This window comes from Sphingobacterium sp. SGR-19, from assembly GCF_011043555.1.
In the GTDB taxonomy this organism is placed as follows: Bacteria; Bacteroidota; Bacteroidia; order Sphingobacteriales; family Sphingobacteriaceae; genus Sphingobacterium.
The window spans coordinates 1-115,343 of record NZ_JAAKGS010000005.1 but is presented as its reverse complement, the minus strand read 5'-3'; the positions used below and the strand labels follow the sequence as shown (position 1 = coordinate 115,343).

Sequence of the window (115,343 nt, the reverse complement as noted above, 5' to 3'; positions counted from 1 at the left end):
CTCCAAATTTGAATGGAGTTCGAACGTCAACTTTTCGCTAAACCGAGATAAAATCGTCGAGCTGCGCGGAGACCAAATGGACGACATCAACAATCAATGGTTTATCGGAAAACCACTACGCGTATTTTACGACTACAATGTCATTGGTATTTGGCAACAAGGGGATACGTTCAAGTACACAGATGCCAATGGTAATTTAGAAGACATACAAAGAGGTGCCGTTCCTGGCGACGCCAAGATAGAAGACGTAGACGGAAATGGGTACATTGACGCGGAGGATCGTAAAATCATCGGTTCCAAAATGCCTAGTTTTCTAGCTTCCGTAGGCAATAGAATGTCCTTCGGCAACCTTTATTTCTCCTTCTTGGTTAACGGTGTATTTGGTGTCTGGCGCGAAGATAATTTGGCCAACATGGGTTCATGGACGTATGGCATTACCAACTATGTACGTGGAGCAAACTATTGGACACCTGAAAATCCAGATGCGGACATCGTCTCTCCTGGCTATCTCAATAGTCTAGGGCATGGATATTATAGAAAGCAGCACTACGTTCAGCTTAAAAATGTAACACTCGGCTACCGAGTCGGATCAGCCATCGCCAATAAAGTCAGGCTAAGCGCCATAGATGTAAACGTGAGCGTCAATAACCTACATACGTTTTCTAACGCCAGGCAGGTGCTAAACTACGACAACGGTTGGATGGCTTCTTTCCCAACAGCGCGTTCATATATGTTCGGTTTAAACTTAACTTTTTAATACCTAAAGACGAAACAGATGAAAATAAATAAAATCATGATGAGTTGCGTTGCGGTACTTGTAGTAAACGCCGTAACCGGATGCAAAGACTTTCTCACAGAAGATCTGAAATCGGAGTTGGCTCCCACAAACACATTCACCAGTACGTACGGTTTCGAAGTAGGTAGTGCTGGACTATACGCCCTCTCTCGCTCTGAGTATAATACATGGGGAGAAGGAGGTGCTTTTATGCATGGAAATGCTACACCATATGAAGCTTTACAGGCCGCAACGGATATCGTAGATGTAATCAACAGCGATGCATCGCTGACCGCATTTGCCAACCTGACATTAACCGCAGAAGAACGGTTTGTACGATCTTATTGGGACTGGTCTTACAGCTTGATAGCCTCCGCTAATGAAATTTTGCTGTTCTCGGAGATTAATGAAAATTGGGATAGACCGACAGATAAAGTACACTTTCAAGCGGAAGCTAAATTTTTTCGGGCATATGCATATCGCACCTTAATCTATCTATATGGCGACGTTCCTTATGTAGAAAGCATACAATACGATTTCCAGCTCAATTTCACCCGCACACCGAAGGCCGAAGTATTACAGCACATCATCGACGACCTGACATTTGCCGCCGAGAACTTGCCGGAAAATCCAGATCAGGTACTGGATGGTAAGCTGACCAAATGGGCTGCCTATCATTTATTAAGTGAGATGTACTTACTGCAAGAGGAGTATGTGCTCGCACAAGAAGCAGCCTTAGCCGTCATTAACAGCGGCTATTTTAATCTCATGGAAAATCGGTTCGGCGTCAGTGCGAATCAGCCAGGAGATGTCTTTAGTGACCTGTTCAAAGAAAACAACCAAAATAGAAAGGCAGGCAACCGGGAAAGCATTTGGGTACTGCAGTTTGAATTCAATGCCATCGGAGGAGGAACGAATTCAGATGATTGGACACGTCGAGCATGGAATCCAAAATACTTTGATATCACCGGCTTCACGCTGGCAGACACACTCGGGGGACGCGGTTTGGCACAGATTGTACCAATGAAGTGGTGGGTGGGCACCATCGGTACCAATGCAAGCGGAAATGAACTCGGAATATTTAACGCAACCGATATGCGGAATTCCAATTACAACATCAAACGCAATTGGTATTATAATAATCCTAACAGCCCGTTGCATGGCAGTAAAGCTAATATCACGGAGCAGACTTGGTTTACGACCAAAACTTTATTCCCTGCGTTGACCAAATTTTTTTACGGACGTGCCGAGAATCTAGGACTCACCGGCAGTTACAGAGACCGTATGAAATTTCGCCTTGCCGAGACCTATCTTTTGCTGGCAGAAGCTTATCTGGGGCAAGGCGATGCATTTCGCGATCGAGCCGCAAATGCGATCAATGAAGTACGTCGAAGAGCGAATGCCTCCCCGGTCAGCGCCAGCAATATAGATATAGACTTCCTTCTTGATGAACGGATCAGGGAATTGGTAGGTGAAGAAAGCCGCCGCTTTACGCTGGTACGCACGAATAAGTATGTCGAAAGAGTTAGCATGTACAACAGCGCCATACGCGATAGAGTAAAGGCCGATCACGCACTATGGCCGATACCACAGAGCATACGGGATGCCAATCGTGATGCGGAGTTCCCACAAAATCCAGGCTATAGATAGGACAAAGCATTAAATAATGAGTGTGTGTTTAAAAATTATATTTTATGAAAAAGATCATTTATCTATATAGAATTTTAACCTTTTCGGCCATTGTTTGCGGATTGAATGCCTGTAACTATGAAATTGTCGATATCGATAAAGTGCCAGAAACAATGACGTTGCAGGCTTCATCGACCGAAATCGCGCTGGACGTGGATCGTCTCACAGAAGACATCATCACGTTCACATGGGAAGCCGCAAGATCGACATCTGAAGACCACGTGGTGACGTACACAACCAAGCTCGATGTGATGGGTAACAATTTCGGGTCGTCAACGGCGATCATGCATTATGAAGACGATGGTGTATTCAGTCGTAGCTTCACTTCAGAGCAGCTACAAAATTGGGCGAACGAAAAGTGGAAACTACCCGTAAACACCCCTTTCACGCTGGAATTCAGAGTGACCGCACAGTGGGAAGGAGGCCCGACATTTGAAGCCCCCGAAGTCAAAACAGCCACCGTGCGGGTACAACCGATCCGAACCATCGTATTTGACGCCGATAAAGTATTTCTAGACGGCTCCGCTGTGCAGGAATCAAAAGTGGAACTAGGTACAACCGTAGAAAATGATAACGTTTATGCACAGGTTCTCCATCTAGAACCAGGCGAATTAATCATACCGATCGAATACAACGGGGAAACAAACTATATTAGCCCTACCGATAACGACGGAACACTAAAAGATGGAGAAACGATAAACGTCGTTGTACGTGAAAATCCCGTTGCTTGGAAAATAGAAGATACTGGTGAATATCGCGTTGTCATCGATATGCAAAAAGCAACGGCAACCATTTATTCTCCGGCCAAAGCACTGCAGCCAGCTGTTGTGCAATGGACGCTAGACGGCGCGATGCAGACTACGATCGTTAATGACCTGTGGGAATATGGAGAACCGACGGGTTGGAGCTGGAGAGGCGGTAATTGGACACAAAGTATAGCTGATCCACAGATATTTGTCTATTCCGGCCCCGCTATCAACGGCCGAACAAAGTTTGGCGTCCATCCGATAAACCAGTCTTATGTGTATACCGGCAATAACAGTAGCGCGAATACACCGGTAACCCATGGTACAACATACAATGTCTTCAGTGGTTATAGCGCCAATGAGCGGAATGCCTATTTCAGCCTTCCTTCCGGCACCAATCATATCATATTAGACATCAGAAATAAGACGATGGTTGCTACAAACCGCTGATAAACCATAACGTATGTATAATTCCTAATATAAAAAGAAAGAGTATGAAAAGTATAAACAATAAGGTAATTGCTAAACTATGCTTAATCGCGGTTACCTGTCTACAATCTTTTGCATGTACATCAACAGATGCAAACGGAAGCGATCTCCCTAACGGGACGTTGGTCAAAACAAAATACAATAGGAGTACCATGTTCCGTAACCCCTTAAATGGTTGGGTCATGTATGCGGCGCGTACCGCCGAACCTACTTACTGGGATCAAGAATACTATGTTTCTGACTTGGGAAAACGGGTAAAGGTTATCGATTATGCATCGGCCTGCTATCTACGCACAAGTTGGTCATCGCTAAATCCCGCCGAGGGTGTTTACGCATGGCGTGATCCCAGCACGCAGATTGCCCGATTAATCAACGGTGCCAAAGAAAGAGGGGTACCCATAGCTTTCCGTATCGTGGTAGACGGTCGCGATCAAGGAATGAACACCCCTCAGTTTGTTTTTGATGCCGGCGCAGCATCCTACTTAGAGAATCCGTCTTTTCCGACGCGTGTCACGCCGCTTCCTCAAGACCCGATATTTAGGCAATACTACACCAAATTTATCGAAGCCCTTGCCGAAGATTTCAATGATCCAGATCTCGTGTCATTTATTGATGCGTATGGTTTTGGAAAATGGGGAGAAGCGCACAATGTCATCTACGAAGACCCTAACACCCCTAGCGGATCCGATACCGAAACACTAAAGGAAGAATTGATTGACTGGGTTTCCGACCTCTATACGAGAACGTTCACCAACATACCGTTGGTAATCAACTATCATCGTTTAGTCGGCCACCCGCAAAGCTGGGGCTCTCCCAATCCGAACAGCGATCGATTACTAGTCAAGATGATCAACAAAGGATACAGTCTTCGGCAAGACGCATTTGGGATGACTGAATACTATCAAAGTTGGGAGAAACAGTTCGCCAAATCGTGGAATTTCAAACGTCCGATACTGATGGAGGGCGGCTGGATTACCTCTGGTACACATCGTTATTGGACGGATCCAAGCGGCCGTTACCGCGAAGGTCATCCTGAAGATGTGCGGCAGGGTGAGTTTGACGACTCTGCTGAAGCACGCGTCAATATGATGGATTTTCGCTCAGGTGATACAGACTCTTGGTTCGAAAAATCCTTTAACCTCGTACAGCGCTTCATTTCCGAAGGCGGGTATCGGCTTTATCCAGATCGCCTGTATCTACCAGAAACTGTGGCAAGCGGTAAAGAAGTCAATATCAACCATCGATGGCGCAACATGGGTTGGGGCTACTTCCCCAACAATATCCCGCAATGGAACTATAAATATAAAGTAGCATTTGCGCTGCTGGACGAGCAGGGATCGGTCAAAAAAACATATATTGATCATGAGGCAGAACCTTCGACTTGGTTAAAAGACAATCCCACTTCGTACGACTTTAAAACAATCATCGATCTGCCGAAAGGAACGTATACCTGGGCCGTAGCCATTGTCGATACCACAAAAGACAACCAGCCAGGCATAAAGCTGGCAGTAAATGATGAGATAACCGATGACGGCTGGGTAAAGCTTCTTCAGGTTCAAGTACAATAAGCTAAGCGTCAACGGATAAACATTTTAAGAATACAATAGTATGTTTAACAAACTTCTTAGTTTATTTATCATCCTTTTCGGACTTCTCGCTTGTAGCGAAGGTCCGAAAGAGAATGATGACCAGGCCTTAAAAGCCATAATCGACAGCGCCCTTGTTTTTGCTGAAAAACAAGCATTGCTAATGGCTGAAAAATACAAAGATCAAGAGGGAAGACTCCCCAGAACATATGAACATGGCAAAGACGTCTCCTCCGATTCACGCTGGTGGTGTAGTGGTTTCTTCCCAGGGTCGCTATGGTATATCTATGAAAACAATCAAAATCAAGCTGTATTAACATATGCCGAACTGTATACAGATCGCGTGGAACAGGAGAAATATACCACGGACAATCATGATGTTGGTTTTATGATCTACTGTAGTTTCGGCAACGGTTACCGGCTGACCAAAAATAAAAATTATGAAGAGGTCATGCTTACGGCTGCGCGATCGCTAAGTACCCGTTACGATCCTCACGTCAGATTGATCCGGTCATGGGATCATAATACCGAACAATGGCAATACCCTGTTATCATCGACAACATTATGAATCTAGAGCTATTGCTGTGGGCAGAAAATTATACAGGCGACGCTCGTTTCAAAGAGATTGCCATTTCCCATGCCGACAAAACAATGGCGCACCATTTTAGATCCGATTACAGCTCCTATCATGTGGTCTCCTATGATACCCTCAGCGGCACACCGCATTTGAAGCAAACACATCAAGGGTATTCGGACGAGTCTTCATGGAGCAGAGGACAAGCCTGGGGACTTTATGGCTACACGTATCTTTACAGGGACACAAAAGACGAGCGATATTTAAAACAAGCACAGCATATTGCAGACTATCTGATTGACCATCACCATATGCCCGATGACTATATCCCCTATTGGGATTACAACAGCCCAGATATCCCAGACACTTATCGCGACGTGTCCGCAGCGGCTATCATGGCATCGGCGTTGGTCGAGCTAAGTGAGTACGCGGATAACAATCGCGCGTCCCGATATATACAAGTGGCCAAAACGCAGATCAAGACCATGGCATCTCCCGAGTATACCGCTAATCTCGGCGAAAATGGTTGTTTTATTTTAAAACATAGTGTGGGTGCGTATCCACTTCAGTCAGAAGTCGATGTTCCTCTTACATATGCAGATTATTATTACTTGGAAGCGTTAACCAGACTAAAGAAAAAAATTTAAGATCAGAAAGTGGCGGCTAACAATTTTTATAGTACATTGGCATGTAAACCGTAGGCGTATTCATCATAAATGAAAAAATTCAATCTATTATTTTGTTTTTTTATTTCCATTTTTCAGTGCGTATTTGCAATTGATACGTCTCGGTATCGATTTCATGTGATGCCCGAAACTTCCTATTATGGCGGTATACAGAGTATTACAAAAGATAGCTTGGGTCGGATCTGGTATACGGGTACCGACGCTATCTTTATGTATGACGGAAATAGCTTTCATCAATTAAATGAACTCGTTTCCGCCCTCAACCCTACGGTCAGATGGGGATATGGCTCGTTAATCGCCAGCCGGCAAGGAGAACTATTCCTTTTTACGAATCGTGCCTTATTGCGGTTCGATTATGAGCAATTCAAATTTGATATTGCCGTACCACGTAGTATACGATCAGCATGTCAACATGATGATGGCAAACTTTATATGTTATCCAAAGATAGCCTCTTGTGGTACGATACGAGAAACGAAACATCAAACGGTTTCCAGTTGCCAAAAAATAAATCTTTCAGTAAGATTTTAAGTTTGAATGGCCACCTGTATATTTCGCATGAAAGAACGCTGTATAAACTGCACCGGGAAAAGCAGCAATTGGAACCGTTTATCCAGTTGGAAAAACCTTCCCACACCATTGTTGATGTACTGGAATATCAGGGCTTCTATTATCACCTCACCCAACGGGGTGGTATTTTTGTTTCCGATACAGACGGGACGATACGACATCATATCCCCGTTTCCTTTGCCGACAACCAGTCTGCATTAGCGAAAGGTATGTATCTTGATCAAACCGGCATGATATGGGTCGCCACCCAAGACGGATTATTCTTATATGACCCAATTAAAGAAGAGCGCGGCTTTCTACGGCTGAATCTGAATGATCCTTTTTCATTACCGAATAATTCCATTTGGACCATCTATGCCGATCCCGATCAAGGCGCGTGGATAGGGACTTACGGCGGGAAGATCGCCTACTGCTCGTTATACGACACGCACGTAAGATACTTTAACCCCAGTCCAGGCGGACTCAATCACCCCATTGTCAGTAGTTTCCAAGAAGATCAATGGGGTAATATGTGGATCGGAACGGAAGGCGGTGGGCTCAACTACTGGGACCGGATGAGCGACAGCTTCCATCATTTTATAAAATCATCCGCCGAGTCGCCGAATTCCAATATGATAAAACGTTTGCACCTTGACCCTGAAAACCAGCATCTTTTGATTTCCTCATTCAACGGTGGACTTACCTCTTACGACCCCGCTCGCCGTACTTTCAACGATCTTCATTTCTTTTTCCCCGGCACCCAGCAACCACTGACGATATACGATTTTGTCCAGGACCGGGAAGGAACCTGGTGGATGACCGATCCCAATCAACCTTTTTTATATAAGAGAAAAAAAAACGCGGATACAGAAATTGTCAAAATCATCGGTGCAAATGATCAAAAGCTGAATCTCGATATTGCCACATTGTATCTAGATAACCAACATAACCTCCGTCTGGTTACACAACAAGGATTGTATGTTGTTGACCGAAATACGCTTAAAGTCCTGAAACACTATCTTATTCAGGGCGCTCCTTACTCCACCAACAATTTATCCTGTCACCTCAACACTTCCAGCGGCGACCTGTGGTTAGGCACGTTAGGCAGCGGTGTAAATGTGTTAAAGAAAGATGGCACTTATCTCAATTTCAACAGTACCAATGGGTTTCCGCCCAAGATGGTGTTTGGTCTATTGGAAGACGACAGTTCGAAGAGAATTTGGCTGAGCACAAGCGATGGCATTTACAATTACGACCCTAAATCCGCGAAGTTTGAGAAGGCACGTTTTTATAAAGAAAACAAGTGTGGGTCTTTTTATATACGCGCGGCCTACAAAACAGCAAAAGGAGAGCTGTTCTTTGGCGGAACCAACGGCTTTCTGCTGTTCGACCCCGCATATGCGGAAAAAAACCCACAGAAACCTCGCGTGTTCTTTACCGGCTTTCTGGTGAACAATACCGAAGTAACCGCTCGTTCTGCTTCTTCCCCACTGTCAAAAGACATCTCCAGCCTATCAAACAGACGGGAAGAACGAATACGGCTATCCAGCAACGAGTCCAACATAGAAATCCGATTTTCGGCCAACAGTTATTTAGCTGCAGACAAGAATCAGTTTGCGTATCGCATGCAGGGAATCAGCGATAATTGGACGGTGATCAATACAGCAAATAAGTCCGTACAGTTCTTCAACCTTTCCAGCGGTGACTATACGTTTGAAATAAAAGCATCCAACAATGACGGGCTGTGGGGCGACGATATCGCGAGACTCTATATTCACATCGATCCCCCCTTCTTTCTTTCTTGGTGGGCCTATTGTTTCTATAGCGTTATTGTCATTGCCCTACTGTTTTTCATTATCCGGTACTACACCGATAAAAAGATGTTTCAGGAGCGTTTGGCGCTCGAAGCGTTAAAAGAGCAGAATATGCTGGATCTGAATCAGGCCCGCACTGATTTTTTTACAAGTATTTCGCATGATCTAAAAACTCCGCTCACCTTGGTGCTGCAACCTCTTAAACAACTCAAGGAAACGCTAGACGCCAACAATCACGCTGCCATTTACATGCAGCTCATCGAGAAAAACGTGTCACGTATCCAGCGCATGATTAGCCAACTACTCCGGTTCAGAGAAATAGAAAGTCAGAAAATTACATTGCACCCACAGGTAGGGGATATCGTCAACTTCGTACGTGACGTCTTTAGTTTATTTGAATTATACGCCAATAAGAAAGAGATAGAAACGAATATTTCGGCACATAAAGATCAAATTTACGTTGCTTTCGACTACGATATAGTGGAGAAAATTCTAACCAATTTATTTTCTAACGCTTTAAAATACACGCCGAATAAGGGGTACGTTGGCGTACGTATATATAGTGCAACGGAAGAAGAGAAAGCACGGCTATCTCAAAAGCCGGACGACGCAGCATGGGAATACATATCTATCGAAGTACTCAACAGTGGAGACGGCTTCTCCGAACAGCAAATTGCCAGTCTTTTCACTTCTTTTAATCGCCTGTCTTCCCACCGTCCTACCTTCGAGGAGAGTTCCGGGCTGGGGCTTGCTATTGTCAAGGAGTTGGTTAATGTACTCCACGGAAATATCTGGATGGTCAATAAAACCGACAAGATTTCTTTTACCATTATTCTCCCCTTGAAAAAGGAGGCGAGCGTCGGCAGCATACGCGGGAATGTGTATGACTATACTCTTTCGGAAATTGACGACGTCATGTTAGACGATACCGAGCAAGACAGCCCTATAAAGCATGCGCGAAAAGCCAATAGTCTATTGCTGATTGAAGATGACCCCGCCATGCGCACGTATCTTGAACAGCGCCTTTCACAGAAATACAATACTTACACCGCTAGCGACGGCATGGAAGGAATTATCAAAGCCGAAAAAATATATCCGCAGCTAATCATTACCGATCTTGTCATGCCTAATGGCAACGGATTTGAAGTATGCCGCCGGCTAAGACAAAACTTTAAAACCAGCCATATCCCCATCGTCATGATCTCCGGCGTAGGAGAAGAAAATCAAAATAAAATCAAGGCCCTTGAATACGGAGCAACCGTTTTTATCGACAAGCCCTTTGATATCGAATACCTGTTGCAACAGACCGAAGTTATCTTGAAGAACCAACAAGAATTACGGGAAATGTATAGCAAACGTCTAGTCGTCGATCCAGCCAACGTAACGATCACGTCTATGGATGAAGAGCTATTGGTCAGGGCGATGAAGTTTATCGAGCTGAATATCGCGAATCCGCTTTATTCGGTAGATGATTTTGTGTCCGATATGAATGTGGGTAGAACAATCCTATACCAAAAGATACACGACATTGTAGGCATGTCTATCAAAGAATTTATTTTGAATATCAGATTGAAAAGAAGCGCTTATTTATTAGAGCAGTCCGATCTGACGATAGCAGAGATTGCCTATCAAACAGGTTTCAACAACGCAAAATATTTTAGTGTATGCTTCAAAAAACAGTTTGAGATGAGCCCTTCAGAATATAAAAAGAAATCGCTAGCATAAGATTGTACATCCAGCACTTCATACTATTCTACCTTTACATGTATCTTCCCGCTTTTCAACCCCTTGCTTTTCGCTTCCAGCTGGACATCTCCCGGTTGTTCCCCGGCCTGTACAATCGCCGTCAGCTGCCCGTTGAAAAGGTGCATCTTCGGTTCATGAAACATATCCAGACAAGTTGGGTCTCCGTTCGCAGCTGCCCGGTATTGACCCGCTCCGGTTACGGAGAAATGTACCAGCGCATCCTCGTTCGGACATAAGTTACCCTTCTTGTCCAACACCTTTACGCGTACATAGGCCAATGATTTTCCATCTGCCGCAATGATCTTATGCGGTGTCTCCAACACAATTTGATGGGCCTTACCCGCTGTCCGGACGATCTTTTCCTCCGCTGGCTTTCCTTGTTGATCATATGCCACCACTTTCAGCTCCCCTGGTTCATATACCACATCTGTCCACATCAACCGGTAACGATGTTGTACCGTCTCCTCCGTTTTCCGACCCACACCTTGGCTTTTTCCGTTGATAAATAGCTCCGCACTTGGATAGTTCGTATGCACAAATACGGGTGTCACCTCCCCCACACGCTCCGGCCACGTCCAATGGGGCAGCACATGTAAAGTTTTCGCTTGTTTATTCCATACACTTCTATAAAGATAATAGCGATCCTTGGGAATACTCGCCAAATCGATAATACCAAACATCGAACTATGGTTCGGCCAAGCATCCGTATCATACGGAGAGGGCTCCCCCAGGTAATCAAAACCAGTCCACACAAATTGCCCGAGCGACCAAGCGTGGTCGTCAGCCATCGCTAGATCTTCATCCGGTAAATTCGACCAAGAACAGTGTTCCAGATCGTAAGAGGACGACTGATGATCAGCATACACCGCTTCCGCTTTTTTCTCGACCGGGAATTTATAAACCCCTCGAGAGCTTACCGTCGATGTGGTTTCTGCTCCCAACAGCAAATTTTGGGGTAGTTTTGCATAAGCCTCCTGATAGCGGTGTACCCGGTAGTTAAATCCGGGAATATCGAGCATACTTGCAAAACCATTTTCCAGCACACAGCTTACTTGATCCATCCCGCAAGTCACCGGACGGGTAGGATCTTCCCGATGACAGATATCTTGCAAGAAACGAGCGACCTTATATCCCTCTGGACTACATTGCGTAGGTACCTCATTGCCAATACTCCACATCACGACCGACGGATTATTACGGAAATGGCGAATCATATTCACCATATCCCGTTCGGCCCACTCCTCGAAGAACCGGTGGTAACCGTTCTTACACTTCGCTATCTCCCACTCATCAAAAGGTTCGATCATCATCATCAAGCCCAGTTCATCACACAACTCGACCAATTCAGGAGCGGGCATATTATGCGCCGTGCGGATGGCATCACAGCCCATATCCTGTAACAGTTCCAATTGATACCGCAGCGCAGAAACATTAATTGCCGCGCCTAACGGCCCGAGGTCGTGGTGATTACACACCCCTTGGAATTTACGGTGCTTGCCATTCAGAAAAAAACCTCTTTCGGCGACAAACTGAATATCCCGGATACCAAATCGCGTCTCATAGCTATCCAGCAGTTGACCATCCACGAAGATACGCGATATCGCCTTGTAAAGTGCCGGGTGCTCCGGGCTCCACAGGTTGGGATCCAACACTTCCAAGTGCTGTACAAAAGGCTCTCCGTAGTTTATCTTCTGTGCATTATCTTTAGACGAGACCACCGTTCCCGCGCCATCAATAATGTCGGTGGTAACGCGAACCATTTTACCATCTGCATTCTCTATATTTGTCTCTAGCCGCACCGATGCCAATGTATCCGAAACAAAAGGCGTGGTTACAAAAGTTCCCCATACGGGGACATGCACCTTATCCGTGACGATCACATGCACATTCCGGTAAAGGCCGGCTCCCGGGTACCAGCGAGACGATTGCGGCCTGTTTTCCAACCGCACAGCCACCAGATTATCCTTGCCGGAGGGATTTATGAATTCCGTCACATCACAATGAAACGCGTTATAGCCATACGGCCAAAAACACACTTCGTGTCCATTCACATACACACGTGCTTCACTCATCGCACCATCAAACTTCAGCACCACGCGTTTATTCGATCGCTCAAAAGATGTCACATCAAACGTATTTCTGTACCAGCCCACACCGACATAAGGTAATCCTCCCGTGCGCCCCGTTTTCACGGTAGCCACCTTTTCTCCATTCTGTGTAACGGCCACCTCTTGCAAATCATGTGCCCGGTCAAACGGACCGTAGATAGCCCAGTCGTGCGGCACCGTTACCTTATCCCATTCACGATCATCGAAAGCGATTGACGCCGCTTGATCAACATCCCCCCTGTTAAACCGCCAATCTTTTTCCAACAAAAATGTCTCCCGCAACTCCTGCGCAGTTAGCACAAAAGGGCAAAAGAGTAAACAACATAAAAAAATACGTATCATCATAAAACGTCTCATTATCAAATCATCATAAATCTCAATACCGTCTCTACAAGATAACTGCTATCATCTAAACGCTTCCAGCGCTTTCGTTGGCCGACCACTATCATCCATCGCGCCCAACGTATAGCCGTTCCACCCGCCATACGCCAAGGGTTCCCAATAGAAAACACCCAGCACCTGGCCCTCCCGAAACTGTCGGCTCCCATCGATCAGCCCGGTCAGAAATGCCGCAGCAGCATCCTCCTCATCCCAGCTCATTCCCACTTCACAGATCATCACCTCCGACTCATAGCGCGCGATCATATCCTTCATATTCTCCATACATTGTTCCGTCAGTTCCTCCCAGTTATCCTTATCCGGGTAGAGCGACATGCCAATCACATCCCATTTACCCCCGTTGGACTTCAAACCATCAAACAACCAACGGAACAAGCTGTTATCATAGCCATTATGCACATGCACAATAACCTTAGCCTCTGGAAAAACAGCCTTCACCGCGTCGTACCCCGCATTATTCAACGCCGCATAATTCGCCATACTCTCAGAGGCCTTTCCATCCTCCCACAACATGCCGTTTCCGGTCTCGTTACCCACCTGTACCCATTCCGCTGTTATGTTGTTGTCTTTTAACAACTGCAAAACTTCTTTCGTATGTTCTGCCACGGCAGCCTTCAACTCATCCAAAGATAAAGATTCCCAAGCCGCTGGTTTATTTTGCTGTCCAGGATCTGCCCAACGGTCGCTATAATGGAAATCGACCATAATACGCATGCCCAGATGATGCGCCCGATAGGCTTTTACCAACACATCCTCTTTGTTGCACCAGCCGTTCGTCGGATCTACCCATACACGTAGTCGCACCGCATTCATACCCAACGACCGCAGCAGTTTTAGACCATCTGTTGCGATACCGGCCCGGTTATAGAACGATACACCGGCCGCCTCCATTTCGGTTATCCAGCTAATATCCGCACCTTTTGCAAAGCTATCTTGATCCGGCACCGTCGGTGTCGCCCTATCATCCTTGCAGCTCTCCATTCCAAAAATACCTATACACATCCATAACCAGGATAATTTCTTTATATATACTTTCATATCTTATAAGATTATAAAGGTTCAACACGATAACGGAACGCCTTCGGATCCCGCAAATCGAGGATCAACCGATAGGTACCCACCTCTTCATAAGCAAAACCATCTGCATCTGCCGTATAGAGGTTACATACTCCTTCTGTTTCCGATCCTCCAAAAAACCAACTCCAACTCTCGTTGATCAGTATTTTCATCCCCCATTGTTCCGGTGCGGTCGTCGTAATGGTTACGGTCCAAACTTGTTGTTCCTGATCGTACACCATGGGATTCGCAGACGGACTCCAGGCGTTGAAATCGCCCGTAACCGATAAGCTTCGAATCACCGTTTCGCTCCAGGCCATTTCATTGACATCCGCCCGGAGATAAAGATATCCGCCATTATTCGTCCAACAATTCCAACGATCATCGCCGGCATACAATACATATTGATTTCCGTCCACCGGATAAGATCCGTAAATCGTACTCGCATCTGCACTTGCTTCGTTCGCTAAGTAAAAATTATACCATTGGTCTACCTGCACAAAACCATCATATATGCCATCTTCCAACCGCGCGCAAAGTTTCCACGGAAATGCAGAGAAATCACTATTGGCCATAAAGAGGTAGTCACCATCCTCCACCGGTTCAAACGCAGTCACCGCCAACTCCAGCACATTACTGTACAGCGGTTCCACATTTGGTGCCAACCGACAGACTACACGCGCATATACCGGCTGCTGCTCCAACGGCACAAAACCCAAGGCCAATACCATACTATTAAGCTGCTGGTTGGTATAGCTCAGCGAAGCACTTACGACATCGACCGATCGGCCAACGGATGCAAACGATGCGCTGGTTGAAAATTGCACCGTTGTCTTCATTTGCGATAGCGCTATTTTTTCGGTGCTTTGCAGCTCGTTTATGTTCCACATCAGTTGTAACGCCACCGCTTTCGGTGTTGTCGCCTCCAACAGCACTTCCGTTTTGGAAGCAGTCAATGTCGCCGGTTCCACATTGGTTATGGTAGGCGTTCCTCCTTCTTTTTCACAGGCAGCCAGCAACAGCAGTACGAAGCCAACCACCACATAGTAATATAATCGTTTCATGGTTTTCTAATTGATCATTATGCTAATATCCCGTATTTTGAATTAAATTTGGATTCGCGGCCATATCCGTAACCGGAATAGGATACAAATTAAACTTGGCATCCGTTGCCCGGCCATCGACTACGCCCCCTTTCCACTGCCACAAATAATTATCCCCCGTGAACCGGCCGAAGCGGATCAAGTCTGTACGGCGGGTTGCCTCCCAGAATAATTCCCGTCCTCTTTCGTCCAAAATAAAATCCAAGGTCAACTGTGCCGTGGAAATTTCACCCTCGTCACTCCCAAATGCCCGGTGTCGGATCTGATTCACCAGATTCAATGCCTGCTGCAGATCTCCCCCACCACCGCGGACAACTGATTCGGCATACATCAAATACACATCCGCCAAACGGATCATCGGAAAATCCGTACTAACCATTCCTTCATCTGTTACAAATGTCCCGTCGTCTTTCAAATTGGTAAATTTCACGATGCTGTATCCTTGGCTAGACGATGAAGGGTCATCAATATTCAAGGTCTGACCATCCGTCCAGAAGTCGCCACGCGTATCTGCTGCATTAAAAATCCCGACAAACTCCCGCAATGTCCGGAAGCTGTTCCACCCGGACAGCACACCATAATCTTCCGCTTTCATGCTCCCTACAATAGGGCCATTCACCAAATACGTCGTCGCTCCCCAAGTACTCGTATGGGCAACGTCGGCCTGAATAGCAAAAATAATCTCCTCCGTCCGCTGGTCATTATCGGCATTGAACAGCTTCTTATAATCTTCCTGCAGCACATACCCTGCGTCTATTATTTTTTGGCAATAATCGAGGCAATCCCCATAACGTGCTTCACCCGTATATATCTGCGCATTTAAATAGTTCTTTGCGAGTAATGCCCAAGCCGCCTCGCGGCTCACCCGCCCATACGCGTGCTGAGGCCCTGTCGGTAAGAGTTCCGCTATTTCGCTTAGTTCACCTTCGAGGTAGCGGAATAATTCCGGACGTGTTATACGTGGCGGAAAAAAAGCGCCGACCACGTCCTGCTCCGTTACAAAAGGCACATTCCCATACAAATCCATCGCGTGGCTATAAGCCAGCGCCCGTAAAAAACGTGCCTCTGCAGCAAACTCCCGAATAGCCACTTGGTCCGCTTCGGCAAAAGCAGCCAGCTTTTCATCCGTCACATTACGCAAGAACTCGTTACATATCGCAATGGTATAGTAAATACGGTAATACATGGCATTTACCCACGTATCCGAAGCCCCCCAGTTCATAAACTGTATCTCCACGAGGTTATCGCCTCCTGCCCACGTATATATCACCTCATCCGTCGGGATTTCCTGTAAGTTGAAGTACACCCGCAAATAGCCCCAAGAAGCCGTCGTACCCGCCATATCCGGGTCATCATCACCACGACCGTTTCCCGCCACCGCGAAAGAAGCGTACAACTTTGCCAAAACTGATTGGTAGCCTTCCACCGAGGTATACACCTGTTCAGAAGTCGTTTCCACCGATGGAAACTGATCCAGATCTTTCGTACAGGATATTAGCAAAACGATGAAACACATCATTCCGGCCAACCATAATATTAAGTTTGTCTTCATCATTAAAAGTCTAAGTTTATACTTAAAGAATACGTCCGGGAGCGCGGATAGAACGAGCTATCAAAGCCGCTGGGTACTTCGGGGTCTATTCCCGTGTATTTGCTGATGACAAACACATTTTGTACGATCGCGCCGAGTCGTAGATTCGAAATACGACCTATACGTCCCATATTATAACCCAAAGAAATATTTTCCATACGCAGAAACGAACCATTCTCTACGTAGTAATCCGAAAAATACTGTCTGGCCTGAAAACCGGTATGGAGATAGTCCCGATGTAAATTGTTGAGTGCCGGATCCACATACTGTAGCGTTTCCCATGCACTCAGGTTCATTTTGGTATTGTTGTATACATAATTGCCTACATGTGCTCTTAATGTCGTAGACGCCGACCATTTTTTGTAAGACACCTGTGTATTGAATCCAAATAACCAATCTGCTGCCGGAGACTGATAGCGATAGAGATCACTTTCGTTGATGCCACCGTCTCCATTCAGATCTGCATAAACCCCTTCCAGTGGTTTTCCCATCTCATCATACATCTGCTTATATACATAAAACATATACGGTTCATATCCAGGTGTCAAGATCTGTATACCACGCTCGTTTACCTCGGGTCCGGCATACGTTCCTACCGATGAAGCATCGGGCACCATCGTGATATTCGTCACCTTCATGTGTTGACTGGTGGCATTAAGATTTACCTCCCAACGCAGGTCTTCTCGATCGATAGGCACCGTATTCAATTGGAATTCAAACCCACGGCTTTCAATATTCCCCACATTCGTTGTGGCCATCTGATCGAAATTGGTTCCAGCCGGCACCGCCACATTGGCCAATAAATCATGCGTTTTGCGCGTATAATAATCGACGGTTCCCGATATACGGTTCTGGAATAGCGCGAAATCCAGACCATAATTAAATGCCTTCGTCGTTTCCCAGCGTAAATCCCGTACATACACCGAAGGCCGGTAAACCAAGTGATATTGGTTCCCAAACCGATATTGGGCATACGGCGTTCCTTGATTATAAATCGGCAGATAGCCATAATTCCCGATACCTTCCTGTTGGCCCGTCACCCCGTAGCTCGCCCGCAGTTTTAGATCGTCCAGAAACGACACCTCCTTCAAGAATTGTTCTTCCGAAAGCCGCCAAGCCAATGCCAGCGAAGGAAATGTTCCCCAGCGGTTTTCCGGACTGAAGCGAGACGTTCCATCACGTCTTACCGTCGCTGTCAATAAATAACGACTATCATAACTGTAATTCAGCCTCCCATAAATCGACATCAACGTATGCCTTTGATCTCTCGCTATAGCCGTCGAACGTACCTCCTCCCGATCATTGTAATACGTAATCGGAGGGCGTGTCGCACTCCAATACTGATAGTCATGCCCTACCGTTAGTTCCAAATTACTTTTTAAATCCGGCAACTCCTTATTATAATTTAGATAGCCGGTAAACAGCCGGTTTTTTAATGTTTCTTCATAGGTATCATAAGCGCCACCAATTAAAAAACTATTCGCTGCTGTTGCTGGTATATGATTATAGCCCTCCCCTTTCGCATAATCGTAGCCGAGTGTCACATGCGCTTTCAATTCCGGTAAAAAGTGAAACTTATAATCCATATCAAGGTTACCAATTAAACGGTTCACGTGGCTCCGGTGTTTCTCCTGATGCAACAGGCCGAGCGGGTTGAGGTTTGCTCCGGTCGCCGGAAGGCCTGCATTATCCAGACTTTCATAATATCCGCCATATGCATCTTCACCCGAATAAATAGGTTGCGTGGGATTAAAAGCCATCGCCGTCCAGATCGCGTCCGTATTCGCAAATCGGTTATTATTACGGGATCCTTTCAGATTCGCGGTCACTTGAAGGTGATCCTCCAAAAACGAAGGGTTTAATACAAGCGATCCCGTCACCCGCTCCGCTCTATCCGTCAGCAAGGTTCCCTGTTGATTATAGTAGCCTGCCGATGCTCTAAAGGGTACACGTCCGGCAATTTTACCTGTGGCACTCAAGTTATCATCCGTTCCCCACGCCGTCTGGAAGACTTCCTGAAGCCAATCCGTATCCGCGTCACCGATAAGTCCTTTTTGTTTATCGTTACCTCTCGAATCAATCAATGCCCGAAACTCGTCCGTACCCAGCATATCCGCTACTCCCCAAGGCTGTTGAGCGGACAACACCGAGGATACCGAAAAGCGTAGCTGGTCCCCTCTTCCTTTTTTTGTCGTAATTAACAACACGCCGTTGGACGCCCGCGATCCATAGATAGCGGTTGCAGAAGCATCTTTCAAAATCGTCATGCTCTCAATATCGTTGGGGTTAATGAGGCTTAGAAAATTACCACTGTTGCCACTGATACCGCCAGCCTCTAAGGGGACACCATCCAATACGATAAGCGGATCGTTACTTGCACTCAACGAGGCCCCTCCACGGATACGGATTGTACTCCCGGCACTCGGCGAACCGCTGTTTGACATCACCTGTACCCCAGCCGATTTTCCGTTAATCAGCTGTTCGGGAGAACCGACAAGCCCGGTGTTGAAATCTTTGCTGTTCACGGTATTCACCGCACCCGTCAGATCTTTCTTAGTCATCGTACCATATCCCACCACCACGAGTTCTTCGAGCACATTTCCCGCTTCCATTAGGAAAACGTCCAGCACGCTCCCCGTCGCCGTTAGCGTTTGCTCCTCATGTCCAAGGAAAGTAAACGCAAGTTGTTTAGATCCCGTCGGCAACGATATGCTGTACGTTCCGTCTTCTGCGGTCAATGTACCTACATTCGTGCCGACCACCCGCACTGAAACGCCCTGTAAAGGTATCCCGTTCTGATTCCGAACCACGCCGTGAACAAGCTGTTGGAACCGGGAGACCGTCTTCTCCTGTGTGCCGGCATATGCTGATCCGAGAAGTATCATGCTTCCCGTACCGCAAACCAACGACAAACAGGCAACACCAATTTTTATAGTAAAAGGCTTCATGTTACTGTGTATTATATATTTAGATTTATACTATTCCATCCAGACCGCTCCGATGCTGATGACGGCGTGTTGATCTACGGCGCCATCCGTCGAAATGATCAATTTCTCGCTATCCCGGATAGCAAACGGTATCGGTGTCACTGGCACAAAATAACGTTCTAAAAAGGTGGGGTAGGGCGCTGGTAACAAGGCTGTCGGCACCAACGTTAATTCCTCCAACGGAACACGAAGCGTCTGCTGCGCACCTTTCTCCAGCTCTACCGTTGCCACATACGTATAGCCCATGCTAGATACGAATCCTATTTGTATCTTCCCGTCAAACGACTGATTCCCCACCGCTATCATCAAGTTTTTCACCTCATCGATCCTATACTCCCGCTCGGCAATCACCTGTTTGATATCTTTCAACCAGAAAAATTTCGTCTCGCTATCGTGTCTGGCAAATGTATAAGACCACATGGGTACCGTCACCAGATCTTTTTGTGTTTTCCGTACCTCACTAAAGGCTGTTTCGGGAATAGCATAGGTCTCCCACGCCGGCTGCGCCGACCATGATTCGGCAAGCGCAATAGGTGCGGTGCGATCAACAAGCTCCGTTGTCCAATAGGTGCTAACTGCAGTATCCCAATCCAGCGGTGCTCCCGACGTTCCCTGTGGAAAAGTGTATTTTTCACCACCCACATAAACCGTGGCCGTATAGCGAATTCTATCTCCTTGGATTGTAGATCCAGAAATATGACCGACATATCGATACCCTGCTTGATTTTCCAGCTTGATATACGTATTGTCATCCCGCCAGAATGATACTTCGTCCGTCTGGACAATCACCGAGTCCGGCTTTACTGCCGACACGACGTGGAATGAAATCGCCAAATCACTACCCCTTTCCTGATAGCGTGCAGATTCATGCACGACAGTGGGCATCGGCTTTTCAGACGCTGCCGGCGCCACAAAATGCCCTAGGGGATAGCGGTTCCATACCGTCGAGCTGTTCCATTCTGCCCACGCCGGTTGGTCTTTCCGACCGAGTATATAGACACCCGGTGTTACGGTCATCGCTGTTCCGTCCGCCTGCCCGCTTGTCGAGCTTTCGGGCGTTAACTGCTTCCAAGAGAAATCCTCTCCAAGATCTGGCAAGCGAATTTCCAGGTCGTTTTCCGACCAAAGAATCTGTACCACCTCCCGGGATAAAGACGGCTTAGCAAACGGATCGTTCACGGTCTCCGCATCAGGCATAACCTCCAACCGCCACACCCCATCCTGCAATTTATCCAAAAAATAGGCACCCGAGCCACTGTAGGCCACTACCGGCGAGCTCCCGTGTCCGGCTATCTTCCGCAATGCTTGCATGCTTTTCGGGTGCACACGGGTATTATTGGTATAATAAAAGGCGGTATCCACATTCATCACCGCGAGGTCCTGCCCGTAACTTAGCATAAAATCCCCATATAGCGTATCCTGAGGATAAGCCGGGAAAGACTGGTTTCGCGGGGTTCTATACGCCGTTTCAGCCGCGATCATCATGCTGATCGCTTTCGCCGGCGTATAGGCTAAGTTCAGATAATGGGTTTGGTATTCGGTATTGTAAGCGGCTATATCCAGTGGATCGTACGCAAACTGCGTTATCCACTGGAAACCGTTCGCGCGAAATGTACGGCTCATTGCAGGATGTATATAACTGTATGTAATATCCGCGGGATCATACTCATACACCGCTTTTGCTTTATTGGTAAAGCCTTTTTCATTTGCAAACGGAATATCATAATGCGCTACATAAGGAAGGAAGTTACCTTTTCGCTCCTTCCCCGCTACCAATCCGATAGGATACCATTGGTACGTTGTTCCTTGCACATCCGCTTTAAAGTAGGCCGATACATGTTCCATGTTGTGGCTCACATTGTAAAAAACCGGTTTCTTATTCCCCGCTTTCTTCATTGCAGCCAGCATTTCACGGATATAGCGTTCCGTAGTACCCACCTCGCCGGTATGGCAAGGTTCGTTATTAATTTCAAAGCCTACCACATAAGGATTATCCTGATAGGCAAGGCCCGTATAAGAGTTTACATGGCGCAGGAGTCCGGTGATATACCGCTTTTGAGCAGCTATAGCTTGCGGGTTAGCGTGTATTTGACACTTATCATATAAATACGAAAACCCGCCGGTCTGCACATTACGTTCGGGATAGCCGTTCCCAAAGTTCGTCATAGCGGTTATCAATATGCGAACACCGTTTTCCTGCAATCTGAACAAGAGATAGTCCAATAATTCCAGGTGTTCGTTTTCCAGCAAATTGCCTTCCCCATCTGCAATTTCTACATCCCAAATATGGATACGGTAGGCATTGAAGCCTAGTCGTACAAGATGATAAACGTCGCGATCAATCGCCGCTTTGTGGTCTATTCCCTTATATTGTAAAGCTCGGTAAGCATGCGCAAAAGGCGTTGTATAATTTACACCAAAAAAAGAAGCTTCCTGTTTCGTATCTGACCATCGCATCACCCCTTCTTTATCCACATAGATAGTAGGTACATTTTTATCAGCTTGTGCAAAAACAGACAAGCAGAAAAAACAGGCAAAGAACCCTAGAATACAATTACGCATGATAATACTTGTTTTATAATTTTTTTGTTAGCGAAATAATAACACAAACGTAACAAGCATTACCCATTAACGCGACCACGTTTCGGACAAAGCCTAACACAAATCGGACATTCCACCTGTCCGAAAGCCTAAATAAAGAAATAATAAGCTGTGAATAAGCCAATTAAGAAGTATTCCTATCTTGCTGTTCCATATAATTTTTGGGTGTTGTCCCAAATTCTTCCTGAAAGCATTTGGAGAAATACGACGCATTCGAATACCCGACCATATACATCACCTCGGCGACGGTAAACTTCCGTTGGCGCAACAGTAATGCTGCCTTTTTCATCCGTACTGTCCGGATATAGGTTACCGGCGTATGTCCTGTCAGTTGTTTTATTTTTCGGTACAGCTGCTTCGCACTCACACCTGCCTCATCAGCCAGCCGTTGCACCGAAAAATCGGAATCGTCTATCGCATCTTCGATAACCTGTGTTATTTTATTCAACAATTGCTCATCGGGCGATACAGCAATCTGGTGTTCGCGCGGTTCACATAGTTCATCTATACGCAGCTTGGTTTGCAATGTCGTCTTCTTCAAGAGCAGTTGCTGCATTTGTAACTTCAACAGCTCCAGATCAAATGGTTTCTGAACGAAGGCATCTACGCCCGCCGCAATCCCCGCACGTTGAAGCTGTTCATCACGAACAGCCGTCAATAGAATGACCGGAATAATAGCGGTGTCGGTACGCCTACGCAATTGCCGTACCATTTCCAGCCCGTCCATTTTGGGCATAATGGCATCGGACACAATCATATCAGGTTTAAAAGAATGATCTATTAAATCAATTGCTGCCCGCCCATCCACGACGGTTCGGCAATCATATATATTTTCAAAGGCCAACAGTAAAAAAGAAGACAGCTCTTCATTATCCTCTACGATCAGCAGTTTTTTTCGCTCCCTTTCGACTTCCTCGTCACTTGGTATCACGTAGGCGCTACTTACCGGTATTTCTATGGTCACGGTGGTTCCTTCCATCCACTGCGAATCGAGCTCCACCGTCCAGCCCAGTTGTCCCGCATAATTACGAACCAGATAAAGGCCTACCCCCGTTCCATCCATGGCCTGTACCTCGTCTGCCGCTGACCGATAGAATTTACTAAATACATAAGGTAAATCCTTTTTCTTTATACCGATTCCATTGTCCCGGATGATAAAGATAATACCCTTTTCACTACGTCCCAGGTGCAGTTCCACTATTGTCCCATCCGCCTTACTATATTTACAGGCATTAGAAAGCAAGTTATTCAGCATAGATTCCAGTTTAGCCGCATCCGTTTGGATCAGAAACCCCGGGATATCCGACACCAATCGCCATTCAATATGCTTATACAAGTCCAACTGCTTCCACTCGTTTACACAACGTTCTACAAAAGCCGTTATATCCAGCTGCGAGGTAATCAATTCGCCAACGTCCGAACGATCATCTATCTTTTCAAACGTCATCACTTCCTGAATCAGATTATTAATTTTCATGGCGTTCCGATGCACGCCGTCCAATAATTTTTTATTATCCGGGTTTTTGGTTTTCAGCATCAGTTGGCTCACAGGTGCCAAGATCAGGCTTAACGGATTTTTGAGATCGTGGGATACCGCCGTTAGGAAATCCATTTTCATCCGGGAAAGTTCCATGACTTTCTTTCGTTCCCTTCGTTCCCATTTCAGCTTGTTTCGCACCCGAAAAAAGTTCAATATCCACAGGAGGAGTCCCAACATCGCTAACGCATAAATCACCTTTGCCCAAACTGTTGCATACCAAGGATAGTTAACCTTAATCTCGTAAAGCGAAATTGCAGAAATAACCTGTCCTAACATGTCGATCTTCGCAACCTGCAGGGTATAATCACCCGATTGCAGGTTGCTAAGCTGTATCCTGTTGTCATCTTGTTCTAGTGGTATCCACGTTTCATTCGGTGCCTTAAATGCATAGGCCAGGCGATGCCCTAGCTGGTTTCCATAGTCCAGGTCGGAAAATTCCAGCCGGAGATTGTTCTGCTGATGTTCCAGCACAATCTCATGGCGGTAGCGCAAGCCATAGCCGCTAGCTCCAAAACGCTTATTGTTGATATACATCGCGGTCAGCACGATAGTCGACGCAGTCCTTGGCTGCTCGATAGGCCCCGTAGCCGGAAGCACTACTACTTCGTTGATCCCGCCTAGCAAAACATCCTTCGTATCTGCTCGGTAAAATAAGGTTGTGACACCACCTCCATAGCGTACCAACACGCTGCGGAAGGTTTTTTTATCTATCTTCCAGACGCCTACATTATTGGCTACCCAAAGATGATCCCCTACATTCTCCATGGCAGTCACCTCTCCCTTTCCGTGCGGATCAAATGTAATCGATTCTTTTTTCCCGTCCTTCGCTATACACAACAACGTGCCATGCTGTCCTACCCAAACCGTTCCTTCCGCATCAATCAACATAAATACCGCATCGGATATCGCTTTGCCATCTGCACCCTTGATCTCCTTCGTGTGCCCCGTATGTACATCGATGGTATTTATACCCCTGTTGTAGAAAAGTACCCACATCCGATCTTGATGATCCAGCAAAATCTGATTCGCAAAATTCGCTAACAGTCCACGTGACTGATCGTAACTTTCACCGATAACATACCCATTGGTTGCCTTTTTTAACCTTTCTTTCGGAACGACGAAAATTCCTCCCATATACGTTGCTACCCAAAGGTTTCCTTTTCTATCCTCCTCGAGGTCATAAGCCCATTTCGCATTTTTTCGCCCGCTACTATCCACAATCATAAAACTTTTAAATGCGTTTGTCTGCGGATCGAACAAACTCACTCCGCCATCTGATGCTACCCATAGCAATCCCTCCCGGTCCTCGTAGATATCCCGTACGCGGTTGTGGGGCAATGCATATTTTGCGGCGTCCATTCGATACCAATAGGCCTCTGTTTCCGTTTCGTCAAATGTCGGCGTCCTTATCAATCCATTATCACCGCCAAGCCAATACCACCCTGACCGGTCCCTCCAGATCTGATAAAATTTATTACCATTGCTGCTACGCGTGAACTGGTAGATCGGAAATTTCCTTTCCCGTCGTCCTTCGGTCCATCCTGAAAAGCCTAAATCTGTCCCCACCCATACAGCGCCTGTCCGGCTGGTAAAGACACTCCATATAATATTGTTTGCCAAGGAAAATGGGTTGCGTGCATCATGCTTTATGCGTTGCAATCTTTGTTGTCTCGGCCCGTAAACGAAGAGACCGTCATCGGTGCCAATCAGTAGCGTTTCCGCATCACGCTTCGCCATGGACTTCACGGGGAGGTTTTGTAAATGCGGTGTTTTGAGCAGTTTTACGTTATCATCCGCATAAATGTACAACCCATATTCGGTGCCAATATAGGTATGTTCTCGATCGAAAACCAAGATCGTGTTAATAAACTGATTCGCCCCTTTCCGGTATTCCGACAGCACGAGCTGCCGAACAGAGGCTGTCTCCGGAGTGACTTCAAAAAGTCCGTTATAGGTTCCAACAAGAATTTTGCTCCCTTGTTGGGCTAGGGCATAAATTTGACTTGTCAATTCCGATTTCAACTTCTCCGTAAAGCTCGAAAAGGTTTTTCGTTTGATATCATACGTGTACAGGCCTTTCAAGGATCCTATCCATAAGGTATCGCCAACCAGCAGTAAGGCCCTGACGTCCGAAACATCGACCATGGGCAGATCTTCATAGCAATCTTTTTTATAGTTGTATAGGCCAACGCCGCGTTCGGTACCTAACGCCAATCGGCTCCCATCCAATACTTCAATGCTATAAATATAGGTTTGGTATTCGGGTTTTCCGCCTGGTGCCGCATGCAACGTATAGCCATCGTAATGATACAACCCGTTGTTACTGCCCAGCCATAGCAAGCCTAGACTATCCTGCGCAAAAGCATGTACCGTACTCGCCTTAGCATCGAGCGGGATATTTTGGAAATAATGAAAACTGTCCGATTGTGCAGTTGCCCTCACCTGGATCAGCAACAAAAACATGGCAAAAAATATATATCTTTTCATCACACTTCGCCATTTCTTAGCCAATATACACCACTTGGCTGCATCGTTCGGCCAATACCGGATCGTGGGTTACAAAAACCAATATTTTGTCTTTTCCAACTTCGAATAAGCGGTCGGTCAATTCCACGGCCGTTGACGGGTCGAGGGCAGAAGTCACTTCATCGAACAGCCAAACGGCACAATCCTGCAAGAGTGCCCTCGCCACGGCTATCCGTTGCGCTTGCCCTTCAGAAAGTCCGTAGCCGGATTCGCCTACTACGGTATCCAAGCCCTCCGGCAAATCATATACAAATGCAGCGCAAGCTGTTACCAACACTTCCTGGATACGTTCTTCCGAAACGGGTTGGTTGCTTACCTGTAGATTTTCGCGTATCGTTCCGCTAAAAAGCTTATCGCCCTGGGGCACGTAGGCAAAATTTGTGCGATGTGCCCTGCTCAACGGTATTTCATTTCCCTCTGTATGGAGTTGCAAGGTGCCCCTATTGGGTTTAAGCAGGCAGAGCAACAAACGAATAAGGGTTGTCTTTCCCTTTCCACTTGCGCCGACTACGGCTGTTGGTTTGCCTCGAACAAAATCGGCGTCAAACTCATGGAATACCCCTTTATCTTCGTAACGGAAGCCTACGTCCCGTAAGCGTACCTGCTGTATGTCGGTCAGATATTCTGCTTCCACTTCTTCCTCTTTCTCGGACTGCAGCATTTCATCCACGCGTTCCAATGCTGTGCGGAACCGGATAAATGTCGGGACAAATCCCATCAATGTCAAAACAGGTCCTTGGATTCGCCCCACCAGTTGTAAGAAGGCCGACATCGTACCAAACGTAATTTCTCCGGCATGCAACCGAAAAATACCCCAGATAAAGGTGAGCAAAAAACCGGCATTGACGGTAAAGCGTAGAATACCTTTCGAAACCGTAGAGAAATTCAAGACGCGCATTTTCATGGCATAAATCGCTTCCTGGCTTCCCGTTACTTTATCCCAGCGGATCCGTTGCAATCCCAAAGCTCGAATGACCAAGCGAAACCGCATGTTTTCCTGCACTACATTTCCCAAGTTGCTTTCTGCACGTTTCAGTTCCTGGTTCATCTTTTTCAGCCGTTTGAAATACAACTTGGAAAACACGACCAATGGGGAAATACAAAGTATCACCACGGCAAGCATTGGATCCATGATCCACAAGAAGCCAAAAGCCGAGAGCAATCTGAAAATGGTGACAATAGCATCCACGGCTGTTGTACCGATCATCTGTACCACTTCTTGACAGTCTGTATTGACCCGCACCATGACATCCCCTGTATGCCAATTTTTCACCAACGTCCATGTGGCCCGCATTTGTGCATCTACCACATCTTGCTGCAAACGCACCAACATCCGGGAACGCATGCGGTCGTTTACCCATGAAGCATATAAACTCGCTCCTTGTCCTCCCACTACACTCCATATCGCCAACCACAACGATTGCTTCATGCTGGCTGTATCGCCGGCGATTGCGTAGTCAATAGCATGTTTTGAGTAGTAAATAAATAGCAAGGATAGCCCCAAGGCAATCAGCTCCGCCAGAAAGTAAAGCAGTAAAGCTCCCCGATAGGGCTTTGAGAAAGCCCACGCCCATTTTATTTGATATGCTAGTTTGTGTTCCAATATTTATTTATAATCCGTCGGGGCTTTTAACAACCTTCGTTTAACCGCAACCACCACACGCCGGGGAAAACGCAGGTGATACCACAACATGCCTAAGTTTTTATTAAAGGTACTGGAAACGGGCAACAACTTTCCTCCACGACGTGCCTCGAATAACACCGCAACCAAATCTGTTGCGGCGATTTTTTCGATCTGCGCAAGGTTGTTATCACCTACAAGCCACAACCCGTCCGCTTTTTTTCGTACCACACGGTGTAGCACATAACGCTGCTTCCATCTCGCCAACACGATATCTCCCACAGTGATATCCGCTATTTTTGCCGTCTGTAAAAGTACTTCATCTCTTTCTCTCAAAAAGGGCTCCATACTCCTGCCTATCACAGGGATACGGACCTCGTTTCCTGCTTCAAGCTCCTGCACAACCAGCTTAAAGTATGTTTCGTTGTCTATACGGACTGTTTGATTATCCATGCAAACATCTATTCATTACGATTTCGGGGAAACCAGATTCACCAGATACCGTAAGGTGACATCGAGCGGTGCATCTTTCAACAACACCTCGTTCGCTTCATCCAGTAGGAAGATGGTTGGGTAAGCCCGTATATTGTACAGACCATCCTCGATAACCCTACCTTTTTCATCCCAGCCGTTGACCCAGTTATCGGGTATCCGCTTTTGATATCCGATCCAACTATTCTTATCAGGATGCAAACTTACAGATACAATCTCTAAAAAACCGTTCGTTATACAATTATTTACAGCCGGCGTTTTCGCCAAGTCTTGCATAATAGCTACACAGTGCGTACACGTCGGATCGTAAAAAACAAGCATTTTATAGGGTCTTGTCCCCTCGTGCATGCTGCGGTAGTTACCATCTTTGGCTAGATATTCGAAATCGGTCGCGACCGTTCCGACCTGATTCTTCCGTACAAGCTCTAATAAGGTGGTATATTTATTCCTTTCGTCCGGCGACAAGGTCGTATCTGCTGCAAGGTAGGTTAACGTATGTTTATAATAATCTTCATTTCGCATTGGCGAATTGGGGTCGTATAGATAGTGTTTAAATTTATCCAAAAAATAAGCGAAATTTTGCGGTTCAACGGATGCTTTTTTCAGCATATCATGCACACAAACCTGTACGACTGTATCGGGTACAGTCGGAAACAGCGCGATAAAGTCTACCAGCTTCTGCTCCGCCTCATCCGGATTAACGGCCTGCACCTTCGCTTTAAAATTGAAACCGTCCCAATAGCTAAGCAGGTGCTTGGCGGGAATCGATGCCATTATATCGCTCTCTGCATGTACATTACCATTTTGCACAGATTGTGTTTCCCGTGGGTTGCCACAAGAAAAACAGATTAATAAGATGGCTATTGCCCAATATAGCTTCCCCTTATGTAGCGTAACAAAATTCATAATTTGGTGATTTTTCGGTTAAGTTAGCTTTTTCTGCTTAATTACGCAAACAAAAAAAGCCATCCGCAATGGATGGCCTTTTCGTTATTGTCAAAAACGCATATTATTATGGTGCCGGTTGAGGTGCCCGTACACAACGAACGTTTTTAAGGGATATGTCCGCTACATCTAAGCCTAATAGATCCACATTCCCTAAAAGCTCAGCTGTAGTTGTTGCTTTAACAAACCGACTACCGAGAGGCAATAGTGCCGAAGCTTCATGCGCTACGAAACCCTGAGAACCTACACTCGTCCCTAACGCGGTTAACAAGGAACCACTTAGTAAACGCGAACCGGTCCATAGACCAGCAATAGTACCCACGCTGGTGCCTAAGATTGGAATATTCGTATCTAATACCTCTACATCAGCAAGTTCCAACGATAGATCTGAAAGTCCCACACCTGCCAATCCATCGTCTCCTAAGGCAGTAAGCACAGCAGCATTGGTAATCTGCCCGTTGTAGAAAAAGCGTAGATTATTCTGGTTAGAGGTAGCACTTCCAAACGCATTCTCTCCTGATGGTGCAGTTTGTAAAGAGTACTGGGCGTAGCCGTTACCGAGAGAAGATCCGGGAGCCGGGTTTGCAAGTACAACATCTAAAATCGCACCTAATACGTTGCTTAGCACACCTGAAGACGTTGTGATTGAATTGATTTCAGCTACCGTCGGTGTTCTCCAAAGGCCTGCAGGATACACAAGTGCACAAGGATCGCCTTTTTCGGCCTCAGAGGCGAATTTCATCGGCTCTACCCCTTCAAACGCAAAGTAGCCGTCTGCCCTCGTTGTTTGTTGGTTCTGAGAATAGAAAGCATAATTACGGTTAACGCCATCGCCTCTGTAGTACAAGTTCGATCGAGCCCATCTCACTGGTGTACTTTCGTGATTAGTCGTCAACGCCGATTCTACCACGTTCAATAACACATGGTGGCTTTGCCCCCTTACAGGTGTTACTGTAGTATTAAACGTAGCCTGGTTAGCAAAGTAAGTCCGGGGCAAATTACCGTCTGCATGGCTGATATCCAAACCTTGTACAGCTACCGATATATTTTGTGCGGTCGTACCTGCTGTATACACATAGGCAATCTTTGCATCGTCGTAAGCCGGATCTACATTCTCAAAATCGGCATACGTCAGGGTAAGCGGAGAAGACCCCGAACTTTCAGTCACTTCGCCCGTTAACAAATCAATATCGCCAGTTGTCAGCTCTATCCCGGTCACGTTTACAGCAGGCGTACCCGTTATCTCACCGAAAGCCCCCATCGTATTCAACTCAATACCGATACGCGAGAACACATGGTCAAACATAATACCAATTGTTGGGTCCGTCGCTAGATTAACGGTGCCCGAAGCATGCAAAACGTCTGTATTTCCTGGTAAAGTAATTGAAGGCGAGCTAGGCTCCAATGTAGGCACCGCACTGTCGCTGTTATACGAAAGTGCTACCCATGTATATTCACCTTCCGGATCCAATCCATCGATAGTTCCCGCAGTTCCAGACGCTAACTCTGCGGACGCTACTAACGTACTACCTTCATAGATGTAGACCACATACTTGATGCCTGCAGGCACTTCTTCTGCCATTTTCAAGCCGGCATTGGCCGAGGGACCATTCTTCATTTTTCTAACAGCCACATTTGCTTCCTTTACAGGCACCTTATTTCCTAACGAAACAGCCATGTCTACGTCCGCAAACTCATATACGTCAAATGCATTGTCAGAACCCATCGTGTTTGATTTTGCCACAGAAGCCGACCCCGTCTTTGCTTTTAGCGCAGGGCCCGCGCTGCCGTCATTAATCCCCAACACCGAAATGACCAGCTTATCGCCTTTCGGTTCTACCTGCTCAGTAGGATTTGTCTCTTTAGAGCAGCTGGTTAGTAGCGCCCCAGGAAGTGCAAGCATTGCCATTGCGACAACCCAATTTGCACGTTTAAATCGTATTAATTTCATGTTTTATTGATTTCTAATTAATAATGATATTCTATAAATACAATAGACTAATTTCCTTCCCAATTGCCACCACCGCCGTCGCCCTCTGTCCAAGGATTTGATGATGGATTGCTACCTGCATCTACCCCCGAAGTCTGTGCAATACCTTCCTCCAATTCAACTAAGATGACATCCAGTCTGGGTGCCACGTACTCTTTTTTTTGATTTGTTTTCATATTTATACTATTTAATTAAACTATATGGTGATTATTAATTGTATTTGTTTATGATTGATGAACGCACGTAAAGAGTGAACCATAGTTGAAAAGATTGCATAATTTATGCAGGGCATGCAAATGTTCAGCAAAAAACATATTCCCCTCAGCGGATAGTTTAGCGTAATTTTTCATACATCTGGCAGTTAATTAATAACAATACTATAGCATTTCAGCTACAAAAACTTCATAAAACTACATAATAACAATAAGACAAACAAAGAATTAAATTTAATTTTTTGCCGTACAAACTGTAACTATATAGCTATAATCGCACAAAAAGTGTCTTAAGACTACAGAAACACAACAAACAAAGCTTTTGTCTTGTTTGCAAAAACTTAACTTTTTTGTAGCTGTGATACTACATTTAGTATGTAACACACAAGAAGTAAAGGAGAATCTATAGGTTTTTTGGAAGAAAAGGAGCGTCTGTCTTCAGTAGATAACTACCTAGGTAGCGGCTGAATGCGTAAATTAAAAGATGATAGTGAATAACTTACCCAGGCAGAGGAGGGACTTATTTATATTGCTACGAGTCTCGAGTAGAAATAACTGCTAGCGATTTGAGAAAAAAGCGTTCAACCGGGCAGTTGCACGTCGTATGGGAAAAAAGATTACCTCTTGGGGAGCGTATTTAAAATATAAGCGCATGCTTCGTATGATGCGGCGGGCGCCATCAGGGTGAACAGAAACGAAAGAGACTTCGCCATCTAGATAACGCTCGTCGTAAAAGCCGAAATTGCCGGAATACCATACCTCATCCATCATCCAATCTACCTTCAACTTGTCCGGATAAGGGAAAGGCAAATCTTCTTTTGGCAACCCCAGGTACTTGACAAGCATAGCGTGCAGCACGTGCACCCATTTCAATATACCGACTTTTTTATATATAAGTTTAAGCTGCTCCGTATCGATTTTATCGCGATAGGCATGATATAAGATGGCGGCATCACAAATCTGGCGCAAACCGATGCCAAAAGAAAGCATATGTTTTAAGATATGTACGTTCACTTGTAGTATCTGCAATTCCGGCGCAAGTATCGTAACCGCCTGCCCATTTATTGTTACAGACTGCTCGTCATCGCGGTAAAGCAACTCCAGCTCTTTAAGATAATTCTGTTTAAAAAGGCTACGTATATCAAACAAGCGGCGATGGTGTTCAATATGTATCCGTTGCCAATCGTAACCTAAACTGAAACCCAACGCCGAATCGACAAGAAGACCTTTTTCCTGCAAACGTTTACCCACTATATCGTATCCGTCGCCTTCAAAATACCAATCAATATCTCCCGATATGCGATGCAAAGGATTTGGATAACAACTGGCTACGCCTTGCCCTTTTAGCAAAATTGGCTTTGCCCCCAGTCGGACGAAATCCCTAAACTGCTCCGCCGTAACCTTGCCCATCTGAATATTATGACGCTCCATCTGATCGACCCGTACCGTCCATTTCATGCGCAGCGCCCGAGGCGGTAACTGCTCCTCCGTTAATAACGAAAAACCGTCGAAGAGAATACCTTCCACGGTATGGTTCATTGCATACTGATAAAGGACAGCCCAATCTTCATCAGATAATGGTTTGCTCGCAGAAAGTCTTCCTTTTCCCCAAAGGCCCATGCGAAGCAGCTGAAAAAATATATCACGGAGATTGTCCTTCATACTTTTTCAAAGCTAGTGTTTTTTTTCAAATTATTGTTCGGTACTGACCACGAGCGGAATATTTTCCAGCGGCCATTGACCATCCTTTATAGGAAATGTTTCTAACTTCTTAGGGTTAATAACCACATGTTTGATACGTTCACGATGCCATGTATAAACAATATGTACCAAACCGTCTGCCGTCTGGATGATTGATGGATAAGAATACTGCTTTTCAGGTTCATCCAAGTAATCCAAGACTAAGGCCGCTTCCCACGCCTTACCATCCTTGCTCACAGCCAGATTCAGGACACCGCGTCCTTTGTGCCCCATACCTTCCTGGCTCCGCGTTGAATGATTATAGATCAAGAGGTGTCTGCCATCCTTGAGCGTCACCGCGTCTAGCCCTGAATTATTGTTGGGTAATGTGCCGTAGGTCATCTCAGACCACGTCAGGCCGCCGTCGCGGGACCATGTTTCCGCTATCCGTTCGCCTTTGGTATTGGAGCGGCTAAGCATCTGTATGCTTCCGTCAGCATGTGTAAGCAAAGCTGGTTGTATTGCACTGATGCGCTCTCCGTCATTCAACGGACCAATAAACGTCCAGCTTTTACCGCCATCTGTACTGCGCTCTATGTGCGCCTTCCACCCGTCATTTTCATCGCTGGACCCCGACAGGATCGTCCCGTCAGCTAACTGTATAGGCTTATTTTTGATCGGCCCGAGCAACTTGCCCTCAAGCTTCCGCGGCTCGCTCCACGTATGGCCATTGTCTTTTGACGTAATAAATTCACCCCACCATTCCCGCGGATTAGGCCCTACTTTATAATACAACATAAGATCTTCCCCTTCTGGCTGAAACAGCACCGGGTTCCAAGTCGGTAGACGTTCCCCATCGGGCTGGATACCGTCGGCAACCGATACAGGACGCGTCCAGGTACCGTCCAGCTTCTTACGCTGCAGCCGAATTTCCACATCCGGATGCCGCTCGTGCGTACCCCCGAAATACGTACAAAGCAACTCTTTGTTAAGTAATTCAACAATAGTCGCAGAATGGCAAGACGGGAAGTCCGCTTTCGTAAACAGAAACTCTTCCAAAACAATACCTGCGCGATGTTTTGCCGGCTCGCCTGGTTGAGCCTGGGCGGTAAACCCATTACAAATTAGCAACGCTACTCCTAAAGCACGAAAGCCTCTTTTTATTTTTGTAAACTTAACTTGGTATCTCATAGAACAACTAACTTTCTGATCATGGTTTATAGGAAACAAATCTAAAAATTTTATCCCCCATTTTTTTATAGAAAGTTTGCGCAAGAGCATATCATATTTACATAAAGAGACGCTATTGGGCGTCTCTTTTCTATCGACAAGTGTTATAGTTAAAGTGTTCCTGGTTCTCGGTGAACCATCGGATCGTCGTGTTTGCGCGGAGTTTCCTTACCTTCGGGCAGGGGTGGTATGTAACCACTGCCTTCATTCGTATCCTCTTTCTCGCTTTCTCGTTTCTCCTTCTCTAACTCCTCTTTTGTCTTCGGATTATTTTCATTTTCTGGCGTATTCATAATATATACGTTTTAAAAAGTTCAACATTCCATTCTATATAAAGAACGGTTCAGATCCAATTTTGTTTATATACCACCTCATTTATCAAAAAAACAGATATATTTGTTGCTAAAGAAAATTATAAAAAACGTTACATGGAATTGGTGAAGGAAGAATTATCCGTATTTATAGCACGATTTAATCAAGCACTTAGACGGGTGTTTCATGAGCAACAAGATATCAATGAAATGAGCCATGACCGGGGTCTACCTCCGCACGTATGGCGGGATATCATGGATACCCATCCTCTTGCTGTTGCAATTCCGGCGGAATACGGCGGGCGCGGCTGCATCGTCAAAGAGTGCTTGAGCATCTTGTCTGCCGCTTCATACGAATCACTACCTTTATCGTTGACGTTCGGTATCAATATCGCTTTGTTTTTGGAGCCTCTGGCCAAATATGGCGACGCCAAAATAAAAGAAAAAATCTTTCCGGAATTTTTAAGCGGTCAGCGCATGGGCGGGCTCATGATCACCGAACCGGACTATGGAAGCGATGCCTTAAACATGCGGACATCCTACCAAACCATGGATGAAAGCTATGCCATCACTGGCCGTAAACATTGGCAGGGCTTGACGGGTCAGGCTGATTACTGGCTGGTGGCCGCTCGAAAAGACTTAGGTAACGGCGAACTTGCCCGAGACGTTGATTTCTTTGTGACGAACAATGCGGACGAAAAACAACGCATCGAGGTCGAAGCACTCTATAGCAACCTGGGCTTATACATGATACCCTATGGTATGAATGTTATTAACGTGGAGGTTCCCACCTACCAACGCCTACAACCAGAAAGTACCGGTATCAAAATGATGTTGGACATCCTCCACCGGAGCCGATTGCAATTCCCTGGTATGGGTATGGGCTTTATCAAGCGCATGCTGGACGAAGCGCTCCAACATTGTACAACCAGAATGGTCGGTGCCGGCAATCTCCTCGCTTTGGATTCCGTACAATTTCAACTTTCCAGAATACAGACCGCCTTTACATTATGCTCTGGCATGTGTGCCAGAAGCAGCGATATCAGCGGCATCGAACATAACCTCGCTACAGAAGGCCTGGAAGCCAACAGTATGAAGGCGTTGGTTACCGATCTGATGCAAGAATCGGCACAGTTATGCTTACAGGTATCCGGTGCGAACGGTTACAAAATTAGCCACATCGCGGGAAGAGGGATTGTGGACAGCCGACCTTTCCAGATCTTCGAAGGATCGAACGAGATGCTGTATACCCAGATTGCCGAAATCGTCTTGAAACGGATGAAGAGACAAAAAGAGACCTCTCTTTATCAGTCGCTATCTAAATTTGCGCCAACCGAGAAAGTAGCACCTCGCTTCCGGGAATATCTACAATTTTTGATACCGGAAAATCTTGTCCAACGAAAATTAGTCGATCTGGGGAAAATCGTTGCACGCATCGTCAATACACAATACGTCATCAACATGCAGGAAAAAGGCTTCCGGGCCGACTTGGTGGAAAACTGTATTTATAATATGCAGCTCGATGTGGCACAATTAGCATCCAATTTATCGCTCCACCATCATGCTGAACTTGTTGTAGAATATCAGGGAGAAAGCGATTGGTTGGATTTTTTGTAACTGGAATGGTGTAAAGGCACTAAATGCACTATGATTTCTCCCGTTTGATAAGGTTCGACTTTTATTTCGAATCCCACTATTTGCGTATCATTCCCCATATAATCCCTATCCGTCACCCACGTTTTCAGAAGGATATCGTAGGGCACATTCACCTGCAATTTCAACTGCTTTCCGTCTTTAGTAAGCACCGCAGTTTTTGCATCGCTCAAACTCACTGTGGCATCCGTGAGCATCGACCACCGTATGGTGCTTTCGTCCGATCGACTACCATATAGATCCTTAATCGTTACTTTTTCCCCATTAGCAATTGTAACGTTACGTTTTAACGTTGTCAATTGAGGATATAGCGAAGAAAGATCCATTGTCGCGGTCGTACTATCATCCGTTTCGAAAAAATCTATCAGCGGCGCATATCCTTTCACATTTTGAAGCTCTCCGTTTACCGTTAGTGTGTTATGTGCTAAATTTGAATATTTAAACACGCCCCAACGCTCAGAGTTTTGATCGAAGTTCCATATATTGATATTTTGTGATTCGAGCAATCGATAATCTTCTCGACCGAAGTCTATCGCCCAACGTATACCATCAGATTCCATTACAAAAGAACCAACATCCATATGTCCATGATTCGTCGATGGAGAACCACCTTTGAATCCTACATATATTGCAGAGGAATCCGTCCATGACGATCGCATCAGTGCCACGGGTGTCTTGCCTTTGCCTGCCCACATCCTATTTTTAGGAGGATCGATAGACTGAAGATCACTATCTTGACTCCATATCAAAGTAAGAGGAAGGATACGATTGTCCTCTCTCACATTAGCACTTAATTTGACCATATGTTCTCTTTCCACCCACAGCAAAGAAGGATTATTTGTCTTTTGGGCAAACCAGAACATGGATGGCTGCAAAACGCCGCCGAGATCCGAATCAGAAAAATTAAAAGAATCTCCCGTCACGCCGGTCATGTTTTGCATAAAAGAAGCCGTTTCTAAAAAACTTGGAGTTGACGATAAATCATACGCTTGGCCAAAAGCCCGTTCCATAGCATTTATAAACAGTACATTGAAGGTTGTTCCGTAGCCCCAGTACATGTAACCCTCTGGATATGCGCCATCTGGCTCATAATCTTTCATCGGCAACTGGATACTCTCCTTACCTCTTTCTATTATCTTTTCCGCTAGTGCAACGTCATCCTCATAAATAGCCAACGCTCCCAAGAGCATTCCTGCATTACAAACTTGATTCCAATTGTGGGTAGCCTTTAACCACCAGTTATACCTGCTATCAAACGATGGCTCCAAGCCCTTTTTCAGAATCGCATCTTTAATTCGCGTCCTTTCTTCTGGCGATAATTCTTTGTATAGCCAGTCATAACCAATAGCAGCGGCAATGGTCATCTCCGCAACATCCAGAAAATGGGATGGATTCCAGTCGGTGAACGATGAAATTGCATGCAGCTCGTCTTTCGCCCGCTCAACGTAACGGCTGTCGCCAGTCATTCTCCAAGAGTAAGAGAGATAAAAAATTCGTAGCATCGCTTCGCGAGAAGTCGGAAGCATACGCATTCCGACTTTAATTCGCTCAACGGGGACAGTGTGGAGGATTTCTTCACATTCCGCAAGAATTTCATGGTGTACCCGCTGCTTGTATCGATCCACCTTGACCGCACTTGCAAGCGCTTTTTCCTCTCCTTCTAAAAAGAGTAAGCGGGGGTGATTAGCTATGGCAGGTATACCTTTGTTAGACTGTGCATAAATCGTGGAGTAAGTCATCGCTAACGCAAAAAGCGTAAGAAGAGAGAAATATTTCATAAATTGAAAAATCTGTGGATATTGTGATGATTATAACCTGTAACGCTTAATTCCGATTACAGCACTCCCATTAGCATTAATAGAATTTACATAGATATACGCTTTGTACTTCTCGTCTGCTGTTTGCACCCATATACCCGATTGCGCGAGCATATTGATAGCGTAATTGGGCGCCGCACTGAGATCCAATGTCCGAAAGTCCTCATCGTCCAAATAGACATAGGAGTTATTCCCCGTACCTGCGTTAGCACCGAGATGAATATCTCTCACGTTCCAAGCCTTTTGGATTTTTGTATTTCGGTTAACCCCATTGGGTAGTGTTACACCCGGCTGATACATACCATCTGCTGCTGGAGCTACGAACGAATGGCCAAACGTTATTCCACTGATCGTTCTGAACAAATAGAGCACATCGATTTTATCCGGCCTCGCTGCAGCTTCCGTCTCATCGTACACAGCCATGTCTTCCACAGATATGTAAAATTTGTCGCCGTTGGAAACGGCCAAATTAGTTACCACCTCCATCCTCCTGATCTTGTATGGCCCCATCGTGTACGTAACGGTCTGGCCGTTACTGCTTGTGGCAGAAAAAGTGAACGAAACTTCCTTATCTACCGCAGCTGGTGTCGGTCTGTAATAGTACCTTAACGTGGCCGCGTTGGTGTCCACATCAAAAGTAACCTTAGTAACCGAACCGTCCGTTACCGATGGAGTCGCTACCGGTATACCTATATCATCCCCAATGGCATCCGTATGAAAGGAACGGTGTTCCAGATAGGTTTCTGGAGCACCTGGTATCGAGGCCTCCACCTGTGCAGAAACCAGCTTTCCTTCACTTTCTTGGATAGCCATAGCATACATAAACTCCATGTCTATACCTGCCACTCCGGGTCCCACCGACTTCTTAATACAATCGTTCTGTAAACCACTTTTCGGTGTTGGAACCGAATACTCCTCCTCTTTGCAGCTCACGATAAGTGCCGCTGCACAAAGTAGGAGCGTCGCATTATATAATAATTTACGAATCATAATTTTGTTGTAATATGTTAATACATTATCCTACGGTTGTTGGACCGTTACATTCACTGTGTACACCTTCCGCACCTGTCTGTTTCCCGATATGACCGTCCACTGCCTGGGGTTTGTCAGATCCGAAAAGTCGACGAACCCGGTGATTTTAGGCTCTAACTTTGCATCCGTAATCAAAGAGAATCGCGGCCACAGCCTCGTTAAGTCCGTACCAAAACGCACCTGCAAATCTATTGTTTGTGCAACGGTGTCTACGACAGGCGTGCCCACCACTACCGTTTGATGCGTAGGATCCCATAAATCAAAACTCCCCACATAGGCACTTGTCCTATCCGTGATCAACAACCCATCCTCGTCGACAGGAAAATTATCTTTCGAACACCGTGTGACGGCAAACGCTGCAAACATCATCACCGCTAAAAAGAAGTTTTTATATTTTAATATTTTCATCATCTATGTTTTTATTATAATTTACGTCTACAAATACGGGGCATTTTGCCGTAGGTTAGGGTTACGATCCATTTCACTTTGTGGTATCTTAAAAATGTAACATTGCTGATAGGCTCGCTCATTTTTATTCTGAAAATAAGCTGTGACATTGTTACCCCAAGTGTTGGTCGTAAACTTGCCCGGACCGTTAGGTGGCCCCCAGATTTCTTCGATTTTTCTCCAACGTCTTATATCAAACGCCCGATGCCCCTCTAATACCAGCTCTACTATACGTTCCTGTTCAATGGCATCAAAGAACACCTCTCTATTTGCATATTTTTCAGGCTTAAGTCCCGGCAAATTTCCTCGAGCCCTCACTTTGTCTACCAGGCTCACGGCTTCAGGCGTCGGGCCAAAAGCCTCGTTCGATGCTTCGGCAAACATTAAATACACATCAGCAAGACGAATCACCGGCCAAGTCATGTTACCTTCTTCTCTTCCCTGTCCGGCATAATTTCTCACAAACTTACGGAACAGGTAACCGGAGTTCGTTCCCGAATTATAATCTATATATCGAACACCGTTGTTAACGCCTTGGATTCCGTGATGATAAGGTATAAGCCCCTCAGCCTGCAACCCTGCCAAACGTTGGATTACTTCACCATTCCAAAGAATCGTACTTTTCATCCGGTAGTCCCTTCCGAGGTACGTTTGCGGGTTGAGAGCAGAATTTGGTCTCGTAGCTGCATCTGGTGCATATTTGGCATCCTGTGTCCTATCACTCAATTGCTCCATCGGTGGAAGAAAATCGCCTGTTGTCGTAGACTGGTAACGATCAGCCAACCAGTAGTTAGGCGACACATTCACTTCAGAACTTTCGGTCTCCCTTGGTCCAATATCGCGCATTAGTTTATCGCTGACGCCCGATCCCGGCCCTCCGTGGGTAAAACCAATTATAGTTTCATTGTTTGCATTTGAAGTAGGCAGAAACAGATGAAAATAATTAGGCAGTGTTTCTGCTTTTCCTAAATCATCAATTTCGCCCGGAGCGCCACCTCTAAATAAAGTTAATCCGTAATCGTTGATGACTTTTCCGAAGTCTTCAGTCGCATCCCTGAAGGCTTGATCGGCCTTCGCTGCATCCGGCGTAAACGTGTCCAGTTCTGGCCATCCATTCTTATTCCAGCTGCCCCAATACAGATTAACCTTCCCACGCAGAGCCAAGGCCGCCGCTTTGGTTACCCTTTCTTTCTGATCGGCCGGCCGGGTCGCAGGTAGTTTTTCAAACGCATAATCCAAATCCGCCAGAATATGATTCTTGACCTCTTCTATCGGTGTTCGCGGTATAGATATCACGTCATCATTGCTTACTACTATTTTATCGATGTACGGCACATCTCCCCACATCGTAATTAAACGAAAATATACCAAAGCCCGCATCAGCCTAGCCTCACCAATAATCCCTTCGAGATTTTCTTTAGAAGCAGGTAAACGAGGCAACATGTTTGTCACGTTGTCGATCACGTAATTTGCCCTGTTGACACCGCCATACAGGAAACGAAACATGTTATCAAAAGAAGAACCATACCCTTCTGGGTAATAATGGCCGCTGGTGCTTCCCGTCCAATACGCCCCGCCGTTACTCGGCGTCCCTAATGAAGAGATACTACTCACAGCACGCACCCGCACATAGTCACCATGACCGTCGAAGAAATAGTCTTTATGAAATACATTCTTGATGTTATTATACATAGCCATGGCGCCGCCCATGGCATCTGCTTCCGTTTGCCAGTAGGCATTGTTATCAAGCTCGGTCGTTGCCTGTTGATCGAGCAGATCCTTTACACAGGCAGATGTAGAAAGCAGTAAAGAGCCGGCAAAAATAAAGACTAGAAACTTATTTATCTTTTTCATATTATTTACATCTTATAGGTTAATATTCAGTCCCAAAGAAAAGGATTTCAAGAGTGGATATACATCGTTCATGCTGGCTGTAGACTCGGGATCGATTCCTCTATATGAGGTAAACGTATGTAAGTTCTCTCCCGAAACGAATATTCTAAGATTATTAATATTTGCTTTCCTTAAGATACTTTCTGGAATATTATAACCTAGCTGCACGTTACGTAAGCGCAGGTAGGACAGGTTATCTAGCCAAAAAGTTGTTTGCGTCCTATTTCCACCCGCCGTACTATTTAGCCTTGGCCAAATTCCATCCCTGTTATCCACACTCCAAGGGTTATTCCAGTGATCCCATGATGCTGCGTACCGTTCGCCGATACTCAGCTCATTATAGTTGCTTAACCAGTAATCCTTTCTCCCCGCAGCGCCCTGCAACTGGATATTCAAATCGAAACCTTTGTAGCTGAAACTCGAATTCAGAGCAAAATTGGTATGCGGCATACTGGTCTGGGTATTGGGATCAGCTTTCCGGTCTTCATCCGAGATCCTGCCATCTCCATTCAGGTCCAACCGAATAAGATCTCCCGGAACAATACCCTGAGGGGTAGCGTCATAGACTTGCTGCCAATTTTGTGCTATACCGATATCCTCGTAACCGTAAACGAAATTAACCGGCATATCGATGAACCTGGTTCCTCTTAACAACAGCTGTCCCCATTTTTCTAATCTATTCCTATTGTAAGAGGCATTTAGGTTAATGCGGTATTGAAAACCATTTTTACTGTCGCTCCAAGTGAGGTTACCCTCCACACCGCGGTTGCTCATTTCTCCTATATTGTGTCTCGGTGCCGTATACATTCCAGATATAAGCGTGGAAATGTCTAAAGCATCCGCCATCCCCGCAGTTTTTCGCTCATAGTAATCGAATTCTGCAGACAAGCGGTTATTCAGCATAACAAGATCCAATCCGAAATTCAATACATTGACTTTCTCCCAACTAAACGCTTGGTTTATCATCCTGTTATTCGAGAATCCGCTATAGGCCGATCCTCCTAAAATATAATTAAATGATGTCAGTACCTCTCTTTGTTCGTATAAAGAATTAGTGATTCTGTTATTACCTAGTCCGCCGTAGCTCGCCCTCAACTTACCGCTGCTAATGCCCCACTCCTTAATTTTAGAAAGAAAGTTTTCGTCTGTAAAACGCCATCCCACAGATGCCGACGGAAAGAAGCCCCATTGATGCCCCGGATAAAATCTGGACGAACCATCGTAACGGGCGTTCAGTTCCAACAAATATTTATTGAAGGCCGCATAGTTCAATCTACCGATAAAAGACCGCAACCCTTCCTTCGTGGACGACCCTCTATTCGTTTGTCCGTCCACGCTTGCGGCGTCCAGCTCGGTTAACGAGGGATGAATTCGGTTTAATCTTGCCCCAGCCAATACACGGCTGTTCCAAAACTCTTCGCTATACACAGCCAATGCCCCGAATTGGTGATGTTCAGCGAACACTTTGTCGTAACTTATCCGGCCGCTCGCCATCGTTTTGTAACTGTTCAGATCGTCATTTGATATACCCACATTCGGCCCTAAAATCCATCGGCCTGTAAAAGCCTCATTCTGGAAATCATAGGCTTCGACCGCTTTGTTGGCATTCACGGTAAACTGGTCACTGTAATTTAACGAGTAATCCACACGCGTTTTCAATCCTGCCAGAGGTTCCCATTCTAGATGAAAAATGCTATTTAGTTGCTTTTGATTTCTCTTCGAGCTTAAATGATCATACAAAGCCAAAGGATTGGCTACAAGCGTATGTTCGCCATAGGCCGATCTTCCCCCGTAAAAGCCTGTAAACGGATCGTACGGCGTTACTCCCGCGACAGCAAACCGTAAGTCGTAGGCATTTCCTGAACTACCGCCTGTAAATCCCTCATTAAACCCAAATGTATAGTTAGACCAGTTACCCGTCACCCTAGCGCCAATGCTAATATTCTTACGAATTTTATAATCGTAATTGATACGTGCATTGTATCTGGCAAAATCGTTTCCAATTTGCAACCCTCTTTCGTCCATTATTCCGGCAGATATAAAAAAGTTAGATACATCGTTACCACCACTCGCCGAGAGATTGTAGTTCTGTTGGACGGCGTTCCGCATCGTTACGTCAAACCAATCTGTATTCGCGTATCGAATGGGGTCTATCATCCCTAAGGCCATCCATTGCTCAATGGTGCCATACCGATAAGTTGCGGCGTTAGCTGAGGCACTCATAGCCTGTGCATTCCGATGAACCATTAGCGATCGAGGATAATCCGCCATGAAACCAATTCCATTGGTCGGGCTTTGTGTTGCCACGTGGGAACTGAACGTGATACTTGGCTTCTTTCCTGACCCCGACCGGGTAGTTACCAAAATAACCCCATTGGCCGCTCTGGAACCATAAACCGAAGCAGCTGTCGCATCCTTCAAAACCGACACGCTTTCGATATCTTGCATATTTAATCTGTTGATATCCACATCCGGCATACCGTCCACCACGATCAATGGACCGGCCGCACCGGAGGCAAGCGTTCCCAGCCCGCGGATCATCAATGTCGAATTATTATTGCCAGCCATTCCGCTAGATTGGTTGACCGCGAGCCCTGGCAATAGCCCGTTCAGTGCCGTGGAAACATTGGAGATCGACCTACTTGTCACTTTCTCATCAAAGTTCACATTCGCCACGGAACCGGTCAGGTTGGCTTTCTTTTGGGTACCATAACCCACCACGACCACTTCATCAATCGTTGCCATATCTGTCTGGAGTGTCACGTTTAGAACGGTCTGGCGATCGGTGAAGGGATACTCTCTGCTCAAAAAACCTATCGATGTGAAGACTATCATGCCATCCCTTTGCGGTACATCGATCACAAAGTTCCCATCTACGTTGGTCACCGTCGATGTGCTGGTTCCTTTTAGATGAACGCCTACGCCTCCTAACGGCTCGCCGGCGCTGTCTTGCACACGGCCCGTGATCCGTGTATTCTGTTGTCCCTCATCCGATACACGGGCAAGGTAATCTTCTTTGGTATTTTTGGTTATCTTGGCAACAGCCAGCTCAAGTTTCATTTCCATCTTCTCCTGAGCTAATAGTCCAAAACTATGGAATACAAACCCAATCCCCACACCAAGCTTACCCAACCAGAGTTTAGTTGTTTTGTGCATCATATGTTTTTATTTTGGTTTATAATAGATTGTTAACAGTATTCTTTAATTACTCCCTTGCAGAAGCCTTATAGAGGCCTAACTCCGCAAGTTGCACAGGCGACTTTGACCTTTTGACGGTAATCCTGATTTTATCTGAGGTTGTCAATGGCACCCGCAACAAACGTTTATAACCGATAGTCGTCAGCTCACTTAATATTGTCCAGGCGTTTCCGTTCCAGTACTCCACCAATGCCTCTTCGCATTTTTGCCCTTCCGCAATATTTTCTTGAAGCGCGATACGGTCAAAAGATACCTTTTCCTTCAGCCTCACCTCGAAAGGCCTATCGGCATGGAGGGTGATGTAACTTTCGAGCGCCCCGTCAGTCAATGATTGATCCGCGTCGGCTTTCGCCATGTTTTTTCGAAACGTTTCATCAAGGATTGATCGGTATTCATATAGATTTGCTACGTCCTGATCGGCGAATACGCCTTGCTTATTCGGCGGTATATTGAGCAACAACACGCTATTCCTACCTACAGACGTGTAATAAAGGTCCACTAAGTTTTGAGCAGATCGCACCCTATCATCTTCTTCCTGATGATAAAACCAACCTGGTCTGATCGACACATCCGTTTCCGCCGGTATCCACAATTTTCCGTTCGGATCCCCGACATTTAGGTATTCGGGCGACATTTTTCCGGGTGCGTTTTCTGGTTTCACATCAATCGTAGACCACATCGTCTCACCAGCGATCCCTTTCTCGTTGCCTACCCATCGAACGTCGGGACCTACGTCTGAAAACATCACCGCATGAGGTTGTAATTCTCGGACCAAATCCCAGTAACCAGCGAAATCATACTCCATATCAATGGCTTTTTTATCCTTGGCACCATCAAACCAAACTTCTGCTATTTCCCCATAGTTGGTTAATAACTCCCGAAGCTGATTTTTATAAAACGCGTTGTATGCCGGTGTCCCGTAACTCGGATGGTTCTGATCCCATGGTGAGAGATAGAAACCGAACTGTATGCCGTACTCGCGACATGCCTGCTCGATCTCTTTTACCATATCCCCTTTGCCGTTCCTCCAAGGGCTGCTTTTCACAGAATGGTCCGTGTACGCCGTCGGCCAGAGACAAAATCCATCGTGGTGTTTCGCCGTTATGATCGCCATCTTGAAGCCGGTTTCCTTCAAAACTTTGATCATTTCACGCGCATCAAAATTTACCGGATTAAAAATCTCAGGGCTTTCGGTTCCATCTCCCCATTCCTTGCCAGTAAAGGTATTTACCGTAAAATGGATAAAAGCCGTTGTCTCCAACTTCTGCCATTTCAATTGAATTTCACTGGGCACGGGTGCATCCTGCGCTCGAGCTGATATACCTATTACAAAAAGTAATAAGATCATGTATAACTGTCTGTTCATCAATATCTAATTATTTGTTTACTTCGATTTTCCATGTACTGGAAATGTTATGTCTGTCAATTTAAATACCCAAGCATGCTCGCATGGCGCATTCGCCGGGTTAATTTGAGGCGTTTGAACACGCAACCTATTTTTTGTTGCTTCGAATTTAATAGGCAAGTCTATCCCAAGCAACGTCACATCGCGCGCATCACGAACGCCATCTACGATCAATTCGTTCTCCGGCCACTGGGTACATATGACATATAAATCGTCGCCCTTACGCGTATAATAGATTCCACTATTTTCTGTCAGCGGCCGCTCTTCCCATGCAGTCGAACCATAAATCGCCTCTCCGTTTACACGTAACCAATCGCCAATCGCGAGCAAACGTTCTTGCATAACGACAGGAATCATCCCGCTTGCATCGGGACCGACATTTAGCAAGAGATTACCCCCATTGCCAACTTTTTCGACCAACAAATCAATTAGCTGTTTGGCGGAATAATAATGTGCCGTTGTTTCAAATCGATTATACCCATAGGAAGTCCCGATCCCGCGACTCTCTTCCCATGGATGGAGAATCTTGCCCGTTGATAACGTGTCCCCTATCAGATTGTATTCGGTTGTGTAGTATCCACCATGTTTACTTCTTGTTTCCTTTCCCCACCTATCGTTGACCACCACGGTATTTTTCACCGGAGATTCGTTGTAAAGCCAGGACAAGAATGTTGTACTTTTTAATTCATCGCTTGTATAATCCCATTCCCCATCTGCAAAAATAATTTCCGGACGATACCTCTTTACCAAGTCTTTCATTTGCGGTATCATATGCTCCGTCGTCCACCTCTCCATATTACCAGAGGTATAAAGTGGGTTATTCCATTCCAGTAGTGAATAATACAATCCAAATCGTAAGCCGGCACCTCGTACCGCCTCAGAGAGATCTTTTATGATATCGCGTTTAGGACCCACCTCCAAAGTATTCCAGCCTTCGCTATGTACACTTGGCCATAAACAGTAGCCATCATGATGCTTTGACGTCAATACTACGTAACCTGCGCCCGACCTTTTAAATAAATCAGCCCATTTATCCGGTTCAAAAAATTCCGCTTTAAACAAGGGTGCAAAATCTGCATAAGTCGAGTTCGCCCCATAATTACGTCGGTGGTAATCGGTAAATGAAGGATTTTTCTCCATAAGGCGCATCAGATAATGTTCCGCATACTTTTCATACACACCCTCTACTTCGTCTACAGGAGCATAGGCCGGAACCGAGTAAAGTCCCCAGTGTATAAATATTCCAAACTTAGCATCTGACCACCATTGCGGCACCGGTCTGGAATCTAGGGATTCCCAACTGTTATGATACTTCTGGGCCTCCACGGGTTGCGTAAATAGTGTGCATGAAAGCAGCGCTAAACACATCTTAATAAAAAAGTTTTTCATGGCCATTTCCTATTTAATGCGTTTCTTATAACGAAGCAGTGCCTCCACATAATAATAGTCGGCATACGTAAGCGGGACATCAACTTCGCTGTTATGCGGAATCGATCCCACGCTATGCTTCAGCAAAAATCCGCCATTCGTACCGAGTTCCGCGGTATATGTTGGGTTAGACAGGTTGTACAACATGGTTTCCGCCGTTTTCAAGTAGTATCTGGAAAGCCGTCCCTTCACCATGTCGCTCAATTCAATCAACGCAGATGCTGTTATTGCCGCTGTGGAAGCGTCTCTAAAATGTCTATATTTCGCATACCTGCTGTCTTCCGGAAGATCCGGTGCATCGTAGTCCCAATAGGCGATTAGGTCATCAGGCATATTTGGATGCGTCAGCATGTATTTTGCAATCTTTTTGGCAAAGGAAAGGTATTTCTTGTCTTTGGTATCGCGGTACATCATCACGTATCCGTATAAACCCCAAGCTTGTCCCCTCGCCCACGCGGATTCATCAAATGCTCCCTGGTTCGTTTTCTTCTTAATAATATCCCCTGTTTCGGGATTGTAATCAACCACATGGTAACAACTGAAATCTTTGCGGTAGTGGTTTTTCATAGTCGTGTTCGCGTGGGTTACGGAAATGTCATAAAATTTCCGGTCACCGCTCAATCGTGTTGCACTGTTCAGGAATTCCAGATTCATCATGTTATCTATGATGACTGGAAAGTTGTCGAAATCCCATGAACGAATGGACTTTGTTATCGGACTATACCGTGTTGCCAACGATTCAGCCCCCTTTATCAAGATTTCTTTGTAGGCAGCCGTATCTCCAGTAATACGCATGGCATTCCCAAAACTACAGTATAGCATAAACCCGAGGTCGTGCGTTGTGGTATTAAATTTTTCTTTTTCCAGCAATGTTAGTTTCTGCTTCGCAAGTTCCAATAGTTCTTTATCACCCGAATGTTCGTACAGATAAAGCAACGTACCGGGGTAGAATCCCGAGGTCCACCAACCTGTTTCAGAATCGAAATTTTTCCCCTTTTCGTAAGTCTTAGGCAACATATTTTCCGCGGAACGCTCAGCCAGTACTTTTATCTGCTCAACAGCGTTATCCAATTGCTTATCTATCCTATCCATAGCCAATTTTTCTTGCGACTGGGCAGTACTTAAATAAGCCCAGGAAAAGATCAGCCATACAAATACTCGTATTGATTGGTTCATGTTCTCTTTTATATTATTCTTTTATCGTTTTAATTATATAATGCTGTTACTTCAATCGCTGCGGTTCAAAAAAATCCGTTTTCGTTTGTCTTGGGAGCTCGAACACCTTTCCGTCCTTCGTTGTGAAGTAAATATTGGATTTAGAAGGTTTACGGCCATCACCATCCGCCCACAGACCATAAAAATCTTCATTTGCATGGTTGGGTTTGCGTACATAAGCATGGTTCCGAGGGCTGTTTTTCGTTATCTGCTTTTTCTTTTTCCAATTTCTCCCGCCATCCTTGCTTAGCCATATAGCAAGTTCGCCACCGGGATTATAGCCCTGTGGTCCCGTCTCGGTCGGCCCGATGATTCTCACACGCCCGTTGCCCTCCGCATAGACCGACCCCATATCGTAATTGCTGTCTGAAGAGGTGATAACAGTACTATTCCATTCTTTCGATTTGTTGTCTACATGAAAGAAATGCCAATCGCGAGGTCCATTTCGCGGCCCCGGTTGCGGTCCCCTACTAGAAATGGTCAAAATCAGGGGATTTCCATTTTCATCAAGATCAATATCCAGCAAATAATTATTCAGTTTATCCGAGGTAAAATCCTTCACTAACGCCGCGTTATCTCGAGTTGTTAACGGCAGTTCAGCGGTATGTTTATCTACCGTCTGCCATGATTTACCCCAATCCGATGTTTCTAAGTAGTACAAGTTTGTCCTGTAATCCAGCCCCTTACCATCCGGATGAAAATCAAAAGCAACACCTATTTTGCCATTTGACATCGCACTAATTTGGTAGTGTCCCCCCTCTATATTACCCAGCACCTTCCATTCGTCCCAATGTTGACCGTCTTTACTGGTATTATAACCTATGACCCGTCGATGTTTGGTGTCATATCTCGAAAAAAGAGCAAGAAAACCCTTATCATCATCGTAGTAAACTTGGAAATAAGAAAAATTAGTAAAGGGTTTCTTCTCGCCGTTCACCATCTCTGTTGCCTCGACTAATTCAAATCTATCAATATCATACGGTTCAATCGACTTTGAGATATAGGACGGCCGCTCAACGCCATGCGATGTAGAAAATATCCAGACATGGCCCGCGGCATCGACAGCGATTACGGGGTTGTCATGCGCATCCACGGTCTTTTTGTCGAGAACCGTTGTGGGATTTGCTATCTTCTTGGTGCGGTGATCAAAAAAAGAGACATTATGTAATAACGTACTATTGTTTTCATCCGTGCCGCCGTAACAGAAATAAGTCTTGTTTACTTTTTCAACATAGACTGCGAAAGGCCTATGATTCGCAGGATAAGTTCCTAACCCGCCACTATATTTAAAGGCGTATTCGTCGCCAGTAGGTTGGATCATGTACCATATCCCCTTAAATCCATCTGCTTTACTATTAGCCAGCTCTTTTGTTTTGTTCGACATCTGCTGCGCAGTAGCAACGGAACAAAATGTCACGAATACATATAGAGTTCGAAAAAAAATTTCAAAATGTAGTTTCATATCAATTAGTTATGTGTCAAATATCTTGGTTCAGAATGATCCGTACCCGCGAGTCATCTGTCGACTTTAGGGGGATCAGATTAAATTTTCGAATGTCTTACGCTTTATGAATCTTTAAAAAAATAAAAATGCTTTAATGCTTTATAATTGTTCTTTTTCTGTTTAAAATTGTTGATGTAAAGTACCGAAACATATTTTAGGGATGCTTTATCTCAACTAAACCATTTTATGTACAAAATAAACATGTCATGATCAGTCGAGTACCTCACGAAATCAAAATCGATCCATCTTCCATACGGCAGACCTTTAGGGAAATCAATATAAAGCTCTTATGCTGTAGATACTGGATACTAGATGAGTGGTCATGTTTTGACTTATCGGTACCATTTTGGCGCATTTATCATAACACTATTGACGGAGCCGAAATCATTCACGGAAAAAGAATAATCGGGCTTAACAAGGGTAACCTGATTATCATACCACCTAATACATCGTTTTCTACCCGTTTGAATAAGACACATGTTCGGAGTAATAATGAAAGTATCTCGGGGCGAAAGTTTATTGAAACGGATGCATTGCAACAAATCGAAGGCACAAATAAGGTAGACCATCTTTTTATCCACTTTTCCTTGGGATTTCCATTAGATTATGCGAGCGCTGATGTATATTGTTTGGAAATGACAGATCAAAAACTGAAATTGATAGAAGAAATCCGAAACACCTGTATACAAGGCAACCTATTTAATTTCTTTGACTGTCTGAAGGTTAATATGCTTATTGGCATGTGCTTAATGCGGCTAGAAAATTTCTTAACTGATTTTCGAACGATGGATCAACGTATTTTTGCTGCTATAGCTTATATCGACAATAACTACAATAAGATGATTTCTAACAATACACTGGCTGTGATGGCAAATATGGCATCCAACTCATTTGCCAGACTTTTTAAGAACGCGACAGGAGTCTCCATCCAACAGTATATCATAAGGACCAGAATTGAAAATGCCCTTAACCTTATGCATCATTCTGATAAAAATTTAGATGAAATCGCACACGACTGTGGCTTTTCGGACCGTTTCCATTTTTCTAAAACTTTTAAGAAACATGTACATATGAGCCCTTCCTACTATCGGAAAAACTTAACGTTGTTTTAAGTGCGACATCGTTATCACCCGGGAACCATCGCCGCTGTTGGTGAATACTGATCGAGCCGATTAAAACTTGTAATCGGCTCACTTTTTACTTAAATTTGAGCCGGTTAAGAAATGTAATCGGCTCATGATGTATAATTGGCAACTACAGGGATGGCCTAACTTTACTTACGACGTCGCGGAAGTTCAACCATCTATTCTTGCTTTCGCACAGGAAATGGGAGAAGTCAATGGCCTTATCCAAGGATTACCGGATACGCTCAAGCAAGAAACTCTGCTCCAGCTCATGCTTTCGGAAGCGGTAAAAACCTCCGAAATCGAAGGAGAGTACTTAAGTCGTGAGGACGTGATGTCTTCCATCCGGAATAATCTGGGATTAAACGATACGCCGGTCCACGTTAAAGATCAGCGGGCATCGGGCGTGGCCCAATTGATGGTGGAAGTAAGACAGAACTTTCAACAGCCCCTGACACTCGATACGCTCAAAGCTTGGCACCGCTTACTTTTTGCTGCCAATGCAGGGCGTATCAATCCGGGCGAGTGGCGACAGGGCGACACCCCTATGCAAATTGTCTCTGGAGCCTATGGTCGGGAAATCGTCCATTACGAAGCACCGCCATCGACACGGGTACCGGAGGAGATGGAACGCTTTGTCGGATGGTACAATTCAGCAAACTTCCCACTAAAAGGGCAAGTGCCCGAGGCCATACTGAAGTCGACAATCGCACACCTGTATTTCGAATCGATCCATCCCTTTGAAGACGGCAACGGTCGCATCGGACGGGCGATAGCGGAGAATGCTCTATCACAATCGCTTGGACGCCCCATCATGCTGAGCCTCTCCAAAACCATCGAGGCGAATAAAAAGGCTTATTACGATGCGTTGAAGGAAGCCCAGCGTGCGTTGGACATCACCGCATGGATGGTTTATTTTGCAAGCGTAATCCTGGATGCGCAGCGGGGAGCCAAAGCCATGGTGCTGTTTACGTTGAAGAAAGCGCAATTTTATGATCGGTATAAAACCCGGCTTGACGAGCGGCAATGGAAGGCGATCAATAAAATGCTGGACAAGGGAGCCGAGGGTTTCGATGGAGGGATGACGGCCAAGAAGTACATGGGTATTACCAAGGTTTCAAAAGCCACCGCTACGCGCGATTTACAGCAACTGCATGAAATGGGGGTATTGGTTCAGGAGGGAGCGGGGCGTTCTGTTCGGTATCAATTGAACCTACCTCAATCCAAGATGTAAATTGATCAGTACATCAAATCCCAACTTCGTACATATTTCTTAAAAGTCCCAATGGTCTTCAAACGTATCGTCGGCGATACGTTTTCAAGCTATTATCGTATCCATCATCGCGAAGTTGCGCATTTAGGAGCGTGTTTTGAGCGCGCCTCCCATAACTTGACGAACATATCCGGGATATAATAATATTTGCAATTTGAAATCCAGACTTTCAAATTGCAAAAAAATACTAGAAAAATACTGTAATTTGAAAGTTTCGCTTTCAAATATCACTATTTCCGCGTATCACAGCACCACACAGGCGGAGATAGATTTGGGTAGTATCCGGCTGCGTGATGGCGTGTCGCGTATCGATCTTCAGCCCTAAAAGGTGACCGTCGTGAACGCACCACAATGGGGCTGGAGACAAATTTAATAGCTAATAAAGAAAACCAAAAAGCCAAAGCGGGATTTTACGCGAAGTTCCATATTCCAGATCATCGATGGCAAGATAAGCCTCTGGCTCATCGGCGATCTGTTTGAAAGTCTTATTTTTACCGCCGACTTCAAAGGTATACTTCTGTTCAACCAAAAAGTCGCCCGTTTTAGGGTAGGACACTCGATAGCCTGCACCATTGAGCTGTGTGAAGAAAAATGTCTCTCTCAAATTGCCCGAATTAGCCTGCCCTTCTGCCAGCGCCATGATTAGGCTATTGTTGTGAAGAAAAACTTTTTCAGGCTTATTCATGAGGCTGATGCCAAAGGAAGAGCTGCGTAAGTTGCGGATCAGCTGCGCCTTTTCAAGAAGTTCTAACATATCCAGCAATCTGTTTCGAGAAGTGGATATTTGTTCGGCCAAACGCGTGATATTCGGTGTAAAGGGAACTGCCGTCGATATGATATAAAGCAATTTTTTCAACTTAGCCAATGTGCTGACTTCCATCGGCCGTGCTTCTGGAAGATCGTAATCAATAATAACGTTGATCAGCTGCTGGATACGCATGAGATATTCGGATTCTCCCTCTTTAAAAAATGGGTACGCTCCGTAAGTCAGATATTCTCGAAAAAATTTTAATGGAGAGGTCACAGATTTTTTTATGTCGTCGACTATAGCTTGGTGGCTTTCTAGCAAATCGTGTAGCTGATATTCCGGAAGGGCGACACCTGTTTTGAGGGCAATAAACTCCCGAAGAGATAGCTCAGGCAAATGATAGCGTAACAGACGTCGGCTAAGGTCCGCATTGGATTGTTGTAAAGCCAATATGGATGAGCCAGACACCACAATGTGAAGTTGTGGTTTGAAGTCATATAAATTCTTCACCTCCGTCTGCCAATCCGCATATTTATGCACCTCATCTAAAAAAAGGTATCTTCCGCCTTCCTGGTAAAAGCGTTCCGCGACAGACAGCAGACTATGTTGCTTGAAATATAGATCATCCAAGGAGAGATATAGTGTCAAATGAAGAGGCAGCGTAGACTTGATATGCTGTAGCATGAGGGTAGACTTGCCCGTACCTCTCGCTCCCTCAATGCACACAGCACGCGCATTCCAATTGATTTTATTGCTCAATCCACGGACAAAACTGATATCAGTCTGTTGCAGTAAATTTCTGTATTTGCTAATTAATGCTTCCATTGTATCATCAAAGGTACGAAATTAACCTTAAAACGTATCGTCCACGATACGTTTTGACGTCGATATCGTATCGTAAGCGATACACCTCTACTCACATACGACACACGCAGTTGATTGAAAGATTGATTAATGAGCCGATTAAAAAATGTAATCGGCTCATGATGTATAATTGGCAACTACAGGGATGGCCTAATTTACTTACGACGTCGCGGAAGTTCAGCCATCTACTCTTGCTTTCGCACAGGAAACGGGAGAAGTCAATGGCCTTATCCAAGGATTACCGGATACGCTCAAGCAAGCGGGGCGTTCTGTTCGGTATCAATTGAACCTACCTCAATCCAAGATGTAGTACATCAAATCCCAACTTCGTACATATTTCTTAAAAGTCCCAATGGTCTTCAAACGTATCGTCGGCGATACGTTTTCACGCTATTATCGTATCCATCATCGCGAAGTTGCGCATTTAGGAGCGTGTTTTGAGCGCGCCTATTTCCGTGGCAATTGGACTAATTGGTTTTTTAGCACTATTGAAGTAATAGACCATAATACGCTAAAACCTGCCATGGCACAGTTCTTGTCACGATGCCGTTACGTATTTTAAACAAAACAGTATCGTTAAAAACAAACAACAGTAAAAATTATGTGTGGAATCGTAGGCTACGTCGGTAGCAAACCTGCTTACCCTGTGCTAATCTCGGGGTTAAAGCGCTTGGAATATAGAGGATACGACAGCGCTGGTGTCGCCCTACTTGTCGATGGAAACTTGCAGGTCTTCAAAAAAGAAGGCAAAGTAGCTGCGTTAGAAGGCTTGGTTGGCGAGCAACAACCCCTATCTAAGATTGGCATCGGTCACACCCGCTGGGCTACGCACGGCGAACCCTGCGATCGCAATGCGCACCCTCATCTCTCCAACGACGGCTCCATCGCCATGATTCATAATGGAATTATTGAAAACTACGCCCAGTTAAAGGCAGAGCTGGAAAAGAAAGGTTATACCTTTGCGAGCGATACCGACTCCGAAGTATTGGTTAATTTCATCGCCGACATCCGTATGAACAATAAGTGCTCTTTAGAAGAAGCCGTACGGATAGCCCTGAAACGCATTACGGGTGCTTATGTGATTCTGCTTCTGAACAACGACATGCCAAACACCATCATAGCTGCCAGGAAAGGATCGCCTTTGGTAATCGGCGTGGGCGAAAATGAGCATTTCTTAGGTTCAGATGCATCCCCTATGCTGGCTTATACAAAAGACGTAGTGTATATAAACGACTACGAAATGGTGATCGTCCGTCCAGACGAACTCATCCTGAAGAATTTAGTTAACGAAAAATTAACACCGTTCGTGCAACGCTTGGACTTGGATTTAGCTGCGATCGAAAAAAGTGGTTATGAACACTTTATGCTCAAAGAAATCTTCGAACAGCCGCAGACGATATTCGACTCGTTCCGCGGACGACTAGACGTGGAGCAGACCATGTTGACCTTGAGCGGGTTGGACGCTATAAAAGATAAGTTGCTAGCAGCGCGCCGCATTATCATCGTGGCCTGTGGCACCAGCTGGCACGCCGGCCTTTTGGCAGAATACCTGATCGAAGAGCTTTGCCGCGTAAATGTGGAGGTGGAATATGCGTCGGAATTCCGCTACCGCAATCCGATCATCGACGAAAACGATGTCATTATTGCCGTATCCCAGAGTGGCGAAACCGCCGATACGCTGGTGGCGTTAGAGAATGCAAAAAAACAAGGAGCCACTATTTTCGGCATTGTGAATGTCGTAGGATCCTCTATCGCACGGATGGCCGATGCAGGGGCCTATACACACGCCGGACCCGAAATTGGTGTCGCGAGTACGAAAGCTTTTACGGCACAACTTGTCGTATTGGAACTTTTCGCGCTGAAACTTGCGCAGATGAAAGGGACCGTCAGTCCAGAACGTTTGCGTCAACTGATAGCGGCCTTGCATGCCGTTCCAGAACAGGTGCAATGGATCTTAGACAACCAATTGGACAATATTAAGCAGATCGCTGCCAAATATAAAGATGCACGCGATTTTCTCTTCCTAGGTAGAGGTTATAATTTCCCAATCGCACTCGAGGGTGCCTTGAAGCTAAAAGAAATTTCCTATATACACGCCGAAGGATATCCGGCGGCAGAAATGAAACATGGCCCAATCGCGTTGGTAGATGAGCATCTGCCGGTAGTATTCGTGGCTACACAAGATCCATTCTACGAGAAGGTCGTTAGCAATATGCAGGAAATCAAGGCCCGGAAAGGCCGCTTGATCGCCGTTGTATCCGAAGGAGATGAAATGGCAGAGCAGTTGGCCGAGGACGTAATAACAGTGCCAAAATCGGATGAATTGATTTCGCCGCTGTTGGCTGTCGTTCCTTTGCAGCTACTATCCTATTACGTGGGTATAGAATTACAAGTAGATGTAGATAAGCCGCGGAACTTAGCGAAATCTGTAACAGTAGAATAACCTATGGGAAAAATTCAGAAGAGAACAGTATCCGACTTCGGCTACGGCTTCGTAGATGCCCCCTATCTATCAGCAGGAGAATCGGAATATAGCAGACGCTTTGAACAACAAAAGGACACGATTGCCTATCGTCCGTTAACAGAACAGGAAAAGCAGCTCCTGATTTGCAATGGCAATTATGCTACAAACTGGGATAACGTTAGGGTGACGGCACACTTCCTCCCGGACATGATCCGAAATTCATCCTTTTCCGGCTTGGTGCGGATTGGCGACATGACACCTTCTATACTGGAACACAAGGGGTTGGAGCTACCGGTAGGCATCTATAACAGCCACGTTGTGAGCTGTGATATCGGTCCAGATGCGGCCGTCCACAACGTCAAATACCTAGCACACTTTATATTGGAAAGGGAAGTGATGCTTTCTTCCATTGACGAAATGTTAACCAGCCCTGTAGCGAAGTTTGGAAACGGCATCGTGAAAGAGGGCGAGCAAGAAGAGCAACGTATCGTGCTGGAGCTGTGTAACGAGAATGGAAAACGAGCGGTTACGGCTTTTGAGGGTATGCAAGTATCAGATGCCTATCTCTGGACCCGATACCGCGATGATGATATCCTTCAACGTCGCTTTCAGGAAATCACCGATAAAAAATTTGATCGGCGAAGAGGGTATTACAGCGTCGTAGGTGAGGGCGTCGTCATAAAAAATTCCAAGACCATCAAAGATGTCCACATTGGCGCCTACGCCTACATCAAAGGCATCAATAAATTAAAGAATGTAACGGTAAACTCACGCTCCGATGCCATCACGCAGATTGGCGAGGGCTGTGAACTCGTAAACGGTATTATCGGTTTCGGTTGCCGCGTTTTTTACGGTGTGAAGGCAGTCCGTTTCTTTCTTTCTTCGTTTTCGCAACTGAAATACGGTGCACGCTTGATCAATTCGTTCTTAGGCGACAATTCAACAATTTCCTGTTGCGAAGTGCTTAATGCGCTAATCTTCCCTGCGCATGAGCAGCATCACAACAACTCCTTTTTATGTGCTGCATTGGTGAAAGGACAGAGTAACATGGCGGCGGGAGCTACCGTAGGATCCAACCATAACTCCCGGGGCGCAGACGGCGAGATTATTGCCGAGCGTGGGTTCTGGCCAGGCTTATGCGTCAGCTTGAAGCATAACTCCCGCTTTGCCGCTTATACGCTACTTGTAAAGGGAGATTTCCTGTATGAGCTGGATATCCGGCTTCCCTTTTCGTTGGTAAGTTTAGATCTGAAAAACGACCGTTTAGTGCTGTTACCGGGCTATTGGTTTTTATACAATGCCTATGCGCTGATGCGGAATACTGATAAATTTGCCGGCCGAGACAATAGAAAGCTAAAAAACCAGTACTTTGAATACGATATTCTGGCACCAGACACCGTAAACGCGATGTTTGAAGGCCTGGAGATTATCGAATTGGCCGCAGGCAAATCTTTGTCCGGAAAATCAGGCTTAAACGATATGGCGTATCGCGAAATAGGACAATCCGTCCTGCTTAGCAACGAACCTACTCCGTTGGGCGAAGTACTGATTGAGGGGGTAGAATGCTCAAAACGGGATGTCGTGCTTGCAAAACCTTACGAAGCTTATCAAGTATATAGGCGCATGATTGCCTACTATGCAGGATCGGAGGTTATGACTGCGCTCGATCGCGTTTCGATGGGCGAATTCCTATTGTTGCTTGACACCCTCGGGGATACAGGTCGTGCCACATTCGATAATGTCGGCGGACAGCTGGTGGACGTGGAGGAACTTCAAGGGGTATTGGAACGCCTGAAAACGGGCGAAATAGATTCTTGGGAAGAGATTCATAGTTGGTATCACGAAACCAGCGCTTCTTATCCGATGGCACGTCTACAACATGCACTGGCATCTTATGCGGAGCTGCAAGGCGGAGCGCCTTGGCAAAATGAGCATGACTTGGAATGGCTATTGCATTTGCTACGCGATACGCTGGAAACAAAAAAATGGTTATGTACCCAAATTTTTCGGTCCAGGGAAAAGGACTATACCAACCCTTTCCGCAAAATGGTATATGGCAACGACAATGAGATGAATAAGGTTGTCGGCGCACTACGCGATAATGCCTTTATCAGAAAGCAGGAACAAGAATGCCAAACGATGGAAACGACGATTAATAACATCATTCTAGAACTAAAAAAAATAAAGAATCATGCTGAATAAGAGACCTACGCTGGTCATCTTAGCGGCTGGTATGGCCAGCCGTTATGGATCGGCTAAACAGGTGGACGGGTTTGGTCCCAACCAAGAGAAAATTATTGATTATTCCATTTACGACGCCATCAGAGCGGGATTCGGAAAAGTCGTTTTTGTGATCCGCGAGGAATTCCTAGACATCATGAAAGAAAACTTCGATGATAAACTGCGCGGCAAAATTGAGGTAGCCTATGCTTTTCAGGATTTTAACCTGCGTAAGTTCGGGATCGATCTTGATATTGAACGCCAGAAGCCCTGGGGAACGGGACATGCTGTGATGAGCGCCGAGCAGGAGATCGACGGGCCTTTTTGTGTAATCAATGCAGATGACTTTTATGGTTATGAAGCATTCGAAAAAATGAGCCAATTTTTGCAGCGCGAAGCAGCAGATGATAAAATGGCCATGGTTGGCTTTGAGGTCGGTAAGACGTTGTCTGATTATGGGTATGTTTCCCGCGGCGTATGCGATGTCGATCAGAACGGTTATATGCGCGGCGTGACCGAGCGCACCAATATTTATCGTCGGTACAACGACCAAGAGGAGCACATTGTCTACGAAGAGCATGGTACAGAACACGAATTAGCCCCTGACGCGCGCGTCTCTATGAATTTCTGGGGTTTTACACCGAAGGTGCTTGAGGTGGCCCGTGCGCTTTTCCCTGATTTCGTGGAGAAGCATAAGGAAAACCCAAAAGCTGAATTTTTTATCCCTGATATCCCTGACTATATGGTGAAGCAAGGCATGGCAAGCTGTGCTGTATTGCCTACCTCCGCTAAATGGTTCGGTGTAACCTACAAGGAAGATAAAGAGGTGGTGAAAGAGAGTATTGCTTTCTTAGTAGCGAATGGTGCATACCCACCGGCGGTATGGGAAGCCAAAAAACAGGTAGATGCTAGCCTTTATTTAGATTTTTAATTCAATTTGTCAATTTCGGCCGATGTAAACAGTGTTTTACATCGGCCGATTGTCAGTAGGTTTTAACTTAGTACTTGCTTTTCGATTGCGATAGGCCCGATCTGAGCGTTTTTGAAAGATTGATTAATGAGCCGAATAAAACTTGCAATCGGCTCATGATGTATAATTGGCAACTACAGGGATAGGCGGTACACTTCTCGCTTATATCTACCCTCTGCCGTAAACCCTTCGAGCGATTATGGCTGCGATAATGCTTAACCCACCCAATCCCCAAATCCACCATGGGATGCTGTACCGGGTTCGCGATTCATGATCCTGTGTCTGCGTGGCTATCTCCGCCCGTTGCTTCTCTTCGACGGAGTCAACCTCGACCTGCAACTGCTGCAGGCCGATCTGACTCTCGAGGAAATGGATATACCCGCCGTTGCTGATCAATCCATATTCGGGATGGAAATACAACACACTGTCCGTAGCAAAATACCAGGTGCGGTCCAGACTATCTTTATCCGTGAACTGAAAGCCGTACCGCACGATTGTGCCAGCTTCGGATAAGGTGCTCCTCCCGCTCTCGTGCAATGACCTTTCCCGATAGGAACGACAGGAGATTAAGGTTACGATAATGAATAAAATAAATGTCTGTTTCATTTTTAATACGATTACAGCCAATCGGCCAAGGCATAAACGGTCGAAAGGTGCCTCCTTTTTGACAAAACGCTATTGTTTACATTACCCTCTATCGTGAGCAGGTATTTCCCTGCTATGCTTCGCACCAGCCCCACGTGATTAATCCGTTTGGCACTATGACTGTAGATACCGAAAATATCCGCGGGTCTTATCCGGGTGCTTGTTTTCGAACCACGACAGGCATCAGTTCTACAATATGTCCGCGCATTGGGAAACAACGCCGGGCTCCAAGGATTCCGGGGCTCGGCTAAGCCTGTCTGCCCATAGCACCAGGAAACAAAGGCGGCACACCAGGCATGTCCAGCTCGTAAGCCTGTGTAGGCTAGGTAGGCCTCCACACGTACACCATCGTTATTGCCGGTGGCTTCCCTTATACCGATCTCGGCTGTCGCTATTTCGACGATCCGGGCGCGGATCGGACTATCGCCATTTCCTTGACACAAAGAAGTTTGCGCGTTTACAGTATGATGGATAGGATCCATATCGCTGCATACAGCAATAAAAAGAATACCGAAAAGTAAAGGATACATTGTTGCCATGATGTTAATTGTTGGATGTGATAAACTAGATTCTTACGAAAGAATTTGAACGGCTGCCATAGGATTTCCTGCAACCAAAGGCTGCAGAATACTGTTGCCATGCCGCCAAGCAGGCCGAGTAACAACACCGATAGGATGCCGATGTCCAATGTCGCTGCGGTCGGATCAATAAGCTGCAATATCGTGCCTGCCAGTAGGAAGGCGCCCAGCAGAAAAAGCAATGCCAATGCGACCTTATGTTTTCCAGAGAGTTCCATGGCAATATCCTTGATAAGCCACGGGCTTTTTGTTTGTAATGTTCTCATTTTTTTTATTATATTAAGCAAGATAGAACAAGGGCACTCACGCGGAGTGCCCATTGTCATTACGAAATCGTGATCTCGCCAAGATAAAAACTACTGGAGGTCTTCACGCCGTCGCGGTGTCCGGTGAACACCCAACCAACGATACGGTCTCCTTCGTAAACATCTGGCAACGTAAATGCCAGACTACCATCCGCTCGTGTTCCATCTTCCAGGATACTGAAGAACGAGCGTTCGACGTTATAGAACAGTAAAATCACCGAATCATCCGAAAACGCATTGAATTTGTTGAGCTCGGGCAACCAGCTTACCTCTATACTTTTCGGTGCAGTTTCCTCCCAAGATACGCCCATCAAATTTGACAGACCTCCTCGAGCGATCACTACTCCTTCGTAATCGATCTCGTATTCGGGGTGGTCGCCTCTGATACCATGATTGATCAGGTGTTGAAGCGCGCGGTTATACCCCGTTGATTTACCCTGTTGTTTGTCCGAAAAACCCAGTTTCAGTAGATCATTGATCGGTGAAAGAAACGAGACAGCCAATCCAAATCTTGCCCGTTGCGCTAATTGATCTGGTGTCGCCGGTTTCTTATTAGGTTTTGGCAGCGAGCGGACATAATCTACCTGCCGCCAGTTGCTACCCACTACATTTCCTACTTTTCCGGAATACGCTCCGTGAATCCCTTTTAAAAACTTTGCCATTTTTTTATGTTATTAAATTTATTAAACCATCGGCCGGCATGCTCGGCCATCTATTCTGTGATATCGGGAGCTAAAGTATAGCGGTTTCGATGGTCAAAAAATTAAAGGGATAATTTGGGACAACTCGGGATATTATGGGATAGCCGTTCGAAAAATGTTCGGGAGCAGTATGGATTTCGTTCGGGAACCGTTCGAGCCACGTAGGGGATTTCTTCGAGTGGGCTTCGGATAGTGTTCGAATGGTGTTCGGGTGCTGTTCGGCACGCAGCCGAACAGCACCCGAACGAAAAGCGAACCAGTCCCGAGGCAGTCCCGAAGCGGTCCCGAAGGCCACTCGAACAGCTCCCGAAGAGTACCCGAACAACGCCCGAAGAAATGGTCATCCTAATCCGCCGCGAGATCGATACCGACGTTTTTCCAAAAGGACCATAATTTCTTCTTTTGGGAAATAATGGCGTCCATGTATTCGTGTAGGATTTAGCCACCCCGAGGCAATCCAACGATAGTAGGTGCTATGGCCAATTTTAAACAGGGCCTGAACGTCTTTCGCCGATAGGAGTTGCGTATCCACTTCGGCAGATGCGCGCTTACGCAATAGCGCCCAGATCTCTTGATACACCGCTTTTTTAGTCAGCAGTATTTTAGCGGTCGTTCTAGCCCGCCATTTCATATATTCTTTACTATTTTTCTTTTTATCTTTCATGTTTTTCCCGTTTAATCCTCTAATAAATTGCTATCCACAAACGCATAAAAATCCGTATATCGATCTTTACCTCCCGTAGGCAAGGTCTTATCGGTAACGGTCAATAGAACCTGCTTTTCACGGTAACCTGCGTAGAAATTCACGTTGAAAGCGATATTTTGGTAACATTGCTTAAACCATTTCCGGGGCAACTTGCTCATAACAGCCTTAAACGACACGGCACTCTCCAGTTTCTGCCCATCGACTAAGTGGATGATAATCTTTCCTCCTTCGGAAGCCACATACACAAGCTCCTTTAGCCGCACCATTTGCCGTCCAGCCCGGACGGGACCTTTGATCTGAAAATAATGCTCATGAGCACCCAAGCTGTCGTCGGCTGAAGTTTTGGCGCTAAAATTCTTATGCATCCGCCGTAATGCTGCCATTAGACGGCTTTCACTAACAGGCTTCAGAAGAACATCCACCATGTCGCGTTCATAGCCCTGGTCTTCGTATTGTTGATGCCCTGTGTAGAGAATTGTAGGTATTTTCGGATCGGGTAGCGTTCTCAGAAACCGGAAGGCATTCGTGTGTTTCATCTCGACATCAAGGATAATAAAATCCACAGGATTCACTTGGATAAAGCCCCGCGCGAGTTTTTCGTCTGTAAAAGTTGCTACGATTTCCACGTAGTCGATTTCTTTAGTCAGGTCTAGAATGTGGTCAATGGCTAACTGTTGGTCGTCAATAATAATTGCTGTCAATGTTCTCATGATAATAGATGTTTCAAGTGTTCAAATTCGATTAAGATAATAACGTGGTAATATTCTTCTGTATCGTTAATAGTTATGGACGCCTGGGAATCGTATAAGATTTCCAAGCGCCGCTCGAGGTTTTTCAGCCCGTACCCGTGGCTTACGACATTTTTGTCGACGCGTGCTTTTCTGTTTTCTACTGTGATGCGATAGCCCGCTTGTTGGATACGGACCTGGACGCGGACCGGAAAATCTGGATGCTCAACCTCACCATATTTGAATGCGTTTTCGACCAGTGTCAATAAGGTCGTCGGCGGTACGGAGAATCTCTCCAGATTACCGGCTATATCGAAGTCTATGAAGAATTCGCAGTCCGAGCCTTCCCGTCGGACCTCAATATAGTTGTACACGGCTTCAACCTCGTCGTCCAACAAAATAGTCCGAAAGCGATCGGGATGATCCGCCTCCATATAGAAGCGCATGAGGTGATACAGTCTATCAACCTGCCGACCAAGCTCCGGTTTGAGGGTCTTTAGCTCCTGTTTCCAGTTTTGAAAGATATTGGCCATCATGTGCGGACTTACTTGAGCAGCCAGCGCCGCATATTCATAACGCCTTTTTTGCTCCTCCAGCGCCACCTTCTGTTGCTCCAATGCCAGCCTCCGTTCGGCTTCAGCCAGCTTTTCTTGTGTAATACGCAGCTGTTCGCGGTAGTAAAAATACAAAAGCGCGAGTATGCTAAAATGCCCGTGGAGGACCAACAACGTTTGTAAGAATTCCCGCCAGTTGAACTCGTAATCAGCAACAATATACTTTCCATACACTAACGCATCGCTTTGCCCATAAGAAAGCATGTAAATGAGAGAGGATGAAAAGATATAAAAGCAGACCAGCATCAATGCACCAATTAAATAGCGCCGGGGGGCGAAGAACCGTTTTATGATGTAATGAACCGTGTAAAATACGAAGGCAAAGAAGGGCAGCGAGAGGAAGGCAGTTCCTATCGTCATTTCCTCATTTCCCAATGCATTCAATACATAAAAGTAAAGCCCATAGAGCACCCAAAAGCCAAGGTGTTCCCTTTTGATGGTCAAACTGATCATGTGCGTTTGGTAATTTCGTTGATAGAATCCTTTAAATTAAAAATTTTACCTAATGCTGCAAAATTAATTCAGCTATTTTTTTCAGTTTCGATTCCTTTAAGCGATACACCCTGTACAGGCCTTTATCCAGTACAAAGCCTTGTTGGCCATGGAGAAGCGGTATAAACCGCTCAGCGATGGGCCAGCCCTCCATGAACGAGCGAGGCTGCATGGTGCGGTGCAGGTAAAACCAGCATTCCCAGCCGTGCGGCGTCTGCCTTATCGCGCTGTCCAAATGCCCATAAGCGCTATGCATCACTTTTTCTACATATGCTTGCCGCGATGGATGCTCCTTTGCCGAGTGGATTTCGCGCTCCTGTAACTCCCAACCTGCCGTTGGTTGTGTGGCTGGCGGCATCAGCACACAAAGGGGCGCTTGGAGCAAATAAGCCATATCCGCAAAACCAGATCTCGCCTGCAGATAGGCTTCGCCGAGCCTAACCTGCGTTCTTTTTTCGGTTCCCCCCTGTGCCTGCTTTGCGCCGGCACCGCCGTCGGCGTAACATAGTACTTGATATCCTTGCTCCCTTAGCTGTCGAATCCTGAAAAACAGCTGCGGATCCTCTGCCAGTACAAATAGCAGCCGGGCAAACCATTCGGGTTGGAGCGCCTGGGCATAAAACGCCCGCTGGCTTTCAAACACCTCCCGCGAAACCAAGATCGCTACACGGTATCCCATGCCGAGCAAGGACACGGGAATGGTCCGGTAGAACCCGAAGTGAAACGTCACGATAACGGCGTTATTTTCCAAAGCTTGGCTTAGCATCGGGCTACAAGCTGTCGCCAATCCAGTAGATAGATCGGCCGTCGCCTGTTGCTGGGCAAATTTTACCGTCTGATCGAAATATCGTAGTTGTAACGGATGACCATATAGTTGCATAATATGTTGAAAGTTGGCTGAGAAAAATGCAAATTCCATCCATTCTGTTGCATCCCTATCGGTTTGGATGCTTTCCCAAATAAAATTCATGTTTGTAATTACGTTTAGGTTTATAAAAGTGTACGGCACGAGCGGCCGTACACATTACATTCATCTATGTCGGAAAAACTATTTTGCATTTCCGAGGAGCTTCCTTAGATGCCATTTCCATCATCTCATCGACTGAGATGGAGGCGACATCCAATAGGGCGTATAGATCTAAAAACAATTGTGTATCCATGTTTCTTATCCATTAAAATAAAACCATACGGTAGTCTCGCACTACCTTTAACGGCTTCCGGCCTGAAGACTTTTAGATCGATCTGCGGTAAAGATTAGTGTTAAAAAAACCTGTTCCAAATCCTTGGCTAACATCTGTGGCTTGCCTCCTCACATTCGCAGTTTGCCCCAGATTTCCGGGGCAAATCGGTTCAAACGGGGAGCAAACGCCAAATGTCCAGTACAAAAAAAATCCATAAAATATTGTTTGCACCTTTACACAGCACACTATCTATCTGACTATGAGCTACAAGCACTCAAAATCAGACCTATTTGAGAACCGGCAAGCTAAACGCATCCGAAAGCATAATCCAGGACTGCGCGCACTGCTTGCATTCTGGTCGCGTTATTGCGACCTCAGCCCATGGCATGTGCAATGGGCGCGTCAGCATATCGATGTAATGGGGGTACGTAGAGGAGAAGTATTGTCTTGGTCGGGCGATCGAACCAAGAAGGTCTATTTCGTATGTGAGGGAATACTTGGCCGGATAATCGACATGGAAGTCAATGGGGTTGCTAAACGAAAAATCATGAGCATAGCGTTGCCCGGACTGGCGCTGACCAGTACCACCCATCTGTACCGCAACACACCGCACGAAGGTGATATTGTGGCGCTCCGCTCGGGCATTGTGGTTGGCATTTCCTATAGGGCAATCAAAACCTTTAAGACAGGAGAGCCCGCTATCGAAACATTGATCGATATCCTGACCCATAAAAAGAAACGACAGCTGGAAGCGCACATTCAGATTCTGCACAGCACCTCTCCCTTCGAGCGCTACCTTCTGTTTGACAAATTGATGCCCGAAATACGCCAGGTCACCAATCAACGCGAACAGGCCGATTTTCTGGGGATTTCAAGGCGGACCGTCCAAGAGGCCAGTTATTTCCTGCTGACCGGCAAAAGACCTAAAAAATAGCTCCTCCTGATGGGGCTGATATTCAGCATTTTCTGTATCGATCTTTGAAATGTAGGATGACACGTGCTGTTTTCTGGATGTTAAAACGAAATAGAAATGGAAAAGTATAAAAGAAAATTTGCGGTATTCCCCCACGGGGTGTGTTAACAAATGTCCAAGGCATCTGCAGATGTCTATTCTTGCGGTAGGGCATGCCGTTTAACCAAGATTAAACAAAAATTTAGAAAAACATTAAATTATTTGCCATATGGCTACATTAAATATAAAAGCGCTAAGCGCAGGAATTTCATTATTTGCGTTGTTTATGGTGGGTACCATTTCCGCTAAAGCAAATACACATGAAGGAGGTAAAAAAGAGAACGAGGTAAAAGCTAAAACGGAGAAAGTCGTTCTCGCACCACAGTGGTACGAATTTACGGATAATCTTAATGACGGTGACGCGTCCAATCCGTTGAACTACACCCTCACTCCCAATGCAGGACAGAACCCACCTTCATGTCCTACTGGAGAGGATCAAGTTTGTGCCGTGCATGCCCAGCCAGATCAAGATAATCCGGATATCCCCGATTTATCTTCAGGCAGCATAGTAGAAACCCGAATGAAGGCGGAATAAAATCCCTTTTAAGAGGTAAACAGAAAGATAGCCGTACAATACGGCTATCTTCATAATTAATCGACTGCGTAAACAAGCCTTGGGGCGGGCACCACATACTTTTCACTTTGGGGCAGTAAGACATACGTATTTCCAAACAATTCTCTTGTAATTACTTTCTGAAATCGAACATCAAGGTTCAGCCGTTTTAGATCCATCCAGCGAAGTCCACGAAAAACCAGCTCTTTTCTACGTTCTTCCAAAATTATCACCAATAAACTCTCTGCGTCCGGCGTGTCGATAGACGTGAATGAACCATCAAAGCGCTTTTCCAACAGGGGATTGATATAGCTCAAGCTTTCAATAACATTTCCTAGTCTGACCTCACATTCAGACAGCACCAAATATAATTCTGCTGTAGTCAAGCCACTAAAAAGTACGGAACTTCCCGTATAGCTTCCCTTAAAGGAATAAGTGCCTCCACGGTCGCGAAAGAAAATCTCCTTTCGGTAATCGTTATCTTCATACTTGCTGTAAAGGCCAGTATCTATCCGGCCGTTTGCGAGATTCAAGATGGGGCGACCAAAGGTGGCAGCGTGAAAAATTACCTCTTTATTGCCAATAGCAATGGGATAATTTGAGGCCGGGTCTAGCTCACTATAATCTAAAAGATCATCTTGGATTGCCAGCGCCCGTGAAGCAAAATCCTTTGCTGATTCATAATCTGACATCGCAAGGCAAATCCTCGCCAGCAAAGCAAATGCAGCTTGCTTTGAAGGATCAGTTTTATGTTCGGCCAAGTCTGGAAGCAATTCCAGGGCTTCCATAACATCATGCTTGATATGCACATATGTTTTTTCCAAATCCGCCCACTCTATCGTAGCACTTACATCTGCAGTTGTCCGTATAGGAATTCCCTTACTCATCGAATTATCGATCATAGGGTCATAGACCGGCGCAAATATTTGTGCGGCTTCATAATGCGCAAAAGCACGAAAAAATAAAGCTCGACCTTTCAGAAGGTTCTTTTGACTGAGATCTCCATCAACATCAGGAAGCTTTTCCAGCACCACATTTGCGTAATATATCATTTCATATAAACAGGACCATTCATTAAAATCACTGTCACCGAAAATATCATCATTCCATATGTAGAAATTCTTTGCGGCGATGTTTGTTAATGCTGCCCATGCCTCGGGCAACACATAGACGTTATCTGTTCCTCCTTCCTGCAACACCGGAAATGCCGAGTTCATGATATCGGTGTTGTTTAAAAGTCTGGTTAACTCTTCTATCGTTTCAATGGTACTCAGCGAGTCGTTGGGTTTTGTATCCAAAAACTTCTCGCAGGCCATCAGCGCCATTACCAAAAATGTAGCGCCGGCTCCAAAAAATATTCCTCTTTTCATCTCCTCATAAGTTTACTTTAATGCCCACAGAATACTCCGGGCGGATTCCCAATGCTCCATACTCAGGATCTATTTCTCCGTCGTCGGCTTTCCAGATAATACCGAGATTTCGCGCATAGAACTGAAAAGTCATATCCCTTATCCCTAATATCTTGGGAAAGATATAGCTCAAGCTTATATCACGGAGCCTAATATTGTCAGCTTTTCCGATCAGTGCTGCCGAACGGGCATAGAAATTGTCCCTGTTCGGATCAAGCGGAAACTGAAATGACGGTACATCGGTAAGAGCCTCGTCTCCCTTGGCCTTCCAACGCAACGTGTAGTCCGAATGAGAAGAGGTTCCGTTTAACAATGCGCCGTAACTCACACCTGGTCTTCTAAAGTAATGTCCCAGCCGGTATGCTAGCATGACAGACAATGAGAATCCACGGTAAGCAAAAGTCTGCTTAAACGAACCGAAAAACAAAGGAAGAGCTGACCCGAAATATTCGAGCTCAGAGGGATCCGTTTCAGTCAATATTGCAGCATAGTCTTTACTTACTTGTCCGTTGAGGATACCTTGTGGATCACCGTTTTCGGGATCGAGCCCTTCCCATTGTAGAGCGAAAATAGAATATGCCGGTCTACCAACTATCGGCGAGATGATTTGGCCGCCATTTATATAATCTACAGTAGTTGCAGGTTCGGTCTCATATTGGGACGTCTTGATGTCGGCGTATCCAAACACAGCCGTACTGGACATTTGAAATTCCCGTCCTCCATACGCTCCCCTTAACATAACATCTATACCGCTACCAGTGGTCGATGCGGAATTCCCTAGGTACCTATAGGACGAACTGGCCGGATCCCGCGCTCCGGTTGTTTGGTTAATGGGCATATAGCCAATCAGATCTGTACTGTTTTTCCGGTAATATTCCACACTTCCGTCTACACTATTGGAAAACATCGAGAAATCTACGCCAACGTTGAACATGGCATTCCTTTCCCACCTCAACGAACCATTTGGTGGGTTCCGTAACGAACCAAAAGGTTGGTTATTCATATTGCTATAGGTATAAGTGGTCATCGTGGTTAACGACGACACATTTGTATTTATATTTCCGTTATATCCATATGTGGCCCTGATCTTAAGTGCATTAAATAGATTACTGTTAAAAAAAGTTTCCTTTTCTATATCCCAAGCCCCTCCGGCAGACCAAAGAGGGACGAACTTTTGATTCGTATCAACCCCAAACAAATTCGAACCATCCTGTCTCGCACTCAGCGATAGAGAATACCTATCCATAAAGGTATATCCCATATTGGTATACGCAGAAAGAAATTTCCCTGTAGTCCCCATTAAAGATATACCTGCCGGAATACGTTGCCAGCCGGTATCTGGGCTATATGTCGAAAACATCGTGCTAAAATCCACGTTCGAAAACGTCAGGTTATTTGCGTCGTAACCAAAGATCCAGGAAGAACTGCCCGTATTCCTTAAGGTTTTCGCCTCCATTCCCGAGAGCGCGGTAATGCTATGATTGCCCCAGTCGCGCCGATAGTCCAACTGTATCCTCCCCAATTGGCCCTGTCTGTTGTTAAATGATTGCTGTAAAATATCACCAAAAGGAACGGGCCGAACAACGTTGACATCCGAAACTTGGGAGAACTGATTGATCATATTCCTCGTAAAATAAGAGCCCGATTCGTTCAACGTATTCTGTGTTCCGTACATCTTATCGAGTTGATATAATACACTTAGATTCAACTCTTTGGACAACCTATACCGGAGCCCCAAATTTATATTTACCGTATTTTCGTTAAATCGAGCCCGGCTGAATTGTTGTTCATCAAGTGGACGATAACTCCAGTCCAAAAGACCATCCGTTAATGTCTCATCTATAAAGCTGTTCCTGTAGAACTTTTCGACCGCAAGATTTTCACCGTCCGTGCCTTTTAATTTGGTGTACGTCGGGAAAGTTGAGTACGCCGTATATCCTTCATGAGCAGACGTCTGCCCACTATGCGTTCCAAAAACAGATATATCAGCACTAAGACGAGGAGATATCTCTATGTTTTGATCTGCACGGAGGGTGATACGCGTTGCCTGTTGGTTCAATACAGATTTGTTTCGATCGTAACCCAAAGAATAGTAATAGTGGTACGTTTTGGTTCCTCCACGTAAGCTAAGGTTGCTCTGATGTCTATTCGCATGTTGATATACATGGTCATTCAGTTGTTGCCGAAGATCCGTTCCAGAAAGATTCTCATATAACTCAGACAGGTCTGGTTCGGACAGTCTTCCCTCTTGATTCTCGTAAAGAGCAGAAACCCATGGTGACAAGCGGGAATATCCGTCGGTGTAACGACTATCATAGAATTTCTCAGAAAACAGGAAAGATTCCAGCTCTAAAAATTCTTTACTTGAGATCAACTGAAGTCTCGACATATCGGGCTTTCGCTCTATACCAAGGTTGGCGTTAAAAGACAGCGAAGGGCTCGTCCTATTCCGACCACTCTTTGTTGTAATTACAATCACACCATTTCCAGCCCTTGCACCCCAAATAGATGCCGCAGCAGCATCTTTCAATACGGAAACCGACTCAATGTCATTGGGATTGATATCATCGAGGTTTCCATCAAAAGGCACCTGGTTAAGTATAATAAGCGGGTCAAGGTTAGAAAACAAAGTACTCATACCGCGTATCGAAATTTTCATATGGTTTCCTGCGCTTCGATTATCGAATAACATGCCGGGCACCACATCCTCCATCCTACTTTTGAAATCAAAGGACAACTGCCTGTCCAAATCGGCTTGTGAGACAACCCCAAAGGAGCCGGTGGCCCTTTCCTTTGGTATATTTTGATATCCGGTGGAAACGACAACCTCTTCAATTGTACTTTCCTGTTTATGTAATGTAACCTCTGAAAAACCCTCAGCATCTATAGTGGTTATAGTCGGTCTGAACCCTACATAGGTTACATTGACGGTCGCGCTATCTAGCGGAGAATCAAAGCTGAATTCTCCTTCTTTGTTTGTTAGTATGCCTTTTTGAAATGCTGTTATGTAAACATTAGCGCCGCTTAGCGGTTTGCCTTCGTCGTCTACTACCCTACCATCGAACCGATGCTGGGCAAGAGAAGGGATCGCAAATACCAGGAGAACAATAAGGACGGTAATTGGCTTCGTTCTCATTTTTCAGATCTCCTTTCCTTTAAATAGAACACAGCAATGTCCCTTCTATCTTTTTTAAGCTCAATACCGTATTGCTTTAGAGTTTTCGAAGCTTCTGCATAGGAAGCATCTATAGGTAGAAGGGGAATGAATATCTTGTAAGGCTCGAAATCACATATCAGCGGAATATTATCCGGAGTATTGTTCACGAGCCGTACCCAGTTCGAAACGGTCTGCCTCTCACCTAGAAGGAGGTGTTCGCGCGTTCGGTATAGCTCCTCGTCAATCTGCAGCGTATAGCAATCGACATCCTCTCGTTTTAGGTTAGACGTTACACCCAAGAAGCCATCTATGTCTTCCTTGATCTTAAGCCGTACGTCCCCTTTCCGCTCTACTTTACCTATAAATTCATAACATAGAAGGCTCTTTGCGTCGATTTCCGCGTCTATTTTTCTCCGGTTTCGGGGTATACCGATCAGGTCAGGAAATGCCAATTCATACAGCCTCTCGATGGATGTGTTTACTGCGTATGCCCGCACGAATTGATTATCGGATCTCAAGGGTCTCGGCTGTCCCATCAACGAAGGGATTCCCGGCGTTTCCGTTAGGAATACTGTACGTTCGAGATTCCTCCCGACGTCGAATTGATTGGCGTCAAAGGGAAGGTCCTTATCGAAAGAAATACTGTCCCTTTTGGCGGTCAACTTCACGGGATTTTCTGTAATGACAGAATCTATGTTTTCCATCGTCAATGAGGATGCATCTGTCTGGAATAGGAAACGACCGTTCCCATCCAACCATATATAATGAGGAACTATCCGATGAGGGAAATATGCCTTCAGTACACTGTCTTCCACGATCGTTTCTTCTATTCCGGAGTTTTTTATTACCTTGTTACTCGAGAAAGACCTTTCTACCTTCTGCATTTCCTCGTAACTAACAGGCAAAACCTTTACTAACTCTCTCCTCGCTTCCACTATTTTGCTAATTTTGGGAAATGTGGATATACAACTCCCACACCACGTCGCCCAAAAATCTAGTATAATCAGCTTTTTATCACGGTAGTCGTCCAACGTAATCGTATCCTTTCCTTCTGGATGATTGATGACCTGCAAAGGGAGGTTCCACAATTCTTCTGGAACGGTATCCCCTATCTGCAGCGGTTTAATCTCGGTTTGCCCTTCGGCAGCCTCCCCGTTCTCGGGAGACTGCGCCTGGGCTGTTGATAGATTAAACAACATGAAACAAAAACCTGCTACCGCAAAGCTGAACAACGTTCGGCTTCTGTTATATCTTGATTTGAAAAGGCAATACCTCTCCCTATTGCATAATTTTTGCATTCTTTTTGGTGTTATGCGAAGCGGTTGAAAAACTATGGGAGCAAGATTCTGCAGCTATCTAACAGCCTTAGCTTTTACCGCTTTGCGGTTAGTAAATAAGTTGAAATTGGAATGCGAGAAGTCCGGCTTTTCATAATTGTAAGTTATCGGTTTCGTAGCACGCATCCATGGTTTTATGCTGGCTACCGAGCTACTCGGGACTCCTGATAATGTTTTTGAAACGTTGTTTTTTTTGGTTCATACTCTTCTATTTTCTGGCTGAGGAGAAACTAGCAGAGAAGAAAATGAATGTAAAAAGCCACCCTATTGCTTGCTCTGCCGAGAAGGCGTAGGACGGCCACCGTTTTTCAACGGCCGAGCACAGAGCAAGCAGGGTGACCCGCCTTATGACTATACAAAGATAGCATAAGACGAAGGCCTTTCCTACTCCTTGCGCTCGAACGTCCTACTTTTCTCCGCAAGATTTTAAGTTTATTCTATGTTGTTATTATGCAAAGGGCTTTTGCATAATAACAACATTTATACGATTCGCATATACTTTTACATACTACATCGCGTATTTAACAGAACAAACATAACCATATAAATTCACAAAATCAAATTAAAAACAATAATTATAACTCCTGTTTACTAAAAAACTTAATATCGTAATTGCTTTATGGCAAACACAAATGAAGAACAGGACCAAGAATTCGAAAATTTTCTGAAAACGCTAGGGGATTTTATCCGAGAAAAAAGAAAATCCCGAGGCCATAAGAGCGCGGAAACCTTCGCTAATTCAATCGACATGGATGAAGGTCAGCTCCGAAAGTACGAAAGAGGCGAAATACCGATGACGCTAAAAACCTTGCATAAGATATTTAAAGGTCTTCGAGAAGGAAGTGAAAATATCGTCGAACAACTGGCCAACTTATCTGAACCCCTGATCGAAAAGTCGGATAAGCCGTTGTCGACAGAACAGATAATACATGTAAAGAACCAAGTGAAAAAATTGAATGGAAATGAAATATTGATTACTTTACGAGATGAAGATATCCAGCGACTAGGAAAAATACTTATTGTTGGCTTTACAACGGTTCCAAAAAATATATTTGTCCAAAAAGTGGGATTACTTTCTAGAAGTAAGAACTTCAATATAGTTTTCAGCATAGCACTTAAAAATAATTGGATAGCGATGCTCTATCCCGAATCCCCCCGTCGCCACGATCAAAAATATTATACTACCGAAGCGGGCAAGAAAGTTTTGCGGCTTGGAAAGGCGGAGTGATTTGATTTTTCTATTACTAATACTACTAACCAGTTATGTTTATATCCTATTTTGACGAATCCGGCGACGATGGATATCCAGTATATTCATCTGAACTCTTTGTACTATCTTGTTTATATATGCACGAAACTCACTGGAAGGAGAACCTACAGATTGTACAGGCTTTTAGAAGGCACTTGAAAATCACATTTGGTTTTCCTGTCAAAGAAGAGTTTCATAGCAAAGAATTTGTGACCGACAAAAACCCCTATCACGGTAAATATTCGGCGAGCGTTAGGCGTGAAATTCTATTTCAATTCGCACACTTAATTCCAACTTTAAATCTAAAGGTGATATCGGTTGTTATTGATAAGAAAAACATAGGACGACCAACCTATGACGTTTTAAAGAATGCCTTAACATACGCGGTACAGCGAATTGAAAATGATTTATCACAAAGGCTTGCTGCTGAACGTTTTTTGATCATATCTGATGAGGGGAGATTACCAAAAATGAGAGAAACAACGCGCAAGTTGCAAAAGATCAACTACATACCATCACAGTTTACGCGATCGAGTTATCGGAAAGAGATACAAAATTTAATCGAGGATCCCTTGCCAAAAGACTCGAAAGAATCATACTTTATACAACTGACCGACTTATTGGCTTTTATAGTGTCACTGTACGCTAAACAAAACCTATGTAAAGAAAAAATTTCTTGGGGAAAAAGGATTTTAAATGTAATCGACTACGGTGATGAAATTTTATTAATGGAGATCATGAAATCAGCGTTAAATATTAAAGCAAGTAAGAGCAATCCTTATGGGATAGTATATTACCCAAAATAAAAAACCGCCCTTGTTTAAGAGCGGTCAATATCTTTAAATTAAAAACCATCAGCTACACCCCATTCGGGGTTTCACTGATTCAATACAAAAATAATAATTAAATCTTTATTATACAAAAAATTGTAAATAAGCTTAATGGAGAATACAGCATCGCTGCCAGTTATTCAATTACAAAAGCTTCTCTCCACATAGGTCTTATTACCATTCCTACTGGTTCTGGGCATGCAGAGCCAGTGTAAGTATCGTAGAGCTCAGCGAAGCTAATCAAAGTTCACACAAAAAAGACGCCTCCGTTATCGGAAAGCGCCTTTTTATATAATGCTATTAAAAAATCTATTTGAGTTTTTCGACTTGCTCAACAGTAAGCCCTAAATCTTCGGCTATATCTTCTACTGCAAGGCCCCTTTTCTTTAAATTCAACGCATATTTGAGTTTTTCAGCCTCGGCTTTGGTACGTTCTTCTTTGCGAGCCTTTTCCTCGCCTTCTTGACGTGCATAGTCAAGCACTACTTTATTATCCCATTTACGTTTTAAACTAACATCGTACATTTTGCGTTCCTCCTTATTCAATTTGCTGTATTCAGCTATCTCAAATAATTTCTTGAAGATAGGCTTCTTTAGATAAGTCGATAGTTTCAAAATTAATCAATTTATCATTAATGTTTATTTTCAACGGAATGATAGAGCCCTTCGGGGTTCTATGTAAATAAATCCTAAATGTTCATAGAATATTTCCCCTGTTTCCCTGTTACACAGGCAAATATCGTGCAGAAAACCCTTGTCGTCCTCTCCATCGGGCATTACAAAACCATCCATTAGTACGACGGTGTAATGGGAAAGGATATTGCTCTTCAGTTTAAGAGAGAGTTTTCCAGCAACTACAAGGCCTACCGGGAAGCATGCAATAACAAGCAGATAGGTATCGGAAATTGGAGAAAGCCATCAGAGTACGAATATATTGAAAAAGGGCTTGAGGACCATATAAGGGTTATTCAAGAGTACAAAATTAAGAGTATCGCCACAGGCATGTAAGAAAAAAACACCCAAAAACTTTCATTCCTCAAAAATAATCACGAAATTAGGAATTTATAATTCAGTTAGAAGCCCACTAGCACGCCCGGCAATGTGGGTTTCTTTGTTTGTTTATCTCAGTTTCTCGATTTCTTTTACCGAAAGCTTTGTGAATTTGGAAATCTGCTCTATCGGCAGACCGTCTTTTTTCATTTCACGAGCGGTTTCCCTTTTCTCAGCTAACTTTTCAGCCTCGGCTTTGGCACGTTCTTCCTGCTTGCCCTGCCTCTTCGCTTTGTCCAATAAATATTCTCTTGTTCCCATGGTATCACTCCTGCCTAATTTTGTTTCAACCTCTTTCTCAAAGATAACGAAATTTTCATGTTTTTGGAAACTAACATAGTATTTCAAAAAATCGTATATGCCTTGTCGGGTCTTTTTGTTCATCTTACGCTTCATCATCTCATCGTGCAGGTCAAGCTTCATGTCCTTAAGCCCCTCATCTGTTATATTCTTATGTACAATAGCTAACAACGCCGTAAGCACCACTACGGCAAACGGATTAGTATTGCTCCGCAATGCGGCTTCATCTTGATCTAGAATCTTATAGCTATTGAAAGAATAACGAAGACTCGTACCCATAAACTCCTGAATATACAGGCAAGGACGGTAATTCCTATTCCCATCAGCCAGAATCGCGATTGCAGTAACGGGTACTTTATAACGGTCGGAAATCTTGTAAAAATATCGGAACATACGTTCGGCAAGGTCTCCCTTGCCTTTACTGGACTGCACCTCCACATGGCACAGCACAAACTGCTCTCCTCCATCCTTGAGAAATACCTTGACCAGCTTGTCCACATAACGCACCCCCTTGCCATTGGGCTCCGGCGGAAACAGGCTTTCAAATTCCTTATCCAAATAATCAAACGGTTTGCTTAGGTCAAAGACACTTTCCGCGTCTGGAAAGATGAACTTCAAAAAATGGGAAAAGGTCTGTTCCAAAATAGATTTCCATAGCGGATCGTCGATACGCCTTGATGAGTTTGCCATAATTCTGTTATTTTATGATTAGAAAACCAAAGATAACAAACAAGATTTAATGAAACTATTTTTTTTAGTAATGGAATCTGCTAAACTTCCCGAACCTCAGTTTAAAACTGATGGGATGTTTACGGTGGTTTTTCAAAGAGCAGAGGAGAAAAGTTCGGGGAAAAGTTCGGGGAAAAGTTCGGGGAAAAGTTCGGGGAAAAGTTCCGAGCGTACTTGGGCTGAGACTAAAGAACTTCTAATAGCTAAATCTCCGGTAAAAATAGGAAAAAGCGCATTGAAAATCTTAGAAATGGTTTATATAAACCAATTTATAACAATACCTGAGATGGCTAAAAGACTAGGGATAACAGAGCGGGCGGTAGAAAAAAACATACGCAACCTTAGGAACCAAAATCTGGTGATTAGGAAGGAAGGCGAGAGATCCGGTTATTGGGAATTACTACTCTAACTCATCATCCTCGTCTAACGTTCTCTTCAATTTATCGACCAGATCAGGATCGATATCAAGACAAAAATCGGAATGATCCGCACTGCGATAGGACCATACTTTTTCTTTAACACTCGCGCGGTTAAGTTGATGAAACGTCAGGATCAACTCCCGAGAGACACCTATTTTTAGATTATCAAAATCGAAAAACGTGATGTGGTCACCGCGAATATACAGCGCACGATTAATGTGAAGAAAGGTGCCTCCATAAAGTGATTCTATAGTTTCTCTTTCATCGAAAATCGTGGGTATAGCAAATCCCTGTTTTATAATTGAATAAACACAGTCCTCCCCATATACGAACGCGACTTTATCCAGTCCGAAGCTTTGTGGTTCATCAGAGGGTGAGTCTTGTGCATATGTATTGGCCAACCCTGTGGCCGCCTCGAGCAGTTCCTCGCTAGTTCCGTAAAGCCGACTAACGGTTTCAACCTCTTCCTGCACGCGCAATTTGCGTACCGGCCGCTCATCGGCAGGCATAATATATCGGTTCTCGGAAAAAAGGGAAAGCACAAGCCGGTTAAAATGGATATGTAATGGTTTAAAGCATACCAAAAAAATCAACCCCATGCCCGCGACCACCCAATAATACGGCAGATCTGCCTTCTCAATCAGCGCTTCTATGACTGGATCTGGCGGGTATGCTTCGATATAGATCTCATATAAGCTTTTGGGCTCAGACGGATCTGGCACGGTAGCTTTTTCAGCCGGAAGAGACATTAGCACCCACCCGAAGAAAGCCACCAGCAAAAAATAAGGCAGCAAGGCAATTCCCCTTAAACGGATTGTTGGCGTTTCTCTAAGCTTATTTATAAACGTAATAGCAAAAATGACCAATAGTGTACAAAATAAAGAAAACATAGGACCAGCAAGCGTCACATACGAAAGCCTTTCGGTTAGAAACTTTGCAAAAATATCGTCGGGCAAGGTTCGAAGAATAGGCACATACGATGCGAGGATAGCTGCGCCTAAACAGAGGGCACAGGGCAACACAATAATAGCCAACGATTTTATTTCGGAAATTGAGTATTTTATTTCGCTCATAAATATAACCTATTCATCAAATTTAGCAATTGTAAACCAAAATAAAGGCATTTTTGCTAAGAGAACGAAATAGAACGAACCCTATACTTATCACAAAAGCTTGTTGCTGAACGTTTTTTTGATCATATCCGATTAGGGGAGAATTCATTCATAAATTCCATATATTTAAATAATATGCAGCTTATTTAAAGTAAAATGCTTTTGGATTCGTCTACGTATACATGGACCGGGCAGAGCAACAAATAATGTCAGCGAGAGATACAAAATCTTTTACAGAAACCGTCAAGACTTATGGCACCCAATTACTGCGCTTCGTGAAAGCGAGAGTGAAGCGTACGGCTGACGCTGAAGACATTCTGCAAGAAGTTTGGTATCAATTTTCACGGGTTACCAATATAGACGATTTGGGTAATGCCGGGGCATGGCTGTATTCGGTAACTAGAAATAAAATTACAGACTCTTATCGAAAGAAGAAGCATGAATCACTAGAAGACCTCGCGGGTGAAGGAGATGATGAGTCATTCCCCATTGCTCATCTCTTAGTGGCGGATGAATCCAGTAATCCAGAACTCAAGATGTTTAAAGAGATTTTTTGGGATGAGCTAATGCAAGCCTTGGACGAGTTGCCGGAGAAGCAAAAAAAAGTATTTGTTATGAATGAAATCGAGGATATGACCCTCCAAGAGATCGCCAATCAAGAAAATGAAAACCTTAAAACCATTATCAGTCGAAAAAGCTATGCTGTTAAACATTTGCGCCTTCGTTTGAGAGGGTTGTATGATGAATTAAATTCTTAAAATTAATAGTGATGAATAGATTTATGAGTAGTAAAAGAAAGGGTAAAAAGATTTTTATAGGGCTCGCCGTCGTAGCCTTCTTCTTCCTGATAATTGCCCTGCTCCAATTTTTATGGAATGCTTTAGTCCCTGAAATCTTTGGATTCAAAGCGATTAGTTACTGGCAAGCCCTCGGGCTATTCCTATTATCTAAATTATTATTTGGACGGGGATTCGGCAGGCCGGGTGGTTTCAGAAGGAGGTTTAAAAACCGCTATATGAACAGGAAAGACATCTCGGAAGAAGATCGTCAGCGGTTGCGTGAGGAATGGAAGCGACGCTTTGATTCACGTTGTAAATTTTAGGCTTGGAGAAAAATTTTAAAAAGTTCATAATTATTTAAAGTAAAAGCTTCCTCTTATACGTCTACTACGACAAAGGCCTTGATTAAATAAATAATTAAAAGAACATGAAAAATAAATTTCAATTTTTACTCCCCAGATTACTCGTCATAACGGCAGTAGCTGGATTAGTTACCATAGTGATAGGAGCGATATTTAAAATCCTCCTGCTCGCAACTGCTTTATTTACAATCGGTACTTTAGTGCACGCAAAGATCCAGAAACGAAGAATGAAAGCAGCTTCTATGTCACAAGGAGCAATACAGCCTGGCTTATATGCGCATAGCGATCGGCAACACGCAGTTACGCCATTAGAAAATTCTTTACAGGCGAATACACCGAAAATTGTTCCTATTTATTAACGTATCAAAAGAAAAAAAGATGTTTAGAAAAGATGCATACAGCAGCGTAAACCAAGGCCTAGGCAGGGATTGCCATGGTGACTTTAGAAGAAAGTTTGAAAAATTACAACATCACCTATTCAACGATTCAGCTCCTTTTGCCAGCAAAGGTGATCATAAAACGTATATTCCGGTAAATATCGCGGAGAACGATGAATTCTATCAAATACAAGTATTTGCAGCAGGTCGAAAAAAAGATCAGTTCCAAGTAAATATCACCGAACAGGTGCTCACGATTACTTGCAAAGAGGCAGAAATAGAACCCGGGTTAAAATATGTTTACCAAGAACAACACGTAGGTGCTTTTAAACGCGCATTTCGATTACAAGACGATTTACTAATTGAAAATGTGCACGCAAGCTACGAAGAAGGGATCTTGACGATCATTTTGAAAAAAGATCCAGATAAAATGCCTGAGGGACAAGAAGTTTTAGTGTCCTAATACATAAAGTAAAAACGGTACTCGTATCGCTTCCCATCAGAACAGCGTACGGGTATTTTTATAACGCCCGCTGCCATCCGGCCAAAATATGAAAAGTAGTTTACTCCTCTCCGGATCCGTCTAAAGTCCGTTTAATCTTTTGATTTAATTTCTCCATTTCGGCCGATGTCGCAGCATGTCGCTGTTTTAGCTCGGTCGATCGCGCTCTGAGATCGCGGAGCGCTTTCTCCGTTGTCTCTTTTTCGCTTTTGTTTTTGTTGTTGTCTTTGCTCATCGCAAATTGTTTTTGAAGATGCACTCTATTAAGACGCATCCCGCTGTTGAAAAATCAGTTAGTTAACCAGTCATACGCTAGTTAAATCTGAATACCGTAAGATGTTTGCTTAAAAAAAGAAAGGAAACTTAGTTTATCTCCTTAATCTGCAAATGGGATTTAGTGAACGCAGATGTGACCACTAATGTAGCGATAATAATTGATATTCAGCGCATTAATTAGAAAAATTTAGGCGCTTATTATAAAACCCGTAAAACAGTATATAACCGTAACAACACATGATAAATATAAGGGCGATGGAGAAGTTGAACGAATCGACCAAAAATCCGAAAGCAGGCGCAATAATGGCTCCTCCTACAATCATCGTACACAACACCCCAGAGCCCTGAGGCTTGTCATCGCCCAGGCCTTCCAACGCCAAACTAAAAATGGTGGGAAACATAATGGAGTTGAATAAACCTACTCCAATGATGGTCCACATGGCTAAAAGACCTACCGACACGTTGGAAATAATAAGCATCAAAATTGCTCCCATTGCAAAAAACGACAGTACTACCGACGGCTTGATGATGTTGGTGAGGTATGAGCCGATAAAGCGTCCAATCATAGCTCCCGTCCAGTAAAATGAAACAAAAACCCCCACCAGCGCCATATCGGAGGAATGGGTGACCCTAGATGCCAAAAGCCAGCCGGATATAGTCTGCATAAACCCGTTCTCACGGATGATCGGTGCCAGGTCCAACTGTAGGAAATAATTGACCATATAGCTACCTAGAGCCACTTCGCAGCCGACATAAAAGAAAATCGCGATAGCACCTAGAACAAGGTTTTTGTTTCTAAGCACCCTCCCGTAATCGTTGGAAGATTCGTCGGCACCCACTTTTGGTAATTTTACAAACGCAAACACGAGTGCAATCACCGCAATAAAAGCGGCAATACCCAAAAAGGGAGTCTGAACGGCCGAAGCTTCAGCAATGTAATAGGTTTTTTGAGCTGCAGGATCAAGCGCTTGGATCTCTTCAGAAGACAGCACCTTGTCTCCCAGTATAAAAAGTGCGCCGATAGCAGGTGCAATTGCCGTCCCTACAGAATTGAATGCCTGGGATAGGTTTAATCGGCTGGATGCTGATTTGGCGGGACCGAGAATCGTGACATACGGGTTGGCGGCAACCTGTAAAATGGTTATACCGGCTGCTAGTATAAAATATCCCAACATAAAAATCCCAAAAATTCTGTAGGACGCTGCTGGATAAAATAATAGACAACCTGCCGCCATAGTGGCCAAGCCAAGGATAATTCCTTTTTTATAACCAATTTTCGACAAGATGTATCCGGAAGGTATAGAAAGTAAGAAATACGCCCCGAAAAAAGCAAACTGCACCATTCCGGCCTGAAAATAAGATAAGGTAAATACTTCCCGCAACCGAGGAATGAGGGAATCTACCAAAACGGTAATAAAGCCCCATAAAAAGAACAGGATGGTTAAAAATATAAATGCGGTACGATAGGATCTTTGCTGGTTCATATATTTTAGCGTTAGTCGCGGAGTATCATTTTTGAATCTGTATCTTTTCAGATGTTATAAATGTCCAAGAGCCATCGCGCTTTTCGTACCTAACCTGGTAAGTCTGATTTGGCGGGACAGTGAAATTAAAGGAAAGTTCGGTCTCTGCGTCATTCTTTGGCACAAAAGTCGGAAGAAGGGAATCAGCGATTTCTTTGATTTGTTTATCGTTTAACATGTGGTGCTTGATTTCAATAGATAAACATAGAGAATTATAATCATACTTACAATAGATACGATGCCATGAGAAATGACGCTATCGTTACTGCTTGCGCAACTTACCCATTCCCTTAACGTAGGAAGCTTCGATCTCGATTCCTTTCGTAGCTGTTGCTGTAGGGATATCGACCTCATAAATATGTAATGATGCCCCTACTTTAGCTGGTAGATAAGCTTTATCGCCATCCACAAAGGCCGGCTCAGAATACTGATAGATGGGCGCATCTTTCACCTCTGTAATGGTTTGTGCGACCAAGTCCACAATAACGAACGTTAGGTTGGTTTGATCCCACTGTCCATTTTGTTCGGCCGTATACTTGTGCGCCAGTAGCTTGTTATTACCGATGTAGGTTGCTTTAATAAGCTTACCGCCATTCGGCGTGTCTTCGGTTTTAAAATGATAGTCTTTATCAAACGCTGCGGTACCCGCCTTGATACGCAAAATACCGGGTTCCTTGTAATTTCCTTTCGGATCGAATGCATAGCCACCATGATAAACCGTATACACATCTCCATTCTCTGCTGTGAAGATACCCGACATATTGACTGGAGCGCCTGCCGGACCGGTACGGGTGTCTTTAATAACGGTTTCCAGTTCAAATTCTGGATAGCTGTATACCGCCACAAAGTTTGTGTCTAAATTCGGGGTAACGCCGTTGGCATACGGAAAAACAGTTTGGTATGCGCGGTTACCGCTGATCGCTAAACCGGTGTGTCGCCAACCGTGTTTGTTTTCCGCATCTTTGTACACCTCTTTGGCCGGTATTTTCACCGTTTTATTAATGCTGTAACCATCGACATCAACGTCAAAAAATTCCATGTTTCCGTCAAATTGGTCGTCCACGACAAGCTTAGCACCCAACAAGGTTTGATCATTGTTCACGCTCAGGTAGTCATCGGCTCCATAGTTGAAGACGAGTCCTGTTTTCGCAGTCAGTCGGCTCTCGCTATTAACGTAATAAGCATCGACATTGTTGACACCCAATCCGCCGATCGAATAAAAGTAATTGTTGATGTTCAGGTATTCGCGGTAGCCCTCCTGCAGGATACCATTATTCAACAGCGAAATCTTGCCGTTCAACAGATCCTTGGTATGCACGATATAGTTAATATAATCGGTACCGGCCTCTACACCTACGCCTAAAACGTAAGCTTGACCACCTTCTATTATCGGTTCATTGGGGCGGTCACTGCCCCCATTGTCATCTTTCGTGCAAGAAGAGGCAACAACTGCCAAACCTAAAGCCAAGGCCACATTCCTGTATTGTTTTAACTTTCTCATAGTCATTTATTTTTGTATAAAGTATCTAATTTTTACGCTAAAGGAGCGTCCGGGTTTCTGCATCCTGTAGTTATCAAACAGCCGACTGTCCGTTAGGTTATGACATTCGACGGCAATGTTGTATTTGCCCTGGCCGATGCTGTAGTCTGCCAGAATACTGTGTGCAAACTGCCGCGGGATCATGTCGGGATTATTAGCGCCCAGCTGTTCCGGAGTTAGGTAGTATTCTTCGATAAAATTGAGCCGGTACTGAATGTTGGCCGCCCCTCCTTTGCCGCCAACTTTCGGTAACTGCAACCCTACATCAAAATTACCAAAGAGGTAAGGTATATTGGGCACCTTGTATCCGTAATTGAGGTTCGGTTGGGTGGTCTCTCCACTCAGATTTCCACCAGTAGTGAATTCCGTTTTATCAATGATGTTTTGATAGCTTAGATTGACGCTGCTGAAGATCCTGTTTTTCCAGTTGTAGCGTATCTCGCCTTCGAAGCCCGTGGTTCTAACATCGCCTACGTTGATGAATTTACGACCCGTGGGCTGGTTCCGGCCCTGCTCCTGCCGGATGTAGTCGGTAGAATTCCGGTATATAAAATTGGCTTCCGTCTGGAAGTTATGTGCTTGATTGATGGTAAAGGCATATAATCCCCCGATATTGATGTTATCGCTTTTTTCGGGCGTTAAGGTTTCATTGCGAATACTGAACAATCCATCCCCCAGCAGCTCCAGCGGTTCAGGCAGGCGATAGGCATGTTCGTAGGAAGCTTTGATCTGCATATGGGGCAGTAAAAAATAGGTTCCTGCAAGGCCATACCCGATATTACCTTGGTCGGTGGCTATTTCGGCATACTCGGGCGTTTGCGTTTGGGAAATATTCTCGAACGACTCGGCATAGAGGCCATAATATTTGGCAAACACGTTGGTGCGCAATGCACCAAAACGACTGTCTAATCCCAGGCCTAGGTTTTGCTTCTGCAGCCGCTGCGGCATGGTATACGCCACATTATTCGGCTGTTCAACATCACTGGATTTCCGCTTAAAATCTGTTAGTACGTAGTTTAGGGACAGGCGGTGGTCTTGGTGCAGCGCATAAGCGAGGTTGGCCGTCATCAGGCTTTCACCATCGCGCTGGCGCAACTGGGTACGCTGGCGTTCGGAGCCTCCACTGCGGGGCGTGGTTTCCTGCAGCCAGTTATAGGTAAGTCCGACGGTATCGACAAAATGATTTCGGGTACTGTTGTAGGCAGCATAGAGGTTGAAATCCAATCCGTCCACAAACAGGTTGTCTTTTTTATATTTCAAGGTCGGTATGATCGAATTACTCGATTGGGTCATGGCACCGAATACCTGGTCCATCACCACACCGGTTTGGATATCTTTATCATTCTGCCCGGCAAGGATCCCTACAAACAATTGATCGGCAAATGGTTTATCGCGCACGCCAACCTCTACCTGTCCCCCCAGCGAGCTGTAGCCGTCGTGGAAACGTTTTACCTCTTGCTCCGGGAGTTTGATATTGCCCCTGATCGGTTCCACGTTTACACTATAGTTGTTGTCGGAATAATTATAAAATCCGTTGAAACGGATAGCCAATCCGGTTTTTTCGTTCGTATAGGCACCATTCAAACCAGCCTTGTGCGTATTGAAGGACCCTACGCTATACGAGACATCCATATAGTTGAGGTTGCGGCGGGTCACGATGTTGATGGCTCCGCCGAGGGCATCGGCGCCCAACGAAACGGGTACGACGCCTTTATAAACTTCAATTCTTTCTGCCATATTCGCCGGAAAGTTATTGAGCGAGAACGACGAACCAAAGTTATCCATCGGGATGCCGTCGAGGAAAAACTTGAGGGACTTGCCGCTGAACCCGTTCAAGGAAAAATTGAAGTTGGAACCGAGTCCACCATCTTCGCGGACACGGATACCTGTGGTACGCGTCAATAGCTGGTTGACATCCAGTGTAGAATTAAAATATTGCTTGGTTTCTACGACATTGACGTTAAAAGGTTCCTCCTTAATTTCACGGGATTCCGTCTTTTTATGGATATAGACCGCATCAATTTCTTTTTGCTGTGATACGGTTTTCGTTGTATCTTGTGCCATCGCTAAGCGGGTGTGGACTGTCCAAATTAAGGGGAGTAACAAGAGAACCCTTACGCTTTTTGGATATAGAGTCATTTTTTTCACCATCATTTTCCACCTATCCATAGAGGAGTTATTATATTTGTGGGCAAATATAATATTATTTAGACTGAATTTAAACAAAAAACAAAGATCACGACATAAAAAAGTGATTGCGTGGTATGATGGAACGGGTGAAGAAAAAAAAAGGAAAAAAGTCGACCATACGCCGGATCAATGATTGGCTACATCTTTGGTTGGGGTTAATCTCGGGTATTATCGTATTTATTATCAGTATCACAGGCTGCTTCTATGCCTTTCAGCAGGAAATAAAAGATCGAATCGAACCATGGCGCTTCGTGGAGGAACGTCCCGAGCCCTTTGTACCGCCGAGCCGAATCTTGGACACGGCAGCGGTGTACATGCCCGGACAGCAGCCTACCGGGCTAACCTACGGACATAGCGGCGAAGCTGCTGCTGTGGGCTATATCAGTAAGGCGTCATTTTCAGTGGTATTCATCAATCCCTATACAGGCGAGTTTCTGAAAAAACAGACACCGCGTGGAGGCGACGAATTCAATTTCTTCAATTTCATCCTGGACGGGCATACCGCGTTGTGGTTACCCCATGAAATCGGGAAGCCTATTATCGGCGTGGCCACGTTGGTCTTTGTCGTGCTGCTGTTTACCGGTTTGGTGATGTGGTGGCCGAAAAGATGGCGTAAAGCAACTAGGAACAGGAGTTTTAAGATCAAACTTACAGGAAGCTTCAAGCGGGCCAACTATGACCTACACAATGTGCTGGGTTTCTACAGTCTAATTTTTGCGTTCATCCTCGCCGTGACGGGATTGGTATGGAGTTTTGAATGGTTTGATAAAGCTGTATACTACGTCGTTTCTGGAGGCGAAATAAAGCAGGGGCATCACCACCCCCACTCCGACCTATCCCATAAAGACTTGCCCTGGGAGGATACCATGACACCACTCGACAGAGCCTGGTACACGACCTTGGAAACAGCGGATGATATTAACGGCATGTATATGACGCCTTACCCAGCCGATGACGACGATCCTATTGACATAACCGTTTATCACCTCAGGGGCCAATGGTACGACCATAGTGAGTATTTTTATGATCGATACACGTTAGCCCCCTTGGAAATGGAAGGCAGTAAGTATAGGGAAGCGTCATTTGCGGATCAGCTCGCCATGATGAACTATGATATCCATGTGGGTTCCATAGGCGGTCTGGCCGGAAAAGTTTTCGCTTTTTTTATCAGTTTAATTTGTGCCAGTCTGCCTATTACGGGCTTTTTGGTGTGGTGGAATAAGAGGTGATGGTGTCTACATGAGAAATGACCATACTGAAAACGGAATCTAAGATACATTGTTCATCAAAGAGAACGACCTCGTTAAAGTGGTTAAAAAATATAGCGTATGAACAAGGACGCTTGGCTGGTCGAAAGGCGCTTATAACAGGAGGAGATTCTGGTATCGGCCGCGCGGCTGCCATTGCCTATGCCCGCGAAGGCGCAGACGTTGCCATAAATTATCTTCCGGCGGAGGAAGAGGATGCCGAACAGGTGATTGCCCTCATCAAACAAGCGGGCAGAAAAGCGGTCGCGATTCCCGGAGATATCACCGATGCTGCATTTTGCAAAAAACTGGTGGATGACGCGGTATCCCAATTGGGCGGGCTGGATATATTGGTGAACAACGCAGGATATCAAAAAAGTAACCTGTCCATCATGGACATCAGTGAGGAAAGTTTTGATGCCACCATGAAGACCAACATCTATGCGTTGTTTTGGATCACGAAAGCTGCGCTACCCCATTTACCGGCGGGCGCGTCGATCATTGCGACAACTTCGGTACAGGCATACGATCCCTCAGAAAATCTATTTGATTATGCACAGACCAAAGCAGCCAACGTGGCTTATGTAAAATCTCTTTCTAAACAGTTCGGACCGAAGGGAATCCGGGTGAACGGTGTATCACCCGGTCCCATCTGGACACCGCTTCAGGTATGTGGCGGCCAGGAACAGGAAAGCCTGCCGAAGTTTGGCGAGAATACGCCGCTGGCACGTGCCGGGCAACCTGCCGAGCTTGCTTCTATTTTTGTACAATTAGCGGATAACAGCGCCAGCTATTCCACAGGGCAGATATATGGCGCTGCGGGCGGAGGTGGCCAGCCATAAGGTCACCTCGTCCGTAAGTGCACTCGTTAAACAGCTGTCTATGGAAAAACTTTATATATGTCATTCCTCTTTACAAATCGGGCTAATTCAACCCGATTCTCATCTTTATAAAAACCCAAGCGATAATCGCCTGTTCTCCATTGATAAGCAGATGAAAACCCTTTTAACTTTTTGACACTGGACATCCCTTCTAAGGCTTCGCTCTTTTCGAGCTCTATAATAAATTCCTTTATTTTGGCCTTCAATTTTTTGTCCCCCAGTTTTTTAATGTCATGAAGAAAACTCCGTAAAAAAATAACTTCCATTAGTCTAAGGCATTCATTACATCTTGACGACTTGCCACTTCTTTTCTGTCTGCTTGTTGCATAAGCACCAACAAGCCCAAGTCCTCTTTTTCTTCGTCAGAAAGCGTTTTTAATCGCTCCTTTTCCTTGTATTCTACATAAAACGAAACAGCTTTTTCCATAATAGTTTTTACACTCATTTCTTCAAATGCAGACAGTAATTTTAGTTTTGTCAACATCTTTTCGTCGATATCAATATTTTTTCTCATTGTAGCAAGTCTAATATGACAAATATACACCATATACACAATATATCGGTGTATCACCCGGTCCCATCTGGGCCACCGCTTCAGGTATCTGGCGGCCAGGAACAGGAAAGCCTGCCGAAGTTTGGCGAGAATACGCCGCTGGCGTCTTTCCCGCTAGACGTCCGGCGTTGCTTTACGGTCGTCTCGCGATTGCAATTTGAGTTCCAATCGAGTTACTTTGTCCATCAAAACATTACGATGCGCTTGGATCTGCGCATTTTTCTCTTCAAGCTCCCGCAACTGATCTTGAAGGATGATCACTCTTTTTAATAATTGATTTTCCTTAACAATATATTCATTAATGGACGGAGTTTGTACAGTCTCTTTACTTATTGTATTCCCACTATAATCATTACTTTGGAGTAATGGCGAAAAAGCCTTCATCCAGCTGACAATGGTTCGCTTATCTTTTACGCCATATTTCTTCATCGCATCTTCTAGCAGCAAGTCTCCCGACAAAATAGCCTTTACAGCCTCTACCTGCACATCTTTTCTACTCTTTTTCATGTTTTTTTCATCTTGCATTTCTTTTGAAAGTGATCAAATATGCTGCTTGTCAACAAAAGTCGCATAGACAACCTTTATATAATCGCTTCAAAATTATACACATACGTAATTCTAAAATTATGCCAAAAGGCAATAAATTAGCTTTCACAAAATTATTGTTATGACAACTAATAAAAACTATTTCAATTTTTATTGATGCCGAAACCCCTTCGTAATACTTGCTTGAAAAGCATTTTTTTATGCTTTTCATATTAGTTCGTCCATTTTCAGGACAGTCTATCTTTTCACCAATTTTAACATATGGAGACCTGCGTTATCGAGCATTATCTCTGCCATATAGTCAACCGAGCATGTAATTTTGAATGCTAACTGATAGATATTTAGTTAGTATAGCTACGTCACGGGTTGGACGTAGATAAATATACAACTCCGTTCTCTGGAGGCAGAAAACTGAAAGCTGTAGAGAAAGGTCACTTATGCGGAAACTTGTTTGCTCCCGTCGAAATATTCTTTTAAACAGGTAAAGTTTTCGCTAACATGCAGGTAAACCTGGTTATCGAAATTGATCACTATCCCTTCATCGAGAAAGATGTAAACGCGCTCGCCACAATAATCACGGCCGTCATCGTTCCAACAGATGCTTAAGATCCTATCCTTGAATGCTGATAAATCGGAAATGCACGACACCTTTTTGTTGTAATTATATCTTTTTGCCAACAAATTCAGTAATGCATTTGCTTCGTTAAGCAGTAAACTATTATTTTCCATCATACTACTATCTGGTTCCACTATTTTTCTTATACACTAAATGAACGCGGTTATATCAAAAAAGTTTTTACCTTCGCGGACCAGTTTGTGTATTCACATTTACACATCGGGTAAGATACACAAATACGCTATCCAATAGATATTTATACTGAAAAACAATAAATTTTTTAGTCGTTAGGCCAGTGCAGTTTAGACTGAAAGTAATCCCAAAGGTTTAGTTTTTAGCTAAAGAAAGCGGAAAATACGTATAAATACGTATAAAACGTATTTACCGCAACAATTTCTTTGGCACACCCGGTAGTGTCCAAATCGCTCATTTTTTGCATCACTTTTGTAATGGTTGTAACACTATGGAACAAGTTTAAATTTAAAAAATTTACCTATGACGTCTATTCAATTACAACAGCAGATCGAGCAAAGCAAATCTATTCTTACCAAGTTTGCAAGAAAGTTTACAAAGGATCCAGAAGACATCCAAGACTTGGTTCAAGAAACTCTTGTCAAATCTATAAGGTACATAGACGAATATGAAAATAACCCTAAGTTTTTATCTTGGTTATACGTCATCATGAGAAACGTATTCATAAATCAATACCGTCGTGACCAGAAAAGATTGGCTTATGAAAACTCCCAATTATGTGATCTACGCGACATGGGCTGTAGCGAGCCTTTCAGCCGAAATGCCAGTGAAGGGAAGTTTACCATGAATGATATTGAATTCGCGATGAAAAAATTACCAGCTGAAAGCAGCGAAATTTTTAACATGCATATCGAAGGCTATAAATACAGGGAGATAGCGGAGTATTTTAACATGCCCGAAGGTACGGTCAAGACCCGTATACACCATGCACGTAAATTTTTACAAGCGCAGCTGTCTACATATAAAACAGCTGGTTAAAAATAATTAACCGGCTTTCCTATCCGCGGGGTGAACACCCTGCGGTTTACAGTGTTTTCTGGATATCCTCTAAAGACTTCCCCTTTGTTTCTGGCATAAATTTCCATATAAAAAAGAAAGAAAGAGCCATCATTATACTATAGAAGAGAAACGAATAAAAACCTCCATTTGGGGTTTCTTCAGCAATAACCGGAAATACCCACGAAATGACCGCAGCCATTATCCAGTGGGTAGCGCTTCCTAGCGAACTACCTTGTGAACGAACTTTATTAGGAAAAATCTCTGCAATAAACACCCAAATGACAGCACCTTGGGAAAATGCAAAGAACGCAATAAACCCAATTAGATAAACGAGCACAGACGAATCAGCCGTTAGCCCCTGACTAAAAGCCTGAGCTACCAATGCCAAAAACACAAACATACCAACGCTGCCTATCAATAATAGCTTTTTCCGGCCAAATCTATCAATAATGGTCATTGCAAGGCAGGTAAACAGCAAATTAGCTCCGCCAATGAACACCGGTTGGAGATAGGCCAGTTGTTCGTCGAAGCCCGCTAGTTCGAAAATCCGGGGTGCATAGTATAATATCGCGTTGATACCGCTTAACTGATTGAACATCGCCAGTATGACAGCATATAAAATCGGTTTTAGGTATTTCCGCTGGTATAGCGATTCCTTAGCAGTTTCGTCCTGCTCACCAGATTTCAGCGTATGATCTATCTGCCTTTCCCCTAGCTTATGGAAAATAACCCGTGCTTGTTCTTGCTTACCCTTTATTATCAACCAGCGGGGACTTTCGGGGATAAGTTGCAATAGACCTAAAAACAGCAAAGCAGGAAAAACCATAATACCGAGCATCCACCGCCAAGCATCATCGCCCATCCCAACAAAAAGAAAATTCGTCAGATAGGCTACAAAAATTCCAAACACGATCATGAGCTGAAAGCAACTTGTCAAACGTCCGCGAATGCTTGCAGGTGCAATTTCAGAGATATAAATTGGTCCTACCACAGACGACATACCGACGGCCAGTCCGCCCGTAAAACGGGACAAAATAAACAGCGACCAATTACTGGACACCGCACAACCTATCGCCGAGCATAAATACGCCAGCGCAATGACTATTAATATTTTTTTACGTCCGAATTTTTGAGCAGGTGCACTGGCCAAGAGCGCCCCGATCACCGTTCCGATAAGACTGGAAGAAACCGTGAATCCCTGCCAAAAGGAACTAAGCGACCATAGTTGTTGGATATTTTTATCGGCGCCAGAGATTACCGCCGTTTCGAAACCAAAAAGAAAACCTCCCAGCGATGCGATCAGTGCACACCGGATGGCAAAACCATGTTTAGAATCAGATACAGAATTCATAGATATTATTTTTTAATCTTGACCAATGACGATGCTCCAAGCATCGCCGCGTGTTCTCCCATGGTAGCTACTTTTATAGGAACATGTATACCACGACCTTCTAAAATATCCGATACTGTAGGGAGAAAAAGCGCGTGGGCCTTACTTATATTGCCACCAATAATAATGAGGTCCGGATTCCAAACCGGCACATGCTGCGAGAGAAAGTCAGCCAACCACTTAGCGAGCTGTTGTATGGCTTGTATCGCCTTCATATCGGTACTGATCCCGTTTACCAGCGTCTTCACATCAGTTGCTTTGATACCCCCTAGCATACGATAATATGCAAGAATGCCGCGACTCGAAATATAGTCCTCGGCGATGCCGTTTAAGAAGGAGGATGAACCGAGATTCAGATCAGTGACGGTACCTTCTTGAAAGAACGCAGCCCCCAATCCCGTTCCTAAAGTCAGCCCGAGTACGCTCTTATAATGTTTATTACTGTCTTGACTTGCCTCACCCCGCAGAAACGCTTCGGCATCATTCATGAACCAGATGCTTTCTGTCGGCAGCATCAGCTCAGTAGCAAACTCTCGCTTAATATCCATACCAAAAAGCGCATCGTATTTATCCAAGCCCTTGATTAGCGATATACCTTTGTCGTAATCAAAAGGTCCTGGCATAGATATCGCCAAATGGTCACATTTTTTTCCCCAGCACGCTTGAGCGGCCTTCAATGCTCTTGCCCACTCCGCCAAGATAACCTTTGCTGCAGCATGCGCGTCGATTTTGTGGCGGACAATCGTATTGGAAATCATTGTTTGACGAGTAACGTCAATTACGGCTGCCGTAATATGAGACCCACCTATGTCCGCACAGAGGACGCTTTCTTCTATCGAGCTATTCATCATACCTATAATAGGTTACATTTATGGTAATGGGTCTGGCTGTGCTGGATTGCTCGGATCATATACCGCTACTGCCACTTCCGAATCTGCACATCCATAATATAAAAACCACTTATTCTGAAAATAGACCAATCCTTCGATGAAAACCGTTCCATCTTTATATTGACCACTTTTTTCAAAATCTTCCATCGGTCTTAAAAACGGTACATCCAAGCGGTCGATCACTTTGGTGGGATCGTTAGCATCAAATAGTACCTGTCCTGCGCTGTACGTACCTCTGTTGAACCGTTTATCCCCATGCTCCGGATTATTTTTGCCGTTGTATAACAACAAGATGCCATGTTCTGTTAGTATAGCCGGTGGACCACACTCGGTTAGATCACTATCAAAAAAACCTTTCCGCGGCGAGATAAAGGCTTCTATCTCACGATTTTCATCGACAACGGGCTCCCAATCGATGAGGTTATCGGATGTGGCACCATATACACCACGTTCCCCCCAGTACATCCAGTATTTTCCATTCACTTTCGTAATCACTTGCTTTCCATTTTTTACTTGGGTAACAATGGAAGCGGATTTATGGAATTTGTCTAAGACGAGATCTGCGTTTTTTGCGTTCGCAAAAATCTGTCCGTGTTTCTCCCAGTTTATCAAATCTCGGGAAGTTGCGACTCCAAGTCGGGCAGTTTCGCGGTTCCACTGGGTATAAAACATAACATAAAGTCCGTCCTCCGTTACGGCCACTCTGGGATCCTCCGTTCCTCCCGGCCATTCAAACGCTTTTTGCGCGTCTTCGGCGGGGTAAAAAACAGGCGTTTCGTTGCGCCTAAAAGATAGACCATCTTCACTTTCAGCGTACCCCAAACGGGAGGTCCGATGGCCTATGCCTACACCCGACTTATCTTCCGCTCGATACAGCACAACAATTTTACCGTCCTTTACCGTAGCCGCAGGATTAAATGTATCGTTGGATTCCCAGGCGATCTCTTTGCCACTCATCGGATCCAAAAAGCGCGTATTTTCTATAGGAGATATCACCGGATTTACACCTGCAGGTCTTACAAAACCACCAAATGCCCATTCGGGGAGTGTGTTCGTTTCCTGTTGTCCTTGCGCCTGGACAGCTCCAGCGGTCGCTATAAACAATAGGAATCCCTTCCATACTGATCTATTCATAGTTATCAAGATTTATATAAATTTAATTTACGTCGTGCAATTGTCAATAATTTGTGTTCTGTCCCAAGGAACCTCCAGATAAATCAATTTCCCGCTGTGGTATCGGGTACAGATAGTGATGCGGGCTAAAACTTTTACCCATCGCCCGTAATACTTCTGACGCCACTTTCCACCTTCTCAAATCGCTAAAACGGTGACTTTCAAAACCCAGCTCGGACCGTCGCTCCTGCATCAACCAAGTCTTGATGACAGCGGGATCCGATTCCTGTACGTCATGTGCCGGTAGCGTACCTGCCGGGGCACGCTCCCCGTCCACCGTGACCGTATTGCGGGCGCGCATCCGTATTTCGTTTATCAAACCAATAGCCGCTGCGTATGCGTTGGTTTCCAGATAGGCCTCCGCTTTCCAGAGGAGTACATCTGCCCAACGGATTAAAATCTTGTTCGTTGGCGAATCTCCGTTCCCACGGTTCGCCGGACTTAATTCGCCCATCAATTTATATACCAGCCGGCTGTCCACGTCAACCGTATATTCCAAACGCGGGTCATTCGCTTCGAAAGAAGCGATAAAATCGTCTGTCGGTGCCAGAAAGCCCCATCCCAGCAGCGATCCTATACTGTTACCGTTCTTCGGCAGCGTTCCCTGCGTATGATTATAGGCGAATATCACCTCTCGTTCCGCAAACTCCTTGCTATTGTCAAAACTATCAAAGTAGTTACTGTTTAAGGAATAATAACCTTTTTGTTCTAATGCATTCACCTTTTCCAGTACCTTCGCCCATTCCTCGGTAAACAATGCGACTTTCGCTTCGAACGCCCATACAGCCCCAATGGAAGCCCGCCATGGCTCTGCTCCTACCGGATGTTTCGCTTCCGGCAATAATTCTCCAGCTTGTTGTAGATCGGTACGTATCTGTTCCCAGATCTGATCCTGCGGCACTCTTTTGGCGACCTCATACGCTTCGTCAAAATTCGTTAGCGGTTTGATGAGCAGAGGTACGTCTCCAAAATTGGTAACCAACTCGAAGTAGTAATACGCCCTCAGAAAGAGCGCTTCTCCCAACATTCTGTTTCCTAATTCCGTGGAAATGCCCGCTTGTTGGATAATAGCGGGGTCACTTAACTTAGCAATCGCCAGATTTGTCCGGGATACCCCCTCAAAAGCATAGGTCCATAATCCATTAAAAGCGGGATTTTCGGCTGTGAAAGAGAATCGGCTGACCTCGTCCATCCAAGCTTGGTCTCCATCAGAAACCCATTTCTTGTTCATATCGCCACCGGCAATATCCTCAATTATAAAATCCGGACGAATATATAATCCACGCCCCCAACTTCCATCTCCGAGAAATCCGTTGGTATTCCGCAGGGGTTCATACGCGCTGTTTACAGCCGATGTTAACGTTGCTTCCGAGGGGCTCTCATTGATTTGATCAGGCGTTAGCAATCCAATCGGGTCTTTTTCCATATCGCAGCTAGCCAGCACTAAAAGAAGGCTACACAAACTGCTAAAAATCGATGTTTTCATTCAAATAATCTTTTAATTTTCATTAAAACGTGACATTGATACCAAATAAGAATGTTCTGGATGAAGGGTAAGTTCCCATATCGATCAAGTCGGTAGATTCCGGATCCAGACCTTTATAATCTGTTATCGTCCACAAATTCTGTCCAGAAATATAAACGCGCATATTCTTTAGTACATTCGCTTTCTTCACCAAAGAGCCGAAGGAATAGCCTACTTCGAGATTCTTCAACCGCGCATAAGATGCATTCTCCAATACGATGGTCGATACTCGGCTACTGCCGTTGTCGTTTTGAGTTAAGCGAGGGATCGTGTTGCTTGTACCTTCGCCGTTCCAAGCCCCCAGCACATCCGTCGTATAATTAAAAGGTCTGGTATCATAATCGAGAATCTTCCGACCATCGTTATAACGGTCAACGCCTTGAACTCCCTGAATAAGTGCTGCGAAATCAAAGCCTTTATAGGCGGCCGAAAGATTTAGCCCGTAGGTTAACTTCGGAATAGGACTCCCCATAAAATCTCGGTCTTGATCGTTGATTACGCCATCGCCATTAAAATCTCTAAAACGGATATCACCCGGTTTTTGCGGTGGATTTTCGACTCCTGATAAATGGGTGTTGATCTCTTCCTGATTCTGATAAATGCCTTCCTGCACATAACCGAAATAGGCGTTGAGCGGATTACCTACCGCTGTCCGTGTGGCTGTACCGCTGATATAAGGCACATTGGGGTGCAATTTTGCCACCTCGTTGGATAAAGTCGCCAAGTTGGCGTTAACGCCATACCGAAATCCTCCTTCGGTTGTTTTTCGGTAACCGAGTGAAAATTCAAAACCTCTATTTTTCACGCGCCCTGCATTAATAATAGTAGGTTGAACATCCCCTACAAAACTGGGAAGGGAAATCGGCAACAATATATCGCGCGTATCTTTTATAAAATAATCTGCTGTAAAGGTCACTTGGTTTTTGAAAAGCGCTAGATCTACCCCCACATTATGCTGTATGGTCGTCTCCCATTTCAGATCGGGATTGCCGTAACGATCAATCAGGTAGTTTTCGCCCGCCCTTCTCATAAGGGTCAGGTATGCGTAGTTATCAATTTCTTGATTTCCGAGCGCACCGGTACTCGCCCGTAGACGTAAATCGCTGATCCAGTCGACATTCTGCATAAACCGCTCCCGGCTCATTGTCCAACCGACCGAAACAGAAGGAAAATATCCCCATCGGTTGTTCTCTCCGAAACGGGAAGATTCGTCTGCGCGCAAATTTGCAGTGACCATATATTTTCCATCGTATTCGTACGTGGCCGATCCAAACAAACTAAAAAGCGAATACTCCGATCCGGCACCACCGTTCCATACGTCCAGAAGTGTACTGCCATAATCCAAGTAACGGAAGGTCGGCAAGGTGTAATCATAACGCCGGCGCGATCCACTGATCGCTGCTGCATTATTATTGATGAACTCCGTACCTGCGAGTGCATTGATTTGATGCAGACCTATTGCTTTTTCGTATGACAACACGTTGTTCCAGGTTAGCGTAAAGTCCGTCCCACGGTCTTCATTCAGCCCTTCCGGCCGATTTATACGACCCTTACCCAAGTCGTTAGGACCTGCTGCGCCATCATCATCTCCATAATTTTCGAAGAATGCCTTGGTGTGGTTTACGTTTAGATCGATACCGACATTTGTACGGAATTTGAGTGACTTGTCCGAAAGAAGCGCATACTCTCCATACACGTTACCAAACGTTTTAATCCGTGAAAAGACATCGTCTGTAAAATAGGCTATGGCCAGGGGATTTCTCGAATATTCATACTTGTCACTTTCATACCCACCATTCACTGAATTGTGCCGATAAAAGGGTAAGTCGGTAAAAGGATCTCTTGCAGACCAGGTGGGATCAGTAGGATCTTTGTAAACAGCTAAAAGAGGTGGCCTTAACATAGCATGCCTAACGATGCCCGGGCCGTCGCCTTTCGCTGAAATCTGATCTCGTTGTGAATAGGTCAGCTGTAAGTTGGTCCCTATTTTAAACCGCTCCGTCAGCGCACTATTCACATTCGCTCGGAAGTTAATACGCTCATACTTATCATTATCGTAAATAATAATACCGTTTTGTCGGTAATAGCCACCCGAGATAAGGTATTGTGTCTTATCGTTTCCACCACTTGCAGAAAGTTCCACACTATTGGTTTTTCCGGTTTCAAACAACTCATCCAGCCAATCGGTATCTGCAAGATCCGTTCGGGATTTATCTAATGTATAGGGATTTTCGCCACTTTTTCCTGAGTTGTTCCACGCTATTTCCGACACCTCCAGATATTGCTGGGTGTTGAGCATTTGTGGCAGATTGGCGACCTGCTGCAAACCTGTAAAATAATTAATATTTAGTGCTGATTGCCCCGCCTTTCCTTGTTTGGTGGTGATGACGACGACCCCGCCTGATGCACGCGATCCATAAATGGCTGCGGCAGAAGCATCCTTCAAGACCGACATCGACTCAATATCAGAAGGATTCAGAAAAGTAATATCGCGGGAGGGGACGCCATCGACAACGTAAAGTGGATTGTTGTTGCCGATAGTACCTTCTCCGCGGATCCGCACATTGATACCATCACCGGGGGCTCCAGAGGTTTGTGTAATCTGAACGCCCGCGACCTGTCCTTGCAAGGACTGCGCTACATTAGGCACGCGCCTCGTTTCTAAGTCCGTCATGTTAACAGATGCCACGGCACCGGTTACCGACGATCGCCGTTGTGCTGAGTAGCCCACGACAACGACTTCATCTAATGCCGCCTCGTCCTCCAGCAAGGTGACAAGCATCTGCTCTCCCGGGGTTGCTTCGACTTCTTTCGAATGATAACCGGTATAAGAAATGGACAACAACTGTCCTTCGCTTACCGCAAGCAGGAAACGCCCTTTTGCGTCGGTTGACGTCATGGCTTGCTGTCCCGAAACACGGACGGTCGCACCAGCTAATGGCCTTCCTTCTGCATCCACGACAGTTCCCTCAACATTCGTTTGCTGTATTTCCCTTACTACTTTCTCCGTCGCTGGAGAAGCTACAGAAACAACAGATGAAAGCAAATAGGAGGATGCAACCAGGCAAAGTTTGAACCATAAATTTCTTTTGTTCATCGCTCTTTTCGTTAGGTTTATAAACTATAATTTTACTTAGCGTATACTATCCAGAAAGCAGAAAAACCGTTTTTGCAAATCAAGCAAAAAAAAGCCTTTTCTGCTTTCTGATTTCAAATTTATATTTAAAAAACCAGTTTAGCAACGGTTATTTCAACTTTTTTTCACACTGGACTCCCGAATCACGAACGTTGAAGGAATAGTGATGTGCCGATGGGGCGCTATCGATCCTTTGTCAATACGATCCAATAAAATTTTAATGATGGCTGTACTTAATTGCTCCAGCGGCTGAACGATGGCTGTAATGGATGGTGAAAATAAACGAAACAAGTCGTGTTCATCAAATGCAATAATACCGATGTCGTCAGGTATCTTTTTACCCATTTCACGAATGGCTTCTAAACCGCTTATGCAAAGGTAGTTTGTTGCGAAAAAAACGGCATCAATAGCTGGATTGGTTTGCAAAAAGTGAATAATTTCGCTCGTGTAGCTTTCTCTATCAGAATCGTATGGCATCTGAAGCACGGTAGGTGTTTGCTCTTTCTTGCGCATTGCCTGAAGATAGCCTTCTAGACGTTCTCTCATCTGACTTTGGGGAGAAGTTAGCGAAATGAAGGCAATGTTCTTAAACTTTTGCTCCAGCAGGTGTTCACAGGCTTCTTCTACAACCTCTCGGTTATTCGTCCCCACGTAATCCGTATCCATGCCTTCCAGCATCCTATCAAAGATCACGACTGGCACCTTGTCGTGTATGACTTCTGTAATGGCTTCTTCCATCTGAACAGGCGGAGCGATAATGAAACCATCTACGTGGGTGTCTTTAAATAATTGTAATACGGACACTGCGTCGTCGGTATTGTTCCGCGTACTGCTGTAAATAATACGGTATCCACTTTTCTTGGCTCGCTCCTCGATCATCAACGCAATCGGCCCGAAAAAGGAGTCGCCGATATTTTCTACTATTAGGCCAATACTATTGGTCTTTCCGGTCGCAAGACTTTTAGCTATATAATTCGGTTTATACCCGATTTCCTTAATATACGCGAGTACACGTTGTTCTTGTTTTTTGCTAATTCTATGGGCTTCGGCTTTTCCATTGATGATGAAGGATACCGTGGATTTCGCCACATTCAGGTGCTTCGCAATATCGTTAATAGAGGTTTTTTTGTTCGACATAGCCGTTTTATCTGCTAACTATTACGCAAAGTACACAAATATCTTCATTTTTTAGAACTTTCTGCTCCAGCGAGCATGAGGTCCAAGTAAAGGGTATGGTCGTCTTTCGCTAACATATCGCACTCAAACAGTGCAAATATTAACAAAAAATGCACTATAATAGTGCATTTCTTTATCTTATAGCTTTGTTCTGTTCGGCCGCCTTAGCTACCATAGAAGGTAATGGAGCGAGAGTTTCTTTTTTCTGAGCACTGCCCTTAGCGCGGCTATCGCCTTTGAGCGTGCAAAATATACCGTATTGGCCGTCGTTCCCAACTCGTCACAGACTTCTTGGATATTTTTTCCCTCCATGATGGATAGTTGCACTACCTGTAGCTGTTGTCGCGGAAGCTTTTTAACTTCGTTGACGATCAATTCGACGAGTTCGGTGTAGATTATATTTCTTAATATATCTTGATCAGGCGCTTCTATTTCCAGAACATCCGCTTCTTCATGGCGGAATTTATTCCTACTGAGTTTAAGGTGGTCAAGACAAGCATTTTTGACGACCAGATAAAGAAACGATTTCACCGGCTCCATGGCCTCAAAATGCGTTCGCCTTTCCCAGAGTTTTACAAAAGCATCGGATACGATTTCCGATGCAGTCTGCTTATCTTTTATAAAACTGTAGGCAAAAAAATGCAGTGCATCCGCTAACTGATCCATTAAGAAACCCAATGCCGTTTCCTTCCCTTTACGTAAATCAGAAATATGCTTATCGGATGCTTCCATACTGATAGGCTTATACGATGTGGTTACATACAAACATACTATAATTAAGTCGAAAATAAAAGCGCAAGCGCCGGATGTACCCCATTTTCAGCGACCTACGATCTATTCCGCCCGAAATGCCCAAAACCATGCCGTTCCCCAAGCGACGGCTCCGGGTTCGGGATACGCCAACATCATCTCATTGCCGTCGAGTATCAAAATATCGTACTCATACACCGCCGCGTTTCCTTCATTAGGAGAGATACCACATAATACCGTTACATTTTTTGTCGTTAATTTTCCCTTTGCCCAAACGGTGCCATCCTCCATGGTTAACTTTTTTGTCATATCAAAAGTATAAGTCCCGGTTATACTTTCTCCATTTGCTTTCACTTTCGTTAGCTTTGCGCCGCGCAGCGAAAAGACCATTTTTGCTCCTATGCCTTCTCCCGGCGCCTGCCCGTCAATAGCAGATTCCTGCAATGTCCACCAGGCAGGTGCAAAACTTCCAAGATAGCCCCCATTTCCCCACACAGCCGGCTTAGTGTTATCCCACACCCAATTTTTCTCGCCCCCGTCGGTTAAGAAAGCCCATTCGGGAGGAACCGGGAAAGACAGTTCATCCACCGACACCTGCAGGGACTTGCTGATTTTACTTCCGTCGGCATTCAGGCCGGTAAAAATAATCTCGTTCTCGCCGGTAGTGACCAACAGGACCGTATCGGTCTTCCGCTGGGTCACACCAACCCCATAATCCCATGAAGAAAGCACCGGGCTTGTGTTATTTAGCACCACTTTGTTACTCTTTTTCCCGTCGACCAATACATTCGTCGCCGTGATCTGGAGCTGATCCGCTGTGATGGCAGCGCCCAGTTCCATCTTGTCTTCAATCGGGTCACATCCTATCATTGCAAAACAAAGGATGGATAAGAAGGTATAAAATAGCTTGTTCATCGTCTGTATATTTAAGATTACCAACCTGGAAATTCGTGGGTAGACTCTCCCCACCCCCTATTTTGTGTCAGCACCCCGTCCGAAAGTGCAATCTGTGATGATGGGATAGGCCAAAACCCACCGGTAGCTTCAAACCGGTTCCGGTATCCGCCGCCAAATGCCCGCATCTGGGTATCGATTCCCTTGTTTTTGATCGCTACCCCCTCTTGCTGTGCTAGCGCATCCGCTGCTTCGTGCCAGCGCATCAAGTCAAAGTACCGTAAACCTTCAAAAGCGAGCTCCCAGCGTCTTTCCCGCTTTATTGCTGCCAGTGAAAAGGCCACCTCGGGCAAATTCACACGCTTACGAACCCTGTTTAAGCCGCTATTATCTTCCGCGAGTTCAGCATGCATCAGCAACACATCTGCAAAGCGGATAAGCACCAAATCCTGCGTGTGAGCCAGCTGATAATCTGCGGGCGACGCATTGGCCAGAATAGCGTACGAGGGGATGAGCGCTCCATCATCATATGCGGTAACGGCGATATATTTCTTCTGCCAGAAGCCGGTTTCTTCCATTTGGTTATCCGCACCGTATACATAGCTTTCGAGGTCAGCTTCCACATCGATGATAGAACCTTTCCTACGGATATCGGTCGGCTCTGCCTGGCTCCATTCATTCCACAATTTGCTGTTGACGGGCCCTGCGCCCCAGCCCTGTCCAAAAGGAAAAGTCCCTTCCTGACCATTATTGGATCGCAGCCCCGAATGGAGGTTCATTTGGTTAGAATAGCCCAGCTTATATTGGTCTCCCCAGTCTACCAAGGTTCCAAACTTGACTGCAAATACCGTTTCTTTATGGCCATCACCCGCATATAGCAGGTTATTATCTTGCGCATAAGGATAGTCCTTTTTTGTAAATTCGTTCGTATAGGGCCAAAGATTTCTAAAATCATCCACAAGGTCGTGTCCGCTGTTATTTATACAATCCTTTAACCACGCTATGACATCTCCTTTGCTTACGGTTCCTCCGGAGGCCAGCGGAAGTTCAGCTTTCTGGTAATATCCCGTATAAAAAAGGAAGACACGCGCCATCAGTGCCTGTGCGGCCCACTTTGTCGCATGCCCGGAAGCTACGCTGTTGTATGGAGCCGACGGCATCATTTCAATAGCCGTTTTCAAATCCTCTGCAATAACTGCATACGTTTGTTCAGCCGGTGTCTTTGGCACATTTTCGACCAAGGTGGATGTCAGCAGCGGCACCTCGCCAAATAGCTGGGACAGTTCGAAGTAATAGAGTGCGCGCAGGAAATACACCTCGCCCAGCAGCTGATTCTTCTGCGCTTCGTTTGTCCATCCGGTAATATTATCGATGGATTCGATCGCCATATTTGCCCTAAAAATGCCTTGATATCTCGCTGTCCAGAACGGCAGGAAGCGATCCGGCTGGGTATTCATCAAGTGGTCGAGTCCCTGCATATCCCGGTCATTCTCCCCACCCCCTCCGAAGCGGTCGTCCGAAGCGAGTTCGGCCATATAAAAATGGGAGTGCTGCACATCCGACACGGCGCTGTTCAGGCTCGTATATATACCGTTCAGCATGTTGTTGGCATCCGCAACGGTAACCGGAAAGTTCCCGGTATTCTTTTTATCAAAGCTCTCTGTATCCAGGAATTTCTCACAGGAAGTCAGTGTTGCCCAAACGAGTAAAATTAAGCATATCTTTTTCATACTCCATTAAAATTTAAGGTTTAAACCAAACATGACTGTTCGCGGTTGCGGATAGAACCCCAAGTCAATTCCAGATACCCACGACTGATCGTCCCCATAGCCGATTTCAGGATCCATCCCGCTATATTTTGTAAACGTGAAGAGATTTTGTACGGTCGCATATAGCCGCACCTGGCTAAACGGCGTATTTTTCCATACTTGTTTCAGGTCGTATCCCAGCGTCACGTTCTGTATCTTTACAAAGTCCGCATTTTCGATATATATATCCGATATGTACTGGTTATTGGTATGGCTGCCGCTGGTTAGTCTCGGTAGCCTATTGGAAGTCCCTTCGCCATGCCATCTTTCAAAAATATCGGTGGTGTAGTTCTGCAAAGGGCTATCCGCAAAAGAACGGTACGATTTAGCCACTTGATGTCCGAAAGAGCCAATGGCAGTCACCGAGAGGTCGACACCTTTGTATCCCACATTCAGGTTCAGTCCGCCACTAAAATCCGGGTGCGGATTACCGATCATTGTCTTGTCTGCATCGGTAATCCTGCCGTCGCCGTCATGATCTACAAAAATGACGTCGCCGGGCTGGGCGTTCGGCAACACACCGTGCCCTGTCGCCCTAAGCGCTTCAATCTGCTCCTGTGTTTGGAAAATACCATTCGTTTCGAAGCCATAAAAATAGCCGATAGGATAATGTACCTGTGCCCGGTACATCCGTTGGGTAGACTGGCTCAATACGTTTTCCTCTCCATGAATGATACCCTCGTCGTTGTCGATACGCAAGACTTTATTCTTGTTATAAGCGCCATTTATCCCTATACCATAGCGAAAGTCTCCTTTGGAATCGTTCCAGTTCAACCCTATTTCGACCCCTTTATTCTCCACATCACCGCCATTGACAAAACGGCCTAATGTACCATACGTTCTCAGTACCGGCACAAAAACGAGCCAATCTTTTGTCAACTTTCTGTACCAGTCAAAAACAAAGGCCAGCCTATTGTTCAAAAATCGGGCATCCAAGCCTATATTCAGCTGTTCAGAGGTTTCCCAGGAAATATCCGGTGTGGGCGTTACATCCGCATACGCTCCCCTGTTCAAGGTTGTCTTATTATTTCCAAAATAGTAGCCATTTTTGTTATCGATCGCAATGGTGGGGAGAAACTGGAAGGGGTCGATACTCGCATTTCCATTTTGGCCCCAGCTTGCGCGCAGCTTCATAAAATCCATAAAACCATTATCCTGCAAAAACTCCTCGTTGGTCATGACCCATCCTGCCGAAGCAGAAGGGAAATACCCCCAGCGGTATCCCCTCGCGAAATTGGAAGACGCATCTGCCCTTAGAATAAGCGATGCCATATAGGTTTCCCTGATGTTGTAATTGACACGCCCAAAATAAGACGCGATCCTAAATTCCGGGAGATGCATCCCACCAACCGTCGGGATAAAGCCCTCGTATCCCTGTCCATTCCCTACCCAGGCTTTATCCCATTGTCCAGGGAATGAAGAGTTTGCCGTCGTGACGCTCAGGTTTTCGCCTAAGCCTTCCTTTTCGATCGATTGCCCGATGACCACATCCATCTGATGATCCTCAACCGGGTTTAGGGCATAGCTCAATGTGTTTTCCCATAAAATCTTATGTACTATTTCTTGGTTTTGGGAGATGTCATCGATGGGATTCGTCAGCGTCGTTGAAAGCGCATATACAGGCGTGTATTGCCGATAAGAGGAAGCATTTAGGCGATATCCAAAATTAGATCGGAAAATTAAGTTTTTTATCGGTTGGAATTCCAGATAAGCATTTGCCGAAAGGCTGTGGCTCTTGCTCAGGTTCTGTCCGCGCCTGTAGTCCATCTCCGCGATCGGATTTGCTGTTGCACCATCAAATATCCATTTATCAGCCACTTTACTTGCCTGGTCGTAATAGCCCCCGTTTTCGTTGTAGACCGGGAGTAAGGGATTCCCGACCAACGCATTATGTATATCGTTCCAATAGATATCCCCAATCCCGATCCCTGAACGTTTGTTGAAGCCGTAATTCACATTTTCTCCAAACTTGAGCAGCGTAAAATCATCATTTTTGAGCAGGATATGCTCGGAGTTGATCCGTGCCGTATGGCGTTGGAAATTAGGCTCGACGGGCGCGCCCATAATCCCCTCTCTATCGGTGATGGAATAGCCTAACGAATATTTCGACAACTCATTTCCTCCCATGATATTAATGGCCGTATTATGCAATATCGCATTGTCATTATGGATTTCCTTCAGCCAGTTTGTTCCGTTCCACGTGCCGTCCATAATCTGCCCGTATTGTTTCGGGATGAGGTTAGCCCAATCGTATGGTTCGGCTCCCTCATTGAACCGCCGTTCATCCTGGATAGCCATATACTCCCGTGCATTGAGCAGAGCCGGAAGTTTATAGGCATTCTGGAATCCCAGATAACTATCAACATGGATGGTTGTACGGCCTTCCCTTCCCTGCTTGGTCGTGACCAATACCACCCCATTTGCGGCCCTGGATCCGTAAATGGCCGCAGAAGCGGCATCTTTCAGCACATCAATAGACTCTATATCGGCAGGGTTGAGCATATTGATATCACCTCCCGTCACCCCATCAATAACATACAATGGCCCAGAATTGGCGATCGTCCCTAAACCACGTACAATCACCTTAAAACTTTCGCCAGGCATGCCCGAGGACTGTGTAATCTGCACGCCAGGGGATTGACTCTGCATTGCTTCCAGTATACTAGGTGTACTTAATTTCTGCAAATCTTCACCCTTCACCTGTACACTCGCACCCGTGGTCAGTCTTTTCTTCTGCGTACCATAGCCCACAACGACTACCTCGTCCAAATCGCCCAAACTAGCCTTTAGTGTCACACGCACTGTTTGCTGCGCACCGATTTTTATCTCTGCCGCGAGGAAGCCCACAGAAGATACGCGAAGCACATCATTCGCGGCCTTCACGGTGACCGAAAAATCCCCTTGCTCATCGGTGATGGTTCCCTGATCTGTGCCAACGACCAAGACGGAGGCGCCCTGAATGGGTTGCCCGCGCTCATCAGCAACACGCCCCGTCACTATACGTTCCTGTACGGTCTTGTTTGAGCGTACCGACGGCTCTACCTTCCCTGTACTTCGGAGAATAATGGTCCCATCGGCTATTTCCCAACGAATAGGCTGCCCCTCTACCACGGTCTTCAATGCTTTTTCCAACGGCACATGTTTTATATTTACTGTAATTTTGGTATTTGCCAGTCCCTTTCCCTTGAGCAGGAAAGGGACACCACTTTGTTCTTTTATGGATCCCATAACCTCCACGAGTGGCTTTTCCACCACCTGTAAAGAGACATGCTGCGCGAATCCATTAGCCGTGAGTTTAAAAGCGCTCCATAGGGTAAGCAAAATAGTTAACTTCATCAGGATTATCCAACGTTTTGTTCTCGATGGGGCAGGCCGTCTGCCCCCATCTTTGTGTCTGATCGTTTTTCTTTTCATTGTCGGTTTATTTGGTATCTATTGTTCCCTAACTATCAAATTCAGGTTCCCATCTTTTTTTTGCAGTTTAAATTTCAAACCACTTTTCTCGATGATACGTAGTACCTCCTCCAGATTCTTATTCCTGTCTATCTCCCCATAGAAATATGTTGGCGGGATCTGCTCCCCGTAGCTGACGTCAATGGCATACCATCGGCTTATCGCTTTCATCAGATCACGTAGTTCTGTTTCATAAAAAAGAAATTTATCATCCTTCCATGCGACAAAGCCTTTAACATCCACCTCCTGTTGACGGATTTCTCCGTTCCCGGATATTGCCTGCTGATTGGGTTTTAAGTGAACCGATCGGTTTTCCGTTTCTATACGGACGGCGCCTTCGACGAGGGTCGTCACGGCATGCGTATCATCCGGGTAAGCCGATACATTGAACGCTGTCCCAGTAACTAGGATTTTTTGGTCTTCACAAAGGACTTCAAAAGGCACGCGCCCGTTATTGTCCATAACAGATGCCACCTGAAAATAACCTTCGCCCACCAACTTTACTTTCCGATACCGCTTATCGAATACCAGTGGATAAACTAATGTAGATTGCGCGTTCAACCACACGGTCGTTCCGTCTGAGAGCGTAACGCTATATTTGCCCCCTTTTGGTACCTGTACAGTCGCATGTATCTGAGAAATTTCATTCTTTTCCATGGACAACAGGGGGGTGCCATCGGTGTATGTGAGTTGATCGTCGAGGACAATACCCTCTTTATCCCCTCTCAGGTTTATCTTCTTACCGTTCGATAGTACAAGTGTTGCTTTGTTTGTTCCGGGCTGTATATGGGCAACGCTTATTTCGCTGTCTGCAACGGGCGAGCCTATCCGGAAATAAGCCACGAGTCCTGCTACCAACAATACAGCGGCAACGGCACTATAGATAAAGTAGAACTTTCTTTGGCGTTTTTTCGCGCTTTTGTCTCCATCTACCTTGTCCAGCGTATGCTGCTTTAGATTGTGTAGCCAGTCCGGCCCTTTATCTTCTTCCAGCATCATCCAGGATAGACCATCCTCAAAAAGAGACTCCCCCTCGATAAGCGATTTAAAGAAAGCTGCGTTTGCCGGGGATTGCGCACACCATTGTTCGAGGATAATACGCCCTTGCGGTGTAATATCTCCGTTCATATATTGTTTGATAAGCTCGGCTATCTTGGATGTAGCTTTCATGTTTATAGTGGTTGTTCACCAACTATAACGACGCCCTTAGCAAAATCTTAGCAAAAAATAAAAAATAGGTTGCTACCTTAATACTCCCGTTGGAATGTTCTGAAGGACGAGCGCAATCCAAACGTGAAAATCGTCGAATGATGGTAGTCCCCTGTGACGGTGTTTTTGTTACGGCGATCGATTAAGCCCAGTTCCCAACGAAGGTTATATTTCGGATTCATGACGTACGAAAGACGCAGCTCGTTGTAAAACAAGTTATTGAGGTTTCCTTGTGCTATCCTGAAACCATCCTCCGTCACATCTTCCTTAAATAGATCTACGCCGACGTTACGGGCGTCGGCTGGGTCAAGACCATAACGTGCGTACATGGACTGTCCATAAACTTCCCATCGGTTCCAACGGTAGGTGGCAATTCCCAATGCCTCCCGGAAATTAGCTCCCCGGGGGTGTGCCAATGCTTCCCCATTGCTCGTGTAGTTAATTCGGTTGTTGGGGTGTTGATAGGTATAGGGCGCTGCTTGATTATACTCAACCGTTACATTCAGGTTCGCCACGTCAAATAAATCATACGCTTTTCCACCCAATTGGAAGGCCGTCCGGTGATTGTCGTTGCTTCCGAAACCAAATTTAGAAATATCATCCGCATATAGCTGTCCATAAAAAATATACTTCTGCCAAGGTTGGTATTTTACATTTAGTCCTAAACCACCGTTTGCTTTTCCACCTGTGCCTTGGTTGTTCTGCGCCCAGATCAACGAGTGGAAGAGACCTAGCGTTACCTTTTCACCTGCCAAATAATCCACATACTGGAAAGCACCGTATTTGACGCCATTTCCTAACCGCGTTGAGAAGGGATCATCGACATTCGCTAAACGTGGATTCCGAAGATCGTTCATATACGCCCATATCGAATGATACTGCCATCGCCCAACGGTTCCGGATAAGCGGGCATGTGTGAAATTGTAGGGATTATCAGAAATTAAGACAGACCGATAGCCCTCGCCGATATGGAGTTTATCATAGGCTACACTCACGTTGAATGCATCTGAGAATTGGTAACTCATATTGGCTGTGGCGTTCATCCAATCGTATTTTGCTGTCTCGAGGCCTTTTGAAAACCCTTGCCCTGGTAAATTACCTATAGCGCGGGCCGTACTGTCAATATAGCTCGCATAACGTGCCTGATTCTCATAGAAACTAACAAATAATGAAAACTTCTTATTCACCGAAAGGCCTGCCTGCGCACCACGTGTGTTTGTCCACAAACTTTTGCTATTCGTGCCGCGTTCACCGCCGATGATAAAATCGGGCATGAAGTCCAGGTAAAAGGTATGGTCGTCTTTCGCTACCTCAATCAGGTGCTCATTAAATAGTTTACGGTACCACCAGCTTCGGGTGGTGTCCCGCGGACCAATCTCGTGTCTCGGATCTATGTTCTCTCCTACAAATGGTTTTACCGCCGTATGGGTTAAGCTATCTGCATATATCTGCGACATATGGCGCTGATATTGCTCATAGGAATAGGGCTGGTAATGGATTTGCGATATACCGATTTTCGCAAAAAGCAACCCTATGATTAACAGTATGCAACGCGTTTGTTTCATGCTAGCCCCTAATCTTCGGCTTATTGCTCTTGCCTTTAATAATATTCATGATTCGCTTACGGAACGATACCTCCTGGGTTTCGCCGTAACCATAACCATAGCCATAGCCATAACCATAACCCCGTTTGAAATCCACATCGTTAATGACAACCGCCATGTTATTCAATTTACCCTCTTCGTAGAGTTCCTTCGGAATATTCAATAAGCGTTTGTCTAGGTAGTTCGCGCGTGCTACATAAATGGTCATATCCGCATGCTCGGCGATCAATAAAGTATCGGTTACCATACTTACCGGTGCCGTATCGACAATCACATAGTCGTATTGCATACGACCGTAAGCGATCAAATCCGCAAAGTGGCCGTTCATGAGCAATTCAGCTGGATTAGGTGCAATATAGCCCGAATAGATAATATCGAAATTATACGGTGCTGGTTTTTGAATAACGATATTCGAAACAGACATCTCCGGATTCACGAGATATTGCGTAATCCCGATGTTGGTATGCTGCAAATGCGAAAGTCCCAGATAATCCAATACCTTCGGTGAACGGATATCTGCTCCGATCAATAACACCTTTTTACCGGACATGGAAAGAATCTTTGCCAAGTTCGTTGCGATAAAGGATTTACCTTCGCCGGAAGTAGTCGATGTGACATACAACACAGAGGATTCTTGTTTTTTAGCGCTCCCCAGCATAAAAGAGATATTTGTCCGCAAAATACGAATTGCTTCGGCCAACGAAGACCGGTCATTATCTTCAATGATCGGATGATCTGACGACGGTATTTCACCCAGAATAGGGGCGTGCATAGCTTCTTCAATATCCTTGCGCGAATGGATCTTGTTATCCAGTAAGAACTTGATATAGAGGATACCGAATGGGATTAAAAAACCTAGGATAAGGGCGCCGAGCATAACAATCGGCTTTTTAGGTGCTACAGGAGCCTTGTAACCATAAGCTTCGTCTACAATCTTCAAATTAGCCGGTGTAGCCGCAGCTTTGATCTCGGTTTCCTCTCGCTTTTGTAACAGGAAGAGATATAAGGTCTCCACAATCTGCTGCTGACGTGAAATATCTTTGAAGCCGCGTTCTTGATTCGGCAACTGATTAAGCTTACCTTCGAATTTACTTTTCTGCCCCTGTAGCGCGTCCACGTTGCCCTGTAAGACCTTTCTGTAGTTGTCCAAGGAAAGCTGTAGGTTTTTATTGATTTGCGCGATATTGTTATTTAACTGCTTAACCACCGGGTTATCCGGTGTAGCAGATTTTAATAAGTCATCACGCTCCAGCACCAGCTCATTATAATTATTGATATTGGCCTGTATAGATGGATCTGTAAGCCCAATATTCGAAGGTAAAAGGTTATATTTTGTAGTCGAGGTCGCTTCCCGCATCATGTCGGCGAGGCTTAACTGGGTCTGGTATTCCACCAGCTTCTGTTCATTTTCTGTTGCATTCTGCATATAGAGACGTGCTTCCTCCTGCATATCCATCAAGCTATTCCGATCTTTAAAGTCAGCTACTTTTGAGTCTGCTTCCGCTAGGTCTCGGGAGATCAGGTCTAGACGAGAGGTAATAAACTTAGAAGTTGCTCTTGTAACCTGTGCTTTATCGTAGGTCACATCTTGATTATACTGATCGATAAGCGAATTCAAGATCAATTCCGCTTTTGCAATCAATGGATAATCCATCGAAAAATTAACCAAAAAAGACTGCCTTTCACTATTCGGTGTAACCCGTACCGCGTTACGTAAAATATCCACCGTGATATCAGCAGGGATATAACTGATCTCCAAATCACCTTCCCACAGCTTATTGCTTTCTTGTGGCACCAAGCTTATGGCGCCAATTGGCGTCTCGAGCCTGCTTCCCAATTTATACACTCTCGTTCCTTCCAGCTCATCTTTTATTTTATAACTTTCACCTTTTTTACTTACGGTGAAGGTATACCCTACTGAATCCAAACGAGCATGGTTCGGTTCCAACAGCATCATTTTTAATGGAGATTGAGTTTCTAGAACTTCAGCCGACTTGATATTCCCCTTTATATAATAAGAAAGATAGAGTCGGTTCGTATCAACCACTTTCCGCATCAGTCTGCGAGAGCTCAACACCTCCATTTGGTCGTTCACAAAGGCCGCGGATGAACTACCCATTCCCGTCATGGTAGCCAACTCGGCCAGTCCCGCCATATCGCCAGACGCTTGCTTTTCATCTTGAAGGAGAATTTTGGCGCTCGTATTGTAGATTTTTTGCGCATACCGTAAGTAAACAAGGGCTACAAATAAGCAGGCAAAAACGGAAATAATAAACCACTTCCAATAGAAAGCATATTGTTCAAAAATCTGCTTGAGGTTTAGCTTTGATTCGTCAGATTCATGTACTTGAGGGTAAGGCGTATTTTTCATAAATGCTTTTGCTTCTTCTCTAATTTAGTTAGCGGGTTACAACGGATATGACTGTCACGATCAAACCTATGACTGATACAAAAATCGATGTCGTTGCGGTATATTTCGAATTTTGTATACGTGCGCTATTAGGCTCCACATAGACCACATCGTTCTGTGTTAAATAATAAGCCGGAGAATTCATCGATTCTCTCTTTCTTAAATCCAACCGAAATTCTTCCTTCTTTCCGTCCTGTTCCCGGATAACCAACACATTATTACGTTCCCCATATATCGTCATATCGCCGGCGAGACCCAATGCTTCCAGAATAGTAACACGGTCGTTCTCAATGGTAAAGGTTCCCGGACGGGCCACCTCGCCTAATACCGTCACGCGAAAATTTCGCACAACCATCGAAACTCCAGGGTCCACGATATATTCCCCCACCTCTCGACGCAACAAGTCCATCGCTTGCGTACGCGTTTTCCCCGCCAATTTGATTTTTCCCACTTTTGGAAAATCAATCTCGCCGTTGGCATCGATCGCATAGGTTGGAATAAACGGATTTGTAGCTTGGATGTTTCCGGTGCCCCCTTGATAGGGCGATACCTGATTAAATGGCATCGTTGCACGTACATCATCTGCTGTTATTGAAATAGCCAAGATATCCCCCGGCTGCAGTTTAGGGGCATTCAATTCGTACATGGTATTCAACTCTACCGAATCCGGCTGAAAATAAACTAAGTTCTTTTTGCTTGCACAAGAAGTGCAAAATAAAATAGTGACAGTGAGTAAGGCTAGTACCGAACCGAAGATATGTTTAGACATAAACTTTACTTTTATATAGGGTTGCATTTACAAAAAGCTTTCCAAATTCTGTTTGTGAGCAAAAATAGTATTTTATATTTAAAATAAGCTATTTCCTTTTTCTAACACTAATTCTTGAAGAATTTCTCAATAATCACCTCAATCCTCTCTCTTTCAAGATCCGTTAAGTTTGATCCCGAAGGCAGACAAAGTCCATTATCAAACAAAGTCTCTGCTACTTTAGCTCCATAATATGGACTATCCGCAAAAACAGGTTGTAGATGCATTGGTTTCCACAAGGGACGAGACTCGATATTATCCTTTAAAAAGGCGAAACGCAAATCTTCTCTTGTTTTCCCTACAACAAGAGGGTCAATCACTATAGCGGACAGCCAATGATTTGAAAAGAGATCTTCTGACGGTTCCGAAAATACCCCTACGCCATCGATATCTGCAAATAAATCTACATAGAAATCGTGCATGGCACGTCGTGCGGAAACACGATCAGCCAACACTTCCATCTGTCCGCGTCCGATACCTGCACAGATATTGGACATGCGATAGTTATAACCTATCTGCGAATGTTGATAGTGAGGCGCATCATCACGCGCCTGTGTGGAAAGGAACACCGCTTTATCTTTATCTTCCTGCGAGTGGCATACCAGCGCTCCGCCTCCAGAAGTCGTGATAATCTTGTTTCCGTTAAAGCTTAATACGCCGAAACGTCCAAAGGTACCACATGCTCTACCCTTGTAAGTAGAACCCAGCGCCTCCGCAGCATCTTCTATCACTGGAATATCGAACTCTTTAGCTACTGCCAATATTTCGTCGATTTTCGCAGGCATACCATACAAGTGAACAACGACAATAGCTTTCGGCTTTTTGCCTTTAGAAAAACGGTCCCGAATAGCCTCACGTAATTGTTTTGGGCACATGTTCCAGGTATCCGGCTCAGAGTCAACAAATACCGGAACAGCGCCTTGATATGCTATAGGGTTCGCAGAAGCCGAAAATGTCATGGATTGGCAAATCACCTCGTCTCCATGTGCAACGCCGCATTCGATTAAAGCCAAGTGCAATGCCGCTGTGCCGGCGGATAACGCTGCTACTTTGATGTGTTCCTCTTTTAAAAAGGATTCAATATCATTTTCAAATCCGTTTACATTTGGTCCCAATGGCGCTACCCAATTCGCATCGAATGCTTCATGGATGTACTTTAACTCGTTGCCACCCATGTGGGGGGAAGACAACCATATTTTCTCGTTCATTTCTTGCGTTATATATTATAATACAAATTTATTTATTCTACTTCTTTCTGGTTCTTTTAGGAGATAGCTACCTATCTT

At 45.0% G+C, this 115,343-nt stretch carries 90 protein-coding genes (1 of these 90 running past the window's edge); 26 read left to right on the top strand and 64 right to left on the bottom strand.

Going from position 1 to position 115,343, the window contains the following annotated elements:
- The 6 genes from G5B43_RS11245 to G5B43_RS11220 form a co-directional block, all read left to right on the top strand.
- Positions 1-757, top strand: the end of a protein-coding gene (locus G5B43_RS11245) for a SusC/RagA family TonB-linked outer membrane protein (protein ID WP_240904851.1). It extends 2,195 nt beyond the left edge of the window; 757 of the gene's 2,952 nt are visible here — the last part of the coding sequence; the start codon falls outside the window, past its left edge; the stop codon is at positions 755-757.
- Positions 758-775: 18 nt separating this feature from the next.
- Positions 776-2,425 carry a RagB/SusD family nutrient uptake outer membrane protein gene (locus G5B43_RS11240; protein WP_165294847.1) on the top strand — a complete coding sequence of 550 codons (1,650 nt, stop codon included), beginning with the start codon at positions 776-778 and terminating at the stop codon, positions 2,423-2,425.
- Between the two features lie 44 nt (positions 2,426-2,469).
- Entirely contained in the window at positions 2,470-3,660 is a 1,191-nt protein-coding gene (locus tag G5B43_RS11235) for a SusE domain-containing protein (protein WP_165294846.1), read from the top strand.
- 44 nt (positions 3,661-3,704) lie between these two features.
- A complete protein-coding gene (locus tag G5B43_RS11230; RefSeq protein WP_165294845.1) occupies positions 3,705-5,267 on the top strand; it encodes a DUF4832 domain-containing protein in 1,563 nt (520 codons plus the stop codon).
- A 40-nt stretch (positions 5,268-5,307) separates the two neighbouring features.
- A complete protein-coding gene (locus G5B43_RS11225) occupies positions 5,308-6,507 on the top strand; it encodes a glycoside hydrolase family 88 protein (RefSeq protein WP_165294844.1) in 1,200 nt (399 codons plus the stop codon).
- A gap of 159 nt (positions 6,508-6,666) precedes the next feature.
- Positions 6,667-10,632: a hybrid sensor histidine kinase/response regulator transcription factor gene (locus G5B43_RS11220; RefSeq protein ID WP_165294843.1), complete on the top strand. Its 3,966-nt coding sequence runs from the start codon at positions 6,667-6,669 to the stop codon at positions 10,630-10,632.
- A gap of 23 nt (positions 10,633-10,655) precedes the next feature.
- On the opposite strand, the gene G5B43_RS11215 is transcribed toward G5B43_RS11220, so the two are convergent.
- The 15 genes from G5B43_RS11215 to G5B43_RS11145 all read right to left on the bottom strand — a co-directional run bounded on the left by G5B43_RS11215 (position 10,656) and on the right by G5B43_RS11145 (position 35,027).
- A complete protein-coding gene (locus tag G5B43_RS11215; RefSeq protein WP_240904850.1) occupies positions 10,656-13,106 on the bottom strand; it encodes a glycoside hydrolase family 2 TIM barrel-domain containing protein in 2,451 nt (816 codons plus the stop codon).
- A 60-nt stretch (positions 13,107-13,166) separates the two neighbouring features.
- Entirely contained in the window at positions 13,167-14,198 is a 1,032-nt protein-coding gene (locus tag G5B43_RS11210; RefSeq protein ID WP_165294841.1) for an arabinogalactan endo-beta-1,4-galactanase, read from the bottom strand.
- 11 nt (positions 14,199-14,209) lie between these two features.
- Positions 14,210-15,280, bottom strand: coding sequence for a DUF5111 domain-containing protein (locus tag G5B43_RS11205; protein ID WP_165294840.1), 1,071 nt, complete (start codon positions 15,278-15,280; stop codon positions 14,210-14,212).
- Positions 15,281-15,302: 22 nt separating this feature from the next.
- Positions 15,303-16,874, bottom strand: coding sequence for a RagB/SusD family nutrient uptake outer membrane protein (locus tag G5B43_RS11200; RefSeq protein ID WP_206367329.1), 1,572 nt, complete (start codon positions 16,872-16,874; stop codon positions 15,303-15,305).
- Positions 16,874-19,858: a SusC/RagA family TonB-linked outer membrane protein gene (locus G5B43_RS11195; RefSeq protein WP_206367328.1), complete on the bottom strand. Its 2,985-nt coding sequence runs from the start codon at positions 19,856-19,858 to the stop codon at positions 16,874-16,876. The genes G5B43_RS11200 and G5B43_RS11195 overlap by 1 nt, the downstream gene beginning before the upstream one ends.
- A 30-nt stretch (positions 19,859-19,888) precedes the next feature.
- Positions 19,889-22,459 carry a hypothetical protein gene (locus G5B43_RS11190; RefSeq protein WP_165294839.1) on the bottom strand — a complete coding sequence of 857 codons (2,571 nt, stop codon included), beginning with the start codon at positions 22,457-22,459 and terminating at the stop codon, positions 19,889-19,891.
- A 163-nt stretch (positions 22,460-22,622) separates the two neighbouring features.
- Positions 22,623-26,525, bottom strand: coding sequence for a helix-turn-helix domain-containing protein (locus G5B43_RS11185; RefSeq protein WP_165294838.1), 3,903 nt, complete (start codon positions 26,523-26,525; stop codon positions 22,623-22,625).
- 16 nt (positions 26,526-26,541) lie between these two features.
- Positions 26,542-28,167 carry an ABC transporter ATP-binding protein gene (locus G5B43_RS11180; RefSeq protein WP_165294837.1) on the bottom strand — a complete coding sequence of 542 codons (1,626 nt, stop codon included), beginning with the start codon at positions 28,165-28,167 and terminating at the stop codon, positions 26,542-26,544.
- Positions 28,168-28,170: 3 nt separating this feature from the next.
- The gene (locus G5B43_RS11175) at positions 28,171-28,638 is read right to left on the bottom strand and encodes a S24/S26 family peptidase (protein WP_165294836.1); all 468 of its coding nucleotides are present in this window, start codon (positions 28,636-28,638) and stop codon (positions 28,171-28,173) included.
- Positions 28,639-28,653: 15 nt separating this feature from the next.
- The gene (locus G5B43_RS11170; protein ID WP_165294835.1) at positions 28,654-29,583 is read right to left on the bottom strand and encodes a DUF5106 domain-containing protein; all 930 of its coding nucleotides are present in this window, start codon (positions 29,581-29,583) and stop codon (positions 28,654-28,656) included.
- Positions 29,584-29,689: 106 nt separating this feature from the next.
- A complete protein-coding gene (locus G5B43_RS11165; RefSeq protein WP_165294834.1) occupies positions 29,690-31,573 on the bottom strand; it encodes a fimbrillin family protein in 1,884 nt (627 codons plus the stop codon).
- 47 nt (positions 31,574-31,620) lie between these two features.
- Positions 31,621-31,788, bottom strand: coding sequence for a hypothetical protein (locus tag G5B43_RS11160; RefSeq protein WP_165294833.1), 168 nt, complete (start codon positions 31,786-31,788; stop codon positions 31,621-31,623).
- A 594-nt stretch (positions 31,789-32,382) separates the two neighbouring features.
- On the bottom strand, positions 32,383-33,486 hold the full coding sequence (locus tag G5B43_RS11155) for a nucleotidyltransferase family protein (protein WP_165294832.1): 1,104 nt from the start codon (positions 33,484-33,486) through the stop codon (positions 32,383-32,385).
- Between the two features lie 30 nt (positions 33,487-33,516).
- A complete protein-coding gene (locus G5B43_RS11150; protein ID WP_165294831.1) occupies positions 33,517-34,695 on the bottom strand; it encodes a sialidase family protein in 1,179 nt (392 codons plus the stop codon).
- Positions 34,696-34,844: 149 nt separating this feature from the next.
- Positions 34,845-35,027, bottom strand: coding sequence for a hypothetical protein (locus tag G5B43_RS11145; RefSeq protein WP_165294830.1), 183 nt, complete (start codon positions 35,025-35,027; stop codon positions 34,845-34,847).
- Positions 35,028-35,162: 135 nt separating this feature from the next.
- Here G5B43_RS11145 and G5B43_RS11140 point away from each other — a divergent pair, with 135 nt between their 5' ends.
- The gene (locus G5B43_RS11140) at positions 35,163-36,662 is read left to right on the top strand and encodes an acyl-CoA dehydrogenase family protein (RefSeq protein ID WP_165294829.1); all 1,500 of its coding nucleotides are present in this window, start codon (positions 35,163-35,165) and stop codon (positions 36,660-36,662) included.
- Here the strand turns inward: G5B43_RS11140 and G5B43_RS11135 are convergent.
- Genes G5B43_RS11135 through G5B43_RS11095 form a run of 9 tightly spaced genes read right to left on the bottom strand, consistent with a single transcriptional unit; the run spans position 36,629 to position 50,517 of the window.
- Positions 36,629-38,476, bottom strand: a complete 1,848-nt coding sequence (locus tag G5B43_RS11135; protein ID WP_165294828.1) for a heparinase II/III family protein — start codon at positions 38,474-38,476, stop codon at positions 36,629-36,631. The genes G5B43_RS11140 and G5B43_RS11135 overlap by 34 nt on opposite strands.
- A gap of 30 nt (positions 38,477-38,506) precedes the next feature.
- Complete coding sequence (locus G5B43_RS11130) at positions 38,507-39,505, bottom strand: DUF4466 family protein (protein ID WP_165294827.1); 999 nt, start codon at positions 39,503-39,505, stop codon at positions 38,507-38,509.
- A 30-nt stretch (positions 39,506-39,535) separates the two neighbouring features.
- The gene (locus G5B43_RS11125; RefSeq protein WP_240904849.1) at positions 39,536-39,958 is read right to left on the bottom strand and encodes a hypothetical protein; all 423 of its coding nucleotides are present in this window, start codon (positions 39,956-39,958) and stop codon (positions 39,536-39,538) included.
- Positions 39,959-39,982: 24 nt separating this feature from the next.
- On the bottom strand, positions 39,983-41,848 hold the full coding sequence (locus tag G5B43_RS11120) for a RagB/SusD family nutrient uptake outer membrane protein (RefSeq protein ID WP_165294826.1): 1,866 nt from the start codon (positions 41,846-41,848) through the stop codon (positions 39,983-39,985).
- Positions 41,849-41,860: 12 nt separating this feature from the next.
- Positions 41,861-45,046 carry a SusC/RagA family TonB-linked outer membrane protein gene (locus G5B43_RS11115; protein ID WP_206367327.1) on the bottom strand — a complete coding sequence of 1,062 codons (3,186 nt, stop codon included), beginning with the start codon at positions 45,044-45,046 and terminating at the stop codon, positions 41,861-41,863.
- A gap of 46 nt (positions 45,047-45,092) precedes the next feature.
- The gene (locus tag G5B43_RS11110) at positions 45,093-46,451 is read right to left on the bottom strand and encodes an alpha-L-fucosidase (RefSeq protein WP_165294825.1); all 1,359 of its coding nucleotides are present in this window, start codon (positions 46,449-46,451) and stop codon (positions 45,093-45,095) included.
- A gap of 18 nt (positions 46,452-46,469) precedes the next feature.
- Positions 46,470-47,879: an alpha-L-fucosidase gene (locus G5B43_RS11105; protein WP_240904848.1), complete on the bottom strand. Its 1,410-nt coding sequence runs from the start codon at positions 47,877-47,879 to the stop codon at positions 46,470-46,472.
- Between the two features lie 9 nt (positions 47,880-47,888).
- Positions 47,889-49,094, bottom strand: a complete 1,206-nt coding sequence (locus G5B43_RS11100) for a glycoside hydrolase family 88 protein (RefSeq protein ID WP_165294824.1) — start codon at positions 49,092-49,094, stop codon at positions 47,889-47,891.
- A 46-nt stretch (positions 49,095-49,140) separates the two neighbouring features.
- On the bottom strand, positions 49,141-50,517 hold the full coding sequence (locus tag G5B43_RS11095; RefSeq protein WP_240904847.1) for a BNR-4 repeat-containing protein: 1,377 nt from the start codon (positions 50,515-50,517) through the stop codon (positions 49,141-49,143).
- Between the two features lie 326 nt (positions 50,518-50,843).
- Here G5B43_RS11095 and G5B43_RS11090 point away from each other — a divergent pair, with 326 nt between their 5' ends.
- Positions 50,844-51,749, top strand: a complete 906-nt coding sequence (locus tag G5B43_RS11090; protein ID WP_165294822.1) for a helix-turn-helix domain-containing protein — start codon at positions 50,844-50,846, stop codon at positions 51,747-51,749.
- A gap of 124 nt (positions 51,750-51,873) precedes the next feature.
- On the top strand, positions 51,874-52,995 hold the full coding sequence (locus tag G5B43_RS11085) for a Fic family protein (RefSeq protein ID WP_165294821.1): 1,122 nt from the start codon (positions 51,874-51,876) through the stop codon (positions 52,993-52,995).
- Between the two features lie 415 nt (positions 52,996-53,410).
- Here the strand turns inward: G5B43_RS11085 and G5B43_RS11080 are convergent, their stop codons facing one another.
- On the bottom strand, positions 53,411-54,607 hold the full coding sequence (locus tag G5B43_RS11080) for an ATP-binding protein (protein WP_165294820.1): 1,197 nt from the start codon (positions 54,605-54,607) through the stop codon (positions 53,411-53,413).
- A gap of 391 nt (positions 54,608-54,998) precedes the next feature.
- Here G5B43_RS11080 and G5B43_RS11075 point away from each other — a divergent pair, with 391 nt between their 5' ends.
- From G5B43_RS11075 to G5B43_RS11060, 4 genes are read left to right on the top strand one after another with little or no spacing between them, the layout of a single operon-like run.
- Complete coding sequence (locus G5B43_RS11075; protein WP_165294819.1) at positions 54,999-55,208, top strand: hypothetical protein; 210 nt, start codon at positions 54,999-55,001, stop codon at positions 55,206-55,208.
- Between the two features lie 39 nt (positions 55,209-55,247).
- Complete coding sequence (gene glmS / locus G5B43_RS11070; protein ID WP_165294818.1) at positions 55,248-57,089, top strand: glutamine--fructose-6-phosphate transaminase (isomerizing); 1,842 nt, start codon at positions 55,248-55,250, stop codon at positions 57,087-57,089.
- Positions 57,090-57,092: 3 nt separating this feature from the next.
- Positions 57,093-59,312, top strand: a complete 2,220-nt coding sequence (locus G5B43_RS11065) for a DUF4954 family protein (RefSeq protein ID WP_165294817.1) — start codon at positions 57,093-57,095, stop codon at positions 59,310-59,312.
- On the top strand, positions 59,302-60,261 hold the full coding sequence (locus tag G5B43_RS11060) for an NDP-sugar synthase (RefSeq protein WP_165294816.1): 960 nt from the start codon (positions 59,302-59,304) through the stop codon (positions 60,259-60,261). The genes G5B43_RS11065 and G5B43_RS11060 overlap by 11 nt, the downstream gene beginning before the upstream one ends.
- A 207-nt stretch (positions 60,262-60,468) precedes the next feature.
- Here G5B43_RS11060 and G5B43_RS11055 read toward each other — a convergent pair whose 3' ends face one another.
- The 10 genes from G5B43_RS11055 to G5B43_RS19530 all read right to left on the bottom strand — a co-directional run bounded on the left by G5B43_RS11055 (position 60,469) and on the right by G5B43_RS19530 (position 66,229).
- Positions 60,469-60,906: a hypothetical protein gene (locus tag G5B43_RS11055; protein ID WP_165294815.1), complete on the bottom strand. Its 438-nt coding sequence runs from the start codon at positions 60,904-60,906 to the stop codon at positions 60,469-60,471.
- 11 nt (positions 60,907-60,917) lie between these two features.
- Positions 60,918-61,484: a CHAP domain-containing protein gene (locus tag G5B43_RS11050; protein WP_165294814.1), complete on the bottom strand. Its 567-nt coding sequence runs from the start codon at positions 61,482-61,484 to the stop codon at positions 60,918-60,920.
- Positions 61,403-61,789, bottom strand: coding sequence for a hypothetical protein (locus tag G5B43_RS11045; RefSeq protein ID WP_165294813.1), 387 nt, complete (start codon positions 61,787-61,789; stop codon positions 61,403-61,405). Before G5B43_RS11045 ends, G5B43_RS11050 begins: the two co-directional genes overlap by 82 nt.
- Positions 61,790-61,848: 59 nt before the next feature.
- The gene (locus tag G5B43_RS11040; protein WP_165294812.1) at positions 61,849-62,490 is read right to left on the bottom strand and encodes a DUF6266 family protein; all 642 of its coding nucleotides are present in this window, start codon (positions 62,488-62,490) and stop codon (positions 61,849-61,851) included.
- A 70-nt stretch (positions 62,491-62,560) separates the two neighbouring features.
- Complete coding sequence (locus G5B43_RS11035; protein WP_165294811.1) at positions 62,561-62,854, bottom strand: hypothetical protein; 294 nt, start codon at positions 62,852-62,854, stop codon at positions 62,561-62,563.
- 15 nt (positions 62,855-62,869) lie between these two features.
- Positions 62,870-63,193, bottom strand: coding sequence for a helix-turn-helix domain-containing protein (locus G5B43_RS11030; protein WP_165294810.1), 324 nt, complete (start codon positions 63,191-63,193; stop codon positions 62,870-62,872).
- An 11-nt stretch (positions 63,194-63,204) separates the two neighbouring features.
- Positions 63,205-63,945, bottom strand: a complete 741-nt coding sequence (locus G5B43_RS11025) for a LytR/AlgR family response regulator transcription factor (protein WP_165294809.1) — start codon at positions 63,943-63,945, stop codon at positions 63,205-63,207.
- Positions 63,942-65,030, bottom strand: a complete 1,089-nt coding sequence (locus tag G5B43_RS11020; RefSeq protein WP_165294808.1) for a sensor histidine kinase — start codon at positions 65,028-65,030, stop codon at positions 63,942-63,944. Before G5B43_RS11020 ends, G5B43_RS11025 begins: the two co-directional genes overlap by 4 nt.
- 49 nt (positions 65,031-65,079) lie before the next feature.
- Positions 65,080-66,039, bottom strand: a complete 960-nt coding sequence (locus G5B43_RS11015) for a hypothetical protein (protein WP_165294807.1) — start codon at positions 66,037-66,039, stop codon at positions 65,080-65,082.
- Positions 66,040-66,103: 64 nt separating this feature from the next.
- Positions 66,104-66,229: a hypothetical protein gene (locus G5B43_RS19530; protein WP_262887182.1), complete on the bottom strand. Its 126-nt coding sequence runs from the start codon at positions 66,227-66,229 to the stop codon at positions 66,104-66,106.
- A 280-nt stretch (positions 66,230-66,509) separates the two neighbouring features.
- On the opposite strand from G5B43_RS19530, the gene G5B43_RS11010 reads away from it, so the two are divergent.
- Both G5B43_RS11010 and G5B43_RS11005 read left to right on the top strand, forming a co-directional pair.
- The gene (locus tag G5B43_RS11010; RefSeq protein ID WP_165294806.1) at positions 66,510-67,184 is read left to right on the top strand and encodes a Crp/Fnr family transcriptional regulator; all 675 of its coding nucleotides are present in this window, start codon (positions 66,510-66,512) and stop codon (positions 67,182-67,184) included.
- Positions 67,185-67,431: 247 nt separating this feature from the next.
- A complete protein-coding gene (locus G5B43_RS11005) occupies positions 67,432-67,797 on the top strand; it encodes a hypothetical protein (protein WP_165294805.1) in 366 nt (121 codons plus the stop codon).
- A 56-nt stretch (positions 67,798-67,853) separates the two neighbouring features.
- On the opposite strand, the gene G5B43_RS11000 is transcribed toward G5B43_RS11005, so the two are convergent.
- From G5B43_RS11000 to G5B43_RS10990, 3 genes are read right to left on the bottom strand one after another with little or no spacing between them, the layout of a single operon-like run.
- Complete coding sequence (locus G5B43_RS11000; protein ID WP_165294804.1) at positions 67,854-69,185, bottom strand: RagB/SusD family nutrient uptake outer membrane protein; 1,332 nt, start codon at positions 69,183-69,185, stop codon at positions 67,854-67,856.
- A gap of 4 nt (positions 69,186-69,189) precedes the next feature.
- Complete coding sequence (locus tag G5B43_RS10995; RefSeq protein WP_165294803.1) at positions 69,190-72,360, bottom strand: SusC/RagA family TonB-linked outer membrane protein; 3,171 nt, start codon at positions 72,358-72,360, stop codon at positions 69,190-69,192.
- A complete protein-coding gene (locus G5B43_RS10990) occupies positions 72,357-73,679 on the bottom strand; it encodes a TlpA family protein disulfide reductase (protein ID WP_165294802.1) in 1,323 nt (440 codons plus the stop codon). The genes G5B43_RS10995 and G5B43_RS10990 overlap by 4 nt, the downstream gene beginning before the upstream one ends.
- Before the next feature lie 658 nt (positions 73,680-74,337).
- Between G5B43_RS10990 and G5B43_RS10985 the strand changes: the two genes are divergently transcribed.
- A complete protein-coding gene (locus G5B43_RS10985; RefSeq protein WP_165294801.1) occupies positions 74,338-74,946 on the top strand; it encodes a helix-turn-helix domain-containing protein in 609 nt (202 codons plus the stop codon).
- A 35-nt stretch (positions 74,947-74,981) separates the two neighbouring features.
- Entirely contained in the window at positions 74,982-75,773 is a 792-nt protein-coding gene (locus G5B43_RS10980; protein ID WP_165294800.1) for a DUF3800 domain-containing protein, read from the top strand.
- Between the two features lie 333 nt (positions 75,774-76,106).
- On the opposite strand, the gene G5B43_RS10975 is transcribed toward G5B43_RS10980, so the two are convergent.
- Entirely contained in the window at positions 76,107-76,412 is a 306-nt protein-coding gene (locus G5B43_RS10975; protein WP_165294799.1) for a PD-(D/E)XK nuclease family transposase, read from the bottom strand.
- Positions 76,413-76,604: 192 nt separating this feature from the next.
- On the opposite strand from G5B43_RS10975, the gene G5B43_RS10970 reads away from it, so the two are divergent.
- A complete protein-coding gene (locus G5B43_RS10970) occupies positions 76,605-76,805 on the top strand; it encodes a hypothetical protein (protein WP_165294798.1) in 201 nt (66 codons plus the stop codon).
- 111 nt (positions 76,806-76,916) lie between these two features.
- Here G5B43_RS10970 and G5B43_RS19410 read toward each other — a convergent pair whose 3' ends face one another.
- On the bottom strand, positions 76,917-77,837 hold the full coding sequence (locus G5B43_RS19410) for a hypothetical protein (RefSeq protein WP_165294797.1): 921 nt from the start codon (positions 77,835-77,837) through the stop codon (positions 76,917-76,919).
- Positions 77,838-77,886: 49 nt separating this feature from the next.
- Here G5B43_RS19410 and G5B43_RS10960 point away from each other — a divergent pair, with 49 nt between their 5' ends.
- A complete protein-coding gene (locus tag G5B43_RS10960) occupies positions 77,887-78,285 on the top strand; it encodes an HTH domain-containing protein (protein WP_165294796.1) in 399 nt (132 codons plus the stop codon).
- Here G5B43_RS10960 and G5B43_RS10955 read toward each other — a convergent pair.
- Positions 78,277-79,368, bottom strand: coding sequence for a hypothetical protein (locus tag G5B43_RS10955; protein WP_165294795.1), 1,092 nt, complete (start codon positions 79,366-79,368; stop codon positions 78,277-78,279). The genes G5B43_RS10960 and G5B43_RS10955 overlap by 9 nt on opposite strands.
- Positions 79,369-79,613: 245 nt before the next feature.
- Between G5B43_RS10955 and G5B43_RS10950 the strand changes: the two genes are divergently transcribed.
- The 4 genes from G5B43_RS10950 to G5B43_RS10935 all read left to right on the top strand — a co-directional run bounded on the left by G5B43_RS10950 (position 79,614) and on the right by G5B43_RS10935 (position 81,388).
- Entirely contained in the window at positions 79,614-80,165 is a 552-nt protein-coding gene (locus tag G5B43_RS10950) for an RNA polymerase sigma factor (protein WP_165294794.1), read from the top strand.
- Positions 80,166-80,188: 23 nt separating this feature from the next.
- The gene (locus G5B43_RS10945) at positions 80,189-80,509 is read left to right on the top strand and encodes a hypothetical protein (RefSeq protein WP_165294793.1); all 321 of its coding nucleotides are present in this window, start codon (positions 80,189-80,191) and stop codon (positions 80,507-80,509) included.
- Between the two features lie 104 nt (positions 80,510-80,613).
- On the top strand, positions 80,614-80,907 hold the full coding sequence (locus tag G5B43_RS10940; protein WP_165294792.1) for a hypothetical protein: 294 nt from the start codon (positions 80,614-80,616) through the stop codon (positions 80,905-80,907).
- A 19-nt stretch (positions 80,908-80,926) separates the two neighbouring features.
- Positions 80,927-81,388, top strand: coding sequence for an Hsp20/alpha crystallin family protein (locus G5B43_RS10935; protein ID WP_165294791.1), 462 nt, complete (start codon positions 80,927-80,929; stop codon positions 81,386-81,388).
- Between the two features lie 100 nt (positions 81,389-81,488).
- On the opposite strand, the gene G5B43_RS10930 is transcribed toward G5B43_RS10935, so the two are convergent.
- The 4 genes from G5B43_RS10930 to G5B43_RS10915 all read right to left on the bottom strand — a co-directional run bounded on the left by G5B43_RS10930 (position 81,489) and on the right by G5B43_RS10915 (position 86,830).
- Entirely contained in the window at positions 81,489-81,662 is a 174-nt protein-coding gene (locus G5B43_RS10930) for a hypothetical protein (protein WP_165294790.1), read from the bottom strand.
- 214 nt (positions 81,663-81,876) lie between these two features.
- The gene (locus G5B43_RS10925) at positions 81,877-83,187 is read right to left on the bottom strand and encodes a sugar MFS transporter (RefSeq protein ID WP_165294789.1); all 1,311 of its coding nucleotides are present in this window, start codon (positions 83,185-83,187) and stop codon (positions 81,877-81,879) included.
- Between the two features lie 301 nt (positions 83,188-83,488).
- On the bottom strand, positions 83,489-84,727 hold the full coding sequence (locus G5B43_RS10920; protein WP_165294788.1) for a DUF4374 domain-containing protein: 1,239 nt from the start codon (positions 84,725-84,727) through the stop codon (positions 83,489-83,491).
- A 6-nt stretch (positions 84,728-84,733) separates the two neighbouring features.
- Positions 84,734-86,830: a TonB-dependent receptor plug domain-containing protein gene (locus G5B43_RS10915; RefSeq protein WP_165294787.1), complete on the bottom strand. Its 2,097-nt coding sequence runs from the start codon at positions 86,828-86,830 to the stop codon at positions 84,734-84,736.
- A 200-nt stretch (positions 86,831-87,030) separates the two neighbouring features.
- Here G5B43_RS10915 and G5B43_RS10910 point away from each other — a divergent pair, with 200 nt between their 5' ends.
- Complete coding sequence (locus G5B43_RS10910) at positions 87,031-88,185, top strand: PepSY-associated TM helix domain-containing protein (protein WP_206367326.1); 1,155 nt, start codon at positions 87,031-87,033, stop codon at positions 88,183-88,185.
- A gap of 17 nt (positions 88,186-88,202) precedes the next feature.
- Positions 88,203-89,045, top strand: a complete 843-nt coding sequence (locus G5B43_RS10905) for an SDR family oxidoreductase (RefSeq protein ID WP_165294786.1) — start codon at positions 88,203-88,205, stop codon at positions 89,043-89,045.
- Positions 89,046-89,083: 38 nt separating this feature from the next.
- On the opposite strand, the gene G5B43_RS10900 is transcribed toward G5B43_RS10905, so the two are convergent.
- The 4 genes from G5B43_RS10900 to G5B43_RS10885 all read right to left on the bottom strand — a co-directional run bounded on the left by G5B43_RS10900 (position 89,084) and on the right by G5B43_RS10885 (position 90,915).
- The gene (locus G5B43_RS10900) at positions 89,084-89,350 is read right to left on the bottom strand and encodes a type II toxin-antitoxin system RelE family toxin (protein ID WP_165294785.1); all 267 of its coding nucleotides are present in this window, start codon (positions 89,348-89,350) and stop codon (positions 89,084-89,086) included.
- A complete protein-coding gene (locus G5B43_RS10895) occupies positions 89,350-89,598 on the bottom strand; it encodes a hypothetical protein (protein ID WP_105717457.1) in 249 nt (82 codons plus the stop codon). Before G5B43_RS10895 ends, G5B43_RS10900 begins: the two co-directional genes overlap by 1 nt.
- Positions 89,599-89,751: 153 nt before the next feature.
- On the bottom strand, positions 89,752-90,144 hold the full coding sequence (locus tag G5B43_RS10890) for a hypothetical protein (RefSeq protein WP_165294784.1): 393 nt from the start codon (positions 90,142-90,144) through the stop codon (positions 89,752-89,754).
- Positions 90,145-90,618: 474 nt separating this feature from the next.
- Complete coding sequence (locus G5B43_RS10885) at positions 90,619-90,915, bottom strand: hypothetical protein (protein ID WP_165294783.1); 297 nt, start codon at positions 90,913-90,915, stop codon at positions 90,619-90,621.
- Positions 90,916-91,294: 379 nt separating this feature from the next.
- On the opposite strand from G5B43_RS10885, the gene G5B43_RS10880 reads away from it, so the two are divergent.
- The gene (locus G5B43_RS10880; protein ID WP_165294782.1) at positions 91,295-91,810 is read left to right on the top strand and encodes an RNA polymerase sigma factor; all 516 of its coding nucleotides are present in this window, start codon (positions 91,295-91,297) and stop codon (positions 91,808-91,810) included.
- Positions 91,811-91,856: 46 nt separating this feature from the next.
- On the opposite strand, the gene G5B43_RS10875 is transcribed toward G5B43_RS10880, so the two are convergent.
- The 15 genes from G5B43_RS10875 to G5B43_RS10805 all read right to left on the bottom strand — a co-directional run bounded on the left by G5B43_RS10875 (position 91,857) and on the right by G5B43_RS10805 (position 115,265).
- On the bottom strand, positions 91,857-93,182 hold the full coding sequence (locus tag G5B43_RS10875; protein ID WP_165294781.1) for a sugar porter family MFS transporter: 1,326 nt from the start codon (positions 93,180-93,182) through the stop codon (positions 91,857-91,859).
- Between the two features lie 5 nt (positions 93,183-93,187).
- Positions 93,188-94,072, bottom strand: coding sequence for an ROK family protein (locus G5B43_RS10870; RefSeq protein WP_165294780.1), 885 nt, complete (start codon positions 94,070-94,072; stop codon positions 93,188-93,190).
- Between the two features lie 18 nt (positions 94,073-94,090).
- The gene (locus G5B43_RS10865; protein ID WP_165294779.1) at positions 94,091-95,245 is read right to left on the bottom strand and encodes a glycoside hydrolase family 130 protein; all 1,155 of its coding nucleotides are present in this window, start codon (positions 95,243-95,245) and stop codon (positions 94,091-94,093) included.
- 43 nt (positions 95,246-95,288) lie between these two features.
- Entirely contained in the window at positions 95,289-96,770 is a 1,482-nt protein-coding gene (locus G5B43_RS10860; RefSeq protein WP_165294778.1) for a RagB/SusD family nutrient uptake outer membrane protein, read from the bottom strand.
- 22 nt (positions 96,771-96,792) lie between these two features.
- A complete protein-coding gene (locus G5B43_RS10855) occupies positions 96,793-99,906 on the bottom strand; it encodes a SusC/RagA family TonB-linked outer membrane protein (protein ID WP_165294777.1) in 3,114 nt (1,037 codons plus the stop codon).
- A 153-nt stretch (positions 99,907-100,059) separates the two neighbouring features.
- The gene (locus G5B43_RS10850; protein WP_165294776.1) at positions 100,060-101,082 is read right to left on the bottom strand and encodes a LacI family DNA-binding transcriptional regulator; all 1,023 of its coding nucleotides are present in this window, start codon (positions 101,080-101,082) and stop codon (positions 100,060-100,062) included.
- Positions 101,083-101,289: 207 nt separating this feature from the next.
- Positions 101,290-101,853, bottom strand: coding sequence for an RNA polymerase sigma factor (locus G5B43_RS10845; protein WP_165294775.1), 564 nt, complete (start codon positions 101,851-101,853; stop codon positions 101,290-101,292).
- Between the two features lie 102 nt (positions 101,854-101,955).
- On the bottom strand, positions 101,956-102,786 hold the full coding sequence (locus tag G5B43_RS10840) for a hypothetical protein (RefSeq protein WP_165294774.1): 831 nt from the start codon (positions 102,784-102,786) through the stop codon (positions 101,956-101,958).
- A gap of 17 nt (positions 102,787-102,803) precedes the next feature.
- Positions 102,804-104,495, bottom strand: coding sequence for a RagB/SusD family nutrient uptake outer membrane protein (locus G5B43_RS10835; protein ID WP_165294773.1), 1,692 nt, complete (start codon positions 104,493-104,495; stop codon positions 102,804-102,806).
- A gap of 6 nt (positions 104,496-104,501) precedes the next feature.
- On the bottom strand, positions 104,502-107,909 hold the full coding sequence (locus G5B43_RS10830) for a TonB-dependent receptor (protein WP_240904846.1): 3,408 nt from the start codon (positions 107,907-107,909) through the stop codon (positions 104,502-104,504).
- A gap of 96 nt (positions 107,910-108,005) precedes the next feature.
- The gene (locus G5B43_RS10825; RefSeq protein ID WP_165294772.1) at positions 108,006-109,196 is read right to left on the bottom strand and encodes a FecR family protein; all 1,191 of its coding nucleotides are present in this window, start codon (positions 109,194-109,196) and stop codon (positions 108,006-108,008) included.
- Between the two features lie 77 nt (positions 109,197-109,273).
- The gene (locus G5B43_RS10820; RefSeq protein ID WP_165294771.1) at positions 109,274-110,800 is read right to left on the bottom strand and encodes a gliding motility protein RemB; all 1,527 of its coding nucleotides are present in this window, start codon (positions 110,798-110,800) and stop codon (positions 109,274-109,276) included.
- Between the two features lies 1 nt (position 110,801).
- Positions 110,802-113,210, bottom strand: coding sequence for a GumC family protein (locus tag G5B43_RS10815; RefSeq protein ID WP_165294770.1), 2,409 nt, complete (start codon positions 113,208-113,210; stop codon positions 110,802-110,804).
- 28 nt (positions 113,211-113,238) lie between these two features.
- Complete coding sequence (locus tag G5B43_RS10810) at positions 113,239-114,018, bottom strand: polysaccharide biosynthesis/export family protein (protein ID WP_165294769.1); 780 nt, start codon at positions 114,016-114,018, stop codon at positions 113,239-113,241.
- A 107-nt stretch (positions 114,019-114,125) separates the two neighbouring features.
- Positions 114,126-115,265 (bottom strand): aminotransferase class I/II-fold pyridoxal phosphate-dependent enzyme, encoded by a 1,140-nt coding sequence (locus G5B43_RS10805; RefSeq protein ID WP_165294768.1) that lies wholly within the window; start codon positions 115,263-115,265, stop codon positions 114,126-114,128.
- Between the last annotated feature and the right edge of the window lie 78 nt (positions 115,266-115,343).

Excerpts from the sequence above, each read along its gene's own strand:
- G5B43_RS10985 (WP_165294801.1), top strand. The coding sequence starts at position 74,338 with ATGGCAAACACAAATGAAGAACAGGACCAAGAATTCGAAAATTTTCTG.
- G5B43_RS11140 (WP_165294829.1), top strand. The coding sequence starts at position 35,163 with ATGGAATTGGTGAAGGAAGAATTATCCGTATTTATAGCACGATTTAAT.
- G5B43_RS10910 (WP_206367326.1), top strand. The coding sequence starts at position 87,031 with ATGATGGAACGGGTGAAGAAAAAAAAAGGAAAAAAGTCGACCATACGC.
- G5B43_RS11200 (WP_206367329.1), bottom strand. The coding sequence starts at position 16,874 with ATGATGAAGACAAACTTAATATTATGGTTGGCCGGAATGATGTGTTTC.
- G5B43_RS11155 (WP_165294832.1), bottom strand. The coding sequence starts at position 33,486 with ATGAAGGACAATCTCCGTGATATATTTTTTCAGCTGCTTCGCATGGGC.
- G5B43_RS11040 (WP_165294812.1), bottom strand. The coding sequence starts at position 62,490 with ATGGCAAAGTTTTTAAAAGGGATTCACGGAGCGTATTCCGGAAAAGTA.
- G5B43_RS11100 (WP_165294824.1), bottom strand. The coding sequence starts at position 49,094 with ATGAACCAATCAATACGAGTATTTGTATGGCTGATCTTTTCCTGGGCT.
- G5B43_RS11015 (WP_165294807.1), bottom strand. The coding sequence starts at position 66,039 with ATGAATTTTATTTGGGAAAGCATCCAAACCGATAGGGATGCAACAGAA.
- G5B43_RS11240 (WP_165294847.1), top strand. The coding sequence starts at position 776 with ATGAAAATAAATAAAATCATGATGAGTTGCGTTGCGGTACTTGTAGTA.
- G5B43_RS10825 (WP_165294772.1), bottom strand. The coding sequence starts at position 109,196 with ATGAAAGCTACATCCAAGATAGCCGAGCTTATCAAACAATATATGAAC.
- G5B43_RS11060 (WP_165294816.1), top strand. The coding sequence starts at position 59,302 with ATGCTGAATAAGAGACCTACGCTGGTCATCTTAGCGGCTGGTATGGCC.
- G5B43_RS11030 (WP_165294810.1), bottom strand. The coding sequence starts at position 63,193 with ATGAAAGATAAAAAGAAAAATAGTAAAGAATATATGAAATGGCGGGCT.
- G5B43_RS10930 (WP_165294790.1), bottom strand. The coding sequence starts at position 81,662 with ATGAGCAAAGACAACAACAAAAACAAAAGCGAAAAAGAGACAACGGAG.
- G5B43_RS11225 (WP_165294844.1), top strand. The coding sequence starts at position 5,308 with ATGTTTAACAAACTTCTTAGTTTATTTATCATCCTTTTCGGACTTCTC.
- G5B43_RS11175 (WP_165294836.1), bottom strand. The coding sequence starts at position 28,638 with ATGGATAATCAAACAGTCCGTATAGACAACGAAACATACTTTAAGCTG.
- G5B43_RS11190 (WP_165294839.1), bottom strand. The coding sequence starts at position 22,459 with ATGCGTAATTGTATTCTAGGGTTCTTTGCCTGTTTTTTCTGCTTGTCT.
- G5B43_RS11000 (WP_165294804.1), bottom strand. The coding sequence starts at position 69,185 with ATGAAAAGAGGAATATTTTTTGGAGCCGGCGCTACATTTTTGGTAATG.
- G5B43_RS11210 (WP_165294841.1), bottom strand. The coding sequence starts at position 14,198 with ATGAAAGTATATATAAAGAAATTATCCTGGTTATGGATGTGTATAGGT.
- G5B43_RS19530 (WP_262887182.1), bottom strand. The coding sequence starts at position 66,229 with ATGGATACACAATTGTTTTTAGATCTATACGCCCTATTGGATGTCGCC.
- G5B43_RS10845 (WP_165294775.1), bottom strand. The coding sequence starts at position 101,853 with ATGGAAGCATCCGATAAGCATATTTCTGATTTACGTAAAGGGAAGGAA.
- G5B43_RS11135 (WP_165294828.1), bottom strand. The coding sequence starts at position 38,476 with ATGAAATATTTCTCTCTTCTTACGCTTTTTGCGTTAGCGATGACTTAC.
- G5B43_RS10890 (WP_165294784.1), bottom strand. The coding sequence starts at position 90,144 with ATGAAAAAGAGTAGAAAAGATGTGCAGGTAGAGGCTGTAAAGGCTATT.
- G5B43_RS10955 (WP_165294795.1), bottom strand. The coding sequence starts at position 79,368 with ATGAGCGAAATAAAATACTCAATTTCCGAAATAAAATCGTTGGCTATT.
- G5B43_RS10860 (WP_165294778.1), bottom strand. The coding sequence starts at position 96,770 with ATGAAAACATCGATTTTTAGCAGTTTGTGTAGCCTTCTTTTAGTGCTG.
- G5B43_RS11115 (WP_206367327.1), bottom strand. The coding sequence starts at position 45,046 with ATGATGCACAAAACAACTAAACTCTGGTTGGGTAAGCTTGGTGTGGGG.
- G5B43_RS11050 (WP_165294814.1), bottom strand. The coding sequence starts at position 61,484 with ATGGCAACAATGTATCCTTTACTTTTCGGTATTCTTTTTATTGCTGTA.
- G5B43_RS10990 (WP_165294802.1), bottom strand. The coding sequence starts at position 73,679 with ATGCAAAAATTATGCAATAGGGAGAGGTATTGCCTTTTCAAATCAAGA.
- G5B43_RS10950 (WP_165294794.1), top strand. The coding sequence starts at position 79,614 with ATGTCAGCGAGAGATACAAAATCTTTTACAGAAACCGTCAAGACTTAT.
- G5B43_RS10820 (WP_165294771.1), bottom strand. The coding sequence starts at position 110,800 with ATGAAACAAACGCGTTGCATACTGTTAATCATAGGGTTGCTTTTTGCG.
- G5B43_RS10805 (WP_165294768.1), bottom strand. The coding sequence starts at position 115,265 with ATGAACGAGAAAATATGGTTGTCTTCCCCCCACATGGGTGGCAACGAG.
- G5B43_RS10830 (WP_240904846.1), bottom strand. The coding sequence starts at position 107,909 with ATGAAGTTAACTATTTTGCTTACCCTATGGAGCGCTTTTAAACTCACG.
- G5B43_RS11105 (WP_240904848.1), bottom strand. The coding sequence starts at position 47,879 with ATGAAAAACTTTTTTATTAAGATGTGTTTAGCGCTGCTTTCATGCACA.
- G5B43_RS10840 (WP_165294774.1), bottom strand. The coding sequence starts at position 102,786 with ATGAACAAGCTATTTTATACCTTCTTATCCATCCTTTGTTTTGCAATG.
- G5B43_RS10885 (WP_165294783.1), bottom strand. The coding sequence starts at position 90,915 with ATGATGGAAAATAATAGTTTACTGCTTAACGAAGCAAATGCATTACTG.
- G5B43_RS11125 (WP_240904849.1), bottom strand. The coding sequence starts at position 39,958 with ATGATGAAAATATTAAAATATAAAAACTTCTTTTTAGCGGTGATGATG.
- G5B43_RS10925 (WP_165294789.1), bottom strand. The coding sequence starts at position 83,187 with ATGAACCAGCAAAGATCCTATCGTACCGCATTTATATTTTTAACCATC.
- G5B43_RS10900 (WP_165294785.1), bottom strand. The coding sequence starts at position 89,350 with ATGGAAGTTATTTTTTTACGGAGTTTTCTTCATGACATTAAAAAACTG.
- G5B43_RS10815 (WP_165294770.1), bottom strand. The coding sequence starts at position 113,210 with ATGAAAAATACGCCTTACCCTCAAGTACATGAATCTGACGAATCAAAG.
- G5B43_RS10865 (WP_165294779.1), bottom strand. The coding sequence starts at position 95,245 with ATGAATAGATCAGTATGGAAGGGATTCCTATTGTTTATAGCGACCGCT.
- G5B43_RS19410 (WP_165294797.1), bottom strand. The coding sequence starts at position 77,837 with ATGGCAAACTCATCAAGGCGTATCGACGATCCGCTATGGAAATCTATT.
- G5B43_RS10945 (WP_165294793.1), top strand. The coding sequence starts at position 80,189 with ATGAGTAGTAAAAGAAAGGGTAAAAAGATTTTTATAGGGCTCGCCGTC.
- G5B43_RS10855 (WP_165294777.1), bottom strand. The coding sequence starts at position 99,906 with ATGAACAAAAGAAATTTATGGTTCAAACTTTGCCTGGTTGCATCCTCC.
- G5B43_RS10880 (WP_165294782.1), top strand. The coding sequence starts at position 91,295 with ATGACGTCTATTCAATTACAACAGCAGATCGAGCAAAGCAAATCTATT.
- G5B43_RS10870 (WP_165294780.1), bottom strand. The coding sequence starts at position 94,072 with ATGATGAATAGCTCGATAGAAGAAAGCGTCCTCTGTGCGGACATAGGT.
- G5B43_RS10915 (WP_165294787.1), bottom strand. The coding sequence starts at position 86,830 with ATGGCACAAGATACAACGAAAACCGTATCACAGCAAAAAGAAATTGAT.
- G5B43_RS10810 (WP_165294769.1), bottom strand. The coding sequence starts at position 114,018 with ATGTCTAAACATATCTTCGGTTCGGTACTAGCCTTACTCACTGTCACT.
- G5B43_RS10850 (WP_165294776.1), bottom strand. The coding sequence starts at position 101,082 with ATGTCGAACAAAAAAACCTCTATTAACGATATTGCGAAGCACCTGAAT.
- G5B43_RS11080 (WP_165294820.1), bottom strand. The coding sequence starts at position 54,607 with ATGGAAGCATTAATTAGCAAATACAGAAATTTACTGCAACAGACTGAT.
- glmS (WP_165294818.1), top strand. The coding sequence starts at position 55,248 with ATGTGTGGAATCGTAGGCTACGTCGGTAGCAAACCTGCTTACCCTGTG.
- G5B43_RS11165 (WP_165294834.1), bottom strand. The coding sequence starts at position 31,573 with ATGAAATTAATACGATTTAAACGTGCAAATTGGGTTGTCGCAATGGCA.
- G5B43_RS11205 (WP_165294840.1), bottom strand. The coding sequence starts at position 15,280 with ATGAAACGATTATATTACTATGTGGTGGTTGGCTTCGTACTGCTGTTG.
- G5B43_RS10935 (WP_165294791.1), top strand. The coding sequence starts at position 80,927 with ATGTTTAGAAAAGATGCATACAGCAGCGTAAACCAAGGCCTAGGCAGG.
- G5B43_RS10980 (WP_165294800.1), top strand. The coding sequence starts at position 74,982 with ATGTTTATATCCTATTTTGACGAATCCGGCGACGATGGATATCCAGTA.
- G5B43_RS11160 (WP_165294833.1), bottom strand. The coding sequence starts at position 31,788 with ATGAAAACAAATCAAAAAAAAGAGTACGTGGCACCCAGACTGGATGTC.
- G5B43_RS11145 (WP_165294830.1), bottom strand. The coding sequence starts at position 35,027 with ATGAATACGCCAGAAAATGAAAATAATCCGAAGACAAAAGAGGAGTTA.
- G5B43_RS11230 (WP_165294845.1), top strand. The coding sequence starts at position 3,705 with ATGAAAAGTATAAACAATAAGGTAATTGCTAAACTATGCTTAATCGCG.
- G5B43_RS11085 (WP_165294821.1), top strand. The coding sequence starts at position 51,874 with ATGATGTATAATTGGCAACTACAGGGATGGCCTAACTTTACTTACGAC.
- G5B43_RS11095 (WP_240904847.1), bottom strand. The coding sequence starts at position 50,517 with ATGTCGAACAAAACAAAAGAGCTGGCTAATAGTAAAGCAGATGGATTT.
- G5B43_RS10995 (WP_165294803.1), bottom strand. The coding sequence starts at position 72,360 with ATGAGAACGAAGCCAATTACCGTCCTTATTGTTCTCCTGGTATTTGCG.
- G5B43_RS11220 (WP_165294843.1), top strand. The coding sequence starts at position 6,667 with ATGCCCGAAACTTCCTATTATGGCGGTATACAGAGTATTACAAAAGAT.
- G5B43_RS11010 (WP_165294806.1), top strand. The coding sequence starts at position 66,510 with ATGAGCTACAAGCACTCAAAATCAGACCTATTTGAGAACCGGCAAGCT.
- G5B43_RS10905 (WP_165294786.1), top strand. The coding sequence starts at position 88,203 with ATGACCATACTGAAAACGGAATCTAAGATACATTGTTCATCAAAGAGA.
- G5B43_RS11195 (WP_206367328.1), bottom strand. The coding sequence starts at position 19,858 with ATGAAGCCTTTTACTATAAAAATTGGTGTTGCCTGTTTGTCGTTGGTT.
- G5B43_RS11120 (WP_165294826.1), bottom strand. The coding sequence starts at position 41,848 with ATGAAAAAGATAAATAAGTTTCTAGTCTTTATTTTTGCCGGCTCTTTA.
- G5B43_RS10940 (WP_165294792.1), top strand. The coding sequence starts at position 80,614 with ATGAAAAATAAATTTCAATTTTTACTCCCCAGATTACTCGTCATAACG.
- G5B43_RS10960 (WP_165294796.1), top strand. The coding sequence starts at position 77,887 with ATGAAACTATTTTTTTTAGTAATGGAATCTGCTAAACTTCCCGAACCT.
- G5B43_RS11110 (WP_165294825.1), bottom strand. The coding sequence starts at position 46,451 with ATGAACAGACAGTTATACATGATCTTATTACTTTTTGTAATAGGTATA.
- G5B43_RS10875 (WP_165294781.1), bottom strand. The coding sequence starts at position 93,182 with ATGAATTCTGTATCTGATTCTAAACATGGTTTTGCCATCCGGTGTGCA.
- G5B43_RS11065 (WP_165294817.1), top strand. The coding sequence starts at position 57,093 with ATGGGAAAAATTCAGAAGAGAACAGTATCCGACTTCGGCTACGGCTTC.
- G5B43_RS11005 (WP_165294805.1), top strand. The coding sequence starts at position 67,432 with ATGGCTACATTAAATATAAAAGCGCTAAGCGCAGGAATTTCATTATTT.
- G5B43_RS11150 (WP_165294831.1), bottom strand. The coding sequence starts at position 34,695 with ATGAGATACCAAGTTAAGTTTACAAAAATAAAAAGAGGCTTTCGTGCT.
- G5B43_RS10835 (WP_165294773.1), bottom strand. The coding sequence starts at position 104,495 with ATGAAAAAGATATGCTTAATTTTACTCGTTTGGGCAACACTGACTTCC.
- G5B43_RS10895 (WP_105717457.1), bottom strand. The coding sequence starts at position 89,598 with ATGAGAAAAAATATTGATATCGACGAAAAGATGTTGACAAAACTAAAA.
- G5B43_RS11235 (WP_165294846.1), top strand. The coding sequence starts at position 2,470 with ATGAAAAAGATCATTTATCTATATAGAATTTTAACCTTTTCGGCCATT.
- G5B43_RS11130 (WP_165294827.1), bottom strand. The coding sequence starts at position 39,505 with ATGATTCGTAAATTATTATATAATGCGACGCTCCTACTTTGTGCAGCG.
- G5B43_RS11215 (WP_240904850.1), bottom strand. The coding sequence starts at position 13,106 with ATGATGATACGTATTTTTTTATGTTGTTTACTCTTTTGCCCTTTTGTG.
- G5B43_RS11075 (WP_165294819.1), top strand. The coding sequence starts at position 54,999 with ATGGTCTTCAAACGTATCGTCGGCGATACGTTTTCACGCTATTATCGT.
- G5B43_RS10970 (WP_165294798.1), top strand. The coding sequence starts at position 76,605 with ATGGGAAAGGATATTGCTCTTCAGTTTAAGAGAGAGTTTTCCAGCAAC.
- G5B43_RS11185 (WP_165294838.1), bottom strand. The coding sequence starts at position 26,525 with ATGAAAAGATATATATTTTTTGCCATGTTTTTGTTGCTGATCCAGGTG.
- G5B43_RS11020 (WP_165294808.1), bottom strand. The coding sequence starts at position 65,030 with ATGATCAGTTTGACCATCAAAAGGGAACACCTTGGCTTTTGGGTGCTC.
- G5B43_RS11045 (WP_165294813.1), bottom strand. The coding sequence starts at position 61,789 with ATGAGAACATTACAAACAAAAAGCCCGTGGCTTATCAAGGATATTGCC.
- G5B43_RS11170 (WP_165294835.1), bottom strand. The coding sequence starts at position 29,583 with ATGAATTTTGTTACGCTACATAAGGGGAAGCTATATTGGGCAATAGCC.
- G5B43_RS11090 (WP_165294822.1), top strand. The coding sequence starts at position 50,844 with ATGATCAGTCGAGTACCTCACGAAATCAAAATCGATCCATCTTCCATA.
- G5B43_RS11025 (WP_165294809.1), bottom strand. The coding sequence starts at position 63,945 with ATGAGAACATTGACAGCAATTATTATTGACGACCAACAGTTAGCCATT.
- G5B43_RS11055 (WP_165294815.1), bottom strand. The coding sequence starts at position 60,906 with ATGAAACAGACATTTATTTTATTCATTATCGTAACCTTAATCTCCTGT.
- G5B43_RS10920 (WP_165294788.1), bottom strand. The coding sequence starts at position 84,727 with ATGAGAAAGTTAAAACAATACAGGAATGTGGCCTTGGCTTTAGGTTTG.